A 113,179-nucleotide genomic window follows, 5' to 3' on the forward strand; every position below is an offset into this window, starting at 1 on the left:
GGCGTCACATGCGGCCCGGCGCATGTCGGTGCGGTGCGGCACCATGGGAATCGACCGGTCGAGGCACGACGACAGAAGGTGGGCGGCATGTGCGGTCGGTATGCGAGCACGGTCACCGATCAGGAACTGCGCTCCCTGTTCGACGTGGTGGAGACGGTGGGCGAGCCGCTGCCCCCGTCGTACAACGTCGCGCCGACGCAGACGGTGCGGGTGGTGCTCGAGCGCGCCCCGAAGGACGATCCGGGCGGGGAGGCGGTGCGTCAGCTCCGGTCCGCCCGGTGGGGGCTGGTGCCGTCGTGGGCCAAGGACCCGAAGATCGGCAACCGGCTGATCAATGCCCGCTGCGAGACGATCACCGAGAAACCGTCGTTCAAGGCCGCGGCCGCCCGGCGACGGTGCATCCTGCCGGCCGATGGGTACTTCGAGTGGCAGAAGCGCGAGGACGGCACCAAGGTGCCGTACTTCCTGCACGGCGACGGCGTGCTCGGAATGGCCGGCCTGTACGAGCTGTGGCCGGATCCGAGCCTGCCGGACGACCATCCCGACAAGTGGCTGTGGACCGTCACGGTGCTGACGACGGAGGCCACCGACGCCGCCGGGCAGATCCACGAGCGGTGCCCGCTGGTGCTGCCGCCGTCCTTCCACGACGTGTGGCTCGATCCGGCCCTCACCGACCGCGACGACGTCGACGCGCTGATCGCCTCCGTCCCCGAACCCCACCTGGAGCCCTACGAGGTCGGCACCGCGGTCAACAACCCTCGCAACAACCGCCCGGAACTGCTCGAGCCGGTGTGAGTGGCGCAGGGCCACCGGGGCTCGGGCGGCCCTGCCGTGGCGCGCCTCGCGATCCGAATCACATTCCGTGAAGGGAGGATTCGCGGAATCGGGGGGCGATGCTGTGGAACGCCGTGCCGACGGACGTGCCGACGGGTCTCGACCGGATCGCGTGCCCCGTCACCCTCGCGCAGGGCGTACTCGACGTCGTCGCCTCCGCGCAGACGGTGCGGTACGTCCCGCTGGTTCCCGGGGCCCGGTTCGTGCCGCTGCCGTGGGCCGGGCATGCGCCGCAGTGGGATGTCCCCGAGGCGATCGTCGACCTGGTCCGGCGGGCCGCGGCGGAGGCATGATTCCGGCGAGCGGGTGCCGGCTGCACTTCCGCTGGTGGCTCAGCCGATCCGGACGCCGTCCGTGACGACCCAGATTCCGTCGGCGCTCTCCCGGACGGGCCGGCGCAGCTGGAGCACCACGATGCTGCCGTCCGCCCGGTTGGTCACCTCGACGGTGTGCGGGTCGGCCGCGCGTGCGTCGGTGTCGCTCCATCCGAATCGGTCCGCCACGAACGCCTGCGCGACGAGGGACGGATCCAGCCGCCACGGCTGGCTACCCTCGTCGACCGCGCGCTGAAGCGCTTCGGCCTGCTCCGGGGTGAGGTCTTCTCCGGGAAAGGACGACCCGGCCGGTGGCGTCGCGTCCTCGCTCGTCGCGGCCGGCGACGTCTCCGGCGAGGAGGATGCGGGGGCGCTCTCGGCCGTCGTCGCCGGTGCCGGTGCCGACGCGGGAACGGACGCGCTCGTGGTCGATTGCGCGCCCGGCGTGGTGTCGCCGTCGCCGCACGACGCGACCAATCCTACCGAGACAGCCACTGCAGCAACAGTTTTCGACAATCGTACCCGCACGGAATCCTCCTCGCAATCCGGTCACCGAGGCCGGGTGAACCGGAACTCCCACGGTTGCTGCCCCTTACCGGTCTGCACCCAGTGATCGTCCTCGATGTGCCGGAGCACCTCGGCGAGGCTTCGGTTCATCTCCGGCGCCCACGCCTCATGCGGCGGGATGTCCCCCCACGTCCGGGGGACCGGGAAGGTGGGACCGACATAGCGGCGTTCCCCGTCCACCCGGCCGACGAACCGCTTGTACGCGTTGCCGTACTGCGAACTCAGCGTCGCGAGCAGGGAGGCCCACCACGACGTGCCGCCCGCGTCCTCCAGCTCCACGGTCAGCGTCTCCGCGTCCCCGGTTCCCGAGCTCTCGCCCATGTCTACTCCCCACCTCGTCCTTCGCGGTGTCCGTCACCGGCGACGGGAGTCGACCTTTTCTCGCTCACCAGCCCCTCGATGTGCTGGAAGAGGTCGTTCTCGCCCATGGGAAGGCTCCCTCGCCGGGGTCGTGCCCCGGGCATAGACGGTATCCGGGGCAGGCAAACCCGTCCGCGTTTCGCGGTCCCACGGCTCGGGTACCTCGCAGCCATGAGTATCGAAGACGGTCCCGGCGACACGCTCAGCCCGAGCGAGGGCCTCGATTCCGACGAAGTCCGCAACGACGACGGCGACGAGGTCGTGGACCCGCCGGAGGGCTGGAGCGGGGCCGACCGGTTCGGCACCACGCAGCGGGAGGAGCAGGAAGGCGAGTCGCTGGACCAGCGCCTCGCCGAGGAGGAACCCGACGTGGCGCCCCCGGAGCCGCTCGAGCGGCCGGTTGCGGCCATGCCGGACGACGAGCTGACCGAGGACATCGTCGACGAGGTCTACGACGGCGGAGGCGACACAGCCGTCTACGACGGCGGAGGCGACACAGCCGTCTACGACGGCGGAGGCGACACAGCCGTCTACGACGGCGGAGGCGACACAGCCGTCTACGACGGCGGAGGCGACACAGCCGTCTACGACGGCGGACGTAAGCACGCAGAGCTGGTCGAGGGTGTCATCGTCGAGGACTCGCGGGTCGATCGAGGTCAGATCGGCGGCAGCCCCGAGGACGGCGAGTCCCTCTTCCCGGTGGTCGAGTGAGATGGGCGCCGCCGGTGACGCGCAGGTGCCGACACGGAGGCGGTCCTGCCGTGGTAGGGGTGTCCGGAAGAGCGATCGATGCAATGATCATTTGTCATGAGTGACAACTCGGGAGTTGCAGGCAGGGGCGGGCTCACCGTCGGCTCGCGGGTGGTGGTGCGTCGTGGCGACGACAAGAGCCGACTGCCCGGAGTGGTGGTCGAGGACTATGCGAGCGAAGCCGCCCGGGCCGGCGAGCAGCTCGGGCGGGACTGGGCGCCGGTGCGCCGGTGGGCCGTCGCGCTGGACGACGGCCGGCTCGTCTTCGCCGACGACGACGAGGTCGAGGCGGAGCCGAAGAAGTCCTGACCGCTGTCCGTACGCCCCGGACCCTCGCGATCAACCCCGCCGGCGTGCCGGCCTTGGACGAACCGGGCGCATCGAGAAGTGCGGTTGGCTCATGCCTGAATCTGCTAGGTTGATACCTAGCTGATCTAGGCATAGGAGTTCTATGTACCTCGACAAGGACCTGGTGGCGGCCTCGGCGACCCCGCTTGTGCTCGGAATCCTCGCCGACGGCGACTCCTACGGGTACGCCATCCTCAAACGAGTCAAGGATCTGTCCGGTGGACGGATCCAATGGACCGACGGAATGCTGTACCCGCTGCTGCATCGCCTGGAACGGTCCGGATACGTGTCGGCGTCGTGGGGAAGTTCCGACAGTGGGCGACGGCGCAAGCACTACGCGATCACCGACGCAGGCCGGAGCGTGCTTGCGGAACGGCGCAGTCAGTGGGACGTCGTGGCGGACGCGCTGGACCAGGTCTGGCGCTGCGCCGAGGTGCCCGCGACCCCCGCCGGAGGATGGTCGTGATGGACACCGATGCCGCGCTGGAGTCGCAGATCGGTCAGTGGCGCGGCTACGTCGAGCGTCGTCGCGCGATATCCGCCGCCGACGCCGACGAGATGGAAGACCACCTGCGTGACCAGATCTCGGATCTGTCCGCCGCCGGACTGGGGACCGACGAGGCCTTCCTGGTCGCGGTCAAACGCATGGGCAGCGTGGACGACATCTCCCGCGAGTTCGCGCGGGAGCATTCCGAGCGCCTGTGGAAGCAACTCGTGCTGATGCCCGCACCGGACGACGGTGCCACGCGGCCCACACGTGAGCTGTTCGTCGTGCTCGCGCTCGCCGTCGGCGCGGCGGTCGCCCTGAAGGCCGGACTGGCGACACTGGGCGAGGGCGTCGTCGTGCGCAACGTCAGCCTGCTCGTGCTTCCGTTCCTCGCCGGGTACTTCGCCTGGAAGCGCCGCGTGACGCCCCGCGGCGCCGCGGCGCTGCTGGTGCCGTTCGCCCTGGTGGCGGTCGTGACGAACGCGTTTCCCTTCGTCCCGAACGGATCGACCGAGGTGATCGCCGCGATCCATGCCCCGATCGCGTTGTGGTTCGTCGTCGGCCTCGCCTACGTCGGAGGCGAGTGGCGGTCCGACCGGCGGTGGATGGACTTCGTCCGATTCACCGGCGAATGGGTCGTCTATCTCACCCTGCTCGCCCTCGGCGGCGGCGTCCTCGTGGGCCTGACGATCGGCGCGTTCGACGCGCTCGGCACGGATGCCGAGTGGGTCGTCGAGGATTGGGTGCTGCCGTTCGGTGCGGCGGGCGCGGTCGTCGTCGCCGCCTGGCTCGTGGAGGCGAAGCAGAACGTGGTGGAGAACATCGCGCCCGTCCTCACCCGCGTGTTCACCCCCCTCACAATCCTCATGCTGCTGGTGCTGCTCGCGGCGTTCGCGACCACGGGTAGCGTCGTCGACGTCGACCGAAACCTGTTGATCCTGATGGACCTCATCCTCGTCGTCGTCCTGGGGCTGCTGCTGTATGCGATCTCCGCCCGCGAACCTCACCTGCCGCCCGACCTGTTCGACCGTCTCCAGCTCGTCCTCGTCGTCCTCGCTCTCGCGGTCGACCTGCTCATGCTCACAGCCATGCTCACCCGGATCGCGGAGTTCGGCTTCACCCCCAACAAGGTGGCCGCTCTCGGGATGAACCTGGTCCTACTGGTCAATCTTGCCTGGTCGGCCCGGCTCGTCCTCGGGTTCGTCCGTGGCCGCCGCGGGTTCGGCTCCCTCGAACGCTGGCAGACCCGCTACCTGCCCGTCTTCGGCATCTGGGCGGCGCTGGTCGTCTGCCTCCTCCCGCCGATGTTCGACTTCGCGTGACCGTCGGTCACCGAACAACGGCAGTCGATCCGTCCATGCCTTTACAACCGGTCCGCAAGGCAGTAATTTGAACGATCGTTCGACCTAATCTGCTGCCTGCCGCCGATCGCCGGCCGAAAGGACCTCCGCATGAGCGCACCCGAGGACGTCGTACTCTCCCGCCGGGAAGGCCACGTCACGACGTGGACGATCAACCTGCCCGAGGCGCGCAATCCGATCTCCGGCGACGACGTCGTCGAGCGGCTGGTGCAGCTGGTGGAGGAGGCGAACGCGGACTACGAGACCCGCGTGGTGATCCTCACCGGCGCCGGCAGCGCGTTCTCGGCCGGCGGCAACGTCAAGGACATGGCCGACCGCGCCGGGATGTTCGGTGGTGCCCCGCATCAGCTGCGTGAGGGCTACCGTCGCGGAATCCAGCGGCTGCCCAAGGCGATCTACCACTGCGAGGTGCCGATCATCGCCGCCGTCAACGGACCCGCGGTCGGCGCCGGCTGCGACCTGGCCATGATGTGCGACATGCGGATCGCTTCGAGCACCGCATTCTTCGCCGAGAGCTTCGTCAAGCTCGGCATCATCCCCGGCGACGGCGGCGCGTGGCTGCTGCCCCGCGCCATCGGTGCGGCGCGGGCCGCGGAGATGGCCTTCACCGGCGACCGGGTCGACGCGGCGACCGCGCTGGACTGGGGCATGGTCTCCCGCGTCGTCGAACCCGAGCAGCTGCTGGTCACCGCGAACGAACTCGCCGCCCGCGTCGCGGTGAATCCGCCGCACGCGCTGCGCATGACCAAGAAGCTGATGCGCGAGGGGCAGCGCCAGGATCTCGACAGCATCCTCGAGCTCTCCGCCGCGTTCCAGGCCCTCTCGCACCACACCGCCGACCACGGTGAGGCACTCTCGGCGTTCCTCGAACGCCGCACCGGGAACTTCACCGGCAACTGACCGCCCCGGCCCCCGAGCCGCCGCACACAACGAAGGAGAGACGGCCGTGGAGCGGACGATCTTCACTCAGGAACACGACGAATTCCGTTCCATGCTGCGGGATTTCATCGACCGCGAGGTTCTGCCGCATCAGGCGGAGTGGGATGCGCTGGGCCGGCCGCCGCGCGAGTTCTTCCACCGTCTCGGTGAGCTCGGCGTCCTCGGTATCCAGGTGCCCGAGGAGTTCGGCGGCGGCGGCGAATCGAGCTTCAAGTACAACGCCATCGTGTTCGAGGAGGTGGCCCGGGCCGGCGTGTCGTTCGGTTCCTACACCGTGCACTCCTGCCTGATCCTGCCGTACCTGCTCGAGTACGGCAGCGACGAGCAGCGGAAGCGCTGGCTGCCGGACTTCGCGTCCGGCCGGATGATGACCGCCATCGCGATGACCGAGCCCGGCACCGGCTCGGACCTGGCCAACATCGCCACCACCGCCAAGCTGTCCGCCGACGGCTCGCACTACGTCGTCAACGGCGCGAAGACGTTCATCACCGGCGGCGTCACCGCCGACCTGGTCCTCACCGTCTGCCGGACGGCGCCGTTCGACCCGGAGGACCGCCGTGCCGGCCTGTCGATCCTCTGCGTGCCCACCGATGCCGAGGGGTTCTCCGTCGGTCGCAAGCTGGACAAGATCGGGCTGCACCAGCAGGACACCGCCGAGCTGTCGTACCAGGATGTGCGGGTTCCGGTGGAGAATCTCCTCGGCGAGGAGGGCAAGGCCTTCGGCTACCTCGCCCACAACCTGCCCCAGGAACGCCTGAGCATCGCGCTCAACCAGGTCGGCCAGGCCGCGGCCGCGATCGAGCATGCCGTCGCATACACCAAGGACCGCAAGGTGTTCGGCAAGCCGGTGGCCTCCTTCCAGAACACCAAGTTCGTTCTCGCGGAATGCTCCGCCGAGGTGCAGGCGGCGCGAGTCTTCGCCGACCACTGCCTCGAGCTGCTCGACCGGGGCGAGCTGTCGGTGGCGGACGCCGCCCGTGCCAAGCTGTACTGCACCGAGGTCGCCGGCCGCGTGATCGACAAGTGCCTGCAGTTGCACGGTGGCTACGGCTACATCACCGAATACCCGATCGCCCGCCTCTACGCCGACACCCGCGTCAGCCGGATCTACGGCGGCACCAGCGAAGTCATGAAGACGATCATCGCCAAGGACCTCGGCCTCTAGACGTCCCGGTGGGACCGGCAGAAGGAGCACGAATGTATCCAGGACGCTATGCCTCGATCACCCCGGACAAGCCGGCGGCGATCGAGGCGGCCACGGGGCGCGAGATCAGTTACCGCGAGCTCGAGGACCGTTCGGTGCAGTTCGCGCACTGGCTCCGCGCCCACGGCCTCGGCGCGGGCGACCACCTCGCCGTGCTGTCGGTCAACGACGTGACCGTCTTCGAACTGTACTGGGCTGCAGTGCGTTCCGGCATGTACGTGACGTTCGTGAACACGCATCTCGCCCCGCCCGAGGTCGCCTACATCGTGGACGATTGTGACGCCGCGGCTCTCGTGGTGTCCGCGCCGCTCGTGGACCTCGCGGTCGCCGTGGCCGGCGACACGCCGAAGGTGCGGCACCGCCTGGCGTTCGGCGGCGACGTTCCCGGCCACCTCGGATACGAGGCCGAGATCGCCGCGATGAGCACCACCGCGCCGGTCGACCAGCCCGGCGGGACGGACATGCTCTACTCGTCGGGCACGACCGGCCGGCCGAAGGGGATCAAGCCCGCGCTCAGCGGAGCGCAGGTCGGTGAGCAGGCGGCCTCCAACGCGGTCGGGCTGCTGCAGAGCTTCGGCTTCGACGACGACTGCGTGTACTACGCGCCCGCCCCGATCTACCATGCCGCGCCCCTGCGGTTCGGCGCCGCGGCGCAGGCACTCGGCGGCACGGCGATCGTCGCGGGCAGGTTCGACGCCGAGACCTGCCTCGCCGACCTCGAGCGCTACCGCGTGACCCACAGTCAGTGGGTGCCCACGCATTTCGTCCGGCTCCTGAAGCTGCCCGAGCAGGTCCGCGGCCGCTACGACCTGTCCGCGATGCGCGCCGCCATCCACTCCGCCGCGCCGTGCCCCGTCGAGGTCAAGCAGGCGATGATCGACTGGTGGGGCGAGGTGATCTACGAGTACTACTCGTCCACCGAATCCGTGGGCAGCACCATCGTCTCGCCGCAGGAATGGCTCCGGAAGCCCGGCACCGTCGGCCGCACCGGACACGGCCATGCCAGCCTCGCGCACATCTGTGCCGAGGACGGAACGGAGTTGCCGCACGGACAGATCGGGTTGATCTACTTCGAACGTCCCGGCTACAGCTTCGAGTATCACAACGACCCGGAGAAGACGGCCGAGTCCCGCAACCCGCTCCACCCCACCTGGGCGACGACCGGGGACATCGGATACCTGGACGAGGACGACTACCTCTTCCTCACCGACCGGGCGAAGTTCACCATCATCTCCGGCGGGGTGAACATCTATCCGCAGGAGATCGAGAACGCCCTCGCCTTGCACCCCAAGGTGTTCGACGTGGCAGTGATCGGTGTGCCGGATGCCGAGATGGGCGAATCGGTCAAGGCGGTCGTCCAGCCGGCGGCGGGCGTCGCCGGCGACGACGCGCTCGCCGCGGAGCTGATCGCCTACTGCCGCGACCGCATCGCCGGGTACAAGTGCCCGCGCAGCGTCGACTTCGTCGACGCGCTGCCCCGGACACCCACCGGCAAGCTCGTCAAGGGGGCGCTGCGCCCCGCGACCGCCGGAGGAAACGGATGAGTGTTCGACGGGGAACATACGCACGACAGGGCGACACCGTGGCGCCGTCGGAGCGGCAACGGGTGTTCATCGAGGCGGCGCGTCGCGAGTTCGTCCGCAACGGATACGGTGCGTCGTCGATCCGGACGATCGCCCAGGAGGCGGGCGTGAGCCTGTCGGCGCTGTACTACCACTACAAGAACAAGCAGGACCTGCTGCTGGCCATCCTCATCGACGGCGTGAACGCCTTCGACGCGATGTGCGACGAGGAGCTGTCACGCGTCGGTGACGACCCGGTGGAGCGGCTCCGGGCCCTGGTGGTCGCCCTGGTCCGGTTCCGGACCATCTGCCAGGAACAGAGCCTGATGATCGGCACCGAGGTTCGCAACCTGGAACCGGAGAACGCGGCCGTCTACGAGCAGCGGCGGCGTTCCGGAAACGAGTTGCTGGGCAGCATCATCGAGGATGGGATGCGATCCGGAGCGTTCACCACCCCCTACCCGGAGGACTGTCGCCGCTCGATCCTGGCGATGACGACCTCGATCGCGAACTGGTACGACCCGGACGGTCCGGACACCCCCGCCGACATCGCGGCCCGGTACGGCGATCTGGCCCTGCTGTTGCTGCAGCCGCGACCCTGACCCCCTCACGGAAGAAGACGACCATGCGTACATCACTGGTACCGTCCGCCGGTGCCCCCGACCCGAGTCTCGCAGCGTTGCGGGCCGAGGTGCGCGCCTTCCTGCGCGAGCAGATCGAGGCCGGCGTGTTCACCCCGGGCGTGGACACCTGGCTCGCCCGCTGGAACACCGACTTCACCAAGGCCCTGGCCGCCCGCGGCTGGGTCGGCATGACCATCCCCACCGAGTACGGCGGGCACGGCCGCACCTTCATGGAGCGTTTCGTCGTCACCGAGGAACTCCTCGCGGTCGGCGCGCCGGTCGCCGCCCAGTGGGTGGCGGACCGGCAGGCCGCGCCCTCGCTGCTCAAGTACGGCACCGAGGAGCAGAAGCGACGGTTCCTTCCCGGCATCGCTCGCGGCGAGATCTGCTGGGCCATCGGCATGAGCGAGCCCGAGTCCGGATCCGACCTGGCGAGCGTGAAGACCAAGGCCGTGCAGGTCGACGGCGGCTGGCGCATCACCGGCACCAAGCTGTGGACCTCCGGCGCCCACCACGCCGACGCCTTCTTCGGGCTGGCCCGCTCCGCCCCGCTCGACCCGGCGCACCGGCACGCCGGGCTGAGCCAGTTCATCGTCCTGCTCGACTCGCCCGGCGTGGAGATCCGGCCCGTGCTGTCGATGTCCGGTGAGCACCACTTCAACGAGGTCGTCCTCGACGACGTGTTCGTGCCCGACGACCTCGTGCTCGGCACGATCGGCGACGGCTGGGCGCAGGTCACCTCCGAACTCGGCTACGAGCGCAGCGGCCCGGAACGCTTCATGTCCACCTTCGGTGTGCTCGCCGGCGCGGTGGACGAGGCAGCCGCCGGCCGCCTGCCGGCCGACCCCCGCATCGGCGCGTTCGTCGGCCGGATCTTCGGCCTGCACCACATGTCGCGCGGGGTGTCCGAGGCGCTGCAGCGGCACGAGAACGCGGAGGTCGCCGCCTCGGTGGTCAAGGTGCTCGGCACGCAGGCCGAGGGCGACATCGCGGACCTCGCCGACGAGCTGGCCGGCGAGAGCGACACCGCTGGTGACGAGTTCGCCGAGCTGGTGCGGTCGGGTGTCATGCAGCGTCCCGGATTCACCCTCCGAGGCGGCACGAGTGAGATTCTGCGCGGGGTCATCGCGCGGGGATTGGGGATGCGCTGATGAGCAACGCGACGAACGGCACGTCGACCGATAACGATGTGGAGATGCGCGAATTCGCGCAGATGCTCGAACAGGTCTTCGGCGAGCGCCGCGGCGACGATCACCGCCTCACCGGGCCGCTGCGCCTCGATCGCGAATTGTGGTCCACTCTGGTCGAACTCGGTCTCGCCCGGCTCACCGGTCCGGAGGCGGACGGGGGCAGCGAGGCGGGCTGGGCCGAGGCCGCATATCTGCTCGGCGCCGCGGGCGCCGGTGCCGCGGCGGTGCCGGTGGCCGAGAACGACCTCCTCGCGGGCTGGCTGCTGCAGCTGTCCGGCTGCAAGCGCGCGGTGACCGATCCGGCGGCGGCACGCACCGCCGCCGTGCTGGCCGCCGACGGCTCGGCCCGGCACGTGCCGTGGGCCCGCGACGTCGACGCCGTGGTCGTGCTGTGGGAGGCGGACGGCACGTGGCGGGTCGCCGACGTCGCCCGCGCCGACGTCGAGGTCACCGAGGCGGTCGACGTCGCGTCCGAGCCGCGCGACCACATCCGTGTCGACGTCGCCGCGCTGTCCGGCGCCGAAGTTCCGGCGGGCACCGCGGAGGAGTTCCTGCGCCGGGGGGCGCTCGCCCGGGCTCTCGCGATGAGCGGCGCGATGGAGCGGGTGCTCGACCTGGTCGTCGAGCACACCACCACGCGTGTGCAGTTCGGCCGTGCCCTGGGCAAGTTCCAGGCCGTGCAGCACCTGGTGTCGGACATCGCCGCCGAGGGCGCGCTCGCGCGTGCCGCCGCGCAGGCAGCCGTGACGATCGCCGAGGATTCCGGATTCGGCAGCGACGAAGCGGGATTCGCGATCGCTGCCGCGAAGTCCTGCGCGGGGCACGCCGCGTCGGTGGTCGTGCGCAACGCCCACCAGAGCCTCGGCGCGATCGGCTTCACCATGGAGCACGAGCTGCACCGGCACGCGAACCGGCTGCTGTCGTGGCGCAGGGAGTTCGGCTCCGTGCGGTTCTGGGACGAGGTGCTCACCGCGGCGGCCGTCGACGCCGGGTCCCGGGGGCTGTGGCCGTTGATCGCGGACGGCCGACCGGAATAGGGCATCCGCCGCGGCCCGCTGGACAGGTACCACCGGCCCGGTATGAACTGTGGGGTGACGGCGCGTGTTCCGGCGGTGCCGGACCGACGAGGAGAGGTGCGAGTGCAGGACGAGCAACAGCGCGTGCCCGGACCGGTGAATCTGCGAGATCTCGGCGGACTGCCGCTGACCGACGGCGGTCGCACCGCGCCCGGCGTGCTGTATCGGGGCGACGCCTGCTACACCGGCGACGTGGTGCGCGGCATCCTCTCCGACCGGCCGCCCACGACGGTGGTGGACCTGCGATCCGACGCCGAACGCGGGCACCGCGCCTTCACCTGGCCGGGCGGCACGCACGTGCATCGCCTGTCGCTGCACGCGGACGCCGCGCCGGCCGGGCGCACCGGCCTCGGCCTCGCCGAACTCTACGGCCGGGTGTTCGACGTGGCCGCGCCGCTGTTCGCCGGGCTCGTGCCGGTCGTCGCGCGGGCCGCGGGCCCGGTCCTCGTGCACTGCACCGCCGGCAAGGACCGCACCGGTCTCGCGGTCGCCGTCCTGCTGCTCGCCGCGGGCGTGGAACCGCAGGCCGTCGTCGACGACTACGCGGCCACCGACACGAACATGCCCCTGCTCCTCCGTCGCTGGGAGGCCGTCGGGCTGCGCGTGGGCGGCTCGTTCCCGGGCGGCGACCGGGCGGTGCCGTCCGACCTGTTCCGCGCCCCGGCCGAGGCGATCTCTCCGATCGTCGAACGCCTCGTCGCGCATCCCGGAGGGCCGGGGGCGTGGCTGATCGACCACGGGGCGGGGGAGGACGACGTGCGGCGGTGGCGCGCACGTGCCCGAGGAGAAGACGTGGCTGCAACGGTATACGGAGACAGGAAGGCACCGACGCGATGAGCGAGAACAGCGAGCCGAAAGCCGGGGGATCGGCGGGACTGCCGCTGGAAGGCATCACCGTCGTCAGCCTCGAGCAGGCGGTCGCCGCCCCCATCGCGACCCGCCATCTCGCCGATCTCGGCGCCCGTGTCATCAAGGTCGAACGCATCGGGGAGGGCGACTTCGCCCGCAACTACGACGCCGCCGTGCACGGGCTGGCATCGCATTTCGTGTGGCTCAACCGCGGCAAGGAGTCGATCTGCGTCGACCTCAAGGCCACCGAGGGCGTCGCCGCGGTGCGCCGGCTCGTCGGCGAGGCCGACGTGGTGATCCAGAACTTCGCGCCCGGCGCGGCGGCGCGGCTCGGGCTCGGCGCCGACGAGCTGCGGCGCGAGCGGCCCGAGCTGATCGTGGTGAACATGACCGGTTACGGCACCGAAGGCCCGCTGCGCGAGCGCAAGGCCTACGACATGCTGGTCCAGGCCGAGACCGGGCTGTGCTCGATCACCGGCACCCCGGAGACCGCCACCAAGACCGGCATCCCGACCTCCGACATCGCGGCCGGCATGTACGCGCTCACCTCGATCCAGGCGGCGCTGTTCCGGCGCGAACGCACCGGCGCGGGGGCGACGATCGACGTGTCGATGTTCGACGCGACCGTCGAGTGGCTCGGCCACCCGATGTACCTGCAGATGTACCAGGACACGCAGGTGCAGCGGATGGGGCTGAGCCACGCGTCGATCGCGCCCTACGACGCGTACCCGACCGTCGACGGAAAGATTCTCATCGGCGTGCAGAACGACCGGGGCTGGCGGGCGCTGGTCACCGAGGTGTTCGGCCGCCCGGATCTCGCCGGGCACCCGAAGTTCGCGACGAACATCCTGCGGGTGCAACACCGCGCCGAGACCGACGCGGTCGTCGCCGAGAACACACGCCGCTTCGAGACCGCCGAACTTGACAAACGTCTCGCCGCGGCCGGTGTTCCGGCCGCCCGCCTGAACGACATGAAGCACCTGATCGAGCATCCCCAGCTCGCCGAGCGCGACCGCTGGCGGGAGGTCGGCACCGAGGCCGGCGCGGTGCGGGCGGTGCTGCCGCCCATGACCTTCTCCGATGTCGAGATGCGCATGGGTGCGGTACCGGCGCTGGGACAGCACACCGACGCGGTGCTCGCCGAACTCGGCTTCACCGACGAGCAGGTCGCCGGGCTGCGTGCCGCCGGCATCGTGCAGTAGCCGGTAGTCGTCCAGCGCAGTACCCGAACCCGAAGGAGCCCGACGTGCCCCAGCTGCTGCAGCTCGATTCGTCCGCGAACCGGCAGACGTCCGTCACGCGCGAACTGACCCGCCTGTTCGCCGACACGTGGCGCCGCCGCGGACCCGACTACACCGTGGTCGAGCGGGACCTGCACCGAGACCCGGTCCCGCATCTCGCGGACGCGGAACTGCACTATGCGCCCCGGCTGCGGGTTTCCGGCGTCGCCGTCGATCCTGCGGCCGAGGCGGTGCAGACCGAGCTGATCGCCGAGGTCGCCGCCGCCGACGTCGTCGTGATCGGCGCCCCGATGTACAACTGGTCGCTGCCGTCGACGCTGAAGGCGTGGATCGACCACGTCCACGTGCTCGGCACCACCGTGCCGTTCGACACGCCGGACCAGCCGTTCGCGGGCACGCCCGTCGTGGTGATCTCGAGCCGTGGGCTGGCCTACGGGCCCGGCGATCCGGACGAGGGCCTCGACCACACCGTGCCGCCGCTGCAGCAGGTGCTCGGCACGTCACTGGGCATGGACGTCACGGTCGTGACCGCCGAATACACTCTCGCGTCCCGTATTCCGGCGCTGGCGCCGATGACCGAGCGCTCCACGGCGAGCCTGGACGCGGCGCGCGAGCGGGTGCAACGGCTCGCGCACGACCTCGGCGCCTGACCGGCGCGCCCGTCCGCCCGTTTGGTTCTCAGGCGAATTCGGCGTCGGCTCCGCGCTCGTCAAGGTAGTCCGCGCCAGGGACACCGAGTTCCCCTGGTAGCCGGTCAAGCTCCACATGGAGGCGGCCGGGGCGAGCAGCTCGGCCTGCTGCACCGAGCCCGCGGGTGCGCGGGCAGTCAGGTCGTCGAAGACCTGTGCGACCTGCGGGAGACGGCCCGGGCCCTTCCGCCGTTCGCATCTGCCCCGGGAGATGCGCCGGTTCTGGTGGGCCGATCGGGCTCCCACCACGATCCCTTCGTTCGGCCCTGCCGCGCCGCGCTCGAGCAGACGCTGTCGATGTGATGCGTCCACATCGCGGGTCGCTCGTCAGAAGAGTCAAGTTCCCCACCCAGGGGAGCGCGTCTCGGAAGGACCCTCAGATGATGACCAGCCGTGTCCACATCGCGCTCGACGTCGACGACACCAACGCACCGCCCCTCCCTGCGGGGGTGCCCCACCGTCCGGGCCGGCGACATCGCGGCGCGCCGGCGGTGCACGTGCCCGGCACCGGTTCGGAGGCGTGAGATGAACACCCCTGCAGTAGTTGTGGAAGATCTCCATGTCGCCTACGACAAGACGTGGGCGCTCGACGGCCTCGACCTCGAGGTGGGGGCGGGCACGACGCTCGGCGTGCTCGGCCACAACGGCGCCGGTAAGACGACCTTGATTCGCGTGCTCACCACGCTGGTGCGGCCGACCGTCGGCCGGGCGCTGGTCGAGGGCCTCGACGTCGTCACCGATGCGATGGACGTCCGCCGCCGGATCGGGGTCACCGGCCAGTACGCCGGCCTCGACGAGTTCCTCACTACCCGAGAGAATGTGGAACTGATCGGCCGCCTCGCCGGCCTGCGTGGTCGGGCACGGGCTCGGGCCGATACCCTGATCGACCGGCTCGGATTGCACGACCTAGCGTCGCGGCGGGTCGGTGAGCTCTCCGGCGGTTCACGACGTCGGGTCGACCTGGCCGCCAGCCTGGTCGGATCTCCGTCGGTACTGTTCCTCGACGAGCCGACCACCGGCCTGGATCCCATCGCCCGCAGCGCGCTGTGGGACGTCGTCGACGAACTCACCACCAACGGCACCACCGTCGTGCTCACGACCCAGTACCTCGAAGAGGCCGACCGGCTTGCCGACCACATTGTCGTGCTCAGCCAGGGGCGGGTCGCCGCCCGCGGCACTCCCGCCGAGCTGAAGCGGATTGTCGGCGGCAAGGTGGTGACCGCCACGATCCCCACGCACCAGCTCGGCGACCTGCCGTTCCGCCCCGACGCCGAAAATCCCGTCGAGGACGGCCGGGTCCGTGTCGCACTCACCGTGGGCGACGCGATGACCGCTGCCGAACTCGTCGCCCAGCTCACCCGGGACCGCGTCGGCATCAGCGACCTCGATGTCACCTCGCCCAGCCTCGACGACGTCTTCACCCACCTCACCCACAACGGAGCCACCCGATGAACGCCATGCTCACCACCGGACCCGGGCGCTCACCCGCCGCGGACCAGCTCGCCGCCCTCGTGGTCCGCAATCTGCGCACGAGTGCCCGCGTCCCGCAGTTGCTGATGTTCTCGCTGACCATGCCGATGGCGATGTTGGTCCTGTTCAGTCAGGTGTTCCGCAGTGTGGCGGCCGGACCCGGCTTCCCTCCCGGGGTCAGCTACATCGACTTCCTCACCCCCGCCATGCTGGCAGTCTCCACCGTGATGGCCGGCACCAACGCGGGGGTGTCCGCGGCGATCGATCACACCAACGGCCTGCACGATCGCTTCGCCGCGCTGCCCCTGCGGGCGGCGCTGCCCGGGGTGGCGCGCACGCTCAACGAAGCCGCGTTCACGCTCGCCCGGGCCGCGCTCCTCGGTGTCGCCGCCGTCGTACTCGGATTCGAGTTCCATGGCACCGTCGTCGACGCCCTGGCCGGGATCGTCGTTCTCGCCGTGCTGGCCGCGGCGATGAGTGCCCTGTTCGGGCTCATCGGTGACCGACTCCGCCGTCCCGACGTGGTGCAGTTCGCCGGGATGATGGTGATGATGCCGCTGATGTTCGTCTCGAGCGCCTTCGCCCCGATCGAGACCATGCCCGGTTGGATGCAGGCCGCCGCGACGCTCAACCCGGTCGCGCACGCCACCGATGCCCTGCGCGGCCACGAACTCGGCACCGCCACGTTCGGCGACACGGCCACTGCCGTCGTCGCCGCAGTCGCGCTGGGGGCGGTGGTGACGTTCCTGCCCGGCATCGCGCGCCGGGTGCGCGCATTGGTCGCGCGTTGAGGCAGCCCACCTGGGCGGTGCGCCGCGCTGGAGACGAAGATCGCGACCCACCGGGACGACCTCGTCGTGCAGCGCGGACGCACTCCTCGACTAGCGAACAGGTATTCATGACGGTGGTGCGGGCGTGACCCGCGAACGGGTGCAGCAGCCCGGGCAGGGCCTCGTCCGACCGGGCCCGGGCTCAGCGGCGATACCGGATCTCGCCGCGGATCACGGTGCAGCGCACTGCTTCCGCGGTCGGCTCCGCAAGCGCATCGGTGAGCGGGTGGTCGAGCAGCACCAGATCCGCCGGCGCGCCCACCCGCACCCTGCGCGGCTCGGTGCCGGGGTCGTCGAGGGGGGACAGGTAGCGGTCGAGGGCGGCGGCGGCGGTGATCCGCTCCTGTGGACCGACGACGTCGCCGGTGGGGGCGCGACGGTTCGTCGCGGCCGCGATCACAGCCCACGGGTCGAGCGGCCCGTACGGGGCGTCGCTCGACAGGGCGACGGGCACGCCGCCGTCGAGCAGGGACCGGCAGCGGTACAGGTCCGGCAGATCCCGGGTATCGACCCGCTCGAGGTAGTCGTCGCCGCGGTGCGCGAGGAAGCCGGGCTGGGTCACCACGCACACCCGGCGACGACGCAGCTCGCCGATCGACTCGGCCGGGACCAGCGCCCCGTGCTCGATCCGGTCTCCGGGACGGGTGCCGGCCTCCTCGAACACCGCGAGCAGCAACAGCAGCGCCTCGCGGCTGACGCAGTGCACCGCCACCGGCCGGCCGCGGGCGTGGGCGCGACGGACGGTGCCGGCCAGGGCCTCGAAGTCGGGCAGTCCCGAGTCGGTGAGAACGATCTTGTACGGGCCGGTCGTCACGGTCGCCGGTCGATCCTCGGGTTCGTCGCCGAGGGGCACCCCCAGCAGGTGCACTCGCTGCGGCAGCGCGCCGGAGACGTGTGCGTCGATCAGCGCGGCCAGCGAGCCCGGCGCCAGATCGGGGGTGGCGTCGGTGATCCCGGTGATCCCGAGGCGGGTCAGGTCCGCGCCCACGGCATCGAGCGGGGGCGGCCCGGTGGCGGGCAGCCGCTCGCGCAGCCAGGCATCCGCCCGCCACACCCGCCCGGTGGGGCGACCGGCGTCGTCGCGCTCCACCCCGGGATGGTCGGCCGAGTCCAGTCCGGCCAGGGTCGTCGCCGCCGAGTTGAGCACCCACATCGCGCCGCTGCGGTGCTGCACCCGCACCGGCCGCCGCGCGTGCAGCCGGTCCAGCGCCGCGGCGTCGAGCAGGCCCGCGACCGTCTCGACGTAGCCGACGCCGCGGACCCAGCCGTCGCCGGGCGCGGCGTCCAGCGCCCGGGCCAGGTCGCCGGGTGTGCGCACGTGCGGGGGCCCGCACCGGACCGAGGTGGCGTCCGCGGCGATCGCGTGCAGGTGCAGGTGATGATCGTGCAGTCCCGGCAGCAGCGCCCCACCGCGGCCGTCGATCACCTCGCCCTCGGTTTCGAGGCCGACCCCGATCGCCGTGATCCGGCCGTCGCGGACCGCGACGTCGCACCGGCCGGCCGGCAGCGCGACGTCGCGCAGCAGCAGGCCGGTCACCGCGCCGACCCCAGTTCGGCGAGCACCGCGGCGGTGTCGCGACCCGGTTCTGCGACGTCGCCGCGCGGGGCGCGTGGTTGCGGCGTCTCGATCTGCGCGGTGCCCGCCGCGGTGTCGACGTACCACTTCTCGCCCCGCCGGTATGCGTGCACCGCAGCGGTTTCGGCTCCGTCCAGGGTGGCGGCCACCGTCGCCGACATCGAGATGTCCCACAACATCCCGTCACCGTCGCCGGGTGTGGACATCGCCAGCGCCGCCGCGGTCAGACCCGTGAGTGGATCGGCGATCGCGTCGCCGACGAACATCGGCCCGTCGCCGTCGCGGGCGACCAGTCCCGCGGCCGCGGCGATGTCGTCGCCGAAACCGATCCGGTTCGAGGCGCGTCCGTGCGCGGTGATCGAGATCCAGGTCCCGCCGGTGGCGACGAATTCGTCTGCGTGCAGGCCGAATCCGGCCAGCGCGCGCGGGCGGGACGCCTCGATCACGATGTCGGCGGCCGCGACGAGCGCGGCGAGGGCTGCGCGTTCGTGGGGGAGGGCGGGATCGAGGGTCACGGCCTCGTGGCCGCCGTGCAGCAGGCGATAGAAGTCGGGATTGCCGCGGCGGGCGCCGTCCGGCCGGGACGGTGTCTCCACCTTGATCACCCGCGCCCCCGCCAGGCCCAGCACGTGCGCGCACAGCGGTCCCGCCCACAGCGCACTGAAGTCGACGACGAGCAACCCGTCGACGGGGCGCGGCGCCGGCGGTCGCAGGGGGGCAGGAGCGTGCGCAGGGGTGACGGGTCCGGCCGCGACGCCGAGCAGGTCGGCGCGCTCGGCCAGGTCGGCGCCGGTGTGCTCGCGCAGCCAGGCCTCGACCGCGGGCCAGGGGTCGTCCCCGACGTCGGCGCGGACGAGGGCGCCGAGCAGCAGGGGATCGTCGGGTCGGGCGCAGGAGACGGCGGCCCAGCCGTCGGCCGTCGGCAGCAGCCGGCACGAACCGCCGGCCGACGTCGCGCCGCCGCGGCGATGCCCGGTGAAGGCGGCGCGCTCGGCGAGCATGCGCGCCCCGTCGAGCTGCACCGCCCCGCCGGTGACGTCGGCGATCCAGGCGGTGCGTTCCCGCGCGACGGTCGCCGCGCGACCGGGGGGAATCAGGGGTGGCCCGTCGGGACGGCCGGTGAGAGAAGCGATTCCGCTCTCGGCCCAGTCCCGCACCACATCCGGGCGCGCGGAGGTCGACACGCTGCCGATGCTACAGTCCGCGAAACGACCTCAGGACGGCGGACATGGGCACAGGCGTACGAACCCTCACGGTGGCGGACCTCGCGGGCGGCGCCGCGGACACACCGGTTCTCGGCGAGGGCGCCGCCCTGTGCGAACCCGTGCTGATCGTCGACCTCGACGACGCCGACGCATCGATGGTCGAGGCCGTGGCCGCCCGGGTGCCGGCACTGGATCGGCTGCTCGTCGGGCGCTGCACTGGCGCCGTCCCGGCCGCCCTGGCGCCGCTGACCGCCGCGCTGGACCTCACGTACGTCGCGGGGCCCGATCCGGCGGACCGGGCGGTGGTCGGCACCGAGGACGTCGACGCGGCGCTCGCCGAGTTCGTCCGGGCGATGGGGCGGTATCCGCAGTCGGCCCTCGTCGCCGGGCAGGTGCTGCGGATCACCGAGACGCTGCCGGTGCCCGAGGCGATCGACGTCGAATCGCTCGCCTACTCCACCCTGCAGGGCGGCGCCGAGTTCGGTGGCTGGCTCGACGAGCGTCGCAGGCTCGGGCGGCCGCTGCCGCCGCCGCCCGTCGCGGATCCGGTGCTGATCCACCGCGACGGCGACACCCTGCACCTCACCCTCAACCGGCCCGAACGCCGCAACGCCTACGGCACCGCGCTGCGCGACGCCCTGGTCGAGGCGCTGCGCCTGCCGCTGCTCGACGACACCGTCGCGCGGGTGGTGCTCGACGGCGCCGGGCCGTCGTTCTGCGCCGGCGGTGACCTCGACGAGTTCGGCCACACCCCGGACACCGCGACCGCGCACCTGATCCGCACCCGCGGCGGCGCCGGACGGCTGATCGCCGCGCTCGCGGACCGCACCGAGGTGCGCGTGCACGGGCACTGCGTCGGCGCCGGCATCGAGGTCCCGGCGTTCGCACACCGGATCGTCGCCGCCCCCGACACGCTCTTCCGGCTGCCCGAGGTGACGATGGGCCTGATCCCCGGCGCGGGCGGCACCGTGAGCGTGCCCCGCCGCATCGGCCGCTGGCGCGCGCTGCACCTGTTCGTCACCGGCGTCGCGCTCGAGGCACCGCGGGCGCTCGAGTGGGGGCTGATCGACGAGATCGCCGTCCGCGGGGAGTGAGCGAAGGGGAGTGAGCGAATGTATCGCCCACTCGATCAGATCGAGTGGGCGATACATTCGCTCGGGCCCGAGCGCATGCGAGGGAGGTCAGCCGGCCGCCGACGTACCCGCCCCACGAGTCGCAGAACCGTCCGGCAGCCAGCGGACATACCGCAGTCCGCGGCGTTCCCTTTCGGTCAGTCCGCCCCAGATCCCGTGCTGTTCCTTGTTCTTCACGGCATCGTCGCGGCACGGGATGCGGACCGGGCAGGCCGCGCAGATGTCCCGGGCCGCTCGTTCCCGGCGTTGCCGCTCGCCCCAGGTCTCGTCCTCGGGGGCGTAGAAGGTGTCCGGTCCGATGAACCGGCAGCGGGCGTGCAGACGCCAGTGGTGCCCGTCGTGTGGGTCCGGGACTTCGGTGGGGCTCGGGGCGAAGGCGGGGAGTGTCATGTCGGTTCCGGGGTCAGGCCATGAGGGCGGTGAAGCGCCAGTCCAGCACGGGTGCCGGCGCGTCGGTGCCGCGGTGGGCGTGGACGATCGAGCGCAGTTCGAGGACGCCCCCGCCGCCGTCGAGCGGCTGGGCGGAGTCGATGTGCAGGTCGCTGGTGAGGGTGTCGCCCTCGTGGACCGGGCCGGTGTGGTCGCACGAGTGCCAGCCGAGGACGGTGACGAGGTTGGGCAGCGCGCGGGTGGCCTGGGCCAGGGCGAGGCCGATGGTGTGGCCCCCGTACACCAGTCGTCCTGCGGCGCCGACGCGTTCGTCGTGGTGGGTGGCGGCGATGTTGAGGGTCAGGCGCGCGAGTTCGGGTGCGCTGGAGACGACGTCGCCGCTGGACCGCAGCACTGCACCGGCGAGCGACGGATCGAAATGCGGTCCCGGAACGCGGGTCCGGTAGGCGGCGAGGTCCCAGTCGGCGGGGGCGGACCACCGCGGCGGTTCCTGCGGGCCGATCGCGGACAGATCGTCGGCGGGCACGACGCGCGCGGGATCGGGATTCTCGCTCAGCGGCAGCATCGCGCACCGGTAGAAGTCGAGGACGGTGTGCCCGTTCTGGTCGACGGTGTTCATGCGCAGCGCCGCCAGCCCGGTGGGCTTGCGGCCGGGCTTGGCCGAATTCTCCTTCAGGCCCACCACTTCGGTGGTGGTGTAGAGGGTGTCGCCGATATGGGGGAAGCGGTGGAAGCGCAGGCCGCGGTAGAACAGATTGGCCTTGACGTGGTGGGTGACCAGGGTGGACTGGCCGATCGCCAGGTCGGTGACGAGGCCGGCGTGCGCGACGGGCCCACCGGCGACGGCCGCCGACAGGTGCGCATCGAGGGGCAGGCGCAGCCGGTCGCCGAGGATCGCCTGGTGGGCGGCGGCGAGGCCGTCGGTGATCGTGACGGCCGGGGCGGTGTCGAAGACCTGGCCGACGGTGAGCTCGTCGAAGTAGGGTCCGCCGACCTCGGTGGCGGTGCGTGCGGTGGTCATCTCACTTGTCTCCGATCAGGGCGAGGGTGCGGCGGGCGGCGACGGCGACCGCCTCGTCGAGCATCTGTCCGTCGAGCTGGGCGGCTCCGGCGCCGCGGGCCTCGGCCTCGGCCAGGGCGGCCAGCACCCGTCGGGCCTGCTCGGCCTGCGCGTCGTCGGGGGTGAAGGCCGCTGCGGCCGAGTCGATCTGGGCCGGGTGGATGACCCACTTGCCGTCGAAGCCGAGGTCGGCGGTCCAGCGGGCGGCGCGACGGAAGTCTTCGTCGTCGGTGATGGACAGGAACGGTCCGTCGATCGCCTGCACGCCCGCGGCGCGGGCGGCGTGCAGGAGGCGGTCCTGCACGTACAGCCAGTGCTCGGGGGCGGCGGTGCGGGCGCGGCCGAGCGCGGCGCCGAGGTCGGCGTAGCCGAGGATCACCGCGGCCAGCCGGGGGCCGGTGACGATCTCGTCGAGGCGGGTCACCCCGGCCGGGGTCTCGATCAGTGCCTGCACCACGAGGTCGGCATCGCCCGCCTCGGTGAGGATCCGGTCGGTCTCGGCGAGGTCGGCCGGGCCCTCCACCTTGGGCACCACGATCGACGACAGGGCCGGTCCGAGGGCGGCGCAGGCGCGCAGGTCGTCGGCGAACCACGGCGTGCCGGGACCGTTGACGCGGACCGCGATCGCGCGGCCGGTGCCGCGGGTGGACACCAGATCGGCGACGAGGTCGCGGGCGGTGTCCTTGAGGGCGGTGGCGACGGCGTCCTCGAGGTCGAGGACCACCTCGTCGGCCGAGGAGGCCAGCGCCTTGCCGGCCTTGCGTTCGTCGGAGCCGGGGGCGACGAGCACGGCTCGCCGGCGGCGGGGCTGCGCAGGATTCACGGATCAACCTCTGCTGTGGGGCGGTCGGGAACGGGATAAATGTACGGCCATTGTCCGGTCCGGCGCTACCCGGCGCCGACTCATAAGCGAGGACTGGGGCGACGCATAGGCCGTTCAGGGGGTGTCTCGCGCCCAGAGGTATTGACATCGCGAGGGCGTGAGGCCAAAAATGGCCGTACAAATGACGGGTGGGATCGCAGGTCCCGTGTCGATTCGAGGATTTTCCGTGAGCTACCTGAGCGACGAAGAGACCTTCCTGGTCAAGACGGTGCGCGAGTTCATCGACCGGGAGGTCAAGCCGTCGGTGCAGGAGGTCGAGCACGCAAACGAGTACCCCGAGAAGTGGATCGAGCAGATGAAGCAGATCGGGATCTACGGGCTGGCGGTGCCGGAGGAGTACGGCGGGATGCCGGTGTCGATGCCGTGCTACGCGCAGGTCACCGAGGAACTCGCCCGCGGCTGGATGTCGCTGGCCGGCGCGATGGGCGGGCACACCGTCGTCGCCAAGCTGCTGTCGCTGTTCGGCACCGAGGAGCAGAAGCGCACGTACCTGCCCCGCCTGGCCACCGGCGAGGTGCGGGCGACGATGGCGCTGACCGAGCCCGGCGGCGGCTCGGACCTGCAGGCGATGACCACCACCGCCCGCCGGGACGGCGACGACCTGGTCATCAACGGCGCCAAGACGTGGATCACCAACGCCCGCCGCGCCGGGCTGATCGCGCTGCTGTGCAAGACCGACCCGGCCGCCACCCCGCGGCACAAGGGCATCTCCATCGTCCTGGTCGAGCACGGGCCCGGCCTGACCGTCTCGCGGGATCTGCCCAAGCTCGGCTACAAGGGCGTCGAGAGCTGTGAGCTGAGCTTCGACGGCTACCGTGCCCCGGCGACGGCGATCCTCGGCGGCGAGCCCGGCCGGGGCTTCGCGCAGATGATGAAGGGTCTCGAGACCGGCCGCATCCAGGTCGCGTGCCGCGCCCTCGGTGTCGCAGCGGCCGCGCTCGAGGACTCCCTCGCCTACGCGCAGCAGCGCGAGACCTTCGGGCAGCCGATCTGGAAGCACCAGTCGATCGGCAACTACCTGGCGGAGATGGCCACCAAGCTCACCGCGGCGCGGCAGCTGACCCGCTACGCGGCGGAGAAGTTCGACAGCGGCGAGCGGTGCGACATGGAGGCCGGCATGGCCAAGCTGTACTGCTCGGAGATCGCGATGGAGATCGCGCTGAACGCGGTGCGCATCCACGGCGGCTACGGCTACTCCACCGAGTACGACGTCGAACGCTACTTCCGCGACGCCCCGCTGATGATCGTCGGCGAGGGCACCAACGAGATCCAGAAGGGCGTCATCGCGTCCCAACTGGTGGCCCGCGGCGGCCTGTGACCAGCCGTCACTAGGATTCATGGTCGTCATGGGCGAACGCGACACGGAACCGGCGTACGCGCAGCTGTCGCGACGGCTGCGCGAGGCCGTCGACGCCGGTGAGTACCGCGGCGGCGTCCGCCTGCCCACCGAGGCCGAACTCGCGCAGCGTTACGGGCTGAGCCGGCAGACGGTGCGGCGCGCGTTCCAGGACCTCGTCGCCGACGGCGTCGTCTACCGGGTGCCCGGCCGCGGCACGTTCGCCAACGAGGACGGGCGGCGCTACCGGCGCCAGCTCGGCTCCATCGAGGACCTGCTCGACCTCGCCGCCGACACCACGATGGAGATCGTCGCGCCGCTGCGCCGCGGCGTGCACATCGAGGCCGCGAGCCGGCTGCGCCTGGACACCGATCTGGTGCACGCGGTGGTGCTGCGCCGCGTGCACGACGGGATCCCGTTCGCGCTGACCACCGTGTACCTGCCCGATCACGTGGCCGCGCACGTGCAGGGCGCCCCGGAGCTCGCGGCCGGGGCGTCGAGCCGGAACACGGTGATGGGCCTGCTCGAGCCGTACCTCGAGCACCCCATCGTCGAGGCGGCCCAGACGATCACCGTCGCGCGGGCCACGGAAGAGGTTGCGCGCGAGCTGAACTGCGGGCCCGGACATCCGCTGCTGCGGGTGGACCGGCTGTACTCGAACGATGCGGGCGAACCGACCGAGCTGTCCGTCAGCTACTTCCTGCCCGAGCACTACACGTATCGCGTCACCCTCCGCCGCGCCGGGCACCGGCCACTGCGGCCCTGACACAGGAGAAATGGAACATGCGGACCTTCAACGGAATCGACGAGATCGAGGCGGCCGTCGGCGAGGACCTCGGCCACAGCGACTGGCTCGAGATCACCCAGGAACGGGTGAATCAGTTCGCCGATGCCACGGGCGACCATCAGTGGATCCACGTCGACCCCGAGCGGGCGAAGTCCGGCCCCTTCGGCCGGACCATCGCCCACGGCTACCTCACCCTCTCGCTGCTGCCCGTCCTCGGATCGCAGATCTTCGCCATCGAGGGCCTGAAGATGAAGATCAACTACGGCGCCAACAAGGTTCGCTTCCCGTCGCCCGTCCCGGTGGGTTCGAAGTTGCGGGCGACCGCGAAGTTCGCGTCCCTCGAGCGCACCGCCAAGGGCGCGAACCTCACCGTCACCTACACCGTCGAGGCCGAGGGCGCCGAGAAGCCGGCGCTGGTCGCGGAGACCATCGTCGTGCTCGTCGCGTAGCGGTCCACCAGCCTGCGGACGGACGCGGGTACAGGCACGTCGTCCGCGACCCACGGCGCGGCGACCGGCCGGCCCGCGACCGTCCGCAACGGGACCACGCCCGCCCAGGAGCCGTCGCTCATGTCGGGCGCGGACGGCGGTGCGTCGCGGATCTTGACCGTCCACTGCCCCGGCCGGATGGGCAGCGCCAGGGTGGCCGTGGCCGCCAGTTCCTTCCTGGTGTGTGCCCGGGTTTCGGCGCTGCGCCCCGGTATCAGGCCGTCCGACAGGACGTCCAGTGCGCCGGCGGACTCCTCTGCGGACAGGACGGTGACTTCGCCTCGGACCACGGCGGATCGGAAGTTCGCGGACGAGTGGAACAGGTCCTGCGCCACGACGACGCCGTCGAGGATCGACACGCACACGGCCACCGGCGCCCCGGACGTCGCCAGGCGCAGCGCGCCCGCGCCGGTGGAGCCGTGCAGGAGGAGCCGGTCGCCGTCGCGCGCGTAGAGCATCGGTACGACCCACGGCAGGCCGTCGGCGACGGTGGTGAACGTGCACGTGACCGCCGCGTCCAGTACCGCGTCGAGGTCGGCCCGCCGGGTCCGGGCCCGTTCGGGATAGCGCCTGATGTTGTCCATGCAGGCGAGCCTCGTCGATATGCGGACCGATGAACAGATCCACAAGACCCGCCGAATCCAGGACCAGTATTGTCGTGCCGTGCCCCGCGTCGCGCCCGTCGTCCATCTGACCTTCGAGCTGCCCGACACCGGCGCCCCCCTGCGGCAGCGTCTCGCCGAGGCCGTCGTCGACCGGATCCGGTGCGGTCACATCCGGGTCGGCGATCTCCTGCCGTCGACCCGCACGCTGGCCGCGGAGCTCGGGGTGTCCCGCGGCTGCGTGGTCGAGGCGTACGACGAGCTGTGCGCCTCGGGCTTCGCTGTGGCCCGGGCGGGCTCGGGTACGCGCGTCGCGGCCGGAGCGGACGTGGCGGCCCGGGCGCACGCCGCATCACACCCGGTCGTGGCCGCCGCGCCGCCGTCGGAGCCGGACCGGGCTCGTCGCGCGCCCGTACTGGACCTGCGGCCGGGCATACCGGACCCGGCGCTGGTCTCGGACGCGGAGTGGCGCCGGGCCTGGCGTGCGGCCGCCGCGGCACCACGCCCCCTCGGCGTCGCCGATCCGGATGCGCATCCGGAGCTGCGCCGGGCGCTGGCCGATCACCTCCGGCGGACGCGGGGCCTCGCCTGCGGCCCGGACGAGATCGTCGTGTTGCCGGGCGTCGCCGCCGCGATCCGGGTGCTCGCGATCGCCGCGACGCTGCGGGACCGCGACGTCGCGTTCGAGGACCCGGGGTACGGCCGTGCGCGACGGGCGCTCGTCGGCGAGGGCGCCCGGCCGCGGCCGATCCCGGTGGGGGAGGACGGTCTGGATCCCGACCTGGTGCGGGAGACCGACGCCGCGGTGTACTGCACACCCGCTCATCAGTATCCGATGGGGGCGCGCATGCCGGTGTCCCGTCGGGCACGGCTCGTCGCCCGTGCCGCCGAGACCGGGACTGTCGTCGTCGAGGACGACTACGACGGCGAGTTCCGATACGACGTGTCCGCACTCCCGGCGCTGCGCAGCATCGACGGCGGGCGCGAGTGCGTCGCCTACGTGGGGACCGCCTCGAAGATCCTGTCGCCGGATCTGCGGCTCGCGTGGCTGATACCGCCGGTCCCGCTGCGTTCGCGGATCGCGGCAGCCGTGACCGAGAGCGGGGAGGTGGCGTGTTCGGTCACCGCGTCCGCGCTGGCCCGGCTGATCGAGTCGGGGGCACTGTCGCGGCATCTGGCGCGTGCGTCCCGCACGTACCGCGCCCGGCGGTCCGCGTTCGTCGGTGCGCTACGCGATCTCGAGCGGTTCGGCGTGTCGGTGACCGGTATCGAAGCGGGTTTGCATGTGGTGCTGCGTTTTCCGGAGGACGTCGACGACGTGGCGGTCGCCGCCGCAGCACGACGGCTCGGGGTGGAGAGCGCGCCGCTCAGCACGTACAGCGCGGCCCCCGGCGGTCCGCGCGGACTCGTGTGCGGGTACGCGCGGTTGCCGGAATCCCGGGCGGTGGACGCGGCCGACGCGATCGGGGCGGCCCTGCGCGGTGTGTCCTTCGGGCTGTCCTAGCCGCCCAAAGGACGCACCGGCGGCGGAGCCGCCTACGTGTTGCAGCCGCGGGCGGCGACGGGCCACCGGTCGACGACCGTGTCCCCGGCGACGACGATCAGGTCGTCGGCGAGATTGACCGTGGTGCACACGTGATTGGGGATCACCCGGACCCGGGTGCCGAGCGCGGGGCGATCGGCGGCGTCCGGCCACTGCACGGTGGCGTGGTGCTCGGACAGCGCGACGATCCGTGCGTCCGGTGCGCCCAGGATGCGGCCGTAGCCCGTCGCCCAGGCGGCGCGATCGGCGCCGAGCACCTTGCTGCCGGCGTCGAGCACCACCGTGTCGTCACGCGCCGACACCACCGTCGACAGCGCCGTCAGCGCGATCGCGTCCGCACCGGCCGTGCCCAGCTCGAGCTGCTGCGCGTCGCCGAAGACGTACACGCCCGGCCGCAGCTCGGTGGCAGCCGGCACGTCGAGGTGCGCGGTGGGGGTCGAGCCGCCGCTGACCACGCTCGCGTCGTGTCCGGTGGCCGCCACCGCCGCCACCGCCCGGCTCAGTGCCGTCGCCTCGTCCGCCGCCGCGGCGGCCGGCCGATCGGGCCCGTAGGAGTGCCCCGGGAACGTGAACACGCCGCGCACCTCGAGCCCGACCGAGGCGGCCGCGACGGCGACCGACCCGGCCCGCTCCGGGGCGACCCCGGTGCGGTGGTGACCGCTGTCGACCTCGACGAGCACGTGCAGGCCCGGTCGGGCGTGCTCGGCGAGTGCCCGCGCGCCCTCGGCCGAGTCCACCCCGACGGTCAGGCGGACCTCCGCGGCGAGCGCACGCAGCCGGGCCCCGCGCGCGGCGTCCGTCCACAGGGGATACGCGATGAACAGGTCGCGGAAACCGGCATCGGCGAAGACCTCGGCCTCGGAGACCGTCGCGACGGTCAGCCCGACGGCGCCGGCGGCGATCTGGCGACGGGCGATCTCGACGCACTTGTGCGTCTTGGCATGCGGGCGCAGGGTCACGCCACGAATGCGTGCCGCGTCGGCCATCCGCGCGATGTTTCGGTCGAGGACGTCACGGTCGACGAGCAGAGCGGGGGTGGCGGGGACGGCCGGGAACGCGGGCATGGCCGCACTCTATTCGTGGCCCCGACCGGTCCGGCGCCTGCCCGGCGAGTTACCGAAAATAGAGAGCGGTCGTCCTCTTTCTCGCTATGCTCGGTGCATCGACGTGAGGGAGGTCACATGGACACGACACCGGCGCCCGCCGAGTTCGACCTGGTTGTCCGCGGAGGTCTGTGGTTCGACGGCACCGGCGCACCCGGCGTCGTCCGCGACCTCGGTGTCCGGGACGGCGTGGTGGCGGCGGCGAGCGCCGAACCGCTGCCCATCGGGCCGGACACCGAGGTGATCGAGGCGGAAGGCCGGTGGGTGATGCCCGGCTTCGTGGACCCCCACACCCACTACGACGCCGAGGTGCTCGTCTCGCCCGGCCTGCCCGAGTCGGTGCGGCACGGCGTCACCACCGTCCTCATGGGCAACTGCTCGCTCTCGACGGTGTTCGTGCCGCCGCTCGACGCCGCGGACCTGTTCAGCCGGGTCGAGGCGCTGCCCCGCGAACACGTGCTCGCCGCGCTCGAGCAGGGCAGGACCTGGTCGTCGCCCCGGGAATACGTCGCCGCGCTCGACGCCCTGCCGCTCGGCCCGAACGTCGCCGCGTTCATCGGGCATTCCGACGTCCGGGCCGCCGTCCTGGGGCTCGGCCGCTCCACCGATCCCGCCAGCGCTCCGAGCCGTGCCGAACTCGCCGCGATCGAGGCCGGTATCGAGGACGCCCTCGACGCCGGATTCCTCGGCGTGTCCACCATGACGAATCCCTGGGACAAACTCGACGGCGATCGCTACCGCTCCCGCACGCTGCCCTCGACCCACGCCTCGTGGTCCGAGTTCCGCCGGATACACCGCATCCTGCGCCGCCGCGGCCGCGTCCTGCAGGCCGTGCCGAACCTCAACACCAAGTACGACGTGGCGTTCTTCGCCCTCGCCACCACCGGCCTGGGCCGCAAGCCGATGAGGGCCGCCGTGCTCGCCGCCGCCGACACCAAGGCCGAACGCTGGGTGCACCGCATCTTCGCTCCGATCGCCTTCGCCGCCAACCGGATCGGCCGCGGCGCCTTCCGCTGGCAGCACCTGCCCACCACGTTCGAGGTGTACTCCGACGGGATCGACCTCGTGGTGTTCGAGGAGTTCGGCTCGGGGCGGGCCGCCCTGCACCTGAAGGAGGAGGTCGCCCGCAACGAGCTGCTGCGCGACGAGGCGTACCGCCGCTGGTTCCGGCAGGACTTCGACAAGAAGTTCTCGCCGCGCGTGTGGCACCGCGACTTCGACGACACCACCATCGTGGAGTGCCCCGACGCGTCGCTCGTCGGTCGTTCCATCGGCGCCGTGGCGCGCGAACGCGGTGTGCACCCGGTGGACACCTTCCTGGACCTCGTCGTCGAACACGGACGGAAGTTCCGCTGGCACACGGTGATCGCGAACGATCGGCCCGAGGTGGCCAACCGGCTCCTGCGGCAGCCCGGTGTGACCGTCGGCTTCTCCGACGCCGGCGCGCACCTGCGCAACATGGCGTTCTACAACTACGGCATCTGCATGCTGCGCCGCATCCACGAGTACGCCGGGCGCGGAAAGCCCGTCATGCCGCTGGAATCGGCGATCCACAAGCTCACCGGTGAACTCGGCGACTTCTACGGCATCGACGCCGGGCACCTGCGCATCGGCGACCGCGCCGACCTCGTGGTGGTCGACCCGGCCGGTCTGAACGAGGACACCGACACCTACCACGAGGCGCCCATGCCCGAGTTCGGCGGACTGAGCCGCATGGTCAACCGCAACGACGCCGCCGTCACCGCGACCGCGGTGGCCGGGCGCGTGGTGTTCCGTGCGGGCGAGTTCGTGCCCGGCTACGGCGCCACCGTCGGCACCGGGCGCTTCCTGCGCGCGGGCGTCGACGCGCGTGGACCCGTGCCGGCGCGGAGCGGCACCCGATGACGGAAGCGCCGGAGCGAGAACGACACCCGGTCGCGGGGCGGCGCACCCAGCAGCAGCGCCGCACGGCCACGATCGAGCGGATCCTCGACGCGACCGTCGAGGCCCTCGGTGAACTCGGCTACACCGCCACCACCATCGGGGAGGTGTGCCGCCGATCCGGGGTGTCCTCCGGTGGGGTGTTCCGGCACTTCCCGGCCCGGCTCGATCTGATGGTCGCCGCCGCCGACGCCGTCCGCGAGCGGCAGTTCGCGAACTTCCGGCTCGGGCTCGAACAACTCGGTGGGCCCGGCGACAGCCCCGAGTCGGTCCGCGAGTGCCTGCGGCTGCTGCGGGCCGCGTGCCGCGCCCCGATCAACGCCGCCTGGTACGAACTGCTCGGCGCGGCGCGCACCGATCCCGCGCTGCGCGCCCGTCTCGCTCCGATGGCGCAGCGGTACCACGCCCAGATCGCCGAGTTCGGCCGCACCCTGCCGATCGCCTCCCGGTTCGAACCGGCGGAATTCGACACGCTGCTGTTCACGATCGTGCACCTGCTGGACGGGGAGGCCGTCGCCGCGGTGGTCCACCCGCAGCCCGAGCAGGAGGAGCCGCGTCTCGCTCTGGTGGCCCAGCTGGTGACCGGAAGGTGAGAGCGAAGTAGGTTCGGGTAATGAGCATCGACAACGAATCGGCGCCGAAGTGGTTCGTCGAGGCACTTGCCGCGCCGGTGGAGACCGGCAACGTCGAGGTCGACGGCGTCTCGATCGCCTACCGCGCGTGGGGTGAGGAGGGCTGTCCCGGCATCGTGCTGGTGCACGGCGGGATGGCGCACTCGCGCTGGTGGGATCACGTCGCACCCCAGCTCGCCGAGGGCCGGCGCGTCGTCGCGCTGGACATGAGCGGGCACGGGGACAGCGGCCACCGCGACGGCTACTCCCTCGAACTGTGGGCCGCGGAGGTGCTCGCGGTGGCGCAGGCCGGCGGGATCGCCGGGCCCCCGGTGCTGGTCGGCCACAGCATGGGCGGGATCGTCTCCTTCGCGGCCTCCCATCTGTACGGCGACCGGCTGGACGGGGTGGTGATCCTCGACTCCCCGATCCGGGACCTGACGCCCGAGGAGATCGAGATGCGGGCGCAGGCCGCGCGGGAGCGCAGTGGCACGAAGGTGTATCCGACGGCGGAGGAGGCGATGGCGCGGTTCCGGCTGGTCCCGCCCCAGGAGACCGCCGAGCCGTACGTGCTCGAGCACATCGCGCGGCAGTCCATGCGGCAGGTGCCCGGGGGGTGGAGCTGGAAGTTCGACGCCCTGCGGATGACCAAGGACCGGCGCACCAGCCTCGAGAGCTTCGAGGCGAAGTGCCGCATCGCCTACTTCCGCTCGGAGAACGGCATCGTCGGTCCCGACCTGCTGGCCCGGATGCGGCCCCAGTTCGGTCCGGACGCGCTGGTGACGGATCTGCCGGTCGCGGGACATCACCCGGTCATCGACCAGCCGCTGGCGGTGGTCACCGCCGTGCGCACGGTGCTGGCGGCCTGGTCGCCGGCGTGAATCCGATCCGGCCGGTGGCGGTGAAACTGGGGAGCCAGCCGTGGCTGCCGCGGTTCGGCAAGCAGATCGTCACCGTCGACCACACCATCCAGCGGGTCACGTTCGGCCGCGTCACCCTGCTCACCCTGGCCGGCCTGCCGGAGCTCGTCCTCACGGTCCGCGGCCGCAAGAGCGGGGTCGAGCGGAGCACGCCGCTGCTGGGCGTTCCGCACGACGACGCCTGGCTCGTCGCCGGCTCGAACTGGGGGATGCCGGAGCTGCCCGGCTGGGCCCGCAATCTCGACGCCGCCGACGAGGCCCGGGTCACCTACCGCGGCCGCGAGACCGTGGTGGTACCGCGACGCTCGGAGGGCAGCGAGCGGGCGATCCACTGGGAGGTGCTGGTGGAGGTGTGGCCCAACTACGAGGTGTACGCCCGGCGCACCGAGCGGGAGATCCCGATCTACGTGCTCGCGCCGTACGAGGATTGACAGGGCTCGCCGAATCGGTCAGGGTCGGTATCGGCCCTCCGACGAGCTCTGCGCGCGGTATCTGCCCGCGTTGCTAGTCTCGAACCGTGCGGGAGGCTTCGGAGTTCCACGTGCGGGCGCCCGGACCGGCCGACGCCGATGCGATCGCTCGGGTGCTGATCGTCACCTGGCGCGCCACGTACGGGCACCTTCTCCCGAGCTCCTTCTTCGACGACGACGCGCTCGAACAGCGGACGGCCATGTGGCGCTCCATGCTGAACGGACCGCGGCGGCCGCCGCGACTACGCGTTGCAGAGGCTCACGGGGAGATTGTCGGGTTCGCTTCTGCAGGCATACCGATAGACGACGAGGACCCCGTCCGAGATCTTCAGCTCTACACCCTCTATCTCCTGCCCGAACACCACGGGAGTGGTGCGGGGCAGGCACTTCTGGACGCGGTTCCGGCCGGGGACCGTGCGCAACTCTGGGTCGCCGAGGACAATCCCCGCGCGCACAGCTTCTATCGCCGCAACGGCTTCCTGCCCGACGGAGCGGAGAAGAACTACCCGGGCACGGCTCTCGTCGAAGTCAGACTCGTCCGATAACCGGCCCCCTGTGACAACCACCGCGAGCGACGGGTATCCCTGTCTGCAGCGCCGGGGCCGGGCGGAACCGCAGTCGGGGCCCGGCGGGGGCTGCTTCCCCGGACCGGTCGCCGCGCCCCCTCGGAACACCCGGGAGCAAGGTCAGCGCGTCTCCGGTTCGTCGGCGTAGTAGTCGCTCTCCAAGACCACTGGCGCGACCGTTGCCGGCGTCGTGTCGCCCGCGCGCCGTCGTGCGGAGAACATCGCTCCGCGGGCCGGCACGTGTGGGGCAACCCGCGCGAGACCGGTCGGCTCGGCCATGTCGTCGTAGATCGCCTCGACGCCGCCGCGCATGAAGTAGGTCTCGTGCCAGAACCCGGTGCCGCCGGAGTCGCGCAGGAACGTGCGCCACCAGAGCCGATGCGGGTCGGAGCGGGTCCAGCGTTCCAGACTGTCCAGGTCGCGCCAGTATTGCCGCATCCCGGCGTGGGGCGGAAGCAGGGACCAGATGAAGTCCTCGTGCAGCAGCAGCCCGTCGGGCTTGTCCTTCCACGATCGGTTGATCTGCGGTCCGAGCCCCAGCATCCGCAGCAAGCCGCGAGGACGATTCACGCGCATTCCGAGGTAGACGACGACCAGGTCCGGGTAGCCGGACAGGTCGATGGTCGAACGGTCGACACGCATGACACGGTCCTTCGTCGGCAGGTGGCCGTCGGCCTTCGTTTCGAGCAGACCCTTGAGGTTCTCCAGGTTCACGGCAAATTCCCGTCGGAGGCCGGCGGCAACCAGCGGGTCACCGAGCTTGAAGAGGCCCCTCTGCTCCATCCGCATGCGGCACGTCACCCGGGTCCCGTCGGCCGTCGTGTCGGTCAGATACGCCGCCTCGAAACTGCTCGGTCCCGAAGCCCCGGTGAAGGTGATCTTCGTGTTCGGCTCGTAGTGGACGTACTCGTTGGTCAGCTCGAGCTTGCGTCCCATGAATCTACGGACAGCGACATGCCTGGTACCTACTCCCGGCGGTCCGTCGGTGATCCGGCGTACTTCCAGCAATCCGTCTTGCCATCGGGGAGCGTTGGTCTGGTCCGCGACAAAGGTGAACACTTCGCCGATCGGGCGCGCGATGACAATGCTGTCCTCGACTTCGATCATGGCGGCCTCCTATCCGGCCTCGCACCGCCGCGCCCCCACCGGGTGTGAGTGATGGTGACCGGTCTCCGGTCCCTGAATCTACGTTTTCGGACACGGCATTCATGTCTTCGGACACGGTTTCGGTGCGTAGACCGCTCCCCTTGCTCGAGCACATATTCGATCTTCGAATGACGGCCGGTCGCTGCGGCAGCCGGCGCAACCGGCCGGGGTCGTCCTTCTCGAAAGTTGATCAGCTCACGCCATCTCGGGGACGTGCAGGTGCGCGATGGCGAGCTCGAACTCGCAGGTATCGAGCACCTCGGCGCCCGCCGCGCGAGCCACTTCGGCCCGGATGCTGTCGACGCGTTCTCTGCTGCGCTCCATCGCCTCGGCGCTGTCGAACGTCAGCGACGACACCCCGCGACCCGCGGCGCGGTCGAGCATCAGGCTGGCGCTGCAGAAGCCCTCGAGTTCCTCCATCTGGGGCAGTGCGGCCATCTTCCACATGTCCACGCCGCGGTCCATGTGGGCGGGTTCGGTCTTGACCCATGTGACGCGGCACCAGGCCCCGCGCTCGGAATGGTGGTCGCGATGCATGACAGCGATCTCCCACCGCGAGACCTCCGTGGTGCCGTGGAAGATCTCGGCGGCGGCGTCACGCAGCGTCCGCACCGGGCCCTCGCTGGCGCGTAGCGATTCCTCGTCCCGCCACGAACTGGTCGCGATGCACCGGCCCGAGCCGCGATCGATCAGCAGGGACATTCCGAGGCAGCCCTCGATGTCCGCCAGCGCGGGCATCACTGTGTCGCGTACGTGCTTGATCCCGGCGTCGATGTACGACGGATGCGCGTGAATTGTGGTGGAGCGTGCGAACATGATCGGCACCCTTCTCCTCAGGGCGGCGCCGACGCGGCGTCGCCGGTCATTCCCCCGTGCTTCACCCTGCTCCCTCAATCCGCCGGAGGCAATGGGCGGTGGCCGATTCTCTCGGCGGCCAGGAGCGGTCGCAGTCGTCGCGGGCTCGCGGGGTCTCGTGTTTTCCGAGGTGCATGCCCTCGGTGTCCACAGCAGAATGCTGCGCCGGTGTTGTGTCACCACGCCGTCGGGTGCGTCTGCGCGTTGTCCGACGGGTACGGGAGGCGCCCGTTCCATGGGTCGATGCAACGATCGGAAGGCGTTGCAAACCCGAGACGTCTCCAAGGTGCCGGAGAGCGGGTCTCCAGCAGGAGCAGAGCGGTCGTCACTACCGCTGTGGTGGGACACCCGTCCGGGTCCGGGTCCGGACGGGTCGCCGGGGGACGGGCGGTCAGCCGGCGGGCAGGTCGCGCACGTACCGGCCGGGAGCGGCGTCGAGCGCGGGATGCTGCGCACTGCCGGGTGCGTCCGGCGCGGCGGTTTCCTCCCCGCCGCGGGCGAGCACCCAGTCGGACCAGGCCTGCCACCAGCTGCCCTGCTGCCGCTCGGCGTTCTCGAGCCAGGCATCCGGGTCCGGGCCGGGTGTGCCCCCGGTCCAGTAGTGTGCCTTCGGATTGCCCGGCGGGTTGACCAGGCTGGCGATGTGCCCGGAGAAGCTGAGCGCGAATTCTGTTTCTCCACCGAGCAATTGGGTGGTTCGGTAGCAGTTGCGCCATGCGGTCAGATGGTCGGCGATGGCGCCCGAGACGAACGTGGGCACGGTGATCGACTTCAGGTCGACGGGCGTGCCCAGCACGGCGAGCCGGCCGGGCTCGACGAGCACGTTGTCACGGAAGATGTCGAGGAACTGACCGTGCAGGGCGCCGGGCAGGTTGGTGCCGTCGTCGTTCCAGGCGAGGATGTCGAAGGCCGGTGGGGTGCGACCCATGAGGTAGTTGTTGACGACGTAGTTGAACACCAGGTCGTTCGGGCGCATCCAGGTGAACGCGGACCCCATGTCGCGGGCGCTGATGATGCCCTTGCGGCGGGACCGGCCCTTGGCGAACCGGATCAGGCCGGGCCGGGCGAACGCGCCGAGCAGTGCCGGATCGCCGAAGTCCAGCATCGTCACCGCATAGGCCATGCTGTGCACTCGGGTGTCGCCCTGCGCGGCAAGGTGATTGAGCACCGTGGTGGCGATGATCCCGCCGGCGCAGAAACCGATCAGGTTCACGTCGTCGCTGCCGGTGATCTCCCGCACCTCGTCGATCGCCCGGATCACCCGGCCCGCGTACGTGTCGAAGTCCCAGTCGCCCTGCTCGGCGGTGGGATTGCGCCACGACAGCAGGAAGGTCTGCAGGCCCCGGCCCACGCTGTACTCGACGAAGCTGCGTCCCGGCCGCAGGTCCAGGAAGTAGTACCGGCCGATCGGCGGGGGCACCACGAGCACCGGCCGGCGGCGGACCGTCTCCGTGGTCGGGGTGTACTGCAGCACCTCGGCGACCTCGTCGCGGGAGATCACCGCACCCGGGGTCACCGCAAGGTCCTTCCCGACGGTGAAGGCGCCGCGCTGGACCATCGACGGCATGCCCCGGTTCTCGATCAGATCGGAGACGAAGTGCTTGGTGCCGCGTGCGAGGCTGAGTCCGGCGGTGTCGAACGCCTCCTTCAGCGCCGCGGGGTTGGTCCACAGGTAGTTCGTCGGGGCCAGGGCCGCGGTGAGGATGTCGGCGGCGAACCTGGCCTCGGCCGTGCGTCGCGGGCCGATCGCGCGACCGACCTCGTCGACGACTCCGTCGACGGCCTCGGTTGCCGCCAGGTAGGTCTGCCCGAGCCGGCGGTAGGCGGGGTTCGCACTCCACGCCGAGTCGGCGAACCGGCGGTCTCCCTTCGCCGGAGCCACCGTCGACCGGCCGACGGCGATCTTCGCCAGTTCCCTGCCGAACGACACGCCGTGCCGGGCCACCGCCCGGCCGTGACCGAACACGTCGGCCAGGGCGCCGACGGCCGGCCCGAGCCTCGGGGGCGCGACGTCCTCGCCACCCCCGATCGACTCCTCGACGCTCTCACCGATCACGGTTCGTGCCTGGGCCATCATGCGCCTCCCTTCGACTCCTGGATTGTCTCACCGAATTGATGCTGTGACGTCCAACAGTATCGAATTACATTAGGCGGTAAGACATTCAGGCGGTATGTATCCTTGTCGGCATGACGCGGCCGCTCGGGGGCCGGCGCCGGCGAACCGGGACGAGCGTCCAGTTCCACGCCCGCGAGCCGGAGGTGACGGTCGAGACCGCCGCGGACGAGTTCGCTCGGGTGGCGGACACCGCGCCCCCTGCGGCCCTGAGGCCGCAGCCCAGGCTCGTCGGCTCGACCAGGTCCCGGAGATGGTCGTCGATGCCGTGCATCTGCTCGAGGATGTTCCGTCGAGGAGATCGAGGTGGTGCTCGATTACGACCTGAGGCTACCGCCGTCCCGTCGCTGTCCTGACAGCCGAGTCCGGCAGCCGCGTTTCGGCCCAGCCGTGGTTTCCGGCGAGGGTCCGCTCCGTGAGACGCCCGGCTCGGGTCTCGAGCAGATTCATCGGAAACGCGGGCGAAGCCATACCGCCAGGGGCACACTCGAGACAGGACTTCGTCTTCCCCGGTCCGGACCGGGGAAGAGGGTTGAGGGCAGGCCGTCGTCCGTGAGGAGCAGCACCCTGTTCGGGTAAGACCACACCGTCAACGACGCCACGTGCTTCTGGGCCCGCGGGAGGAGCCGCGACGCGCGTCGCCCTCCTCGTGTCGGCGCGATCGCTCGGGCTCCGCCATCTCACGGCCCGGACCCCCCAGTTGCGGCGCAGAAGACTCCGTGCCCAGGGATCGGCGCAATGCTGTCCGGCCTTGCGTCGGAGATTCGGCGGCCGTATCGAGAGATGCGACGTCGAGAAATGACCACGGCATGCCCGGCCTGACCTGACCGCAGAAGGGGAACCGGTTCGTGTACCGACCGACGTTGCGTCGCCGCCGCCCGCGGTGCCGTGCCCGACCGGCGCCTTCTCCACGGCCCGGTCCGTTGACCGCGAACGATCTCGTCCTGCGAGGCACCACTGCCGCCGATCTCGACGCCACAGCGCAACTGCACATCGAGCAGCTGCCTGTCGGGTTCTTCCCCGCTCTGGGGCCGCGTTTCATGCGTCGCTGGCACAGGACATTCCTCGACTCACCGCATGCAGTGGCGTTCGTCGCGGTGCGTCGGTGCGACTCCGGCGAGGACGTGTGCGCCTTCCTGTTCGGATCGACCGACGAATCGGCACACATGCGGGCGGTGCTGGCCGAGCGCCGCTGCATGCTGGCCCTGGCGTCGACCGCAGCCTTGTCGCTGCTGCATCACCCACCACTGGCGGTGCGGTTCCTGCGCACACGGGCGGGGCCGTGGACCCGACGCCTTCTTCGCACGATCACCTCACGGCCTGCCGCGCACTCGGCCCAGATCGATCCCGTGCCGGTAGCTCTGCTGGCCGCGGTCGCCGTCCGGCCGCCGCTGCAGGGTAGCGGGGTCGGTGCGTGCCTGGTCGAGCTGTTTCTCACCCATGCGCACGAGCGGGGCGCTGCAACAGCCGAGCTGCTCACCAGCGCCGGCCCGGACGGCGCCGGTGCGTTCTACGAACACCTGGGATGGAGCCCGGTGCGCGAACACCTCACCCGCGACGGCGTCGCCGTACGCAGCTATCGCCACCCCGTCGTGCCTCCGGCCCGCCCCGGCAGTTTCTGCGACCGGTGCGGGACAGATCCCTGATGAATCTGACCCGGCGTCAGCTGTTGACGTTGCTGACCGCGGGCTCGGCCGCCGCAGTGGCATCGTGCGCCGTCGAGTCGACCCCGTCCGAACCTGCGCACCCGGCAACCACGCCGACACCGCAGCAACCTCACCCTGGTCCCGGAGCCGGCCCACTTCGTTCTCCGTTGTCCGCCGACGCGAGTCGCTGGCGGCCGGCCCCAGGCGAAGTGTCCCCGGAGATCAAGCGCACCGCGGCGGCGTTTCTGGAAACCGCCGGCAACTGGAGCGACGACGGGACGGCCGTCGACAACCTCGTCCGGGCCGGCGCGTCACCGGCGGCGGCAGCGACCGCGTCCGTCCTCCAACCGGCCACCGCCCGCGCCGGGGAACTGACCGTGGTCTATCCGCAGTACGGCGGGCTGGCCCGCGACACCGCGGCGGTGATCGCCTTGGTCGGTCAGAACCTGCGCACCGTCTCGGGGCCCTGGATCCGAGAACTCGTCGTGGACGTGCGGCTGGCTCGAGAACCCGGCGGCAACTGGACCGTCGAGCGACTCGTCCCACCGACCTCGCTGGGTTCGCCGCTGCCGTTGACCGACACGGCCGCAGCGGTGCTCGCCGACCCGAAGATCGTCCTGCCGGACCCCGCCCGGAGCGACGTCCGCACCGGCAGGATCGACACCCAGCTGCTGGCGATACTTCACGCACTGTCCCGGGAGTTCACCCTGACGATCCAGGTGATGCATACCGGCCACATCCAGACGGTGTTTCCGACCGCGCGGGTGTCCAACCACGCCGTCGGACGAGCCGTGGACATCCGCGAGATCGACGGTCGGCCGGTGGTCGCCCCGGCCGGTGACGATCGACCGCTTCGCCTGATGCGGCGAGCCGCCGAGTTGGGGGCCACCGAGGTCGGTGGACCTGTCGACCTCAACGGAGTACGCAAGGGCTTCTTCTCCGACCGCGTCCACCACGATCACATCCACCTCGGTATCACCCCCGGCGACCCGCCGGCGCACCTGCGGTAGGTGCTCGTCCCTGCAGGAGCTGCACCAGGTCACCGCATCGGGCACCCACAACAGCGGCTTCTGCTTTGCCCACAGATGGTGGTAGGTCGGACCGTCGTTCCATCGCCGAAGCACGCCAGGCGCGGACCCGGGTCGAAGCAGCCGCTCGCGCGCAGGAGCAGGCTGCGCGGGCGGCGGTGGTGCATCTGCGCCGCCCTGGGCTGTCGGTGCGGGATATCGCAGTGATCCTCGGTGTCAGTCCGCAACGGGATTTGCAGCTCGACCGTGAGGCAGTCCGAAAAGCGAGTTCCTCGTTTCATGTCGGTGCGGGGGTGTCATGGGCCGTATGGTCCTGGGCGCTCGTCGTATCGGACGGTGCGGCTGTCGCCAGCGGCAGGGAGCTGGTCGACCGGGAGGCCGAAACGATGCCGCGTCGGGGCCGGTGCGATTATCGTCGGCACTCGATGGACACCGGCTGGGACGAACACGCGGTGCGGGCGCTGCGTGCCGCTCTGCACACGAGTACCGACACGGTCCTCGAGCTGATGCGGGGACGACCCGCCGATGCGGTCTTGCAGTTGATCGGAGACGCGCTCGTCGCGGCCGTCGACGATCGGCTGCCCGGAGCGCGGGAGGTGGCCACCCGGTGCGCCGCGGCGCTGCACGTGCGTGGCTGGACCGGAGACGCGGAGCTCGCCGACCAGCTCGAGGCCGCACTGGCCCGGGCCACTCCGATGCTCCGGCCACTGGCGGTCGATCTCGACGAGCTGTCCTCGCTGCTCGAAGGCGATGTCGTCTACGGCGGCGGCCGTCTCGACCTCGAGACCGGGCAGACGTGGCCGGCCATGGTCATCGACGAGATGTCCGACGACGACGCGGACGGCGACCCCGACCGCTGGTTGTTCGTCGAGTGCGTCGGATCGCGCCCCGGTTACCGCGACATGGAGGTGTTCCTCGACTCGGTGGCCGATCCCGCCCTGGCCGAGCAGCTGCGCATCGCGCTCGGTGGGCGAGGCGCTTTCCGCCGCTTCAAGGACGCGCTCTCGCAGTCGCCCAACGAGTTTCACCGGTATCGGCTGTTCTCGGACGAACGCAGAGCTGGTCGCGCCCGCGCATGGCTCACAGACCAGGGGTATCGGGTACGTCCCCGCCGTATCGGATAGGTCCCGGGCTCGCGGAGCACGAGACGGGCCCGGAGTCGAGTCCTTGACAGCGTGCTCGTCGGCGATCGGCGTTGTTTTGTCGCGAGCTGCCGGACGAGGCTCCCGGCCCGGCGCGCCGTCTCGCCGAGCAGTCGGGTGCACCGGCGCGGGCCGCCACCACCGCCGGGGAGGTCGGGGGCCGCTGGGGCAGTGCGCTGCCGTGCCGACGAGCCCGGTGCACCACCTCCGGATCCCGGACGAGGTGGCCACGACACTGTGGAGCTCATGCTGCTCGATACCGACTGCGAACGGGCCGTCTTCCGCGCGTACGTCCGCGGCATCACGACGCGCCACCCGACGATCGTCGAACGACGCGCCCCCTGGCGCGCCGACGTCGGACCGGGATGGACCCGGCCTGCCCGTCGCGCGGCTTCGGTATACGGCGACACCGGATAAAGTGTTTGACTGCAGAGCATTACAGCACTTTTCCTATCGTCCTTCTGGGGCCGGTTGAGCGTAACCCGGAAAACGCCCACCACCGTTCGTCCGGGCCGGCGGCCGAGCTCAACCACACCGGCACGCCCCCGCGCCGTCGGCGGCGTGCACGGGTAAGCGCTGTTCATCCGGAAGAGAACCGATTTGCGTTCCATCTCAACGGGTTTGGTGTATCGCCCGGATGCGGTCGGTCAGTACACCTCACGGACGTTCACCGAGGCACGGACCGAATCGGGCATCGCCGGCTCGATCGGTGGCGTCGGGGACGCCCTCGACAACGCGATGAGGGAACCGACCGTAGGGCTCTACAAGATCGAATTGATCCGCCGGGACCGATTGTGGTCCGTGCGGACGCAAGCGGAGAAGTGGAGACGGAAACCGCGGAGCGGGTGCGCTGGTCAACGCGGACCGGCTGCATTCGTCGATCGGATACCGCTCGCCGATCGACTACGAGACACGCTCTCGCGAACCCCGTCCCACCGCCGCCTCAGGCCTCGAGGTGGCCTGAACGAGGTCTCCACTCGATCCAGGACGGTTCATCGTGCCGTCGGCAGCTACTTCTCACGGGCCTGAGTGCGACGGGCTACCTCAGGCGCCGGCGCTCGGCCCGCGGAGGTATCTGCCGAGGTAACTCTCGTCGAGGGCGAGTGCTTTGGTGATCGTCGCGGCACCCACGATCACCATCGACAGCGCGAACAGCCAGCTGATCGAGGTGAACACCACCCCCAGGGGACCGAACTTCGTCTCTGCTGTGGCTGTAAGCTTCGGCAGCACGATCCGACCTGCGGCACGGACCACCGTGAGGCCTGACGCGGTGAGCATCCCGGTGGCCCACAGCACGCGACCGGACAACGCGCCCCTGGTGAGCAGATACGGGCACACGGTCCACACGACCGCCCACACCGCCAGTTCGCCGAGGATCGCCAGCGACCTGCCGACGAAGTGCGGACCGGACACCTGCCGTATCACGCCGATCAGCGCAGCCGACGCAGCGACCAAGAGGAGGACCACCAGCCACCGCCAGGCATCGCGGGCGCTGATCGGCGGCACGTTCCAGATCTTTGCGTAGATCCGTGCCAGGGTCCGGGTGAATGATGTGCCGCTGATGGCGACCAGCAGCAATCCGAGGACACCGAATGCCGCGAAGGTCGGGTCGGTGGCGTCGTATTCGCTGGTCCAGGCCGACAGGTCGGTCGAGTCGATACCGAGTTGTTCCTCGATTGCGTGGGTGGCCAGATCCCAGTCACTGAAGATCGAGGCGGCTATGATCAGCGGCAGTACCGAGGTGAAGATCTTGGCTGCGAGGCTCATCGATCGGTCGGCGAGCTCGATGTCGATGAGTCCGTCGATGACACGCCGGACCGTCCGTCCCGGTGGTGTTCCCTGCAACCAGCCGTTCGCGGATTCGGTACGCGCGGCGAGGGCTTCTCGGCCCAAGGCGACTGACAGTTTGGTTGGACGCACAGAGTCGACTCAACTCCACGATCAGGCGTTTGTCACCGCATCACCCGGCTCGGACTCCGGGATCCGAAACCGGGATGGTGTGAGGCGGCGTGCCACCTCCCGCGGTCGAATCGACGCCCACCCAGGGGCGATCTCGGGCGCCTGCATCCCCGGACCGGCAACCCGGTCCCGCCGGCCGGCGACCCCGTCTCGTCGCGGCGGCAGTCTGCGACACCGGGCACGTCACCGACGGTGATCTCCTTGTTCCAGGCGTGACGCCGTGGGCCTGCGGGGCGGATAATGGCGGCGGGTGATCGGTGCTGGGCCGAGTCGAGGGCGGTCGGCATGCAGTGGCAGCAGCGTTGGGCGGTCGAGGGTGTACAGACCGGGGTTCTCATCGTGCGGTCTCTGGTCGCGGAGGCGCTCGAGGAGGTCCCCGCGGGAGTCGCACTGCGCGATGTTGCGCTGACCGACGATCTTCGGTGCCGCTACGAGCGTGCCCGCCGGCTGTTGGCCCGTGCGGTGGCCGAGGCGCGGGCGCTCGGTGTGGTGGTGGCCCCGGTAGCCGAACTCGACCCGGACCGGCTTTTTCGGGCGCTGCGACCGGATGAGTCGGGAACGAATTAGAGCACCCGCCGGTCGGCCGGAGCCGACGGCGGCGCCCGTGCCGAGCCGGGCGGCGAGCAGCGCACCCGTGGGGACCACCGGCGCCGGAAGGACGCCGAGGGCTGGTCTTCCCTAGCGCATCCCGATCACCGTGGAGCGGTGGTCCGTCGGTGGCATCCGGGCGGCCGGACGTCTGGAGTCCGACGGCGATGAGTTCGGCCGTGGTTTCAGTCTGTATCCACACCCGATCACCCGCTCTCGAGGAGAGCATCAGGACCGCTACCTCCACCTTCGGCGTCTTTTCCAGCCCGGACGGCTACGGCTCCCACCGCGGCTGCTGGAGTAAGCAGGGCCCCGCGCTGCTCGACCACCGCCTCGCCCTGTACGACGCGGAGCGGCGGATGGTCCTCGGAGCCACTACCTATCGGCAATTCGTGCGACTGCCGGCCTCGAGGACCGAGGAGTCCGGCGCGAACGACTCATGGGTCACCCGGATGAGGAGCATGCCGCACGGTGTGTCGACCACACTGGAAGGGGCCCTCGACGGGCCGAACGCGACCGTCGTGAGCGGTGACGCCGTCGACGTCGTCGCGCGGCTCGAGGAGGAGACGATCGGTGCCGTCTTCTGCCGTTGGTGGAGGCGATCGGCACCCCGCTGCCGTATCGGCTGTGAGAACCCGGATCTCGGGCTGAAAGGCCACACCGACGGCTGGTCGTCCTGTGGTGAAGCTTCCTCGGACCCACCTCTGCAACGTCAACTCGGCAGAGGTGACTGCGCCTTACCCCCGCGTCCGCAGGTCGGCGCGCATCATGGAGTGGAGCCGCTCGTAGGCGGCCTTCTCGGCGTCGCGCTCCCGGACGCGCCGGGGATTCTCGAGGTCTCCCGGCAGGCCGTTGCGCTCGAGCCGGCGCCGGCGGTTCTGCGCCATGTAGGCGGCGGAGAAGAACAGCGCGAGGGCGACGCCGAGCCCCATCGTCGACAGGCGCAGCCACACCGGGCCGGGCAGGAGCAGGAACGCGGCGTACAGCGGGAGGAACGGGACCTGGCTGCGGACCATGTGGCGGGCGACGGCGTGGTCGCCGATCAGGTCGTTGCGCACCCACTCGCGCATCGAGGCGGGCAGGGGGCGGCCGACGGCGTAGGCGAGCCACTGGAACGGGCCGGGACGGGTGCGCATCTCTCGGGCCTTTCGTGCGGGGGCGACACCAGGAGTCTACGCAAATAGATCGTGCATTAACTAATCGTAGGCTAAATATGCCCGATGTCACTGCCGGTTCCGTGGATCCGTATACGTACACGAGAACGTGTTCTATATTTCGAGGCATGTACGAGTGGTCCGACACCGATCTCATGTTCCGTGACGCGCTGCGCGGATTCATCGACAAGGAGATCCGCCCCCACGTGGATCGGCTCGAGAGCGGTGAGCTGCCGCCCTACGACATCATCCGCAGACTGTTCTCCGCCTTCGGCATCGACGAGCTGGCCCGCGACGGCCTCAACAAGGCCCTCGCCCGGGAGGAGGCCGGCGAGGCGTCGTCTGCCAAGCCGGGCGGCGGCATGGGCTCCGGCGGTATGGCGGCCCTGCTCAACAGCGAGATCGCCGGGGTCAGCCTCGGGCTCGTCGCTTCGATGGGCGTCAGCCTCGGCCTCACCGCGGGCACCATCCGCAGCCGCGGCACGCTCGCCCAGAAGAAGCGGTGGCTGCCCGAGCTGGTGACCTTCGAGAAGGTCGGCGCCTGGGCCATCACCGAACCCGACTCCGGGTCGGACGCCTTCGGTGGAATGAAGTCCACCGTCCGGCGCGACGGCGACGACTACATCCTCAACGGGCAGAAGACCTTCATCACCAACGGTCCCTACGCCGACGTCCTCATCGTGTACGCCAAGCTCGACGAGGGCGACCCGAGCATCGACCGCCGGGACCGCAAGGTGCTCGCATTCGTGCTCGAGAAGGGCATGGAGGGACTGACCCAGAGCCCGCCGTTCAAGAAGATGGGGATGAACTCCTCGCCCACCGGCGAGCTGTTCTTCGACAACGTCCGCATCACCCGCGACCGGCTGCTCGGCGAGACCGAGGAGGGTGGCCGCAGCGACGGCAAGGAGAGCGCGCGCGAATCCTTCGCCGCCGAGCGGATCGGCATCGCCTACCTGGCCCTCGGCATCATCGAGGAATGTCTGCGCCTGTGCAAGGACTACGCCCGCACCCGCAAGCTGTGGGGAGCGGAGATCTCCCGGTTCCAGCTGATCCAGCTCAAGCTCGCCGAGATGGAGATCGCCCGCATCAACGTCCGCAACATGGTGTTCAGCGCCATCGAACGCACGGAGGCCGGCAAGCCCGTCGGCCTGGCCGAGGCCTCGGCCATGAAGCTGTACTCCTCGCGCGCGGCCACCGACGTGGCGATGGAGGCGGTGCAGCTCTTCGGCGGCAACGGCTACATGGCCGAGTACCGCGTCGAGCAGCTCGCGCGGGACGCGAAATCGCTGATGATCTACGCGGGCAGCAACGAGATCCAGGTGACGCACATCGCCAAGGGCCTGCTCGCCGAGTGACCGGGACCCCGGGCCGGGCCGCGCGGTCCGGGGTCCCGGTACCCGGGACCGGTATCTGCACCTACGCTGCACATTCCACTATCGTGTCGCCATGACCGAGATCATGCCAGTCTCGACCGACGTCGATCCCGAACTGGCCGACGCGGTGACGACCCTCCCCGACCTCGATCTCGCCGACGTGGACGGAGGCCGTCGCACCCTCGACTCGATCGTTGCGGCCGCCGGCCCCGCCGACACCACCGGTGTCACCGTCGAGGAGTGGCTCGTCCCCGGCGCGCCGGGCGGCCCCGAGGTGCCCGTGCGGATCCACACGCCCGACATGTGTCCCGACGGCAACCCCGCGGGCCGGCCCGTCGTTCTCGAAATCCACGGCGGAGGATTCGTCCTCGGCAGCGCCGCCCACAGCGAAGCCTTCGCCGCCGCCGTCGCCCGCGCGACCGGTGCCGTCGTCATCTCCGTCGACTACCGGCTCGCCCCCGAGCACCCCTATCCCGCTGCCGCCGACGACTGTTACGCGGTCCTCGAGTGGATCGCTTCCGGCGCAGCATGTCTCGACATCGATCCGGACCGCGTCGTCGTCCTCGGCGATTCCGCGGGCGGCGCCCTCGCCGCGACCGTCGCGCTGCGGGCCCGGGACGAGGGCGGCCCGCGCATTGCGCTGCAGGCCCTGCTCGAACCCGCACTCGACGACCGGCTCGAGACCGCCTCCATGCGCGGCGGTGGCGCCACCGCCGTGTGGGACAACCGCAAGGCCGCCCAGAGCTGGCGGCACTACCTCGGCGGGCAGGAGCCCACCGAGCAGTCCGTGCCCGCGCGCCGGGCCGACCTGACCGGCCTGCCGCCCACCTACCTCACCGTCAACGAACTCGACCCGCTCCGCGACGAGGGGCTCGTCTACGCCCAGCGTCTCCTGCAGGCCGGGGTACGCGTCGAACTGCACTGCTGGCCGGGCGTATTCCACGGATTCACCCTCGTCCGAGGGGCCGGCGCCACGCGTCGCGCCGCTCGCTCGCTGTACGACGCGATCGTCCGGGCCACCGCCCGCACCCCCGTCCTCGACCACGACTGACCCGCCCCCGCGCGGCGCCACCCCCTCGGTGACACAGGCCCTGGCACAATCGAGTGCGCCGCACCGGTTGGGAGGAACCGGTCGGCGACACGGGAGGAGGGACACGTGACCGTCACCGACGGACGCGTCGCGCGGGCCGAACGGACCCGCCACGCAGTGATAGAGGCGCACATCGCCCTGATCGAGGCCGGTGAGCTGAAACCGACCGGTGCGCAGATCGCCGCACGGGCCGGGGTCTCGCTCCGGGCGTTGTGGGCGAACTTCAACGATCTGGAAACGCTGTTCGAGGAGACGGGGACGGAGCTGCTGCGGCGGCAGGACACCGCGTTCGCCCCGGTCCCCGTCGACCTGCCGCTCGACGAGCGGATCGACGCGTTCTGCCGGCAGCGCGCCGAACTGCTCGAGCTGATGGCGCCGTTCGCGCGCGCGTCGGCGATCCGGGCCCCGCAGTCCAAGAGGATCCAGCGAAACAGGTTGCGGCACATCGCACGTGTGGTCAACGAGGTCGACGAGCTGTTCGCGGCGGAACTCGCCGCGCTCGACGCGTCGCGCCGGGCCACGCTGGTGCGCTCCGTGGCGGTGGCGAGCACCTGGGCGTCGTGGGTGGCGCTGCGCGATGTGCTGGACCTGCCGGTGGCCGAGGCCGCCGAACTGATGAAGCACACCGTCACGGCACTGCTGTCGGAGGCGCGCCAGCCGACGTCGTGCTGAGGCCGGTCAGGGCGTCAGACGGTAGAACCGCCAGAACCCGAAGTCCTCGATCGGCAGCACCGACACGTCCGAGAAGCCCGCGTCGAGCGCGTACCGGCGCAGGGTGTCCGCACGCATCACCGTGCCGGTTCCCGCGCTCGGCGGGTGGCTCATGCCGTCCGGCAGGCAGCACGAGATGCTGAACCCGTACATCAACCGCTCGACCTCGTCGCCGGGTGCGGTGAACCGGTCGGCGACGGCCTCGTCCATGACAACCATGACCCCGTCGGCCGCGAGCGAGCCGCGCACCGCGGACAGCACCTCGACGGGACGTGGCATGTCGTGGACGCACTCGAAGGCGAACGCCGCCGTGAAGCGTTCGTCGGGCAGGCTCGCCGCGTCGGTCTCGACGACGGTGATCCGGTCGGCGACGTCGGGGCAGGCCGCGACGTTCGTCCGGGCCAGGGCGACGGTCGCCGGATCGATGTCGATGGCGAACAACCGGGCCTGCGGGTACGCACGGGCCAGCGCGATCGTGGACCACGCACCGCCACAGCCGATGTCGGCGATCTCGGCATCCGGTCGGCGCAGCAGCGCGTCGAGGTCCGGCACGGACGCCAGGGCGCCCGGCAGCGCCTTCTCGTACCACGGCCGGTTCATGTCCGCCTGCCCCTCGCGGGCATCGGTGCCGAGCTGCGCCCAGCTCACGCCGCCCCCGGTGCGGTAGGCGTCGAGCAGGGCCGGAAGCTGCGCGGACACCCCGGCGAACATGCGGGCCAGGGGTCCGAGGTAGTTGAGACTGTGCTCGTCGGTGAGGACCTCGGCCACCGCGGGCGGCAGCGTGAAGCGCGGCGGATCGCCGTCGTCGACCTCGAGCAGGCCGGTCACCGCCTGCTGCTCGAGCCATTCGCGGGCGTAGCGCGGGTCGGTCCCGGTCCGCGCCGCGAGCTCGTCGGAGGTGGCGGGACCGTCGGCGGCGAGGCTGCGGTACCAGCCGAGCCGGTCGCCGAGATAGATCGCGATCAGATCGACGGCGCCGAGCGCCGAGTCGAGGACGCGCTGGGCGACGGTGTCGACGGGGGAAACGGTGTGCGTCACGGTGGGGCCTCCGGATGAGAGGGACAGGGGTGATTCCGAGAGTCCTCCGGTTCCGGGCGGCGGACAACGCCCCCATGGGGGCCGAATGTGACACCTCGTCGATCCGGTGTCACATTCGGCCCCGCAGCGGGGCGTGGGAACCGGACGGGGGCCCTGGACGTTCGGAGTCGTGCAACCGGAAGGAGTTCACCTTGCAGATCACCGCCAGTGCCCTGTCCCTCAACGTTCCCGACGTGGCCGCGTCGGCCGACTTCGTGACCCGTCACCTCGGGTTCACCGAGACGATGGCCGAGGACGGGTTCGTCTCGCTCACCCGTGAGGACGCGGGCTTCAGCCTCGTCTTCCTGCGCACCGGGCTCGGCACCTTCAAGCCCGCGAGCATCGCCGGCGACGCCGGGCAGGGGACGCTCGTCGCGTTCGTCGTAGACGCCATCGACGACGAGTACGAACGACTGCGGGCGGAGGGGGTTCCGATCGTCACGCCGATCGAGACCGAGCCGTGGGGCGAGCGGTACTTCCAGATGCGCGACCCGAACGGCATCGTCTACCAGCTCGTGCAGTGGATGGACGAGGCGCCCTCGGTGAGTTAGCCGGACGATCGGCCGGCGTGCGCCGCGAGGAACGGTCCGACCACCGACAGCACCTCCGGCGCCGCCGCGATCGTCGTGGCGTGGTCGTATCCCCGGATCACCGCGAGCAGGGCACCGGGGATCGTCCGCGACAGTTCGCGGGTGTCGTCGATCCGTTCGCGGTCCTCCGAACCGACGAACGCCAACGTCGGCACGTCCAGGGCGGCGAGGTCGGCGTCGTCGATCCCGGGTTCGCGATCCGACCGTCGCATGTACGCGGCCAGGGCGGCGGCGTCGTTCGCCCGGAACGCGGCCTGCGTCGCGGCATCGACGGGCGAACCGAGGTGTTCCGCCCACGCCTCGAGGAACCCGTCGATCCCGTAGTGCCCGAGCACGTCGGCGCATCCCGGGAAGAACAGGCGATCGAACGCCCCGGCCTGCGCGCGGGCACTGCCGCCGCCCACGGTGAGCGTCTGCAGCCGGCCGGCGTCGCGCACCGCCAGGGACAAGCCGACCCGCGCTCCGAACGAGTACCCGAGGTAGTGCACGCGCTCGGTGCCGGCGGCGTCGAGGACCGCCAGCACGTCCCCGACGATCAGGTCCATCGCGTATGCGTCGGGGACGTGCGGCTTGTCGCTGCGGCCGTGACCGCGCAGGTCGGGCAGGATCAGCCGGTACCGCTCGCGCAGGGGGCGCACGTATCCGAATCCCCGCCAGATGGCCGACGACAGAGCACTGCCGTGCGCGAGCAGCAGCGACGGGCTGCCGGCGCCTGCGTCCGATTCGATCACCGTGAAGGCGATGCGGGTTCCGTCGACGGGGTTGATCGCGTGGCTCACCGCTCCAGTCTGACCGACCGGGTCACCCCGATGTCGGCCAGGAACCGCTCGTCGTGGCTGACCACCACGAAGGCGCCCCGGTACGCGCGCAGTGCCTGCACCAGATGCGTCAGGCTGGGCAGGTCCAGGTTGTTGGTCGGTTCGTCGAGGAGCAGCAGCCGCGGAGCCGGGTCCGCCGCGAGCAGAGTCGCCAGCGCCGCCCGCAGTCGCTCGCCGCCCGAGAGGGCAGCCGCCGGCATGTCCGCGTCGGCGCCGCGGAACAGGAACCGGGCGAGCAGTGCCCGGACCTGCTGCGGCGACGCATGAGGGGCCCGCAGCGCGACGTTGTCCGCCACCGACAGCGACTCGTCGAAGACGTCCAGCCGCTGCGGCAGCACCGCGAACGGCACCCGGGGACCGGCCGCGACGATGTCGCGCAGCAGCGTCGTCTTGCCCGAGCCGTTGGGTCCGCGCAGCGCGATCCGCTCCGGGCCGACGATCTCGAGCGGCCCCTCGGCGACGCGCGCACCGGGATGCACCTCCGTCTCGGGCAGGTCCACCCGGATCTCCCGGTCGTCGCGCACGGTGCCCTGGGCGCGCTCGAGGTTCTCGCGCGCGCCGGCGAGCTTGCCCTCGTGTTCGCGGCGGAGCCGGCCCGCCGACTCCTGGGCCTGCCGCTTGCGGGCCCCCATCACGATCTTCGGTTCCCGCTTGTTCTCGAACATCTTGCGGCCGTATCGCTCTCGTCGGGCGAGCTTGATGTGCGAGTCGCTCAGCTCGCGTGCCTGCCGGCGCACGTCCGCCCGGGCGTCGCGCACCGCGGCCAGTGCCGCCTCCTGCTCGGCCGCGACGATGCGTTCGTACTCGCTGTAGTTGCCGCCGAACAGCCGCAGCCGCCCGTCGCGCATCTCCGCGACGGTGTCGACCCGCTCGAGCAGGTCGCGGTCGTGGGTGGCGACGACGAGCGTGCCGGCGAACTCGCGCAGCACGTCGTACAGCCGCGCGCGGGCCGCCGAGTCCAGGTTGTTCGTCGGCTCGTCGAGCAGCAGGACGTCCGGCTCGTCGAGCAGGCGTGCCGTGAGCGCCAGCAGGACGGTCTCGCCGCCGGAGAGGGTGCCGACGGTGCGATCGAAGTCGCTGGGGGAGGCGACGATTCGGTCGAGACCGAGACGGTGCAGGGTGGCCAGGGCGCGCTCCTCGATGTCCCATCGCTCGCCGACGGCGTCGAAGTCCTCGACGGCGGTCGAGCCGGCCTCGATGCGCCGCAGCGCCGCGCGCACGGTGTCGATGCCGAGGACGGCGTCGACGGCGCGGTGTGGATCGAGGATGACGTCCTGCGGCAGCCGCGAGACCCGGCCGTGCACCGTGACGGAGCCCCGGGTCGGTTGAAACTCACCCGACATGATCTGCAGCAGAGTTGATTTGCCGGACCCGTTGCGTCCGACGAGTCCGGTGCGCCCGGCGGGGAGGGTGGTGTCGAGACCGTCGAACACGGCGGTGCCGTCCGGCCAGGCGAAGGTCAGGTCCGACAGGGAAAGGCCCGAGGACGGGGAAGGGTGTGACATGGCTGCTCCCGGAGTAGGTGACGGTACCGCGCGCAGGTGCGGCGCGGCGGGCGAAACCTCTACAGGAGCAACGGCCTTCTCCGATCGACGGGAATGTGACAGGAACCGACGGTAGAACAGCGTCCGTGGGGCCGGCAATCGATTTTCCCGAATTGGGGGCCGCGTCACTACAGGCAGCATGTACGCAACGTGCGGGCGGTGGTGAACGACGGCACCGTCCGGCTTCGGGCATGATCGTTGCTGTGCCACTCCTCCGACGCCGACCGGTTCCGCTCCTGTTGACCGTCGCCGCCGCGCTGGCGGCCGCCGGGTGTTCCTTCGGGCCCGACCAGCCCGAGACGGTCGTGGGGGAGTTCGCCGCGGCGCTCGAGGCCGGTGACGTGCGGGCCGCGGCGGAGCTCACCACCGATCCCGCGGCGGCGGCCGCCACGATCGACGGCGTGTTCGAGGGGCTCGGCGGGGTCCGGCCCGACCTCGAGCTCGCCGGCACGGGCGACGGCGGCACCTTCGAACTCGACGTCGCGTGGCACTTCGCCGAGGGCCGGGACTGGTCGTACCGCACGTCCGGCAGTGCCCTGGACGTCGACGCGGAGGGCTGGCGCATCGAGTGGGACCCGGCGGTGCTGGCGCCGGGCCTGACCGCCGGCACCACGCTGAGCTACACGACGACCGTCGGCCCGCCGCCGTCCGTGCTCGACCGTGGCGGGCGGCCGATCCTCGAACAGCAGGTCGTGACGCTGGTGAACGTCGATGCCACCGCCGACCCGGCGGCCGTCGCGCCGCTGCTCGCGACCGCCGCGCCCACCGTCACCGCCGAGTCGCTCGCCGCCGACGTCGCCGCGGCGGCGGGCAAGCCCGTGACCGCGGTGGCCCTCCGCGACGCGGACATCGCGCCGATCGAGGCGCAGCTCGCCGCGCTGCCGGGCGTGACCCTCGTCCGGCAGACCCGGCTGCTGACGGTCGACCGCGCGCTCGCGTCCCCGGTCCTCTCCGGGCTCGGGGAGCTGTGGCAGCAGGGCCAGGACGCGTCCGCCGGCTGGGCCGTGCAGACGGTGTCCGAAGACGGCAGCGCCCGCCGCGTCGCCGGTGCCGACGGTCCGCCGGCGCCGGACCTGCAGTCGACGCTCGACCTGGGTCTGCAGACCCGCGCCGAGGCGGTGCTGGCGCCGCTGCCGCAGCCGGCGGTGATCGTCGCGATCGAACCGTCCACCGGGGCGGTACGCGCGGTGGCCCAGAACGCCGCCGCCGACGCCGAGGGACCGATCGCGCTGACGGGGCTGTATCCGCCCGGTTCGACCTTCAAGACCGTCACCACCTCGGCCGCCCTGCAGGCCGGGGCCGTGACCCCCGACACGGTGGTGCCGTGCCCCGGGACGGCGAACATCGAGGGTCGGGTCATCCCCAACGACGACAGCTTCGACCTCGGACCGGTCCCGTTGCACACGGCCTTCGCCTTCTCGTGCAACACCACGATGGGCCGGCTCGCGGTGGGATTGCCGGCGACCGCGCTCACCGACGCGGCCCTGCAGTTCGGGCTCGGGGTCGACTACGTCACGCCCGGACTGGTCACGGTCACCGGCAGCGTGCCCGAGGCGCAGACCCCGGCGGAGCGCGTCGAGTCCGCGATCGGCCAGGGCCGGGTGACGGCGTCACCGTTCGGTATGGCACTCGTGGCGGCGTCCATCGCGCACGGCTCGACGCCGCTGCCGGTGCTCGTCGAGGGCCGGCCCACGGTGGCCGATCGCACCCCTGGTGCCGCGCCGGCGGAGGTCACTGCCGCGTTGCGGACGATGATGCGGGAGACTGTGACGGGTGGAACCGCGAGCACGCTGCGGGACCTACCCGAACTCGTCGGTAAGACGGGGACGGCAGAGTACGGTGATGGCACCGGTGCCCACGGTTGGTTCGTCGGCTCGCAGGGAGACCTCGCGTTCGCGGTTTTCGTTGCGGGAGCGGGCAGTTCGGCGCCGGCAGTGGACGTGGCGGGACGCCTGCTGAGGGGGTGATGCGCGGCTTGTGGCGCAATCGTGATCGCATCGTAGGCAGGGCGTGCTTGTTACTGAAGTGACAGAAGTGAAGGTTGGTCGTTATGGGTTTTCGGGACTGGCGCAGGGGGCGCGGCCGCGTGACAGCCCTGGTCTCCGTCGTGGTTCTCGCGGCCGGCATGGCGTCGTGCGTGTTCGGTGAACCCCGGAGCGATGCGCAGCGACTCGTCGACGACTTCGTCGCGGAACTGAACGAGGGCGACGCCGCCGGCGCTGCCGCGCTCACGTCGTACCCGAACGCCGCCGAGGCGTCGATCCGGCAGATGTTCGAGGGCATGAAGGACGGCAGCGTCGACTACGACGTCGCCCAGTTCGTCGAACTCAACGAGCAGACGGGGTTCTTCACCCTCGGCGCCGACTGGAACTTCGGACCCGGCAAGGACTGGGGATACCAGGTGGACGGCGTGGCGAAGAACCTCGCCGTCGGCTGGCGGATCTCCTGGGACCCGCAGGTGCTGGTGCCCGAGCTGAACCGGACCCGCACCGTGCACCACGTGCGCACCGACGCCGCGCCGCCGAAGATCTTCGACCGCACCGGTCAGTTGCTCATGGCCGAGCAGACCATCAACGCCGTCGTCGTCGATCCCGCCCTCATGCCCGACCCGGTCGACACCACGACGCGGCTGGCGAAGGTGCTCGAACCCGTCGCGCCGGTCATCACCGCCGACCTGCTGCAGCGCAACCTCGCGGCGGACCCCGGTGCGCGCATCACCGCGGTGAAGCTGCGCGACCAGGACTACCAGTTCCTCGAGGACGAGATCGTTCCGATCCCCGGCGTGGTGGTCGTCAAGACCCCGACGCTGATCAGCGCGGACCGGCGGATCTCCACGCCGCTGCTGGACCCGCTGCGCGCGGCCTGGCAGCTCGAGCGTGACGCCACCGCCGGGTGGGCCGTCACCCTCGAGGAGCCCGGCGCCGACCCGGTGCAGGTCGCCGGCTTCCAGGGCCCGCCGCCGCCGGACCTGCAGGCGACCCTCGACGCGCACGTCCAGCTCGCCGCCAAGGAAGCGGTGGTCAGCGTGGGCACCCCGGCGGCGATCGTGGCGATCCAGCCGTCCACCGGCGGCGTCCTGGCCCTGGACGTGAACAACTGGGCGATGGAACTCGGACCCGTCGCCTCCCGCGGGCTGTATCCGGCCGGGCAGACGCTGGATCCGGTGCGGCTGGCCGCGGGCCTGGACCGGGGCGTCGACCCGGCCTCGGTGAGCACCGACGATCTGGCCGACACCGCCCGCCGGCTCGGGCTCGGCCTGGACTACGACGTCCCCGGCTTCGACTTCGAGACCGCGCAGATCGGGGAGAACCGGTCCGGTGTGGTGCAGTTCTCCGGCTCGGACGGCGGCGGGGAGGCGCTCCTCAGTCCGTTCGGTGCCGCGCTGCTCGCCGCGTCCGTCGCGCGGGGGGAGGCGCCGTTGCCCGCGATCGTGCAGGGCAAGCCCGCGAAGGTGGGGGAGGCCGCCGAACCGCTGCCGCCGCACGTGACCGACGCGCTGCGCGCCGCGATGGCCGAGAACGTGCGCAGCGGCCCGGCATCGTTCCTGAAGGGGCACCCCGGTCTGTCCGGCATCGCGGCCGCGAGCGGTGACGACCGCTGGTTCTACGGGTACACCGGCGACCTGGCGTTCGCGGTGTTCGTCGCCAACGCCGACGGCGGCGACCGCGCGGTGAAGATGGCCGACATGTTCCTGCGGGAGCTGGGCAAGCCGCCCGCCGACCGCTGACCGCTGCCGCCCTCGGCGGACCGGCCGAAGCGGACCCCGGTACGTTTGTCGGTCGTGACCCCTGTCGACCTGCTGCTGCTCGCGGTCGCGGGGTTCTTCGCCGGGCTCATCGGGTTCGTCACCGGCCTCGCGTCCATCGTCTCGTACCCCGCGCTGCTCGCCGCGGGGCTGCCGCCCGTCGCCGCCAACGTCACCAACACCGTCGCGATGGTGGGGGTCGGCGTCGGGGCGCTCGCCAACTCGACCCGCGAGGTCGTCGACACCGGCCCGCGGCTGTGGCGGTGGACCCTGTACTCGGCGCTCGGCGGCCTCGTCGGTGCCGTCGTCCTGATGTGGGCGCCCGCGGGGTCCTTCGAGACGGTCGTGCCCTACATGGTCGCGTTCGCCTCCCTCGCGCTGCTGGCGCAACCCCGGATCCGCGCCATGTCCGGGAGCCGGGACCTGCCCCGGACGTACTCGGCGCTGCTGTTCGTCGTGGCGGTGTACGGCGGCTACTTCGGGGCGGGTGCGGGTGTCGTCTTCCTCGCACTCACCCTGATCTGCACCTCCGAGCACATCTGGCGCGCCACCATCCTCAAGAGCTACCTGCTGGGGGTCGCCAACCTCGTCGCTGCGATCGGCTTCGCCGTGTTCGGCCCCGTGCACTGGGGTGCGGCCGCCGCGATGGCGCTCGGCGCCGTCGCGGGCGGCTGGTGCGGGCCGCCCGTCGTCCGGCGCATCCCACCCGAGGTGCTGCGGGTGACGGTCGCGCTCGCCGGCCTCGGGCTCGCGGTGTGGCTGGCGGTGCGGTGAGAACCGGTCAGTGCACTCCGCGCATCATCCGCCGGATCCACGGTGACAGCAGCGCCAGCACGACGCCGATCGCGATCGAGCCGAGGCCGACCCAGGCGAAGTACGGCTTCTCGTTCGCCTCGTCGTAGTACTTGGCGAGGGTGCCGGCCATGGCCGTGCCGAGCGCCACCGACAGGAAGAACAGCGCCACCATCTGGGTGTGGAAGTTGCGCGGGGCCAGTTTCGTCGCCAGCGACAGGCCCACGGGGGAGAGCAGCAGCTCCGCGAACGTGAACAGCAGGAGGATGCCCGCGAGGCCGAGCAGGGGGGCGCTGTTGGGGCCGCCGCCGGACATCGGGATGAAGCACAGGAAGGCGATGCCCATGATCACGGTGCCCATCGCGAACTTCACCGGCGACGACGGCTGCCGCGGGCCGAGCCGGGTCCACACGGCGGCGAACACGCCCGCGAACACGATGATGAACACCGGGTTGATCGACTGCACCCACGCCGGCGGGAAGTCCCAGCCGAACAGGTTGCGGTCGAGCCTCTTGTCGGCGTACACCGCGACGGTGGTGAACTGCTGCTGGAACAGCGACCAGAATGCCGCGCTGGCCAGGAACATGGGGACGAAGCTGATCACCCGGCTGCGTTCGACGGCGGTGATCTGCCGGCTGGACAGGATCACGACGAAGTAGACGACGGACGCGGCGACGGTCGCTGCGACCACGACGTCCGACAGGTTGTCGACGGTGACCAGCCCGGTGCCGAACAGCGCCGCGATCAGCGCGACGGCCAGGACGGCGACGCCGGCGGCCCTGGTGCGCCGGTCGGCGGGCAGCGGGTGCGGCGGCGTGGCGCCGATCCCGCGCAGGTGCTTGCGGCCGAGGGTGTACTGGATCAGGCCGAGTGCCATGCCGATGGCGGCCAGGCCGAAGCCGTAGTGGAAGCCCAGCTCGGTCTGCGCCCAGCCGGTGAGGAGCGGGCCGATCAGTGCGCCCAGGTTGATCCCCATGTAGAAGATCGAGAACCCGGCGTCGCGCCGGGTGTCCTGCTCGTCGTAGAGATCCCCGACCAGGGAGGTGGCGTTGGCCTTGAGGCCACCGCTGCCGACGGCGACGAACACCAGGCCCACCGCCACGCCGCCGAGGCCGGGGAGCAGCGCCAGGGAGATGTGGCCGAGCATGATGAGGATCGCGCTGTAGAACAGCGTGCGCTCGGAGCCGAGCAGCCGGTCGGCGATCCACGCGCCGAGGATGGTCGACAGGTAGACCGTGCCGCCGTACGCCCCGACGATCGACGTGGCGGCGAGCTCGCTGATCCCCAGTCCGCCGTCGGCCGCCGAGTAGTACAGGTAATAGATCAGGATGCCCTGCATGCCGTAGAAGGAGAACCTCTCCCACATCTCGACACCGAACAGGTTGGCCAGCGCGAAGGGCTGGCCGAAGAAGGTGCGTTCCTTCGTCCGATCGGGGGGCGCGGCGGTCTCGCTCATGGCTGTCACTCTGGCACCGCGGCCACCTCCGGCGCGCGGCTTTCGGCGGTGCGGAGGGTCACCTCCGCGCGGCCGGGGTCAGGCGGCGTCGACGCGGCGCCGCAGCCACAGCCCGGCGAGCAGGCGCCAGCCGAGCAGGAACACGCCCAGCACGATGGACGCGACGACGATGAACGAACCGGCTGTGCCCTGGCCCGTGATCACGCGCAGCAGCATCCCGACGACCACGGTGGACACCCATGCGATCACGCCGGTCGGCACGACCAGCCACGGATCGAACTTCTCCTTGTAGAGGGCCGCCGTCGCGAGCCATCCGACGGTGAGGCCGCCGAGGAACGGCCACGCGGTGTTCGCCAGTCCCGCCAGCGTCAGCCCCTCGTCGTGACTTGCGCGCCCGAGGGCGGCGAACACGATGACCAGGACGACGTCGAGCAGGGCCGGTGCGTACTTCTTCACGTCGTCCAGCGTAGGTCGCCGACGAAAGCGAGCGCCCTCCGGGACGGAGAGCGCTCGCGTGTCGTGCGGGTGCGGCGGATCAGGCCTGCAGACCGGCCTCGATCTCGAGGTTGATGGTGATCTTGTCGCCGACGACGGCGCCGCCGCCCTCGAGCGGCATGTCGATCGAGATGCCGAAGTCCTTGCGGTTGAGGACGGTGGTGGCCTCGAAGCCCGCGACCGGGCCCTGGCCCATGCCCGGGTTCACGCCGTTGAACTCCAGCTTCAGCTCGACCGGCTTGGTGACGCCGTGCAGGGTGAACTCACCGTCGACGACGTAGTCGCTGCCGGCGGCGCGCACGCCGGTGGACTTGAACGTCGCGGTGGGGAACTGCTCGGCGTCGAAGAAGTCTGCGGAGCGGATGTGGGCGTCGCGGTCGGCGTTCTTGGTGTCGATGGACGTGACCTGGATCTCGGCGGCGACGGCGGGGGTGCCGTCCTCGGCGACGGTGATCGCGCCGGAGAAGTCGTTGAACGTGCCGCGCACCTTGCTCACGACGAGGTGGCGGACGGTGAAGCCCACGGTGGAGTGGACCGAGTCGATGGCCCAGGTGCCGGCGGTGAGTCCGGGGAAGGTGGTGGTAGCGGTCGTCATGGGATTCCTCCGAGTCGAGTTTTGGTTGAAGTTTCAACCTTCGATGTACTCAACGATCGCATCGAATGATTGATTCCGCAACTACTTCGGATGTGAGGTGGAACACACTTCGTCACTCCGGCAGGGCGGTGCCCTCGCTCGCGGCCCGTCCGCGCCGTCGCTCGAGCACCGAACGGGCGTGTTCCTCGCGTTCGAGATCGGCGTCGATGTGCTCGTCGTGCTGGCTCGACCGGAACTTGGCGGCCACCACCGTCCAGCCGACCAGCGCGACCAGGAGGAAGCTGACGCCCCGGTACACGAACACGGCTGCCAGGGCCTGCGAGGCGCTCATCCCCGCCGCGGTGAGGGTCGCGATCAGCGTGCCGTCGACGAACCCCAGCCCGCCCGGCGCCAGGGGGATGCTCCCCACCGCCTTGGCCGCCGCGAACGCGATCAGCAGGCCCGGCAGCGACGGCTCACCGCCCACCGCCCAGCACGCGAACCCCAGGCACGCGACGTCGAAGACCCGGTGCACGGCCGACCAGCAGATCGTCGCGAGCCCGTCGCGGCGACCCAGGTGCACCGCCTCGATCTGCCCGAGGATCTGCTCGAACTTCTCCATCCCGGTGTCCGCCGGCTTGCGCAGCAGGCGGTTGACGCGGGCGAGGACCCATTCCCCGGCCGACTCGACGGACGACGGATGCCGGGAGGCGTACCGGACGGCGACGACCAGCGCGATCACGCCGGCGACCGACAGGACCAGCGTCACCGGGCTCACCCGTGTGCCCACCGCGAACGCCCCGCCCACGCCGACCGCCGCGAGCGTCACCGCCGCGATCACCCCCGAGACCGCCAGCTGCCACGACGCCACCACCGGCGTCGCACCCCAGCGTCGGGTCTGCTGGTAGGTGAACGCGGTGGAGAACACCGGACCGGCCGGCAGCGTCACCGCCATCGCCGTGCTCGCATAGATCACCGACGCCGAACGCAGGTGCCCGACGACGACCTCACCGGCCCGCAGCAGCCGCCGCTGCACCTCCGCGAAGCCGCTCAGCGACAGGGCCTGCGCGACGATGCACGCGGCGAGCCAGCCCCAGTGCAACTCGGTCAGGGCGCGCCAGGAGTCGCTGAGCGTCGGCCACAGGTAGATGCCCTCGACCACCAGCAGGGCCACGAGGGCGACGGCGAGCAGCCACTTCACCCACCCGAAGCGGCCCCGGCGCCGCGCGGCGTCGGGTGCGGGCGGGTCACGTCGGGGCTGCGCCACAGGATTCAGCGTAGCCAAGCCGGCCGGAGGGCGGATCGTCCTTTTCGTCGCCGGGGCCCCGGCCGTCCGTCACTCGTCGTGGCCCGAGTCCGGATACCGCACCGGCCAGGCGAGATGCGTCACCCGGCGCCGGCCGCGCAGCTGCACCTCGTCGCCGAGTTCCCAGTGGGCGCGTTCCTCGTCGTCGGCGAAGTACAGCGCGCTCGACGACGCGAGCACCCGGCTCGGACGCAGCTTCGCCAGCTCGGTCAGCCGCGACGCCTCGTTCACCGGATCGCCGATGACGGTGTACTCGAACCGCTCGGCCGCGCCGATGTTGCCGGCCACCGCCAGCCCCGCCGAGACCCCGATGCCGATGTCGAGATCGGTGATCTCGTCCAGCGCGAACCGCAGTTCCCGGGCCGCCGCGAGCGCGGCGGTGGGCGCGTCGGGACGGTCCAGCGGAGCACCGAAGATGGCCAGCGCCGCGTCGCCCATGAACTTGTTGACGAAACCGTGGTGCCGGTCCACGACGTCCACCACCACCCGGAAGAACTCGTTGAGCAGCTCGACGACCTCGCCGGGCGGGCGTTCGGCCGCCGTCGCCGTCGAGCCCACCATGTCCACGAACAGCACCGCGACGTAGCGGGTCTCCCCGCCGAGCTCGGTGCCGTACTGGAGGGCGCGGCGCGCCACGTCCTCGCCGACGTGCTGACCGAACAGCTGCCGCAGCCGCCGCCGCTCGTCGGACTCGGCCATCATCCGGTTGAAGCCGACCTGCAGGCGCCCGATCTCGCTGCCGTCGAACACCTCGACCTGCACGTCCGTCGCGCCGCGCTGGACCCGTTCGATGGCCCAGCGCAGCTGCTTGACCGGATCGGAGAGCTGGGCGGCGGTGAGCGACGACAGCACCCCGGCCAGGCCGATCGCCATGATCGACAGCGCGAGGACCGCCCACGCCATCGCGTCCGGCGGGAACTCGACGTCGGTGGTCAGCTGGGTGACGCACAGCAGCGCGATGCCGCCGGCCGGCATCAGCGTGCCGAGACCCCACGTCATGGCGAGGCGGGTGCCGACGCCCGGCGCCAGGGTCCGGTCGAACTCCCCCTCGCTCAAGGCCCGCGCCGCGACCGGCCGCAGGATCCGTTCGCCCAGCATGTAGGTGAAGCCGAAGGTGCTCGTCGCGGCCATTGCGACGGTGATCGCCACCGCCACGGCGAGCTGCGGCATCTCCTCCGCGGTGAGGAACACGAACAGCACGCCGCCGAGGATCCACAGGATCAGGTGCACGATCGCCTGACGCAACGGCGCGTGCAGCGCCGACATCTGCTCGGATCGGGTGGGCGGGCCGCCGCGCAGCTGCCACCGCACCACCGACCGCAGCATCAGGGCCGCGGCCGTCAGGCTCACGATCCCCGCGAACACCAGATACACCGCGAACACCGCGAAGTTGCGGACCCGGTCCGCGATGATGTTCTCGTTCTCGGACAGCGGGATGCCGTAGCGGACGAACGCGAACACCAGCAGCGCGCCGAACAGGTTCGAGGCGCCCATCGAGGCCATATAGAGCGGCCAACGACTGCGCAACGTCGCCGCGACGGCTCGATAGGACCCCAACACGACATCAAATCAAACCACTGTGCCCACCGTCACAACGCGCCATGGTCGTGATCCGGGCGTTTCGGGCGGCTACTCTCAGCGCGATCACCGACCGGGAAAGGGAGCATCCACATGGTCCGGCGCCGAGCCGACGGCAGGCTGTCGCGCCGCGCCGCCGTGCCCGCCGAACCGTCCCCGCCCGCCCGGCGCCAGGTCGGCGCCGACCCCGATGCGCCGCTGTGGCGGGCCGCGCAGGTGTTCCGGCTCGTCACCGTCGTCTACGCCGTCAGCTCCCAGTTCTCCACCGTCGCCCACTACACGTCGCCGCGGCTCAGCTGGTTCTTCGTCGCCCTGCTGGCGGTGTGGTCCGGCGTGTCGGCGGTGCTGCTGGCGCAGGGGGTCGGGCAGCGCGCCGTGGTGGTCGGCATCGACCAGGTCGTCGCGGTCGCGCTCATGGGCGCGACGCGGCTCGTCGCCGGCCACGACTGGTACAGCGCCCACCAGACGCTGCCCACCACCCTGTGGGTCGCCAACGCCGTGCTGTCGGCCGCGATCCTGGGCGGTCCCGCCGCGGGAGTCGCGTCGGCGCTGGCGATGGCGACGGTCAGCGCCGTCGTCCGCGACCAGGTCAACCTCGACCTGTGGCGCGACGCGACCGCCCCCGTGCTCGTCGCGGTCGGCGTCGCGATGGGATTCGCCACCACCACCGCCCGGCGCGCCCACCGGCAGCTCGAACAGGCCGTGCGTGTGGCGGCCGCCACCGAGGAACGTGACCGGCTCGCCCGGGAGGTGCACGACGGGGTGCTGCAGGTGCTGGCCCTGGTGCGGCGCCGCGGCACCGCGCTCGGGGGCGAGGCCGCCGAACTCGCCCGCCTCGCCGGGGAACAGGAGGCGGCGCTGCGGATGCTCGTCTCCGAGCAGGGCACCCAGCTCGACCGGGGCGAGGAGCTCGTGGACCTGCGGGCGCTGCTGCGGGCGCAGGCCGGTGCCGGCGTCACCGTCTCCGCGCCCGCCGACCCGGTCCTGCTCGACCGCGTCCGCGCCGCGGAACTGGCGGCGATCGCCGCGACGGCCCTGACCAACACGACGCTGCACGCGGGCGCAGGGGCGAAGGCGTACGTGCTGGTCGAGGACCTCGGCGACGAGGTGATCCTCAGCATCCGCGACGACGGGGTGGGCATTGCGGACGGCCGTCTCGCCGAGGCCCGCGCCGAGGGCCGGATGGGCGTGTCGAAGTCGATCGTCGGCCGCGCGCAGTGGCTCGGTGGCGCCGCCGTGCTCGACAGCTCGCCCGGCCAGGGCACCGAATGGGAGATCCGGGTGCCGAGGAGAGGAGCACGAGGTGCGTGAGGGCAGCAACGCGGCGAACGGTGACGGGCCGATCACGGTGATGATCGTCGACGACCATCCGATGTGGCGCGACGGCGTCTCGCGGGACCTCGACGCGGCCGGCTTCCGCGTCGTCGCCACCGCCGACGGGGTCGGTGCGGCCGCGCGCCGGGCCGCGGCGGTGCAGCCGACCGTCGTGCTGATGGACATGTCGCTGCCCGACGGCACCGGCACCGAGGCCACCGTCGCCGTGCTCCGGGTCTCCCCGGCCAGCCGCGTGCTGGTGCTGTCCGCTTCCTCCGAACGCGACGACGTCCTCGGTGCGGTGAAGGCCGGCGCGTCCGGATACCTGGTCAAGAGCGCGTCGGCCGCGGAGCTGGTCGAGGCCGTGCGGGCGACCGCCGCCGGGCAGGCGGTGTTCACGCCCGGACTCGCCGGGCTGGTCCTCGGGGAGTACCGCCGCATGTCGTCGGCCGCCGACCGGCGCGCGCCCGCCCCGCCCACCCTCACCGAGCGCGAGACCGAGGTGCTGCGACTCGTCGCCAAGGGACTGTCGGCCAAGCAGATCGCCGCGCGGCTCACGCTCAGTCACCGCACGGTGGAGAACCACGTGCAGGCGACCCTGCGCAAGCTGCAGCTCGCCAACCGCGTGGAGCTCACCCGTTACGCGATCGAGCAGGGGCTGGACTAGCGCACCGGAGCCGCACCGGTCCTCTAGAATTCGACCGCTCCCGCAGTTCCGGTGCGGCGGTGGCGTGCTCGATCGAAAGGCGGAGCGATCGAAAGGCGGGGCGATCGAAAGGCGGGCGGGATGAGTTCCCCTGGCGTGGCGCTCGGCGTGCTGGGAGGCTTCGCCGCCACCGTCGACGGACGACCGATCGACCTCGGCGGCATCCGGCAGCGTGCCCTGCTCGCCGCCCTCGTCGTCGCGTTCCCGGGCGACGTCTCGGGGGAGCGGCTGCTCGAACAGGTCTGGCACGACGTCGACGACCCGAAGACGAGCTCGCTGCACTTCGCCGTCTCCAAGCTGCGCGACCGGCTCAGCCCGCAGCGACCGCGCGGGGACGAGGGGGTGATCGTCCGGGAGGGCTCGCGGTACCGGCTCGCCGTCGCCGCGGAGCAGATCGACGCCGTGCGGTTCGCCGACCTCGTCGCGCGCGGCGACCGGCTGCGCGAGCAGGGTGCCGCTCAGGCCGCGGCCGAGGCCTACGCGACCGCGTTGTCGTGCTGGCGGGGGTCGCCCTACGCCGACGTCGCCGACGCCGAGTTCGTGCGCCCCGAGGTCGCGCGGCTGACGGCGATCGAGTTGCGCACCCGCAAGGCCCTGCTGCAGATCCGGCTGGACCAGGGCGGCTCCGACGACGTCGTCGAGGCCGCCGAGCGGCTCGTCGCCGCGCATCCGCTCGACGAACGGGCCTGGGAACTGCTGGTCGTCGCCCTGTACCGGGCGGGCCGGCAGGCCGACGCCCTGGCGGCGCTGCGCCGCGTGCGCACCGTGCTCGACGGCGAACTCGGCATCGAGCCGGGCACCGGGCTGCGCGAACTCGAGACGGCGGTGCTGCGGCAGGACGACGTCCGGCTGCTCGGGACCGCCGGGGTCTCGCCGGGGCCCGCCGCCGCGCTGGGCACCCCGAGCGCGACCTCCAACGTGCCGTCGCCCCGCACCGCCCTCGTCGATCGGGCCCGTGAGCTCGCGGACGTCGGCGCGGCGCTGGCCGGGGAACGGTTGGTCACGCTCGTGGGGCCGGGCGGGGTCGGCAAGACGCGACTCGCGGTGGAGGTGTGCCGCAACGGCGGTGAACGTCCCGCCGACGGGCCGTGGTTCGTGGACCTGGCGGCCGTGCGGGCCGATGCGCTGGTGGCCGCGACGGTGGCGTCGGCCCTGCAGATCCTCGGCCCCGGGACCGTCGACCACCTGGCCACGGTGCTCGCCCCACGTGAGTGCGTCCTCGTGCTGGACAACTGTGAGCATCTGCTCGACGGTTCGGCGGAGCTGGTGACGGCGCTGCTCGAGCGCTGCCCCGGCGTGCGGATCCTGGCGACGAGCCGGGAGCCGCTCGGCCTCGACGGGGAGTGGGTCTACGAGGTGCCGCCGTTGGACGAGTGCGCCGCCGTCGAGTTGTTCGGCGTCCGGGCCGCCGGGGTGGTGCCGGGCTGGACGATCCACGACGAGGTGACCGAACCGGTGCGTCGCATCTGCACCGAGCTCGACGGGATCCCGCTCGGGATCGAGCTCGCGGCGGCGCAGCTGCGGGTGCTGTCCGAGCAGCAGATCGCCGAGGGGCTGAGCGACCGGTTCGCGCTGCTGCAGGGCGGCTCCCGCACCGCTCCGCCGCGGCAGCGGGGGCTGGCCGACGCGATCGAGTGGAGCTACCGGCTCCTCGACGACGAGCAGGCGCGGCTGCTGCGCGAGGTCGCGGTGTTCGCGGGCAGCTTCGACATCGAGGGTGCCGCCGCCGTGCACGGCAGCACGCCGCCGCTGAGCGTCCTGCCGCCGCTGACCGCCCTCGTGCGGCGCTCGCTGCTGCGGGTGGAGCCGTCGTCGTCGCCGCGGCGGTACTCGATGCTGCAGACCATCCGCGAGTTCGCCCTGGCCCGCGCGGACGCGGCCGAACGGGACCGGATGGCCGACGTGCACCGCCGGTTCGTGCTGCGGCGGGCCCTCGCGGCGGTGCCGCACCTGCGCGGCTCCCGGGCACGGCAGACCTTCGACGCCCTGACGGCGGACATCGCCGAGCACCGTGCCGCTGCGGCCTCCGCGCTGGCCGCCGGTGATCCCGTCTACGCGCTCGAACTCGCCGGGGCCCTCTATTGGTTCTGGTATCGGCGGGGGCACATCCGGGAAGGTCTGGAGCTGATATCGGCAGCCCTGGACGCGGTCGAGCGGACCGGTACCGCCGTCGCAGCGGCAACCCTGTCGTCGGCGCTGACCGGCCTGGGCGGGCTCACCTACCTGGCCGGGGACGCGGCCGGCGCGGCGGCCGTGCTGGGACGGTCCGCCGACGCCGCGGGGAGGGGCGGCGACGTCGTCACCGAGGCGTGGATGCGGTCCTGGTGGGCGTACTGCTCCGCGATCACGGGCCCGTCCGACGAGTTCCTGCACGCAGCGCACGAGAGTGCGGACGTCCTGCGCCGGGAAGGCGCCGTGTGGCAGCGCGCCGACGCCCTGCTCATCGAGGGCATGATCCTGCGCTTCCTCGGCGATCCGCAACGGGCGCATCAGGTGCTGCGCGAGGCGGTCGCGACAGCCGAACGTTGCGGCCACGGCTGGGCGGTCGGCTCGGCGTCGTGGACACTCATGCGCACGGCGATGGACGTCGGGGACACGGACGCGGCGCTCGACGCGGTCCGGGTGATGCAGCCGGTCCTCGAGGCCGAGCGGGACGTGACGTCGTGGCTGGTGCTCGTCCACAGCGCCGCGGCCCTGGTGGCCCGGCTCGGTACTCCGGACGTCGGCGCGATGCTCCTCGGGGCGGTCCGGGCGCTCGGCGGCCGCATCGGCTTCCTGCCCGAGGTGATGGATCCGGTCGACGGGCCGCGCGAGGCGGCGGTCGTCCGCGACGCGCTCGGTGACGCCGAGTTCGAGCGGTGCGCGAGCCTCGGCGCCGGCCTGGACCGGGACGAGGTGAGCGCGCTGCTGGCCCGGCTGTGCCGGACGGGGCACGTCGGTGCGCAGCCGGAGCTAAGCGGCAGCTAAGCGGTGGCGGTTGTCCTGGAAGGGACCGAGATCCGATCCTTCCGAGGAGCACCATGTCCCACCCGACGCCCCAGACCCTGGCCCCCACGTCCGTCGTCGACCTGCTTCGGACCGCCGTCGCCGGTGTCGTACACGCCCCCGAGGACGAGGGCTATCGGCTGTCCGCCACCGGCTTCAACCTCGCCACCGTCCACCGCAGCGCCGCCGTCGTGGTCGCCTCGAGTGCCGCCGACGTCGCCGCGGCGGTCCGGATCGCGGCCGAGAACGGGCTGACCGTCGCGGTGCAGGCCACCGGCCACGGCGCCGCCCCCGCGCCGGAGAACAGCATCCTGGTCGACACCGCCCTCCTCGACGGGGTGAGCATCAACCGCGCCGAGCGCACCGCCACCGTCGAGGCCGGGGTCCGCTGGCAGCAGGTGCTCGACGCCGCGGCCCCGCACGGGCTGGCGCCGCTGGCCGGCTCGGCACCGGGCGTCGGGGTGGTCGGGTACACGCTCGGCGGCGGGCTCGGCCCGATCGCCCGCACCCACGGGTTTGCCGCCGACCGGGTCCTGCGGATGGAGGTCGTCACCGCCGACGGGCAGCTGCGGCGGGTCACCCCCGACGACGAACCCGACCTGTTCTGGGCCCTGCTCGGCGGCGGCGCGGCATTCGGGATCGTCACCCAGATGACGTTCGAACTCCTGCCCATCCAGACCCTGGACGGCGGCGGCCTCTTCTACGACATCGCCGACGCCCCGGCCGTGCTGCGCCGCTGGCGGGACTGGATCTCCGCGGCGCCGACCTCGGTGTCCAGCTCGCTGGCCATCGTCAACTTCCCGCCGCTCCCGGAACTGCCCGAGCCGCTGCGCGGCCGCACCGCCGTGCACGTGCGGTTCGCGCACGTCGACGACGCCGAGGACGCCGGCGCCCTGCTCGCCCCGCTGCGCGCGGTGGCCACCCCGGTCCTCGACACCGTGACCGAGATCGTCTACCCCGCCCTTGGTTCGATCCACGCCGACCCCACCGACCCGATGCCAGGCATGGAGCGCTCGGCGCTGCTGCGGGAGCTGCCGGACGCCGCCCTCGACGCCCTGCTCGCCGTCGCGGGTCCCGCCGGCGCGCTGCCGATCGCGCTCGCCGAGGTCCGGGCCATGGGCGGCGCGCTCGGTGTGCCGCCCGAGACCCCCAACGCCGTCGCGGGCCGCGACGCCGCGTTCACCCTGTTCACCGTCGGGGTGCTGGTGCCGCCCATCGCCGACGCGGTGCCCGGAGCGCTCGAGACCGTCGTCGGGGCGATGGCGCCGTGGGCCACCGGCGGTGCGCTGATGAACTTCGCGGGCGGCGTGGACGGGCCCCCGGCCGCCCGGGTGGCGAACGCGTGGACCCCCGCCCAGCGGACCCGGCTCGCCGAGATCCGCGCGGCATACGATCCCAGCGGCGTCTTCGCGCCCGCCGCGCGATGGGCGGCAACGGCGATCTGAGCCGACCGCATCCGTCCATCCCTCGGCTCCACGACCGTCGGGCCGGCGCGCCAGCGCCTACCCTGATGATCCCGGCGCGCCAGCGCCTACCCTGATGATCATGGAGTCGAGGGATCTGCGTGTCTCGGACGCCGAGCGCGAACACGTCGGGACGCTGCTGCAGCGCGCGGTCGGGCAGGGGATGCTGTCGCTGGGCGAGTTCACCGAGCGGATGGACACGGCGCTGGCCGCCAGAACCCGCGGAGAACTGAACGCCGTGCTCGTCGACCTGCCCGGAATGCAGGTGCGGCCCGAGTACCTGCCACATCCGATGCAGCCCACCCCCGCCCCGGCGCCGCCGATGGCCGGGCCGGTGCCCCCCGCCCCGCCCTCGCATCTGCAGACACCCACCATCCGCGGCCGGTTGTCCAACCTCAGCCGCAAGGGGCGGTGGGAAGTGCCACCGGTGCTGCGGCTCGACACCCTGATGTCCTCGGTGACCCTCGACTTCACCGAGGCCGTCATGCGCACCCAGGTGGTGCGGATCCAGGTCGAGGACTACCTCAGCTCCATCACCCTGATCGTTCCCGCCGAAGCCACGGCCGACATCAACGGCCTCGACACCGTCGCCGCGAGCGCCGAGTCGAAGGTGCGCAACGGGCCCCCGTTCGGCCCGCTGCATCTGATCGTCGGCGGCACCGTCCGCCTCGGTTCCGTCAACGTCAAGCACCCGCTGGGCACGACGCTGCGCAAGCTGCTGGGCTAGCCGGCCGGCGGTCCTCGAGGAGCGTCGGGCCTGTCGGTCGGTGGAGGCGCACCCGTGTCGGTCCCAATGCGTGTTGGTGCGACGAAAGGAAGCGGCCCGCCCGGGCCGGAACGCTTATGGCAGAGCTTGCGCGTGGCGAGAACACCACCATCCCCTCGGGGCCGGTGACGGTCGCGGTGGCAGGTGCCCGGCAGGGCACGGTCGATCTGATGGTGTTCCAACTCGGCGCCGACCAGCGTGTCCGTAGCGACGCCGATTTCGTGTTCTTCAACCAGCCGGCCTCCCCGGAGGGCGCGGTCCGGTTGGTCGCGGCCGACCGGATCGGTGTCGATCTGGCCGCGATACCCGCGGGGATCGAGCGGCTGTCGGTCGCGGTCGCCCTCAACGACAGTGTGCCGGGCAGCTTGTCCGCCGTCCCCGGTCTGGGCGTGCAGATTGCCCACCCGGCGGGCGAGACGACGGCGCCCGCGTTGGGGTTGAGCACCGAGCGGGCGGCGGTCCTGCTCGAGATCTATCGCCGCAACGGCGCGTGGAAGCTTCGCAACGTCTCCGCCGGGTGGGACACGGGCCTGTCGGCGCTGGTGGTCCACCATGGGGTGCAGGTCGACGATCAACCCGCCAGTGCCGAACCTGCCGCGGTGGCCCCGCCGCCTGCGGTCGTGGACAGCGCTGGTGTCCGCACCGTCGCCGGCGAAGCGAAACTCTCGTTGGAGAAGCGGCAGAGGCTGGACCTGCGCAAGCGGGAAGTCGCCAAGGTGCTGCTGGACAAGGGCGCGGCCGGGGTGCGGGCCCGGGTCGTCCTGGTGATCGACAAGACCGGCAGCATGCACCGCGAGTACACCAGCGCACGCATCCATCAGGTCGTCGAGAGGATGGTGCCGATCGCGGTGCAGGTCGACGACGACGGCACCCTCGAGCCGTACCTGTATGCGGTCTCGTTCGCCCGGCTGCCGGACATCGCCGTCCACGATGTCGAGTCCTGGTGCGCGACGTATCTGCATCTCGGTGGGGTGCACGGGGGCATCGACTACGAACAGATCGGTGGCTACAACGACGAGCTGCCGGTGATGGGGGAGATCATCTCCACCCTCACCGCGGGGGCGTCGATGCCGACGCTGGTGCTGTTCTTCACCGACGGCGGCTTCCACAAGAAGGGCCCGATCACCGCGTTGATGAAGAAGGCATCCGGTCTGCCCGCCTTCTGGCAGTTCGTCGGCCTCGGCAAGGCGAACTACGGCGTGCTCGAAAAACTCGACACCATGAGAGGGCGGGTGGTCGACAACGCCGGGTTCTTCAGCGTCGACGACATCTCCCAGGTCAGCGATGCCGAACTCTATCGGCGCCTGCTGGGTGAGTTTCCCGACTGGCTGCGCGCGGCGCGCGCCGCGCGCATCGTGGGCTGAACTGCGACGGGGTCCGCACCAACACTACGATGAGGGCGGTGCACAAGCCCGCATGTCCGGTAGTGATACTCATGCCCGCGGGCGCCGCTCCGCGGACCATGTAGGGATGAGTACGCCGACCCCGCCCGGCCTCGATCCGCGGCTCGTCGCCCAGCTGTCCGGCGAGTGCTACGCGCTCGAACAGCACCTGTACGCCGTCGGCGCGCACGTCGCACATCTGCGGGCCCAGCTCGACCGCCTCGTCGTCGCGCCGGCCCCGGCGCCCGTGCCACCCATGTCGCGGGCCCCGGCGCCACCACCGCCGCCGGTCCCGTCCGTCGCCCCGCCGCGGCCGCCGGCGCCTGCGCGGGAACCGTGGTGGCAGCGCGACGGCGTGATCAGCCGTCTGCTCGCCGTCGCCGGGGTGGCGGTCACCCTCATCGGCGTGGTGATGCTGCTCGTGCTCGCCGCGCAGGCCGGTGTCTTCGGTCCCGTGCCCCGCGTCGTCTCCGGTGCGGTGCTGTCGGCCGCGCTGGTGGCCGCCGGGATCCGGGTACACCGCCGCGACGGCGGACGCGTCGGCGGTGCCGCCCTGGCCGCGACCGGTTTCGCGGGCGGCTACCTGGTGGTCTTCGCCGCGACCGCCTACTACCGGTGGGTGCCGGCGGTCGTCGGTCTGGCCGCCGCGCTCGTCGTCGCCGGCGCCGGGGTCGCGCTCGCGGTGCGCTGGTCGGACCGGATTCTGGCCGTGCTGCTCGTGCTCGGGGCCGCGCTGCTCGCGCCCACCCTGTCGGACGGTGATCCGTTGCTGCTGCTCGGCTTCCTGCTGGTGCTGCTCGTCGCGAGTTTTCCGGCCCAGTGGCACCGCAACTGGGCGCTGCTGCATCTCGCGCGGGTCGTGCCGATCGCCGCGGTCCTGCTGGTGTCGATCGCCGGGGCCGAGCTTGCCGAGCGGGGCGAGCTCGCCTGGCTGGTCGGCTTCTCGGTGGCGGTCGCCGCATTCGTCGCCGGCACCGCGGTGCTGTTGCTGCGCCGGGAGCCGGGCGACGTCGTCGCCGCGGTGTGCCTGGCGGTGGCGGCGCTGCCGCTGCTCGCCGTCGGGTTGCGGCTGGACCGGTGGCCCGCCGTCGCGCTCGAGGGCACGGCCGCCGCCGGGTACCTCGTGCTGTTCGCCCTCGTCGGGCCCCGGTCGCGTCCGCTGCGGGTGGCGTCCGTCGCGGTGGCGGCGTTGGCGCTGCTGCACGCGTGCCTCGCGGGCGCGAGCCCCGACGCGGCTGCCACGGTGCTGCTCGCGGTCGCCGCCGGGTATGCCGGTGCGGCCGCGTCGATGCGGTCGCGCCTGCTGTACGTCGCCGGCCTCGGCTTCTGGGTGCTCGGAGGAGCGATGTTCTACGACGGCGCCGAACTCGAGAACCTCACCGACCGGGAGCTGGCCGTGGACCGCCTCGACGCGGCCACGCTCGTCACGGCCGTCCTGCTCGCCGCGGTGACGCTGCTGCTCGCGTGGACGGCGACGCGACTGCGGCTCGTCCGCGAACGCGGTGTCCCGTGGATGTGGAGCGGTGCGGCACTCGTGGTGCTGTATGCGGTGACCACGGCATTGGTGACCGCGGGCGTCCTCCTGGGCGGTGCGGACGCCGGATTCGTCGCCGGGCACACCGCGGCGACCATCTGCTGGATGGTCGCGGCGACCGCGATGCTGGCGCTCGGCCTCGCCCGCACCGAGTACGCGCACGCCGCGCTGGCCGCGGGGCTGTCGCTGACCGGCGCCGCGCTGGCGAAGCTCTTTCTGTTCGACCTCGCTGCCCTCGAGGGGGTGTGGCGGGTCGTCGCCTTCATCGTGGTGGGCCTGCTGCTGCTCGCCGCCGGTACCCGGTACGCCAAGGCGTTCGCCGGACGCTCCGCCGCCCCGGAGACCGGCTCCGGCCGGGAGACCGGATCTGGCTCGGCGGAGCCGGGGCCCGGCGAGGACTGACCCGCTCGGTCAGCGGCGGCGCTGCCGCGCGATGAGTTCACTCACGCTGATCGACTGGCTGTTCTCGGCACCGCCGTGCCGGCCGCGCTGCGAATCCTGCGCGTCGGTCTCCGGCCGGTTCGCCGGGGCGTCGTCGGCCCTGCCGGCGGGGGCGCTGTCCTGCGCCGGAGGCGTCGTCGACGGCCGGTCGCCCGTGACCGGCTGATCCGCCGTCCGCGGGTTGGCCCGTCGCAGCTGCGAGAGCCAGTTCTCGATTGCCTGCGGGTCCCGGGTGGGCGCGCCGGACGAGCGCGGCTGCGGCTGAACCTGCGGCCGCACGTACGTCTGGGTCACCGGGGGCGGCACGTCGCCGCGCTGCCGGCGGGGCAGCGGTGGTGTGGCGGGCGGGGAGGACCGCTGGTCCTGCACGGGCGGGACCTGGCCCGGCACTTCTCGCGGGGGCTGGGACGGTGTCTGCTGCGACGGCGCCTGCTGCGGGCGGGGGCGCTGGGGCAGGGGACCCTGCGCCTGCGGTTGCGGGGCCGGTGGCCGCTCGGTGCGCGGTTGCTGCGGCTCGGGTGCCGGCGGGCGGGGACGGTCCTGCGGGGGAGCGGGCCGATTCGGCGCCGGGATCCGGCCCGACGGATTCTGCGCTGCCGGCGCCGGCTGCTGTGGCCGTGCCCCGGGAGCCGCCGGGGTCGCCCCGGCCGGACGACGCCGGGGCGGCCGGTCCCGGTCCTCCGGTGCCCGTGCCGGTGGCTCGGCCGGGCGCGGGGCGCGTGGCGGGGCCGACCGGCGCGGTGGCGGCTGCAGGTCGCGGACGCGCCGCTGCTCGGCGGCCGAGCGGGGTGCGGCGATCTTCGGCAGCGGCTGCGTCATCGGATCGTCCGTGGCGACGCCGGCGACGGTGGGCAGGCGGTGCGACCCGGTGGCCGCGACGGTCGCCGGACCGAACATGCCGACCGTGATCAGCTCCGGCACATCCTGCGGCATGAGCTCGTTGTCGAGGATCGGCTCCGCGAGCCCGATCCTGGCCTGGATCCGCTTCATCCACGCCGGTGCCCACCAGCAGTCGTCGCCGAGCAGTTTCATCGTCGCCGGCACGAGCAGCATGCGGATCACCGTGGCGTCGATGATCAGGGCCGCGATCATGCCGTAGGCGATGTACTTCATCATCACCAGTTCGGAGAAGCCGAAGGCGCCGGTGACGACGATCAGGATCAGCGCCGCGGCCGTGATGATGCGGCCGGTGTGCGCCGTGCCGATCCGGATGGATTCGGTGGTGCTCGCCCCCTGCGAGCGGGCCTCGACCATGCGGGAGAGCAAGAAGACCTCGTAGTCGGTGGACAGGCCGTAGATGATCGCGATGATCAGCACGAGCACCGGCGACATGATGGGACCGGGCGTGAAGTTCAGCGGCCCGGCCCCGTGACCGTCGATGAAGATCCACGTCAGGATGCCGAGGGTGGAGCCGAGGCCCAGCGCACTCATCAGCGCCGCCTTGATCGGCAGCACCAGCGACCCGAACGCCAGGAACATCAGCAGGGTCGTGAGCACGACGACCACCGTCACCATCAGCGGCAGCGTGTTCATCAGCGCGGCGATCGAATCCTGTTCGATCGCCGGTGTGCCGCCGACGAGCACCTCCACGCCGTCGGGCCACTGCGCCGCATGCAGGTAGTCGATGGTCTCGGCGGAGTTGTTGCGGTCCTCGAGCCCGGCCTTGACGACGCGGACGCCGTCCCGGGCGGGACCCTCGATGGTGAACTTCTCCACCAGGCCGGGGGCCGCGCTGGCCGTCTGGATGATCTCGTTGAGGTCGCCGCCCTCGGCGCCGCGGACGACGATGCGCACCGGCTCCGCGCGCTGGCCGGGGAACAGTTCGTCGAACTGTTCCTGGGCGAGCCGCGTCGGATGGTCGGGCGGCAGGTAGGTCTCGTTGATGCCGCCGAACTTGATGCCGGTCAGCGGCACGATGAGCAGCAGCAGGCCGATCACCGTGGGGATGGTGACCTTGAGCGGGTTGCGCATCACCCACCGGGTGATCCGTCCCCAGATGCTGTTCTCGACCTGCTCGTTGGACTGGATCTGCCCGAACCGGGACCAGCCCCACTTGTCGATGTTCCGGCCGAGGATGGCGAGCATGGCGGGCAGCAGCGTGATCGAGGTGATCGCCGCCAACGTCACCGTCGCGATCGCGCCGTACGCGACGGACTTGAGGAAGCCCTGCGGGAACAGCAGCAGGCCGCCGAGGCTGGTGACGACCATCGTGGCGGAGAACACCACGGTGCGCCCGGCCGTCATCACCGTGCGGCGCACGGCGGCGGACGCGGCGTAGCCCTCGGCGAGTTCCTCGCGGAACCGGGACACCATGAACAGGCCGTAGTCGATCGCCAGGCCCAGGCCGATCAGCGAGACCACGGGCGCGACGAACGAGTTGACCTCGGTGAAGTTCGTGATGAGCCGCACGATGCCGTTCGCGGCGACGACCGTCAGGCCGCCGGTGATCAGCGGCATCGCGGCCGCGATCACGCCGCCGAAGACGAAGAACAGCAGGATTCCGACCGCCGGGATGGCGAGGAGCTCCATGCGCTTGATGTCCTGCGCCATCGTGTCGTTGAGGGCGCCGGAGATCGGTTGCAGGCCGGCGAGCTGCACGTCGACCCCGTCGATGAGGAACTCGTCCTTCACGTCACGGAAGTTGTTGGTCAGCTCGGTGTCGTTGTCGCCCGCGATGGCGACCGACGCCACGGCGTGCTGCCGCGACTGGTCCGCCAGCGCCGGCACCGCCGGGGCGCCGTTCGTCGGCCAGTACGCACCGTTGATCTTCAGGATCTGATCCGGATGGTCCGCGACCAGCGAGTTGAGACTGTCCTTGACCTTCGCCGCGAACTCCGGATCGTCGACCGTCCTGCCCTCCGGCGCCGTGTACAACGCCAGGACGTCGCCGTTCGTGTCGCGGCCGAAGGTGCCGTCGGCCAGCTTCGCCGCAGCGACGGACTCCGAGCCGGGATCGTCCCAGCCGCTCTGACTGAGATGATCGTTCAGGCTCGCGCCGTACCCGGCGAGCCCGAGCAGACCGGCCACCATCACCGCGATGACGGTGAAGCGCGCACGGTGGACGAGCTCTCCCCAGCGGTCGAACACGAAACTCTCCTATTCGGCCACGCTCTTGCGGCCCACGAGCAGGGCGGACAGCGGTCGGAACGGCTGCAACCAGGCGCCCTCGTCGGGCAGCGAGTCCAGGCTCACGCGTGGCAGCGGCTCACGGAACACCCCCGGGATGTCCTCGAGGTCGACGAAGTCGAGCACCTCGGACGTGACCGCCCAGCTGGCGTGCTCGCGGAAACCGAGGACCTGCACCGCCACGCCGGTCGCGGCGATCTCCTCGAGCGGTTCCCGGAACGCCTGCCCGTCGGCGGAGGCGACCATCACCCCCGCCAGACCCTCACTGCGTCGCAGCGCGATGTGCCGCAACATGTCGGAGTCTACGTCGCTGTCCTCGTCGATCTTCGGCTTGGCGAACACCGCGAAGCCGACGTTGCGCAACGCCTCGACCCACGGGCGCACGACGTCGGCGCTGCCCGGCGCGATGTTCGTGAACACCGTCGCCTCGGGGTCGAGGGTGGCCGTCGTGGTGCGCGAGAGCTCGGACGTGCGGCCGAGCAGCCACCGTCCGAGCGCGTCGAACCGCGGCCGGTAGGCGGCGGTGGGCCGGCCGCCCAGGATGGCACCGAGACCCATGTCCAGGTTCGGCGCGTCCCACACGAGCAGCACCCGCTCGTGCCGCTCGGTGCCGTCCGTCGTGGGGGCCGCGGACACGTCGGACAGTTCTTCGTGGACGCTCATGCCCTGATCTTCCCCCAGACCAGCTCCGTGATGCTGCTGCCCACCCGCTGCGCCTTGTCCTCGAACTTCGTGACGGGGCGCTCGTGGCTGATGGGGGACTCCCAGTCGAGCGTCGTCAGCAACGGCTCGGCGTTGCCCGCCTCGGCGATGGCCTCGGCGTACTCGGCGTGGTCCGTCGCGACGTGCAGCACGCCGCCCGGCTGCAGCCGGCTCGCGATCAGGGCGAACGTCGGCGGCTGCAGCAGGCGGCGCTTGTGGTGGCGGGCCTTGGGCCACGGGTCCGGGAAGAACACCCGCACCCCGGTCAGCGACTCGGGGGCCACCATGTGCTCGAGTACCTCGACCGCGTCGCCGCGCAGGATCCGCAGGTTCCGGATCGGCGTGTCGGTGTCGTAGGTCCGTTCGATCTGCTGCAGCGTCTGCGCGATGCCGGGCTTGTAGACCTCGACGGCGATGAGGTTCACGTGCGGTTCGGTCCGGGCCATCGTCACCGCGGCCGTTCCGGTGCCGGAGCCGATCTCCAGGACGACCGGCGCCGAGCGGCCGAACCAGGCGTCGACGTCGAGCCGGTCGTCGCCGACGTCGCGGCCCAGCTCGGGCCAGCAGCGGTCCCACGACTCCTGCTGCGGGAGCGTCAGCGCGCCCCGCCGCGAGCGGAAACTCGTCACCCGCGGGTACAGACGGTTTCCTCGGGTCGGGCGCTGCTCCAGCGTCTCGGTCGTGTCCAGATCGGCGTCGTTCACCCGACCATTGTCGCGTATCGAGAGGGTGTGTGGCAGGAGGGACTGAAGTGACCACAGTGTTTTCTCAGGGTGCCGGGTTTTCTCAGGGTGCCCCCGGGCCGCTGCCGTCGACGGCAGCCTCTGCCAGAATCGGCGGCGACACACGGGGGTGGTCATGGTGGGGGATGCGGGGACCGCGTACGCGCGGTGGCGGCAGATCGTCGAGGACATCGGCCGGTTCGACGCCCGGGCCGGCCGACAGGTGCAGCGCGCCCTCGAGCGGCACGACGCCCCGCTGCGGGTGCAGATCGCCGGTCGCGGCGGCGCCGTCCGTCCCGCGCTCCGCGCAGCCGTCGAGGCGGCGGTCGCGGCGTCGGCACTGGTCGACACCGTGGAGCTCGACTCGCCGGACCGGCCCGAACCGGTCCTCGATGCGGATGTCGTCCTCCTCGTGCTCGCGGCGCGGGTCCACCCCGCCGATCTGGCGGCACTCGTCCGCCCCGCCGATCCGGCGGCGCTCGTCCGCTCCGCCGATCCGGCGGCGCTCGTCACACGCGACGACGAACGCCTCGTCGTCGTGCTCGATCGGACCGAAAGACTCGAGGATGCCGGGGCCGCGTTCGCCCGCGCGGCCGCGCACGTGCGACGGCCGGTCCTCACGCCCGGCTCCGGGCCGGCGGCGGTCGTCGAACGACTCGGTTCCGCGCGCCGCCGTCGCGACGCCGTGCTCGCCCGCGACCTGGCGGGCATCGGTGCCGGCCCGCGGGCCCGCGACGTCATCGAGGCCGCCCTCGACGACCTCACCGGATCGTCGCGGTGATCCCGCCCGACGTCGGCGACGTCGTGCGCCGCTGGAACCCGGAGGGATGGGCGCGGCTGCACGCCACGTCGGACCCGCCGCGGATCCGGGTGGCCGGGGTCGACGGCTGCGGCCGCGGGGCGCTCGTCGACGAGCTCACCGCGCTCGGCCCGGCCGTCGACTACGTCCATGACGGTCCCGCGACCGTCGTGCTGATGGTGTTCGAGGCGTCGGCCCACCTCGGCCGGACCGAACTCGCCGTCCTCGAGTCCGCCGGGCGCGGCAGCGGCCGCGTGGTGTGCGCGCTCACCGGAACCGACGTGCACCCGGACTGGCGGGTGGTGCACGAGCGGGACGTCGCGCTGCTGCAACGGCACGCACCCTGGCTCGGTCCGGTGACATTGCTGCCCGTCGGGACGTCGCTCGCCGCCCGCGCCCGTGCTGTCGGCGGCGACGCGGGAGCGGTGCTGCGGCTCGAATCCGGGATCGTCGACCTGCACGAGGCGCTCACGGCGGCGCTGGTCCCGGGTCCGCATGCGGGCCGGGCCCTGCGCAGCGCCGTCGTCGCCGAGACCCGCCACCTCGTGGTGCAGGCGATCGCTGCCCTGCGCGCCGGCGACGACACGGGGGCCCTGCGCGCCGAACGGGCGCGGTGGAGCCTGCGGGCCACCACTCCCGCCGACGACGGAGGGCTCCGCGCCGAGCTGCAACGGGCCCGCATCGACACCGCGCAGGCCGTCGCGGCGGCCGTGCGCGCGGCGTCCGCCGAATTTCGCGACGCGATCGAGACGGTGGACCCGGCGCACGTGCCGCACCTGCTCGACGACGTGGTCCGCGACCTGCACGCCCGGGTCGGCACGGTCGTCACCGAGCGGCTGGCCCGGATCGGACCGGGTGACCCGGAGCCGGCCGGCCCGGCCACCGTGCCCCCGCGGTCCGCGCCGCCGTCCCCGCGACGTCCCGTGGAGGACCGCCTCACCGTGCTGATCGGCGCGTCGGCCGGGGCGGGGCTGGGACGCGTCGCGGTGTCCCCGCTGTCCCTGGTGCCCACGCTCGAGCTGGCGACGGTACCGCTGAGCCTGCTGCTCGGCGCGGCGGCGGCGTGGTGGCTGGTGCGGGTGCGGCGACGGCTCGCCGAACGGGACCGGATGCGCAGGTGGGCGCTCGAGGAACTCGTCGAGGTGCGCGCCGAGCTCGAGGCCGTCGCGCTCGAGCGCATCGTCGACGCGGAGGCCCGGCTCGGGTCCGCGCTCGCCGTCGCGCGCACCGCCCGGCTCGCCACGGCGCGCGACCGCATCGCCGCCCTCGACGACGAGCTGAGACGTCGCGCCGAGGACCGTGCCGGGCAGCTGGCGGCGTGCGAGCGCGATCTCGCCGTGCTCGCCCGGGCGGGAACCCCCGGCCGGTCGGGCGCGTCCAACAGGACGACAGCGTCCGGTGGGACGACAGCGTCCGATGGTGTGACACGGCAGTGAGGAGCGCGCGATGGTGGACGGATTCGCCGGCACCGACGACGAGGTGTGGGAGCCCGACGTGCCCGTCCCGGGACGTCCCGCGTTCGGCCCGGGGCTGGCCCCCGCGCTGCTCGACCCGGCCGGACCGGGCGCGCTGCCGCCGGCCGTGGACGTCGACGGCGACGGGCTGCTCGACACCGTCACGTTCGCCACCGCGGACGCACTCGTCGTCGCATCGGACACCGACGCCGACGGGTGGTTCGACCGGGTCACCGAACTCGGCGACGACGGGCGGTTCGGGGTGTGGCAGTTCCGGCGCGACGTCGACGGTGCGGAGCACTGGACCCGGATTGACGAAGGTCACCTCGATCGAGGAAAGTGAGGCAAATCGCCCGTGCCCCGGGCGTGCGAGGCGGGTACTGTGTTCGCCCTCTGAATCGTTTCTGTGACATTTCCGACCGGCCCCGATTGCCATCACCCCGAAGTCCGGCGTTAACCTCTATGAATAGGACATCCGGCGCCCGCCTCGTCCGTTCGGCCACGGAGGAAGCGGGTGGTACCCCTGCCGAGAGGGGGAGTCCGGGTCCGCCGCTGGTCCCTGGGACGGTTCGTCGCAGGTCGGGGGAGGGATCCGGTTCCGGCGCACCCCAGGAGAGTTTGATGACCTCAGTGACCATTCCCGGTCTGAACGGCACCGATGGCAAGCCCCCGACCCAGCACGCCGAGCTGCTCGCATGGGTACAGGAGGTCGCCGAACTCACTCAGCCCGACCGGGTCGTCTGGGCCGACGGGTCCGACGCGGAATGGGACCGGCTGACCACCCAGCTGGTCGAGGCCGGGACCTTCACCCGCCTCAACGACGAGAAGAAGCCCAATTCCTTCCTGGGCAACTCCGACCCGTCGGACGTCGCGCGCGTCGAGTCGCGCACTTTCATCTGCTCGCGCAACGAGGTCGATGCCGGACCGACCAACAACTGGATGGATCCGGCCGAGATGCGGGCGACCATGACCGAGCTGTACCGCGGCAGCATGCGCGGGCGCACCCTCTACGTGGTGCCGTTCTGCATGGGCCCGCTCGGCGCGGACGACCCGAAGCTCGGCGTCGAGATCACCGACTCGGAGTACGTCGTCGTCTCCATGCGCATCATGACCCGCATGGGTACCGCGGCCCTGGAGAAGCTGGGCACCGACAAGCCGTTCGTCAAGGCCCTGCACTCGGTGGGTGCGCCGCTCGAGCCCGGCCAGAAGGACGTGCCGTGGCCGTGCAACGACACCAAGTACATCACCCACTTCCCGGAGGACCGGGAGATCTGGAGCTACGGCTCCGGCTACGGCGGCAACGCCCTGCTCGGCAAGAAGTGCTACTCGTTGCGTATCGCTTCGGCCATGGCGCACGACGAGGGCTGGCTCGCCGAGCACATGCTGATCCTCAAGCTGATCTCGCCGGAGGACAAGGCCTACTACGTGGCGGCCGCGTTCCCGAGTGCCTGCGGCAAGACCAACCTCGCGATGATCCAGCCGACCATCCCGGGCTGGCGCGCCGAGACCCTCGGCGACGACATCGCCTGGATGCGTTTCGGTGAGGACGGCCGGCTGTATGCGGTGAACCCGGAGTACGGCTTCTTCGGCGTCGCCCCCGGCACCAACCACGGCTCCAACCCCAACGCCATGAAGACGATGGAGGCCGGCAACACGCTGTACACCAACGTCGCGCAGACCGACGACGGCGACGTGTGGTGGGAGGGCCTGGAAGGCAATCCCGAGCACCTCATCGATTGGAAGGGCAACGACTGGACTCCCGAGTCCGGCACCCCGGCCGCGCACCCGAACTCGCGCTACTGCACGCCGATGTCGCAGTGCCCGATCCTCGCCCCCGAGTGGGACGATCCGCAGGGTGTGCCGATCTCCGCGATCCTGTTCGGCGGTCGTCGCAAGACGACTGTGCCGCTGGTGAGCGAGTCCCTCGACTGGCAGCACGGCACCTTCCTCGGCGCGACGCTGTCGTCCGAGCAGACCGCCGCCGCCGAGGGCAAGGTCGGCACCGTCCGTCGCGACCCCATGGCGATGCTGCCGTTCATCGGTTACAACGCCGGCGACTACCTGAACCACTGGATCAACATCGGCAAGTCCGCGGATGCGGACAAGCTGCCGAAGATCTTCTACGTCAACTGGTTCCGTCGCGGCGACGACGGCCGCTTCCTGTGGCCGGGCTTCGGTGAGAACTCCCGTGTGCTCAAGTGGATCGTCGACCGCATCGAGCACCGGGCCGGCGCCCAGACCACGCCGATCGGCTTCGTGCCGACCGCCGCGGAACTCGACCTCGAGGGCCTCGACGTCGACCGCGACGACGTCGACGAGGCGCTGAAGGTCGACGTGGCGGAGTGGAAGGAAGAGCTGCCCCTCATCGAGGAGTGGTTCGAGTTCCTCGGCGAGAAGGTGCCCTCCGGCATCCGCGACGAGTTCGAGGCCCTGAAGCAGCGCCTCGCCTGACGCCTTGATCGACCGAATGTCACATCGGATCGCTTGTATCGATCCGATGTGACATTCGGCGTTTCAGGGATGCTCAGGACGACTGACTCGCGAGCCACTCGTCGATGCGACGTCGTGCCTCTTCGGGCGCGACGTCCTCGACGCGCGTCATGATCGCCCACCGGTGCCCGAACGGGTCGAGGATCGTCCCGAACCGGTCTCCGGTGACGAACGTCGAGGGTTCCTCGAAGACCTGCGCACCCTGCTCGACCGCGCGGGCGAACGTCGCGTCGGCGTCGGTGCAGTACAGCACGTAGGAATGGTCGACGGTGTTCGTCCCGTCGGGCGCGCGCAGCCCCATGGCCGGCGCGGGGTCGCTCAGCTGGAGCCGGCCGTGCCCGAAGTCCAGTTCGGCGTGCGCGATCGTGCCGTCGGGCCCGTCGGTTCGTTCGACGACCTCGGCGCCGAAGACCGTGCGGTAGAACTCGACGGCCCGGGCCGCGCCGTCGACGACGAGGAACGGCGTGAGGGAGGTGTAGCCGGCGGGGATCGGATTCACGGAATGCGTCATGCGACGAGTCTCGCGTCGTCTCCGCCGGCCGTATTGAACATTTCCGACATTCCCCGGGACAGCGGTGGTGGGCCGAATGTCACACAGGTTCGATTCGATCGAATGTGTGTGACATTCGGCCCGTTGCAGGGCGCCGGCCCGTTGCAGGGCGCCGGCCCGGCACCGGGGTCACGGCCGGAACACCGCGCGCACGCAGCCGTCCTTCTTGTCCTTGAACATCTCGTACCCGCGCACCGAGTCCTCGAGCGACATGTCGTGGGTGATCAACAGGCTGGGGTCGAGCTTGCCGGCCTGCACGTGCTCGAACAGCCGCGGGACGTACCGCTGTCCGTGTTGCTGGGCGGTGCGCAGGGTCAGGCTCTTGTTGGTGAGCAGGCCCATCGGGAACTTGTCGGTGAGTCCGTAGACCCCGAGGACGGACACCACCCCACCCTTGCGGCACGCCATGATCGCCTGCCGCAGCGGCGTGGCGCGGTCGGTCTCCATCCGCAGCGCCTGCTTGACGCGGTCGTAGATCTGCATCAGGCCGGTGCCGTGGGCCTCCATGCCGACCGCCTCGATGCACGCGTCGGGTCCGCGGCCGCCGGTGCTCTCGCGCAGCGCCTCCTGCATGCTGTCCTCGGCGGAGTAGTCGATCGTCTCCAGCCCCAGCCGGGCGGCGAGGTCGAGGCGTTCGCCCAGGCGGTCGACGACGATCACTCGTTCGGCGCCGAAGATCCGGGCGCTCACGGCCGCCATCAGGCCCACGCCCCCGGCACCCCACACTGCGACGGTGTCGCCGGGGGAGATGTCGCAGAAGTCGGCCCCCATGTATCCGGTGGGCACCGCGTCGGAGAGGAACAGGGCCTGCTCGTCGGTGATCCCCTCGGGGATCGGAAAGCAGTTGACGTCGCCGAACGGCACCCGCACGTACTGCGCGTGCGAACCCTGGTACCCGCCGAACGGGTGGGTGTAGCCGTAGATGCCGCCGGACGGGTAGCCGAGCAGCGGCTGCTGCATCGCAGCGTTCGGGTTGGTGGTGTCACACGCCGAGTACAGGTCGTGGTCGCAGTACCAGCAGGCGCCGCACCCGATGAACGACGGCACGACGACGCGGTCGCCGACGTTCACGGAGGTGACCTCCGCGCCCTTCTCGACGACGTCGCCCATGAACTCGTGCCCGAACACGTCGCCCTCCCGCATGCCGGGGAGATAGCCGTCGATGAAATGCAGATCGGATCCGCAGGTGGTCGTGAGGCGGACCTCCACGATCACGTCGTGCGGGTTGAGCAGCTTCGGGTCCTCGACCGTCTCGACGGACAGGTCGTTCACGCCCATCCAGCACAGCGCTCGCATCAGTGGGATCCTTCCGCTCGGGAGTCGCGTCCGGAGGCACCGGAGCTGCCGCGGGCGCTGTGATTGCCGCGGGCGCTGTGATTGCCGCGGGCGCTGGGATTGCCGCGGGCGCTGGGATTGCCGCGGGCGCTGGGATTGCAGCGCAGGGTCGGCATCTCGCCGGTCTGCAGCAGCGCGCGGGCCCGGTACAGGGCGGTGAACGTGGCCGCGCCGGTGATCAGGCCGGGCACCGGGGTGTCGGCCCGCATGCTCACCTCGGTGCCGAGGCCGTGCGGGGCGGTGGCGAACGACAGCAGGATCCGGGGCGGCTGCGACGAGTCGCCGGCGTCGGTGGCGACGAACTGCAGTTCCCCGTCGCTCTCGAGCACGCGCGTCTCCCACGTGATCGGGTCGGCGCCGAGTTCGAAGGTCCACCGGAGGCGGTCGGGGCCGCTCGCGGCGACGGAGGTGCGCTCCCCGAACACCTGCGACAGATTGGCGGGCTCGCGCCAGAACCGTTGCACCGTTTCGCGGGGTGCGCCGATGGTGACGGTCTGCTGGGGACCGGGGTGGGAGCCGGTGCGTTCGACGACGCGACGGACGACCCCCTCGATCTGCCGCCCGGATCTCTCCACGGTCTTGACGATGTCGAACACGGGTTTCTCCTTCCGGGCGCGGGCGGGCCTGCCCCGTGCCGGGTCTGGTGGGCGACGCCCTACCGCAGCGGGGTGCTGTCCTGCAGGGCTGCGACCGGCCGGCCGGCGACGTTCCGGGCGTGCCGGTGACGAGTCATGACGTCGGCTACCCGCGGGAGCAGGGTGGGCAAACCGGTGGGTCCCCGGGCGGCCGGACCGCTGTGCGGCTCCCCACGTGAATCGGACATCCGCCGGAATGATGCAATAGGTGACGACGGAACCAATCCGGTCGGCACTGCGACCGGGAGGAGGATCGGGCCCATGAGCGGTATCTACAACAATGTCACCGAGCTGGTCGGGCGAACCCCGATCGTGCGGCTGAACCGGCTGACCGAGGGTCTCGGCGCCCAGGTCGCGGTCAAGCTCGAGTTCTACAACCCGGCCAACAGCGTCAAGGACCGGATCGGCGTGGCGATCATCGACGCCGCCGAGAAGTCCGGTGAGCTGCGCCCCGGTGGCACCATCGTCGAGGGGACCAGCGGCAACACCGGTATCGCGCTGGCGATGGTCGGTGCCGCGCGCGGCTACAAGGTCATCCTGACGATGCCCGAGACGATGTCCACCGAGCGTCGCGTGATGCTGCGGGCGTTCGGCGCGGAGATCGTCCTGACCCCCGGCTCCGAGGGCATGGCCGGCGCGGTCGCGAAGGCGGAGGAGATCGTCGCGAAGACCGAGAACGCGATCCTCGCCCGCCAGTTCGCCAACCCGGCGAACCCGGAGATCCACTACCAGACCACCGGTGAGGAGATCTGGAAGGACACCGAGGGCGCGGTCGACATCTTCGTCGCCGGCATCGGCACCGGCGGCACGATCACCGGCGCGGGCCGCAGGCTCAAGGAATACAAGCCGGAGGTGAAGATCGTCGGCGTCGAGCCCATCGATTCCCCCATCCTCACCGGCGGACAGCCGGGCCCGCACAAGATCCAGGGCATCGGCGCGAACTTCGTGCCCGACGTGCTCGACCGCGAGGTCTACGACGAGATCGTCGACGTCTCGTTCGACGACGCCGTCCGCGTGGGCCGGGATCTCGGCACGCAGGAGGGCATTCTCGGCGGCATCTCGTCCGGCGCGATCGTGTGGGCCGCTCTGGAGCTGGCGAAGCGTCCGGAGAACGCCGGCAAGCTCATCGTCGCCGTGGTCTGCGACTTCGGTGAGCGGTACATCTCCACTCCGCTGTTCGAGCACATCCGGGACTGAACGCATCGTGAGTGTTCTGCGCACCCTCCGGGAAGACCTGCAGGCGGCCCGCGGCCACGATCCGGCGTCGCGCGGTGACATGGAGAACGCCCTCGTGTATTCGGGGCTGCACGCGATCTGGTCGCATCGGCTCGCACACCGGATGTGGGCGCGGCCGGCGCTGCGGGGACCGGCCCGCATCCTGGCGCAGTTCACCCGCTTCCTCACGGGCATCGAGATCCACCCCGGCGCGACGATCGGACGGCGCTTCTTCGTCGATCACGGCATGGGCGTGGTGATCGGGGAGACCGCCGAGATCGGCGAAGACGTGATGATCTATCACGGCGTCACGCTCGGCGGGCGGTCGCTGGCGCGGACCAAGCGGCACCCCACCATCGGCAACCGGGTCACCATCGGTGCGGGGGCGAAGGTCCTCGGGCCGGTGGTGATCGGCGACGACGTCGCGATCGGCGCGAACGCGGTGGTCACGCGCGACGTGCCCGCCGATTCGATCGCCGTCGGCATCCCGGCGACGATCCGCCCCCGCAAGCAGCACGAGGAACTCGTGGACCCGGCCTGCTACATCGATCCTGCGATGTACATCTGAGGTCTCGCCGGCACCCGCAGCCGGCCGGGCCGAATGTCACATCGCGTCTATCCAGGCGGTTTCAGGCGGCCGATGCGACAAGCTCGGTGAACGCTTCGGTTGGCGTGCGCCAGCGTAGCGTCTGCCGGGGGCGGCCGTTGAACTCGTCCTGGACCTGCTGCAGGTCCTCGGGCGTGTACACCGACAGGTCGGTGCCCTTGGGGAAGTACTGCCGGAGCAGACCGTTGGTGTTCTCGTTGGTGCCGCGCTGCCACGGCGAGTGCGGATCGCAGAAGTAGACAGCGACGTCGGTGGCCATGGTGATCTGGGCATGAGCACGCATCTCGTGGCCCTGATCCCAGGTCACCGACCGCTGCATCACCTCCGGCAACGACCGCATCGCGGCGATCATCGCATCGCGGACGCCGGACACGTCGCGGACCTTCGGCAGGTGCAGCAACACCACGTACCGGGTGGTGCGCTCGACCAGGGTGCCGATCGCCGAGCGGTTGCGCGCCCCCATGATCAGATCTCCCTCCCAGTGCCCGGGCACCGCCCGGTCCTCGACCTCGGCGGGCCGCTGGGAGATGAGGATCTTGTCGGGAATATGGCGGGCACTGCTCGGCACTCGCCCCTGCGGCACCCGACGGGTGTGCCGGCGCCGCAGATACTCCGAAAGCTCTTTTCGCAGTTCGCCTTTCAGTTGCACATACACGGCCTGGTAGATGGTTTCGTGGGACACCCGCATCTCCGCTCGGTCGGGGAAGTCGACCACCAGCCTGGCCGAGATCTGCTGCGGGGACCAGCGCAGCTTCAGCTTGGCGACGACATACGCGCGCAACTCGGGTGCGGCCATCAGCTTGGCGACTTTCGGTCGCAGTGCTCGGGTCCAGGCCCGCGCGTGGGCCGACACGGCGCGGTAGCTACCGTCGCGGTTGCTGTTGCGTTCGATCTCCCGGTAGATCACCGACCGGTGCCGGCCCAGGTGCGCGGCGATCGTCTGGACCGACTCGTTGCGGGCGAGTCCGAGGGCGACAAGCTCCCGCTCGCCCAGGGACAACGACCGTCCGCCGTGCTCCCAGTGCGGGGCACGGCGGACGGTGCCGTTGGCCTCGTCCTCCCACCGGTAGCCGGTTTGTCGGCTGACACCGACCGCGGCTGCGGCCTTGGCGATCGACACCTTCGTCATGCGCATGGCGAAGAACCTAGCCTTCTTCGCCTCTCGTGCTGCTCGACCCACTGACATCTCCCCTGGTCAGGGAGCGTGTCGCATGGACCACCTGAGTCAGCCCCAACCGACGCGATGTGACATTCGGCCACCTACGAACTCAGGCGCCGTAGCCGGGCGGGTACAGCACCGACTTGGTCTCGCAGAACGCCTCGAGGCCCTCGGGGCCGTTCTCCCGGCCGATGCCGGAATTCTTGTAGCCGCCGAACGGCGAGCCCGGGTCGAAGGCGTACCAGTTGATGCCGTAGGTGCCGGTGCGCACCCGCGACGCCACCTCGAGGCCCTTCTCGACGTCGGTGGTGTACACCGAGCCGGCGAGGCCGTAGTCGGAGTCGTTGGCGATCTCGACGGCCTCGTCGACGCTGTCGTAGGGGATCACGCACAGCACGGGACCGAAGATCTCCTCGCGCGCGACGGTCATGGAGTTGTCGACGTCGGCGAAGATCGTCGGCTCGACGAACCAGCCCTTGTCGAGCCCGGCGGGCCGGCCGCCGCCGAGCACCAGCCGCGCGCCCTCCTCCGTGCCCTTGGCGATGTAGCCCTCGACGCGGTCGCGCTGCTTCGCGGAGATCAGCGGCCCGAGTTGCGCCGCCGCGTCGTCGGGCATGCCGACGGGGAAGAAGGCCGCGGTCGCCACCATCTTCTCGACGACCTCGTCGTAGCGCGAGCGCGGCGCCAGGATGCGGGTCTGGCCGACGCAGGCCTGCCCGGTGTTCATCAGGCCCGACATCACGAGCATCGCGACGGTCGAGTCGAGGTCGGCGTCCTCGAGGACGATGGCGGCGGACTTGCCGCCGAGCTCGAGGGAGCAGCGCTTGAGGTTCCGGGCCGCGATCTCGCCGATGTGCTTGCCGACGGCGGTCGAGCCGGTGAAGGTGATCTTGTCGATGTCGGGGTGCGAGACGAGGTACTCGCCGGTCTCGGCGCCGCCCGGGACGAGCGACAGCACGCCCTCGGGCAGCCCGGCCTCGGCGAAGATCTCCGCGACCGCGTTGGTGGTCAGCGGCGACTCGGGCGCGGGCTTGAGGACCACGGTGCAGCCGGCGAGCAGGGCCGGGCCGAGCTTGTTGATCATCAGGAACAGCGGCACGTTCCAGGCGATGACGGCGGCGACCACGCCGACGGGTTCGCGCGTCACCCGGGAGCGTCCGAAGGCCCCGGTGCGCTCCTCCGTCCATGGGAACGAATCGGCAAGTCCCGCATAGTAGTTGATGGTCGCCAGGGACGGCGTCACCTGCATCATCTGCACGGAGGCGGGCGGCTGACCCATCTCGGCGGACAGCGACGCGGCGAGGTCGGCGCTGCGCTCCTCGAGCAGCTTGGCGGCCTTGGCGAGTACCTGGGCCCGCTCGGACGGTGAGGTGCGGGGCCACGGTCCGTCGTCGAAGGCGGCACGGGCCGCGGTGACGGCGGCGTCGATGTCCGCCGGCCCGGCGACCGGCACCGAACCGACGCGTTCCTCGGTGGCCGGCGAGAACACCTCGAGTCGCTCGTCGGTCGACGGGGCGACCCAGCGGCCGCCGATGAACAGCTTGTCGTAGTCGGTCATGTTCTCTTTCCTCAACGGTCCTGGTTTCCTACTGGTCGGATGTCGCTCGGTCGTTGTCGTGCGCGGGGTGGGTGTCGGCGAACCCGGTGAAGCCGTACTGCCGGTGCGGTCCGATCACGGCGACCTCGAACAGTCCGGTGCCGACGGTGTCCGACCCGGCGATCCGGAACCGCGCGAGATGGTCGGTGGGACAGAACATCAGCAGCGCCGGATCGATCTCCCGGACGTCGCGGCGCAGCGCCTGCACGACCAGTTCGCCCTGCCACATGCCGTGCCGCCAGTCCTGTTCGAGTCCGTACCCGGTGCCGATGCCGAGCAGGTTCGGCACCAGCAGTTCGCATTCGACGGTCACCGCCTCGCAGCCGGGCCGGTGGAACGTCAGCGTCGCCCCCGTGACGTTGCGGGTGCCCGGCGCGAACACCAGCCGATGTTCCGGCCGGCCCAGCCATTCGGGCTCGGCGCCGGGCCGGATCCGGACCGCCTCCTCGACCAGCCGGCGGCCGTGGTCGTCCTCCTGCACGATAGTGACGATCGTGTCGTCGTCGAACTGCATCACCGAGTAGATCCAGAAGAATCCGGGCATGCCCTCGTGGGCCGTGCGCCCGGGCGGCTCGGGCTCCCCGACGGGCCGCACCCCCCAGGAGCGGTCGCGGTTGCCGAGCCACGTGCCCGGGTCCACCTGCCGGGTCCGGCCGTCGACGGTGAGGGTGCCCGCCCACCGGCCGGTCTGCACGAACCGGGACGTGTCCATGACGACGCGCTCGAGCCGGCGCAGCCGCTGCGGGGTCTCCTCGGTGGCGGGGACGACCCCGTCGAACGTGAGATCGAAGGACAGGTCGGCGGTTTCGGCATGGCCGGGCTCCAGCACCACCCGCAGCCGCCGCAGCCCCTCGAGCACCTCGATGCGCAGCGGGCCGACGGTGGTGTCGGTGCGATCGGTCCCCAGGGCCCGCGAGGCCCGCACGACGAGGTGGTCGTCGCCGCGGCGCAGCACCGCGAAACCGTCGGCCACACCGAGATTCGGGTACTGGCCCATGCCGACGATCAGGAACAGGTCGGTGGTGTCGGCGGGGTAGCAGTTGAAGTAGTACCGGTCGTAGAAGTTGCGGTCGGACGTGGCGACGCGCCGGATCGGTTCGGCCGTCTGGTGGACGGGGTAGTCGTCCAGGGGGGAGAGGGAACTCACGGCGCCGCCCCCTGCCGGTCGGTGTCGTCGAGCATGGCTTCGAGGGCGGCGCGGTGCATGATCGCGTCGTCGGGATCGCCGGGTGGCTGCGCCTGGCCGAAATGCACCGCGCGAGTGTGGATGCGCAGCATGATGATCGCGTGCTGCAGCGCCGCGTGGACGGTGTAGAAGTGCAGGTCGCGCGGGACGTGGCCGGTGCGTTGCGCGTATGCGCGGGCGACGTCGTCCAGGCGCAGGAAGCCCGGCAGGCCGGGCAGCCCGGCCGCGGCGGCGATGTCCTCGAAGAACCTGTGCAGGAACGTCATCCAGGCCAGGTCCATCTCGCGGGCGCCGAGGGTGGCCAGCTCCCAGTCGAGCACCGCGACGGGCCGGAAACCGTCGAACAGGATGTTGCCGATCCGCGCGTCGCCCCAGCACAGCACCGCGGGCGAGCGGTCGTCGGGGCAACGGGCGTCGAGCCAGGCGAGCGCACGTTCGACGAGCGGGGAGCGGGGACCACCGGTGCGGGTCGTCCACTCGTAGTAGGAGCGCTGCCGGTCCAGGTGCGCCCGGACGGCGTCGGTGACGGTGCCGGCCGGTCCCAGCCCGGCGGCCACCGGGGCGACGTCGTGGATCCGGGCCGGCACGTCGACGCACGCGTCCTGCATGGCGGCACGCTCGGCGTCGCCGGCCTCGGTGACCCAGGAGCCGAAGTTGTACGGCATGACATCCGGTGGCACCCGGCCCGCCACCCGGGTCATGACGAAGAACGGGGCCCCGAGCGGCGCGGGATCGGGCTCGTACCAGTGCACCCGGGGGACGGGGACGGTGGAGTGCTCGCCGACGGCGCCCATGACCCGGGCCTGACCCTCGAGGTCGTAGGCGGGGAAGACGGGCACGGTGGTGTCGGCGGGGGCGACGCGGGCGACGCGGGCGACGAGCGGATGGTCGGTGCCGTCCCAGCGGGCGTCGAACAGCAGCGTCTCGCTGGACATGCCGGTGGTCTCGGGGAGGTGCACGTTCTCGACGACGGGGGCGGTGACCTTGGTGGCGAGCCAGCGCTGCAGGTTCTCGCGGACCTGTCCGGGATCCCGGCGGGAGTCGCGGGGGCGCGCGACCTCGGCATCGTGGGCGGAGCCGTCCTGGGCGCCGTGCGCCGACGCGTCGGGGTCGATGCTCACGCGCTCTCCTTCCGGCCACCGGGGCTGTGACCTCGAACACTAGAACACGTTACAAGTTTTCGGAAGGGGTCAGCCGAGGTGTGTCCCGAACCAGGCGAGCATGCGGTCGTATGCCTGCGCGGCCGCGTCTGCGTTGTACCGCGGTCCGGTGTCGTTGAAGAACGCGTGGTCGGCGCCGGGGTAGGTCACCACCTCGTGCACCAGGCCCGCGCGCTCGAGGGCGGCGGTCGCCGCGTCCCGCGACGCGTTCACCCGCTGGTCGAGTTCGGCGTAGACCGCGAGGACGGCGGCCCGCGACCCGGCGAAGTCGGCGCCGTCGGGCAGCGGTCCGTAGAACGGGACGGCCGCCGCGAGGCGCGGGTCGCCGGTCGTCAGCAGCAGCCACGTCATGCCGCCGCCGAAGCAGAACCCCACGGCCCCGATGCGCCGGTCGGGCACCCGTTGCGTCAACTCGTCGATGCCCGAGCGCATGTCCTGGGAGAATCGTTGCGGCGGAACGGTACTCAGTGCGGCCGTGGCCTGTGCCGGGTCGGCGAACGACGCCGTGCCCCCCTCCTCGGAGAGCAGGTCGATCGCGAGTGCCGAGTAGCCCGCCCCCGCCAGGCGCCCGGCCACCGATCGGATGTGGTCGTTGAGACCCTTGTTCTCGTGGACCACGAGCACGGCGCCCCGGGGGTCCGCCGCCGGCGCCCACGCACCCTGCAGCGTCCGCCCGTCCGGGCCGGGGAACGTGATCGCCTCCGTCGCAACGGCATCTGCGCTGCCCGGCGGCGCCACCGGCGACGTCGGGGCCGGAGTGCCCGAGGTCGCTCCCGGAGTCGCGGAAGGCGTTGCGGGCGAGCCGTTCTCGTTTGCGCAGGCGGCGAGCAGCGAGGATGCCGCGGTGAGGGTGAGCCCCAGCAGCCCCAGCCGTCGCAGCGCCTCGCGGCGGGTGAGCAGACCGTCGGCGTGATCCACCGCGATCTCCTCGGCGATGTAGCGCTGGAAAGGCGTCATGGCCGCTCCCGTCCCGAGGACACTGTCTTCGTATTGTGACGCGACGGGGGCCGCGGTGCGGGCGATTCGCGCCGAAGCTCAGTCCCCGACGGCCAGGATCCCGGCGCCGGTCAGGGTCCCCACGGCGGCGAGCCGCGCCGGCACGATCTCCAGCCCGGTCAGGAACGGCAGCCGCGCGTGCCGGGCCGCGGCCTCGCGCATCGGCCGCCACATCGGCTCCCCGGCCTGCGCGAACCCGCCGCCGACCACCACGAGGTCCACGTCCACCAGCGCCGCGGCCGACGCGAACACCTCCCCGAGCGCCGCCCCCGCACGCCCCAGGGCCGCGACCGCGACCGGATCTCCCGCGCCCGCGGCGCGGGCCAGCGCCGCCCCGTCGGCACCGGACCAGCCGTGCTCCCGCGCCCACCGCACCGCGGCCGGCCCGCTCGCCACGGTCTCGACGCACCCGACACCCCCGCACGCGCACGGGTCGGCGCCCACGCTCGACACCATGTGCCCGATGTGGCCCGCATTGCCCGTCCGGCCCCCGGCGATCCGGCCGCCCAGCACCAGACCGCCGCCGATGCCGGTCGAGACCACGACGCCGACGAGGTCCGTCGCACCCCGGCCCGCCCCGAGCCGGTGCTCGGCCAGCGCGGCCGCGGCCCCGTCGACCGCGAGCCGCACCCGCGACCGCGGGAACAGGCCGCGCACGGCGTCGACCAGGCCGAAACCGCCCGCCCACTCGCCGATGTTGATCGGCGCCACCGCACCGGCGCCGACGTCGACCGGCCCGGCGCTCGCGATCCCCACGGCCGTCACCTCGGCTCCCGCGGAGACCCGACGCAACAGCTCCGCGCATGCCGCCCACACGCCGGCCGCGGGCGTCGGCACCGTCCGCGGTGCGTCGAGCGTGCCGTCGGCGCGGACGCGGGCGGCCGCCATCTTGGTGCCGCCGACGTCGAGGGCGAGCGCGACCATCAGCGCCTGCGCAGCACGAGCACCAGATTGCTGACCAGGAACTCCCGCACCGCGGGGACCCGCACCAGCCACCACGCCCAGCGCGGGTGGTACCGGGGGAACGCGGCCAGCAGCTCGCCGTGCGGCGTCGAACGCGCCCACCGCAGCCCGTCGCCGCAACCCACCTCGAACAACGAGACCCCGTACCGGTTCTTCGGCTCCCGCCCGTGCCGGCGGGCGTAGCGCCGCGCCGCGTACTCGCCGCCGAACGCGTGCCACGGGCCGGTCTCGTGCCCGCCGAACGGGCCCCACCACAGGGTGTACGACAGCACCGTCAGCCCGCCCGGCCGCGTCACCCGCAGCATCTCGTCGGCCATCACCCACGGCTGCGCCACGTGCTCGGCGACGTTCGAGGAGAAGCACACGTCCACCGATCCCGTGCGCAGCGGCAGCGCGAGGCCCGAGCCACGGATCGACCCGCCCACCGCGAGACCGGCCGCGTGCATCTCCGACGGATCCGGCTCGACCGGCACGTAGCGGGCGCCCGACGCGCCGAACACCTCCGCGAAGTACCCCGGCCCGCCGCCCACGTCGACGACGGTCGTGCCGGTCAGGTCCCGGCCGGTCAGTCCCGCGTACAGATCACCGATCAGTTCCACGGTGTCGCGCGCGAGCGCCCCGTAGAACAACTCGGGCGCGGACTGCTCGTGCCGGAAGTCGCCGAGCAGCCCGACGGACCGGCGCAGGGTCGCGCGCCGGGCGAAGGTTCGAGCCACCGGGGGGACGGGCAGGGTCGGAACAACCACGAGGAGCAACCATAGCGGCCACCGCACCGCACTACCCGCCGGTAACCCTCCACCGCGGGCGGCCCCGCACCCGTTAGTGTGTTCCGGGATACAACCGTCGACGACGAACCACAGGGGGTCGCCACGTGCGCGAGGTTCTGTTGCTGTGCTGGCGCGACACCGGGCACCCCCAGGGTGGGGGCAGCGAACGCTACCTCGAACAGGTCGGCGCCCAGCTCGCCGCGCGCGGCATCCGCGTCACCCTCCGCACCGCCGCCTACCCCGGCGCCCCCGGCCGCGACGAGATCGACGGCATCACCGTCAGCCGCGGCGGCGGCCGGCTCACCGTCTACCCCCGCGCCCTCGCCGCGATCGCCGCCGGCCGTCTCGGATTCGGTCCGCTGCGCCACCTCCGGCCCGACGCGGTGATCGACACCCAGAACGGCATCCCGTTCTTCGCCCGCCTCGTCGCCGGCGCGCCCGTGACCGTGCTCGTGCACCACTGCCACCGTGAGCAGTGGCCCGTCGCCGGCCGCGTCATGGCCAGGCTCGGCTGGTGGATCGAGTCCGCCCTGTCGCCGCGCCTGCACCGCGACGACCAGTACCTGACCGTGTCGTTGCCGTCCGCCGACGAACTGATGGCCCTCGGCGTCGACCGTGACCGCATCGCCGTCGTCCGCAACGGCGCCGACGCCGTCCCCGCCGGGGTCGAGCCCGGCGACGAACACACCCGCACCGCGCACCCCACCGTGTGCGTGCTGTCGCGGCTCGTGCCGCACAAGCAGATCGAGGACGCCCTCGCCGCCGTCGCCGCGCTGCGCGACCGCGTCCCCGGCCTGCACCTCGACGTCATCGGCGGCGGCTGGTGGGAGAGGAACCTGCGCGCGGCCGCCGCGGACCTCGGCATCACCGATGCCGTCACCTTCCACGGCCACGTCGCCGAGGACCGCAAGCACGAACTGCTCTCCCGGTCCTGGGTGCACGTGATGCCGTCGCGCAAGGAGGGCTGGGGGCTGGCCGTCGTCGAGGCCGCGCAGCACGGCGTGCCCACCGTCGGCTACCGCAGCTCGCGGGGACTGACCGACTCGATCATCGACGGCGTCACCGGCGTGCTCGTCGACTCCGCGGACGAGCTCACCGACGCCGTCGCCGACCTGCTCGCCGACGCGGATCGTCGCCGCACCCTCGGCGGCAAGGCCCGGGTGCGGGCCGCAGAGTTCTCCTGGTCCGCGACCGGCGACGGGGTGCACGAGGTGCTCGCCGCGACGGCCGCGGGCCGCCGCGTCTCAGGACTGTTCCCGCGCCCGGCGGAGGCCGCCGTGGTGCTCGCGGCGCCGGGCGGGCCGTCGCAGGACCAGCAGGCCCACGAGCCCGCCTGCTGACACCGCCACCCACAGTGCGTGCGCGGCGATCGCCGCCGTCCGGTCGTCCGACCGCGTCCCGTCGACCCCCGGCACCCGGTACAGCGACAGCGCGGCATCGGAGAACACCGGCTCGAGCTGCTCGAGCGCGCGGGCCGAGTCGCCGAGGTCCCCGGGCGTGCCGTGCTCGACGAGCACCCAGCCCACGCCGTGGGCAGCGAGGTCGGCCGGCGCCGCCCCGGCCAGCAGCAGGCGCTCCACCTCCGCGGCGCCCCGACCCTCGCCGGCGACGGTGCCTCCGGCGACGATCAGCTCCCCGGACTGCAGCACGTCCGCGCGCAGCATCCGAGGTGCCGGATCGAGAACCGGTGCGGCGCCGCTGAACTCGAATCGCCGGAACATTCCGGCCGGCAGCACCGCCACGTCGCCGGCGCCCGCCGGCACCGCCGCCGCGACCCGCTGCCACGCGTCCGGATACTGCACCGGCCGCACCCGCCCGCCCACGCCCCACGCCAGATCCGGAAGGGCCAGCAGCACGGTCAGCGCGGCCGCCGTGGCCCAGGCGCCGGCCCGGCCGCCGAACCGCCCGCGCACCGTGCCGACACCTGCCGCGGCAGCCAGCGCGTACAGCGGCACCGCCCACGCCACCCACTTCTGGGTGTCGCGCAGCAGACCCGCGCCCGGCACGTGCACCATCGCCCACGCTCCGGCCCGCAACCCCGTCCCCGTCGCCGCGAGGGCCGGACCGAGCACCGCGACCGCCGCCAGCGCCGTCAGCACCCCCAGCACCGGGTTGCGCCGGCGCCGCCACAGCGCCGGCACCCCGCACGCCACCACCAGCAGCAGCGCCGCCGTGCCGACCAGCGCCCACACCGTCGCCCGCGAACCGGGCACCGCGTCGGCGTTCCAGATGCCCCCGAGCCCCGCCACGCTGCCGAGCGTGCCCAGCGCGGGCTCGGCCCGCGCCGCGAACGCCCGCACCCCCGCCGGATCCGACCCGTCGCCCGCACCGCCGGACACGGCCGTCGCCACCAGCCACGGCGCCGCCACCGCAGTCGCCAGCGCCACCGCGCCCGCGAGACGGGGAAGCAGTGGGGACCGCCCGCCCGGAGCGGCCAGCACGGCCAGCGTCGTCACCGACGCCAGCAGCGCGCCCGTCGGCGTCAGCCCCGCCGCGCCCAGGCACACCGCCAGCGACGCCCACCCGGAGCGGGCGCCCCGTCGCACCGCCACCGACGCCACCACCGTCCACGGCAGCGCCGCGTAGCCCACCACCAGGCTCCAGTGCCCCTGCAGCAGCCGCTCCGCCACGTACGGGTTCCACACGAACACCGTCGCCGCCACCAGCCGCGCCGGCAGACCGGCCGCCGGCAACAGCACCGCCACCAGGCGGGCGCCGCCCCAACCGGCCGCCCACAGGGCGCCGGTGAGCAGCGCCGTCACCACCACACCGCCGTCCACCACCGCACTCGCCGTCGCCAGCAACGCGTCCTGCGGCACCGCCCGCGCCGCGGCGTCGGTCAGACCCAGCGCCGAATCCGTCAGGAAGGACCGCGGGGTGCTCACCGCGTCGCGCAACAGCAGGTAACCGGGGGAGACGAGCAGCGGCCCGAGCACCACGACCGCCAGGGCCAGGCTGTAGAGGGCCGGGACAGCGGGACGCAGCGACACCGGCCTGGGCATGGCCGCACAATACCCAGCCCGCCCCGGCACCCCGGTCCGGATCCGGTGCCTCGCCGCCCGCACCCGGCGGCGTGCAACCATGGTCCGATGCCGCGACCTGAGACGCCGCGCTCGGCCACCGGAACCACCGTCGCCGGGATGACGATGGTGACCGCCGGGGCCATGACCGCCAGCCTGGCCTCCTACCTGCTGCACCTGCCGGCCGCCCAGTGGCTCGGCCCCGCGGGGTACGGCGAGTTCGCCGGCCTGCTGGCCGCCCAGTTGGTGCTGGCCGTGCCGGCGCTCGCGCTGCAGACGGTCGTCGCCCGGGAGACCGTGCTCGGTGCCGGCACCGCGTCCCTGCGCCGTCTCGGGTACCGCTGCGCCGGCCTCGCCGGGGTCGTCGCGCTGGCCGTCGTGCCGCTCGTCGCGTGGGTCCTCGACACCAGCGTCGCCGGTGCCCTCGGCTCGCTCGTCACCGCGCCGCTGCTGGTGCTGCTCGCCGCCGAGCAGGGCCTGCTGCAGGGGCGGGGACGGTTCGGCGCGCTCAGTGTCGTCCTCGCCGCGGCCGGCGTGGCGAAGGTCGTGCCCGCCGTCGCGGTGCTCGCCGCCGGCGGCGGGCCCGGGGCGGCGCTGTTCGCCGGGGCGGTCGGCACCGGGTTCGTCGCGGCCGGGGCCGCCGCGCTCGTGTCGAGCTCCCCGGCGGGACCGGAGTCGGGTGCCGCCCCGGCGGTCGGCGTGCCCGCGGTACTGCGCGCCTCCCAGGTGCAGCTGGCGCTGATCGCCCTGACCTCGCTGGACCTGCTGCTCGCCCGCGCCGTGCTCGACCCGGAGGATGCCGGGCTGTACGCGCTCGGCGCCGTCGCGACGAAGGTCGCGTTCTGGCTGCCGCAGGCCGTCGGGGTGGTGCTGTACCCGCGGATGGCCAACCCCGCCCAGTCCGCGGCCGCCGTCCGGTCCGCCCTGGCCGTCCTCGTCGGGATCGGCGCGGTCCTCGTCGCCGGGGCGGCGGTGTGTGCGCCGCTGGTGCCGCTGCTCGTCGGCGACGCGTACGCCCCGGTGCAGTCGCTGCTGTGGCTGTTCGCGCTGCAGGGCGCGTGCCTGGCGGTGCTGCAGGGGGCACTGCTGTCCGCGATCGCGGGCGAGCGCACCCATCTCGCCGCCGTCGCGTGGGCCGGCCTCGCGGTGGAGGCCACCCTCATGCTCACCGTCGCGTCCACCACCCGGCAGTTCGTGCTCGTCGCCGTGGCCGTCGCGGCCGTCACCGCCACGGTGGTCTCCGTGCTGGCGGTCCGCGCGGCCCACCCCGCGGGGCCGAATGTGACAGCTGTTCGATCCGACTGACCCCGTGTGACATTCGGTTGCCGCGGGCCGAACGAGCGCGCCCACGAAAACGCCGATGCCCCTCCCCGAGCGGATCGGGGAGGGGCATCGGCGCTCGTGACTACTGCTGCGGCGGTTCCTTGCGCAGGTCGGTGCGCGGGATCTCCTGCGTCTGGTCGGTGGTCCAGTCCCGCTGCTGCGGGGGAGCGTCCGTGCGGGGGATCTCCTCGGTGCGGTCGCTGGTCCAGTCGCGCTGTCCCGGCGCGGCATGGGCCGGGCCGGCCGGGGCGGTCGGGCCGCCCGTCGCGGCGACGGGACGGCCGGTGCGGCCGCTGCCGCCGCGCAGGCCGAGCACGATGCCGGCGATCAGGGAGATCAGACCGAGGATGCCGAGGATGATCGGCACGGTGCGACCGAAGAGGCTGAGGGTGTCGATGCCGTTCTTGGCCTGGTCCACCTGGAACTCGATGGTGTCCTCGTTGAACGGCAGGCTCACCTGCAGCACCGTCACCTCGGGACGGTTCGCCTCGCGGGCGTAGTACTGGTACTGCTGCTCCTGGCCCTTGATGACGACGCCGGTCTCCGGCTCGACCCACAGGTCACGAACGTTGGTGTACCACCGGGTCATGGTTACCGGCGTCTCGCCGCCCTCGACGCCCCACGTGGAGGCGGGCAGGCTCAGCTTGTAGGTCGGCACCGACGGATCGACCGTGGACAGGTCGATCGGCCCGACCTCGTGCCGGAAGTGGTAGACCTTGACGCCGTTGATCTCGGTCTCGTCGATGTAGTCGATCGGGAACGTCTCGCGCGCGTTCAGATCGAAGTACGGGTACGACTTCTGCTCGGTGCCGAACGGGAAGCGGTACTGCAGGCCGTCGCGGTTCGGGATCTCCGCCGGCGGCGCCGTCGCCGAGGTCTGGATGGTGCTGACGGCGTCCGGGTTCTCCTCCTGGGTGACGGGCATGCCGCTGACCCGGTCCACGGTGACCCGGTCGACGGTGGCGGAGACCAGGCCCGTGTCACCCTGCATGTCCAGGCGACGGACCGTCTGGCCGGCCTGCAGGGTCATGATGTCGGCGTCCGACGGCTCCTCCACGGTGACGAACCGCTGCGCCACGATCGGCACGTCGGTGTCGACCTGCGCCCGCCCCGACAGCAGTGCCCGCGCGTTGAGGATGTCGCCGGTGCCCTCGGCGACCGTGGTCACCTCGAGATCCAGCGGCGTCTTGGCGAGCTTGCCGACGGTATAGGTCGGGATCAGTATCGCCGCGACAATAAGGAAGGCGCCCAGGCCCACCAACGCCAATGCCAGTTTCCGGCCCGAGCCCGAACGCTCAGCCATGCTGTGTCTCCTCACTCAACGGTTCCATCGAGTACCCCCACCGGCAGCCGGTCTGCACGGATCGCCTGGCATCCGGCTCGCGAATACCACGTGAGCCCAGACACTAACAGGGCAGCCGCCCGGCGCGCGCCACCGCGCGGACTCGAGATCCCGGCTTCCCCGCCACGACCCCACCGGGCAGACTGTCCTCGATGACCAGCACCACCCCGCCCGTCGCCCCGGCTTCCGCGATCTCCGGATTCCTGCCGGCGCTCGAGGGCATGCGCGGATTCGCCGCCGTCGGTGTCCTGATCACGCACGTGGCGTTCCAGACCGGGGCGGTGGACGATCCGGTGCTCGGCCGCATCTGGGGCCGGTTCGACCTGGCCGTCGCCCTGTTCTTCGCGCTGTCGGGCTTCCTGTTGTGGCGGCCGCACGCGGCGGCCGCGCGTGGTCTCGGGGCCGCGCCGCCCGCCGGGCGTTACCTGCTGTCGCGGGCCACCCGCATCCTGCCCGCGTACTGGGTGGTGGTGTGCGTCGTGCTGCTCCTGCTGCCCGGGGCGGGCAGCGGCTGGCGGCTGTGGCTGGCGAACCTGACCCTGGTGCAGGTGTTCGTGCCGCTGAGCCTCACCGAGGGACTGACCCAGATGTGGAGCCTGTCCGTGGAGGTGGCCTTCTATCTGTTGCTGCCGCTGTTCGCCGCGGCGCTCGCCGGGCTGCGCGGCGACCGGGCCCGGTTCCGCGTCCCGCTGCTGCTCGCCGTGAGCGCGCTGTCGCTGGTGTGGGCGTGGCTGCCGGTCCCCACCCCGGGCCACATCAACCACGACAACTGGCTGCCGGGTTATCTGCCGTGGTTCGGCGCCGGCATGCTGCTCGCCGAACTCGTGTCGGGCGAACGGACCTGGGTGCACCGGCTCGCCTCCCACCGGGTGCTCATGGCGGGGATCGCCGTGGCCGCATTCGCGTTGTCCACCACGTCCCTCGGTGGGCCGGAGGGGCTCGTGACGCTCGAGCCGTGGCAGTACAACGGCAAGATCCTCCTCGGTGCGCTCATGAGTTTCGCGTTGCTGGCGCCGCTCGTCCTCGCGCCGCGCGCCGAGCACCGCATCCTGGCGAGCGGGCCGGCGCTGACCGTGGGCCGATGGTCGTACGGCATCTTCATCTGGCACCTGGCGGTGCTGTCCATCGTCTTCCCGGTCTTCGGGCTCATCCCGTTCCAGGGCGACTTCTGGTTCGTGCTCGCGGTCACGCTGGTGCTGAGCATCGCCGTCGCGTCGGTCAGCTACGCGCTCGTCGAGGAGCCGGTGCGCCGGGAGGTCAGGCGCCGCCAGCGCCGCGTCGCGACCACCGCAGAACGCGTCGCAGACTCCGCCGCGCCCTGAGCGAGACCGGCAGCGCCGCGAGCCCCAGCGCGACGAGCCCGCACAGCGCGGCGAACTGGATCGCGAACGAGTGCCCGACGTAGCCGCCCGGCGCTCGCCACGGCCCGGTGGACAGCAACGCCATCGCCGTCATGGTGGCGGCCCCGGTCACGACGACGAGCGTGCGGGCGGCCACGTCGCGGCCCCAGCGCGCGCCCACCGCCACGATCGCCACCGCCGCGACGATCGTCGTCGCCGCGCCCACCGCACCGGCCGCGAGGGTCGCGACGGCCAGGACGCCGGCGAAGCCGACGGTCGTGCTGCCCCACACCCGTGGCGGCGGTCCCGGGTCGGCGACGGGGCGCCGGCGCGGCCAGGCCGCGAGCGCGAACAGCGGCAGCAGCAGGAGCAGACCGCCGAAGATGCCGAGGCGGTACCAGCGGTCGGTGGCGAACTCGAGCGTCACGGTGCCACCGGCCCCGGCGGGCACGACCCAGCCCTGCTGCCAGCCGTCGACCACCACGGGCGTCAGTTCGGTGCCGTCCGCGGCCGTGGCGACCCAACCGACGTTGGTGCTCTCCGGCACGACGACGATCCGCTCCCGCTCGGCCGCAGGCACCTCGAGTTCGCGCAGGTTCTCCGTCCAGGTGCCGACGGCGAGCTCGGTGGGTTCGGGCGACGGCGGGCTCACGGCGCCGGGCACCGGCAGCCGCAGCGTCCCGACGGTGAACGCCTGGCCGGGGTCCAGCTCGACGTCGACGTGCCCGGCGGGCAGCGGCGCGACGGTCTCGTCGCACAGGGTGGCGGGCACCTCGACCCCCGCGGCGAGGTCCGCGACGGTCGCGGTGACCGACGTCCGGTAGGTGCGGCCGTCGACGGTCAGCACGGGCCCGGCGTCGCACCCGACGGTGACCTGCCGCTCGTACACCGGGTCCTGCGGGCCGATCGGCCCGTCCGGGCCGAGCACGGTCACCTCCGCCAGTCCCGGCGGGCCGACCTTGGCGAAGCCGAGCACGGTCTGGTCCAGCACGTCGTCCCAGCCGACCAGGCTGAGCACTACCCGGTCCGTGACGTATGGTTCGAGATCGATTGTCGCTGTTGATGATTCGATATCGCGCACCTGCGGGCCGTTGCCGAGGTCGACGGCGACGCGGGTCGGCCGCGCCGGCAGCGGTCCCGGGCTCGGCGCCACCTCGAGGCCGGTGACCAGCTGCGGGGACGGCAGGTCGAGGGTGAGGGTCGGTCGCGGTGCCCCGGGCCGCACCGCCTCCTCCGACGCCGTCCACGTCGTCCGCGGATCACCGTCGGTGGCGGCGAACGCGGAGCCCTGCAGGTCCACGACGTCGGCGGCGCCGCGGGCGACCACCCGGTCCGGCAACGCGGCGACCTCGGCGAGCGCCGGGCCGGGCCGTCCCCGCACCCACGGCTGCGGCGCCACCGACGTCGCGTCGGGCACCGACAGGGTGCGGGTGAAGACGTTCGGCTCCTCGGGTGCGACGGCCAGGCCCCGCGCGCACCGCACCCGGTCGGGGGTGTCGACGCAGCTGCCGCGGCCGGGCAGTTCCTGACCGAGGTTCCAGCCCCGCACGGCGGCCCCGGCGGCGACGTCCGGCAGCACGATCCGCTGCCGGATGTCGACGGGCCGCGGGTTGTCCCGGTCGGTGAAGTCGTCCACCGCCACCTCGGTCAGCCCGAACTGGTTGCCCACGGATCCGTCCTCGGTGCGGGTGGAGGTGATCCGGATCCAGGTCGTCCGTCCGAGCGGCAGCGCCACCGTCTGTTCCCGGCCGGGCTTCTCGATGCGCACGGCGGTGCTGCCGCGGTCGGTGGTCACCTCGAGCCATTTCACCGGCGTGCCGATCGCGCCGGGGCTGGTGCTCAGCCGGAGCAGCCCGGCCTCGATGGGCCGGTCGAGGTCGAGTTGCAGCCATTGCCCGACCGCGGACTCGAGGCCGTTGCTGTGCCAGCCGGTGGTCGGGTCGCCGTCGACGGTGGCCGCCGGCCCGCTGCCGACGGAGGTGCCGCCGAGCTGGGTGGCGTCCGACGCGGAGCTGGACACGCTGATCCGCGCGCCCTCCCACTCGGCGCGCACGAGGTCGGTGTCCGGCACCGGGTAGTCCGGCACGAGGTTGTAGGTGCGCCGCGGGTCGCCGGCGGCGCGGATCGCCGAGCTGTGGTGGTCGACCTGGCCGTAGTCGGTCTCCCGGTCGGTGGGGGTGTCGGTGACGACGACGTCGCCGACGGGCAGGCCGGCCCGGCTCGCGTCGGCCGCGAGCAGCGCGGGGCCGGTGTTCCCCGGCTCGGCGTCGTCGAGCCGCAGCAGAGCCTCGGGACCGCCCTGGACGCGGGGAACGGTCGCCGCGTCCACGGCGTACGGGCCGACCGGCGCGCCGGGCACGTCCACGCGGTAGATCTCGATCGCCCGGTAGGCCGGTCGCAGGTCGGAGTCGGCGGTGAAGCCCTCCTCGAAGTTCCGGGCGATCTCGTTGCCGAACTCGGCGACCCGCACGAGCCCGGGGGAGCCCTCGATCGCCCGGTGCACGAGCACCGGCCGCGCCGACGGCGACGTCTCCGGGTCGAGGTCGTTGCGGATCACCACGTAGCCGATGCCCTGGCCGCGCAGCGTCGCCGCCAGGCCGGGGGTGGGCCGGCCGTCGGCGAGGTGCCGCTGCACCGCGTCCAGGGCCCGGATCGCGCCGGGCGGCACGAGCGGCACGGCGTCGCGGGAGGCCCACGGCGTCGACGCGAGCGGCTGGATCGGCTCGTCGCGGGTCAGGCCCCAGATCTGGCTGCCGAACGGGGCGCCCGGCACGATCAGCGCGCGTTCCCCGCGGGCCGAGGTGTGCTCGTCGAGCCACGCGGCGGTCTCGTGCCAGTATCCGGGTACCTCGTCGTAGGCACCGCGCGGGGCGAGCCGGCCGGTCCACGCGAGCGATGTCGCGAGGGTCAGCGCCACGAGGATCAGGGTGGTGAACGCGACCATGGGCTGGCGTTCGGGGTGGGCGAACGCGGTCCGGGCCTGCCGCCACGGCACCGCGCCGGGCAGCGGTACCCGGCGCAGCAGGTGCGCGAGCCCGAGCACGAGCGGCAACCGCACCAGCGGCTCGAGCTTGTGCACGTTGCGCAGCGGGGCGCCGGCCGAATCCAGGAAGAACCGCACCTGCTCGGCGATCGGCGAGCCGAGTTCACCGACGTACCCGGCGGCCAGCCCGGCGATGCCGGCGAACAGGATCAGCGCCCACCGCCCCCGGGCGGGCATCGACCGCATCGCCAGCCCCGCGAGGCCCGCGGCGGCGAGCAGGCCGGTGACGAGGACCGCCGCGGGCTGGGTGACGAGCACCGCGCCGGCGATGCGCTCGGGGGAGACGAACGGGGTCCAGCTGCCGGTGCCGCGCAGCACCTCCGCCAGCGACGTCCACTGCGTCGTCACCCCGGACGATTCGATGTAGTCCAGGAACGGGGGACTGACCCGGCCGAGCAGCAGCAGCGGCACGATCCACCACAGCACCGCGACGACGCAACTCGGGATCCACCACAGCGTGAACCGCCACCACCGCCGGTTCGGGCGGTGCGCGATCCACCACAGCCCGGCGACGAGGCACGCGGCGACGGTGGCGACGGCGTTGATCGCGCCCATGAGGGCCACCGCGACGGCGGACTGCGCGGCGAGCTGCGGTGCTTCCCGCCGGTGCGGGAGCGCCCGGTCGCCGTCGAGGTAGCGCACGAGCGGCAGCAGCACCCACGGCGCCAGCATCATCGGCAGCGTCTCCGACGAGATGGATCCGAGGGTGGTCAGCACGCGGGGCGAGAGTGCGAACGCCGCCGCGGCGATCAGCCGGGAACCACGGTTGCCGACGCCGAGCGCCTCGGCGAGCCGCACCACGCCCCAGAACCCGGCGAGCAGCAGCAGCGCCCACCACACCCGTTGGGTGATCCACGGGGGGACGTGCAGGAGCTGGCCGACGGCGAAGAAGGAGCCGTGCGGGAAGAAGTAGCCGTACGCCTGGTTCTGGACCTGGCCGAGCGGGGCGAGGCTGCTCCACTGGTGGGCGGCGCGGGTGAGGAACCCGAGGGGGTTCTGGGTCAGGTCGTACTTGGTGTCGGCGACGATCAGGCCGGGGGCCTGCGCGAACGCCAACAGCAGCGACACCACGGCGGCCCCGTACAACCACCGCCTGGAGAGGGGGTCGGCGGACGGTGCCCCACCGGGGTGGGGCACCGCGCCGTGGGAAGTGCGTGAACTCGTCGCGTGGATGGCGCCGTCAGCGGCTGCCGTACTCAACCTGGTTCAGCAGGGAGGAATCGGCGTTGCCGCTGCGGTCGACCTCCGGGCGGGTGTTCTCCTGAACCGCCGCCGTGACCCCGAACACCGCCACGGCGCCGAGGACGGCGCCGATCGCCGCGCTGACCAGGCCCGGGCCCAGGAACTTCGCCATACCCATCTCCCCATCGTCCGTCGTCGGCTTCCGTGTGCAGCCGACATTCGTCGTGCGCGACGGTGCCGGAACCGGTCCGGCGTCGTTGCGCTCCGCGTCAAGGTATCACCCGCACGGGTGCGACTGTGGCCTGCTCCACTCGCGGCGGCCTAGAGGCCGAGCACGCCGAGCAGCGTGCGCAGCTTCGCGGTGGTCTCGTCGAGTTCGGCCTGCGGATCGGACGCCGCGACGATGCCCCCGCCGCCCCACGCGAGGGCCCGCCTGCCGTCGGCGCTGAGCTCGGCGCAGCGGATCGCCACCAGCCAGTCCCCGTCGCCGTCCCCGTCGCACCACCCCACGGCGCCGCCGTAGAAGCGACGGTCGCCCTCCGTGCTGCGGATCGCCGCGAGTGCGGCCTCGGTGGGCGTGCCGGCCACGGCCGGGGTCGGGTGCAGTGCCGCTGCCAGCGTCAGGGCGTCCGTGCGGGGGTCGCGCAGGGTGGCGGTGATCGGGGTGGCCAGGTGCCACACGTCGCTCGTGGCGGTCAGCACGGGCGTGCCCGGGATCTCCAGTTCGCTGCACAGCGGGGTCAGGCGGGAGCGGATCCAGTCGATGACGAACGCGTGCTCGGCGAGGTTCTTCGCCGAGGCGAGCAGCTGCCGGCCCGCCTCACGGTCGGCGCCGGGGTCGGCGCAGCGGGCGGCGGTGCCCGCGAGCGGACGGCACGTGACGGCGTCGCCGCGGCGGCTGACCAGCAGTTCGGGCGTCGCGCCGACCAGGGTGTGGCCGCGGTACCGCTCGCCGGCGGCGCTCAGGTCCGCCGCGTAGACGTGGGCGGTGGGGTGGCGCTCGGCCATCCGGGCCGCGAGAGCGAGCGGGTCGACGGGCGTCTCGGAGACGAGCGTGACCGAGCGCGCGGCGACGACCTTGTCGAATTCGCCGCGGCCGAGCCGGTCGCGCAGCGCCGCGACCCGCGCGACGTGCTGCTGCGGCGCCGGGGTCTGCGCGGCGATCCGCACCGCCGGCAGGGCGGGCAGGGCGTCCGGTGGCTGCCACGCCGCGTCGGTCACGTCGGCGGTCTCCGGCTGGGTCAGCGCGGCGGGGCGCTCGGGATCGAAGGGCAGCGCGCCCACGATCAGGTCGGCCTCGCCGCGGCGCAACGCGAAAGAGGCCTCGGCGACGTCGGTGAACCGGCGGCGCGTCCCGGTGGTGTGCACGGTGCGATCGGCGCGGGAGAGCAGGAAACCGTCCATGGTGGGTCGACGATATCCCCCGCCCGCGCCCGGTACGCGCCGCGGCTAGCGCCCCGGGGGGACGATCAGCACGGGCCGATGGCTGTGGCGCAGCACGTGGTCGGCCACCGACGACTGCAGCAGCGAGCGCAGGCCCGTGGTGCCGCGGGTGCCGGTGACGATGATGTCGACGTTCAGCTCGTCGGCAGCCTCGACGATCGCGGTCCACACGGCACTGACCACCTCGAGGGTTCGGCCCTCCGCGGCGAGGCCGGCGGAGCGGGCGAGTTCGAGTCCCTCCGCGTTGATCACCTTCGCGTCGGTGAGGGCCACGTCCTCGGTTTCCTCGTCGGGTACCCACTCCGGCTGCATCACCCCCGACAGCCCGGACATGCGGGCGGCCTGACGGACCATCGGTTCCCAGGCCGTGACGACGACGGCGCGGCACGAGGCGAGGAATCGCCCCGCATACCGCACGGCCCGCTTGGCGTTCTCGGAGCCGTCGTAGGCGATGAGGATGAGATCTGCGGGCATCACGCGTCCCCTGCTGTCGTGGCGGTCCTTGGGGGGCACTTTACCCGTCGCCGCGGGTCGTCGGGGCAGGCGCGGCGGTGGTCGGCTACCGTCGGTGGCCATGCGGATCCGTCACACCCTCACCGTCGCGGTCGCGGCTGTCCTCGCCGTCGCCGGGTGCGGGGGACAGGACGCGCCCCGGACCCCGGAGCCCACGGCCGCCGCGACGTCGCAGGCCACGTCGACCGTCGCACAGTCGCCGTCGCCCGCCCCGATGGCGACCGCGTCACCCGCACCGTCCTGCGGCGACGAGCTGCTCGCGTCGCTGACGGTGCGGCAGCGGCTCGCCCAGCTGCTCAACGTCGGTGTCACCGGCACCGCCGACGCCCTCGAGGCGGTGCGGTCCGAACAGATCGGCGGGATCTTCGTCGGCAGCTGGACCGACGTGTCGATGCTGGCCAACCGGGAGATCCCGCAGGTGGTGGCGGCGAGCCGGTTGCCGCTGATGGTCACCATCGACGAGGAGGGCGGCCGGGTCTCGCGCGTGGGGGCGCTGTTCGGTCCCGATCCGTCGGCGCGGGTGACGGCGCAGACGATGACCGTCGAGGAGACGTACCGGATGGCGCTCGAGCGGGGCCGCGAGCTCCGCGAGCTGGGCGTCACCGTCGACTTCGCGCCGGACGTGGACGTGAGCAGCCAGCCGGACGACTCGGTGATCGGCGACCGCTCCTTCTCCGACGATCCGCAGGTGGTGGTGCAGTACGCCGGCGCCTATGCGCGGGGCCTGCGCGACGCGGGAATCCTGCCGGTGCTCAAGCACTTCCCGGGCCACGGTTCGGCGTCGGGCGACTCGCACACCGGTGCGGTCACCGCGCCGCCGCTCGACCAGCTGCAGCAGGTGGACCTGGTGCCGTACCGGGAGCTCGTGGATTCCGGGGTCGCGGTGATGCTCGGGCACCTCGACGTGCCGGGGCTGACCGAGGGACTGCCGGCGAGCATCAGCCCGCAGGCGGTGCAGTTGCTGCGGTCCGGAACCGGTTACGGTGCCCCGCCGTTCGACGGGGTGGTCTTCACCGACGACCTGTCGGGCATGCGGGCCATCACCGACACGTACGACATCACCGAAGCGGTGCAGGCGGCGCTCGCCGCCGGGGTGGACCAGGCGTTGTGGCTGACCACCGACGACGTCCCGCGGGTGCTCGACCATCTCGAACAGGCCGTGGCGACGGGAGCGCTGCCGGCCGCGCGGGTGGACGACGCGGTGCGCACCGTCGCGCGCGCCAAGGGCGCGCTGGACTGCTGAATCGGCGTCGGAAACCAGCTCCTTACTCTAGAGTAAGGAGCTGGGAGCATCGGGACTTGGAGGAGACATGGCCGGCGGTACCAAGCGACTGCCTCGCGCGGTGCGGGAACAGCAGATGCTGGACGCCGCCGTGGAGGTTTTCTCCGAGAACGGGTTTCACAATACCTCGATGGACGCCATCGCGGCCCGGGCCCAGATCTCCAAGCCGATGCTCTACCTGTACTACGGCTCGAAGGACGAACTGTTCGCCGCGTGCATCAGCCGGGAGGGGCAGCGGTTCGTCGAGGCCCTGACGCCCGCCGGTGATCCCGGGCTCACGCCGCGCGATCAGCTGCGGGTGGCGCTCGAGTCGTTCCTCGGATTCGTCGACGCCCACCGCAACTCGTGGATGGTGCTCTACCGCCAGGCGATGTCCCAGCAGGCGTTCGCCGGGCAGGTGCGCAGCAGCCGGGACCGGCTCATCGAGCTCACCGCGCACCTGCTCGAATCGAGCACGCGCGACCCGGAGCCGGGAACCGACTTCGCCATCATGGCCGTTGCGCTCGTCGGCGCCGGTGAGGCCGTCGCCGACCGCATCGCCGGCGGCGAGATCGACGTGGAGAAGGCCGCCGATCTGCTCGAGAACCTGGCCTGGCGCGGTCTGGCTGGTAAGAAGCGCACCGACCACCAAGGCTGAGCGGCCCGCTACAGCGATGCCGGCGTGGCCGCCGCGCGCCGACCCGCGACGTCGCCCAGTGCGACGGACTCGTCCGCGAGCGCGCCGCGATCGACCGCCGCGCCGGCGGCAACGAGCTGCCGCACGATGCGGATGTCCTTCGGGCGGCCGAGGGCGATCGCCCCCACCAGCCGGTCGCCGCGCAGCGCGAGGGCCGTGAAGTCCCGGCCCTCGATCGACCCGCGCACCACGTAGTCGTCGTCGTGGCGGGACCAGCCGGCGAACTGCAGGTTGTGCCCGTACTGGTTGGACCAGCCCCACGGCACCTCCGCGGCGCCGAGCGGCTGCCCGAGGACGGACTTCGCGGCGGCGATGCCCTGGGCCCGTGCGCTGTTCCAGTTCTCCGTGCGGTGCCGGCCGCCGAGCACCGGGTTGGGCTGCTCGATCGCGTCGCCCGCGGCGTAGACCCCGGCGGCGGAGGTGCGGTAGGCCTCGTCGACGACGATGCCGTCGCCGACGGTCAGCCCGGCCGCGCGGGCGAGCGCGGTGTCCGGCACCGAGCCCACCGCGACGAGGGCGGCGCCGGCCGTCCAGGCGCGCCCGTCCTCGGCGGTGGCATGCACCCCGTCGTCGTCGCCGGTGAGGGAGCGCAGCGCGACGCCGGTGTGGACGGGCACGTCGCGTTCGGCGTGCAGGCCGACGTACATCTCGGCGACGGCGGGCGGCACGATGCGGGCGAGCGGCGACGGCGCGCTCTCGAGCACGGTGACCTCGGCTCCCAGTTCCCTTGCGGTGGAAGCGACTTCGCAGCCGATCAGGCCGGCGCCGACGACGAGGAGCGAACGGTGCGCCTCGATCGCGGCCCGCAGCGGGGCGACGTTCTCGGCCGTGCGCAGGCTCAGCACCCTGTCCCCGCCGTCGTGGTCCAGGTGGCGGGCACGGGCGCCCGTCGCCAGGATCACCGCGTCGTAGTCGAGAATCTCGTTGTCCCACAGCCGGAGCCGGTGACGCCGTGGGTCGAGTTCGACGACGCGGGTCTCGGTGCGCAGGTCGATGTCGTGGTCGGCCCAGTAGCCGGCCGGTTCGAGCTGTGCCCGCTCCGCGGTGATGCTGCCGGCGAGCAGATCCTTCGACAGCACCGGCCGCCGGTAGGGCAGCGCGGCCTCCTCGCCGATCAGCACGACACGTCCGGCGAAGCCCTCCTTGCGCAGGGTCTGTGCGGCTGTCGCGCCGGCCACCCCGGTGCCGACGACGACGATCGTCTCGGTCATGTCCGGCTGACCTCGACCATCTCGAAATCGGACTTGGCGGCGCCGCAGTCCGGGCAGGACCAGTCGTCGGGGATCTCGTCCCATCGGGTGCCGGGGGCGATGCCGTCCTCCGGCCAGCCCTCGGCCTCGTCGTATTCGAATCCGCACTGCAGGCAACGGAAGAGCTTGTAGTTCGTGGTCATGTCAGCGTCCTTCGAAGTCGATCTTCTCGCGGACCCCGCAGTCGGGGCAGCACCAGTCGTCGGGAATCGCGTCCCAGGGTGTGCCGGCGGGGAAACCCTCGCGGGGCGCGCCTGCGGTCTCGTCGTAGACGTAGTTGCACACCGGGCACTCGTAGGCGGCCATCACTGCGCCCCGTACTCGGCGAGGACCTTGCCGCGCTTGCTCGGCTGGATGTTGGCGCGGGTGATGTCGCCGTCGTAGTGCTCGACGACGCGGTGGTCCATCACCTTGCGCCACAGCGGCGGGATGTAGGCGAGCCCGATCATGCTCGCGTAGCCGCTGGGCAGGTTGGGGGCGCCGTCCATGCTCCGCAGGGTCTGGTAGCGGCGGGTCGGGTTCGCGTGGTGATCGCTGTGCCGCTGCAGGTGGTACAGGAAGATGTTGGTGACGATGTGGTCGGAGTTCCAGCTGTGCGCGGGGGTGCAGCGCTCGTACCGGCCGGTGGCGGTCTTCTGCCGCAGCAGCCCGTAGTGCTCGAGGTAGTTCACCGTCTCGAGCAGGGAGAAGCCGTAGACGGCCTGCAGGATCAGGAACGGGATGATCACCGGGCCGAACACCGCGACGAGCACACCGAACAGGACCACCGACATCGCCCACGCGTTGAGGACGTCGTTACGCAGGGTCCACGGGCTCTTGCCGAGGCGCTGCAGGCGGGTCTTCTCGAGTTCCCACGAGGACTTCAGGCTGCCCCACACGCTGCGCGGCAGGAACGTCCAGAACGATTCGCCGAAGCGGGCCGAAGCCGGGTCCTCCGGGGTCGACACCCGCACGTGGTGGCCGCGGTTGTGCTCGATGTAGAAGTGGCCGTAAAAGGTCTGGGCCAGGGTGATCTTCGACAGCCACCGTTCGAGGTCGTCCTTCTTGTGGCCGAGCTCGTGGGCGGTGTTGATCCCGACACCACCCATCACGCCGACGCTGAACGCCAGACCGATCTTCGAGATCAGCCCCAGGCCGCCGTCGATCCCCAGCCAGGACAGGTTCCCGGTCGACCACAGGTAGCAGGCGAAGACGAGACTGGCCAGCTGGAACGGGATGTAGGCGTAGGTGCAGTACCGGTAGTACTTGTCGTTCTCGAGCATCTCCATCACCTCGTCCGGCGGGTTCTGCCCGTCGGGGCCGAAGAACCGGTCGAGGATCGGCAGCAGCACGTACACCAGAAGGGGACCGATCCACCACCACATCGGCGAGACCGCGGTCCAGCCGAGTTGGTTGAATCCCCAGATCAGTGCGGTCGCGAGGAAGATCGCCGTGGGCGGGATCAGCCCCATGAGCCACAGATACCGCTTGCGATCGCGCCACTGTTCCACCGGCGCCTGCGCGTACCGCCCGATGTCCGACGTCGTCACCGTTCGACCTCCCTGTCCCGTGAAGCGTCCAGTTCGAGGAGCCGGTATGAGCCAGCTCACTGTGATGTGGACAGTACAGGACATTTGGTCTCAGCGGTAGACAAAATATCGTAATTTGTAAAACGCTCGTCGCGCCGGCGGGGTTGTCCGTTTCCGCCGTCGACGCCGACTCCTTTACAGGCGGGGGTTGTGCGGCTAATCTACAACCAAATGGTTGTAGATCGGATTCGTGAAGACGCGGTGGACGAGCTGTTCCACGCCCTGGCGGACGCCACCCGACGGGACATCCTGCATCGCTGCGCGCGGACCGCGGCGTCGGTCTCGCGGCTGGCCGAGGCCTATCCCATGAGCTTTGCCGCGGTGCAGAAGCACGTGGCGGTACTCGAACGGGCCGGCCTCGTCAGGAAGGAACGACGCGGACGGGAGCAACTCGTGCACACCGACCCGGACGCGATCGACACGGCCCGGCGGGTGCTCGACCAGCTCGAGGGCGCCTGGCGGGAACGAGTGGATCGGATGTCGGCCCTGCTCACCGAGGAACCGGATCCGGCCCGGAACGACCCGAGGAAAGGACGACAACGATGAGCGTGACCAGCGTCGAGAAGGACTTCGACAGCCTGACCCTGACCTTGATCGCCGACTTCCGCGCACCGCTCGAACGGGTGTGGCAGTTGTGGGCCGACCCCCGGCAGCTGGAGCGGTGGTGGGGACCGCCGACCCACCCGGCGACCGTGGAGCAGCACGATCTGGTCCCGGGTGGCACCGTCACCTACTTCATGACCGGTCCCGAGGGGGACAAGTACCGCGGCTGGTGGAACGTCACCGCGGTCGCGCCGCCCGAGTCCCTGGAATTCAGCGACGGGTTCGCCGACGAGGACGGGACGCCGAACCTCGAGATGCCGACCACCACGGTGCGGATGCAGCTCGTCGAGCACGAGGGCGGCACCCGGATGCGGATTCTTTCCGCGTTCGCGTCCCGGGAACAGATGGAGCAACTGGCCGGCATGGGTATGGAAGAAGGGCTGCGGCTCGCCGTCGGTCAGATGGACGCTCTGCTCGCCGGCTGATCCGCCGAGCGCGCCCCGCCCCCGCCCCCGCCCCCGCCCGAGCGAATG

Annotated in this window: 106 protein-coding genes and 2 pseudogenes; 62 read left to right on the forward strand and 46 right to left on the reverse strand. The window is 71.8% G+C overall.

Annotated features, from left to right (window positions below):
* Positions 1-87: 87 nt before the first annotated feature.
* Positions 88-795 carry an SOS response-associated peptidase gene (locus OCS65_RS05355; protein WP_044476587.1) on the forward strand — a complete coding sequence of 236 codons (708 nt, stop codon included), beginning with the start codon at positions 88-90 and terminating at the stop codon, positions 793-795.
* Between the two features lie 98 nt (positions 796-893).
* Positions 894-1,127, forward strand: coding sequence for an alpha/beta fold hydrolase (locus tag OCS65_RS05360; protein ID WP_006947351.1), 234 nt, complete (start codon positions 894-896; stop codon positions 1,125-1,127).
* A gap of 39 nt (positions 1,128-1,166) precedes the next feature.
* Here OCS65_RS05360 and OCS65_RS05365 read toward each other — a convergent pair whose 3' ends face one another.
* Entirely contained in the window at positions 1,167-1,643 is a 477-nt protein-coding gene (locus tag OCS65_RS05365) for an acyl transferase (RefSeq protein ID WP_263509080.1), read from the reverse strand.
* A 54-nt stretch (positions 1,644-1,697) separates the two neighbouring features.
* On the reverse strand, positions 1,698-2,036 hold the full coding sequence (locus OCS65_RS05370) for a hypothetical protein (RefSeq protein ID WP_263509082.1): 339 nt from the start codon (positions 2,034-2,036) through the stop codon (positions 1,698-1,700).
* A gap of 210 nt (positions 2,037-2,246) precedes the next feature.
* Between OCS65_RS05370 and OCS65_RS05375 the strand changes: the two genes are divergently transcribed.
* The 16 genes from OCS65_RS05375 (at position 2,247) to OCS65_RS05450 (ending at position 16,655) form a co-directional block, all read left to right on the forward strand.
* Entirely contained in the window at positions 2,247-2,786 is a 540-nt protein-coding gene (locus tag OCS65_RS05375) for a hypothetical protein (RefSeq protein ID WP_263509084.1), read from the forward strand.
* 96 nt (positions 2,787-2,882) lie between these two features.
* Complete coding sequence (locus tag OCS65_RS05380) at positions 2,883-3,134, forward strand: hypothetical protein (RefSeq protein ID WP_006947358.1); 252 nt, start codon at positions 2,883-2,885, stop codon at positions 3,132-3,134.
* A 142-nt stretch (positions 3,135-3,276) separates the two neighbouring features.
* Complete coding sequence (locus OCS65_RS05385) at positions 3,277-3,639, forward strand: PadR family transcriptional regulator (protein WP_006947362.1); 363 nt, start codon at positions 3,277-3,279, stop codon at positions 3,637-3,639.
* Positions 3,639-4,982 (forward strand): permease prefix domain 1-containing protein, encoded by a 1,344-nt coding sequence (locus OCS65_RS05390; RefSeq protein ID WP_029546235.1) that lies wholly within the window; start codon positions 3,639-3,641, stop codon positions 4,980-4,982. Before OCS65_RS05385 ends, OCS65_RS05390 begins: the two co-directional genes overlap by 1 nt.
* A gap of 129 nt (positions 4,983-5,111) precedes the next feature.
* The gene (locus OCS65_RS05395; protein ID WP_006947364.1) at positions 5,112-5,921 is read left to right on the forward strand and encodes a crotonase/enoyl-CoA hydratase family protein; all 810 of its coding nucleotides are present in this window, start codon (positions 5,112-5,114) and stop codon (positions 5,919-5,921) included.
* Positions 5,922-5,967: 46 nt separating this feature from the next.
* Positions 5,968-7,125, forward strand: coding sequence for an acyl-CoA dehydrogenase family protein (locus OCS65_RS05400; protein WP_029546232.1), 1,158 nt, complete (start codon positions 5,968-5,970; stop codon positions 7,123-7,125).
* 32 nt (positions 7,126-7,157) lie between these two features.
* Positions 7,158-8,708 carry an acyl-CoA synthetase gene (locus tag OCS65_RS05405; protein ID WP_029546230.1) on the forward strand — a complete coding sequence of 517 codons (1,551 nt, stop codon included), beginning with the start codon at positions 7,158-7,160 and terminating at the stop codon, positions 8,706-8,708.
* Positions 8,705-9,328, forward strand: a complete 624-nt coding sequence (locus OCS65_RS05410; protein WP_006947368.1) for a TetR/AcrR family transcriptional regulator — start codon at positions 8,705-8,707, stop codon at positions 9,326-9,328. The genes OCS65_RS05405 and OCS65_RS05410 overlap by 4 nt, the downstream gene beginning before the upstream one ends.
* Before the next feature lie 23 nt (positions 9,329-9,351).
* Positions 9,352-10,500, forward strand: a complete 1,149-nt coding sequence (locus tag OCS65_RS05415) for an acyl-CoA dehydrogenase family protein (protein ID WP_006947369.1) — start codon at positions 9,352-9,354, stop codon at positions 10,498-10,500.
* Positions 10,500-11,576 (forward strand): acyl-CoA dehydrogenase family protein, encoded by a 1,077-nt coding sequence (locus tag OCS65_RS05420; RefSeq protein ID WP_263509089.1) that lies wholly within the window; start codon positions 10,500-10,502, stop codon positions 11,574-11,576. The genes OCS65_RS05415 and OCS65_RS05420 overlap by 1 nt, the downstream gene beginning before the upstream one ends.
* Before the next feature lie 96 nt (positions 11,577-11,672).
* The gene (locus tag OCS65_RS05425; RefSeq protein WP_338049256.1) at positions 11,673-12,452 is read left to right on the forward strand and encodes a tyrosine-protein phosphatase; all 780 of its coding nucleotides are present in this window, start codon (positions 11,673-11,675) and stop codon (positions 12,450-12,452) included.
* Positions 12,449-13,666, forward strand: coding sequence for a CaiB/BaiF CoA transferase family protein (locus OCS65_RS05430; RefSeq protein ID WP_263509092.1), 1,218 nt, complete (start codon positions 12,449-12,451; stop codon positions 13,664-13,666). Before OCS65_RS05425 ends, OCS65_RS05430 begins: the two co-directional genes overlap by 4 nt.
* Before the next feature lie 44 nt (positions 13,667-13,710).
* Entirely contained in the window at positions 13,711-14,355 is a 645-nt protein-coding gene (locus OCS65_RS05435; RefSeq protein ID WP_263509094.1) for an FMN-dependent NADH-azoreductase, read from the forward strand.
* 419 nt (positions 14,356-14,774) lie between these two features.
* The gene (locus tag OCS65_RS05440) at positions 14,775-14,918 is read left to right on the forward strand and encodes a hypothetical protein (protein ID WP_231772422.1); all 144 of its coding nucleotides are present in this window, start codon (positions 14,775-14,777) and stop codon (positions 14,916-14,918) included.
* Between the two features lies 1 nt (position 14,919).
* A complete protein-coding gene (locus tag OCS65_RS05445; protein WP_050035939.1) occupies positions 14,920-15,846 on the forward strand; it encodes an ATP-binding cassette domain-containing protein in 927 nt (308 codons plus the stop codon).
* On the forward strand, positions 15,843-16,655 hold the full coding sequence (locus tag OCS65_RS05450; RefSeq protein WP_263509096.1) for an ABC transporter permease: 813 nt from the start codon (positions 15,843-15,845) through the stop codon (positions 16,653-16,655). The genes OCS65_RS05445 and OCS65_RS05450 overlap by 4 nt, the downstream gene beginning before the upstream one ends.
* A 181-nt stretch (positions 16,656-16,836) precedes the next feature.
* Here OCS65_RS05450 and OCS65_RS05455 read toward each other — a convergent pair whose 3' ends face one another.
* Both OCS65_RS05455 and OCS65_RS05460 read right to left on the reverse strand, forming a co-directional pair.
* A complete protein-coding gene (locus tag OCS65_RS05455; RefSeq protein WP_263509098.1) occupies positions 16,837-18,231 on the reverse strand; it encodes an amidohydrolase family protein in 1,395 nt (464 codons plus the stop codon).
* Entirely contained in the window at positions 18,228-19,454 is a 1,227-nt protein-coding gene (locus OCS65_RS05460) for a CoA transferase (protein WP_263509100.1), read from the reverse strand. Before OCS65_RS05460 ends, OCS65_RS05455 begins: the two co-directional genes overlap by 4 nt.
* A 44-nt stretch (positions 19,455-19,498) precedes the next feature.
* Here OCS65_RS05460 and OCS65_RS05465 point away from each other — a divergent pair, with 44 nt between their 5' ends.
* The gene (locus OCS65_RS05465; protein ID WP_231772426.1) at positions 19,499-20,569 is read left to right on the forward strand and encodes an enoyl-CoA hydratase/isomerase family protein; all 1,071 of its coding nucleotides are present in this window, start codon (positions 19,499-19,501) and stop codon (positions 20,567-20,569) included.
* 87 nt (positions 20,570-20,656) lie between these two features.
* Here OCS65_RS05465 and OCS65_RS05470 read toward each other — a convergent pair whose 3' ends face one another.
* The 3 genes from OCS65_RS05470 to OCS65_RS05480 are packed head-to-tail and all read right to left on the reverse strand — an operon-like array spanning position 20,657 to position 22,848.
* On the reverse strand, positions 20,657-20,998 hold the full coding sequence (locus OCS65_RS05470) for a WhiB family transcriptional regulator (protein ID WP_043802729.1): 342 nt from the start codon (positions 20,996-20,998) through the stop codon (positions 20,657-20,659).
* Positions 20,999-21,011: 13 nt separating this feature from the next.
* Positions 21,012-22,019 carry a MaoC family dehydratase gene (locus tag OCS65_RS05475; protein ID WP_161995793.1) on the reverse strand — a complete coding sequence of 336 codons (1,008 nt, stop codon included), beginning with the start codon at positions 22,017-22,019 and terminating at the stop codon, positions 21,012-21,014.
* 1 nt (position 22,020) lies between these two features.
* Positions 22,021-22,848: an HpcH/HpaI aldolase/citrate lyase family protein gene (locus OCS65_RS05480; RefSeq protein WP_037201171.1), complete on the reverse strand. Its 828-nt coding sequence runs from the start codon at positions 22,846-22,848 to the stop codon at positions 22,021-22,023.
* 259 nt (positions 22,849-23,107) lie between these two features.
* On the opposite strand from OCS65_RS05480, the gene OCS65_RS05485 reads away from it, so the two are divergent.
* From OCS65_RS05485 to OCS65_RS05495, 3 genes are read left to right on the forward strand one after another with little or no spacing between them, the layout of a single operon-like run.
* Positions 23,108-24,259, forward strand: a complete 1,152-nt coding sequence (locus tag OCS65_RS05485) for an acyl-CoA dehydrogenase family protein (protein WP_102799480.1) — start codon at positions 23,108-23,110, stop codon at positions 24,257-24,259.
* A gap of 19 nt (positions 24,260-24,278) precedes the next feature.
* Positions 24,279-25,043, forward strand: a complete 765-nt coding sequence (locus tag OCS65_RS05490) for a GntR family transcriptional regulator (protein WP_029546198.1) — start codon at positions 24,279-24,281, stop codon at positions 25,041-25,043.
* Positions 25,044-25,060: 17 nt separating this feature from the next.
* A complete protein-coding gene (locus OCS65_RS05495; protein ID WP_263509103.1) occupies positions 25,061-25,513 on the forward strand; it encodes a MaoC family dehydratase in 453 nt (150 codons plus the stop codon).
* On the opposite strand, the gene OCS65_RS05500 is transcribed toward OCS65_RS05495, so the two are convergent.
* Positions 25,441-26,136, reverse strand: a complete 696-nt coding sequence (locus tag OCS65_RS05500) for a pyridoxamine 5'-phosphate oxidase family protein (RefSeq protein WP_029546196.1) — start codon at positions 26,134-26,136, stop codon at positions 25,441-25,443. The two genes, OCS65_RS05495 and OCS65_RS05500, sit on opposite strands and share 73 nt — an antisense overlap.
* A gap of 19 nt (positions 26,137-26,155) precedes the next feature.
* Here OCS65_RS05500 and pdxR point away from each other — a divergent pair, with 19 nt between their 5' ends.
* A complete protein-coding gene (gene pdxR / locus OCS65_RS05505; protein WP_232334148.1) occupies positions 26,156-27,658 on the forward strand; it encodes a MocR-like pyridoxine biosynthesis transcription factor PdxR in 1,503 nt (500 codons plus the stop codon).
* 32 nt (positions 27,659-27,690) lie between these two features.
* On the opposite strand, the gene OCS65_RS05510 is transcribed toward pdxR, so the two are convergent.
* Positions 27,691-28,761 (reverse strand): alanine racemase, encoded by a 1,071-nt coding sequence (locus OCS65_RS05510; RefSeq protein WP_263509106.1) that lies wholly within the window; start codon positions 28,759-28,761, stop codon positions 27,691-27,693.
* Positions 28,762-28,878: 117 nt separating this feature from the next.
* On the opposite strand from OCS65_RS05510, the gene OCS65_RS05515 reads away from it, so the two are divergent.
* The 5 genes from OCS65_RS05515 (at position 28,879) to OCS65_RS05535 (ending at position 33,266) form a co-directional block, all read left to right on the forward strand.
* The gene (locus OCS65_RS05515) at positions 28,879-30,684 is read left to right on the forward strand and encodes an N-acyl-D-amino-acid deacylase family protein (RefSeq protein WP_006941448.1); all 1,806 of its coding nucleotides are present in this window, start codon (positions 28,879-28,881) and stop codon (positions 30,682-30,684) included.
* Positions 30,681-31,313, forward strand: coding sequence for a TetR/AcrR family transcriptional regulator (locus tag OCS65_RS05520; protein WP_006941449.1), 633 nt, complete (start codon positions 30,681-30,683; stop codon positions 31,311-31,313). Before OCS65_RS05515 ends, OCS65_RS05520 begins: the two co-directional genes overlap by 4 nt.
* Before the next feature lie 20 nt (positions 31,314-31,333).
* Positions 31,334-32,212: an alpha/beta fold hydrolase gene (locus tag OCS65_RS05525; protein WP_006941450.1), complete on the forward strand. Its 879-nt coding sequence runs from the start codon at positions 31,334-31,336 to the stop codon at positions 32,210-32,212.
* Positions 32,213-32,226: 14 nt separating this feature from the next.
* Entirely contained in the window at positions 32,227-32,682 is a 456-nt protein-coding gene (locus OCS65_RS05530) for a nitroreductase/quinone reductase family protein (RefSeq protein WP_231772428.1), read from the forward strand.
* An 86-nt stretch (positions 32,683-32,768) separates the two neighbouring features.
* Positions 32,769-33,266 carry a GNAT family N-acetyltransferase gene (locus tag OCS65_RS05535; protein WP_263509109.1) on the forward strand — a complete coding sequence of 166 codons (498 nt, stop codon included), beginning with the start codon at positions 32,769-32,771 and terminating at the stop codon, positions 33,264-33,266.
* Between the two features lie 141 nt (positions 33,267-33,407).
* Here OCS65_RS05535 and OCS65_RS29845 read toward each other — a convergent pair whose 3' ends face one another.
* From OCS65_RS29845 to OCS65_RS05555, 3 genes are all read right to left on the reverse strand, one after another.
* Complete coding sequence (locus OCS65_RS29845; protein ID WP_006941462.1) at positions 33,408-34,394, reverse strand: monooxygenase family protein; 987 nt, start codon at positions 34,392-34,394, stop codon at positions 33,408-33,410.
* A gap of 234 nt (positions 34,395-34,628) precedes the next feature.
* Positions 34,629-35,258 (reverse strand): antibiotic biosynthesis monooxygenase, encoded by a 630-nt coding sequence (locus OCS65_RS05550; RefSeq protein ID WP_006941464.1) that lies wholly within the window; start codon positions 35,256-35,258, stop codon positions 34,629-34,631.
* Positions 35,259-35,679: 421 nt separating this feature from the next.
* Positions 35,680-37,362: a PHA/PHB synthase family protein gene (locus OCS65_RS05555; RefSeq protein WP_006941466.1), complete on the reverse strand. Its 1,683-nt coding sequence runs from the start codon at positions 37,360-37,362 to the stop codon at positions 35,680-35,682.
* 962 nt (positions 37,363-38,324) lie between these two features.
* On the opposite strand from OCS65_RS05555, the gene OCS65_RS05560 reads away from it, so the two are divergent.
* The 5 genes and pseudogenes from OCS65_RS05560 to OCS65_RS05580 all read left to right on the forward strand — a co-directional run.
* Entirely contained in the window at positions 38,325-39,047 is a 723-nt protein-coding gene (locus tag OCS65_RS05560) for a GNAT family N-acetyltransferase (RefSeq protein WP_263509111.1), read from the forward strand.
* 209 nt (positions 39,048-39,256) lie between these two features.
* A complete protein-coding gene (locus OCS65_RS05565; RefSeq protein WP_232334149.1) occupies positions 39,257-40,057 on the forward strand; it encodes an extensin family protein in 801 nt (266 codons plus the stop codon).
* Between the two features lie 443 nt (positions 40,058-40,500).
* The gene (locus OCS65_RS05570; protein ID WP_263509114.1) at positions 40,501-41,199 is read left to right on the forward strand and encodes a UPF0158 family protein; all 699 of its coding nucleotides are present in this window, start codon (positions 40,501-40,503) and stop codon (positions 41,197-41,199) included.
* 264 nt (positions 41,200-41,463) lie between these two features.
* On the forward strand, positions 41,464-41,634 hold the full coding sequence (locus OCS65_RS05575) for a hypothetical protein (RefSeq protein ID WP_174824758.1): 171 nt from the start codon (positions 41,464-41,466) through the stop codon (positions 41,632-41,634).
* 156 nt (positions 41,635-41,790) lie between these two features.
* A pseudogene (locus OCS65_RS05580) lies at positions 41,791-42,181 on the forward strand (IS3 family transposase); the annotation flags it as partial.
* A gap of 80 nt (positions 42,182-42,261) precedes the next feature.
* Here OCS65_RS05580 and OCS65_RS05585 read toward each other — a convergent pair.
* Complete coding sequence (locus tag OCS65_RS05585; protein ID WP_006941478.1) at positions 42,262-43,137, reverse strand: hypothetical protein; 876 nt, start codon at positions 43,135-43,137, stop codon at positions 42,262-42,264.
* A gap of 324 nt (positions 43,138-43,461) precedes the next feature.
* Between OCS65_RS05585 and OCS65_RS05590 the strand changes: the two genes are divergently transcribed.
* The gene (locus OCS65_RS05590; protein WP_006941479.1) at positions 43,462-43,743 is read left to right on the forward strand and encodes a hypothetical protein; all 282 of its coding nucleotides are present in this window, start codon (positions 43,462-43,464) and stop codon (positions 43,741-43,743) included.
* 188 nt (positions 43,744-43,931) lie between these two features.
* A pseudogene (locus OCS65_RS05595) lies at positions 43,932-44,333 on the forward strand (dihydrofolate reductase family protein); the annotation flags it as partial.
* Positions 44,334-44,501: 168 nt separating this feature from the next.
* On the opposite strand, the gene OCS65_RS05600 reads toward OCS65_RS05595, so the two are convergent.
* A complete protein-coding gene (locus OCS65_RS05600) occupies positions 44,502-44,900 on the reverse strand; it encodes a DUF5313 domain-containing protein (protein ID WP_263509118.1) in 399 nt (132 codons plus the stop codon).
* 146 nt (positions 44,901-45,046) lie between these two features.
* Between OCS65_RS05600 and OCS65_RS05605 the strand changes: the two genes are divergently transcribed.
* The 3 genes from OCS65_RS05605 (at position 45,047) to OCS65_RS05615 (ending at position 48,053) form a co-directional block, all read left to right on the forward strand.
* Entirely contained in the window at positions 45,047-46,273 is a 1,227-nt protein-coding gene (locus tag OCS65_RS05605) for an acyl-CoA dehydrogenase family protein (RefSeq protein ID WP_072636293.1), read from the forward strand.
* A gap of 91 nt (positions 46,274-46,364) precedes the next feature.
* Positions 46,365-47,342, forward strand: coding sequence for an alpha/beta hydrolase (locus OCS65_RS05610; protein ID WP_043802701.1), 978 nt, complete (start codon positions 46,365-46,367; stop codon positions 47,340-47,342).
* Positions 47,343-47,447: 105 nt separating this feature from the next.
* A complete protein-coding gene (locus tag OCS65_RS05615) occupies positions 47,448-48,053 on the forward strand; it encodes a TetR/AcrR family transcriptional regulator (protein ID WP_043802700.1) in 606 nt (201 codons plus the stop codon).
* A 6-nt stretch (positions 48,054-48,059) separates the two neighbouring features.
* Here the strand turns inward: OCS65_RS05615 and OCS65_RS05620 are convergent, their stop codons facing one another.
* Entirely contained in the window at positions 48,060-49,130 is a 1,071-nt protein-coding gene (locus OCS65_RS05620; protein ID WP_006941489.1) for a class I SAM-dependent methyltransferase, read from the reverse strand.
* A 191-nt stretch (positions 49,131-49,321) separates the two neighbouring features.
* On the opposite strand from OCS65_RS05620, the gene OCS65_RS05625 reads away from it, so the two are divergent.
* A complete protein-coding gene (locus OCS65_RS05625; protein ID WP_006941490.1) occupies positions 49,322-49,720 on the forward strand; it encodes a VOC family protein in 399 nt (132 codons plus the stop codon).
* On the opposite strand, the gene OCS65_RS05630 is transcribed toward OCS65_RS05625, so the two are convergent.
* Positions 49,717-50,538: an alpha/beta fold hydrolase gene (locus OCS65_RS05630; RefSeq protein WP_006941491.1), complete on the reverse strand. Its 822-nt coding sequence runs from the start codon at positions 50,536-50,538 to the stop codon at positions 49,717-49,719. The genes OCS65_RS05625 and OCS65_RS05630 overlap by 4 nt on opposite strands.
* Complete coding sequence (locus tag OCS65_RS05635; RefSeq protein WP_102800423.1) at positions 50,535-52,082, reverse strand: ABC-F family ATP-binding cassette domain-containing protein; 1,548 nt, start codon at positions 52,080-52,082, stop codon at positions 50,535-50,537. The genes OCS65_RS05630 and OCS65_RS05635 overlap by 4 nt, the downstream gene beginning before the upstream one ends.
* Before the next feature lie 230 nt (positions 52,083-52,312).
* Between OCS65_RS05635 and OCS65_RS05640 the strand changes: the two genes are divergently transcribed.
* The 3 genes from OCS65_RS05640 to OCS65_RS05650 all read left to right on the forward strand — a co-directional run bounded on the left by OCS65_RS05640 (position 52,313) and on the right by OCS65_RS05650 (position 56,640).
* Positions 52,313-54,088, forward strand: a complete 1,776-nt coding sequence (locus tag OCS65_RS05640; protein WP_102800424.1) for a penicillin-binding transpeptidase domain-containing protein — start codon at positions 52,313-52,315, stop codon at positions 54,086-54,088.
* An 83-nt stretch (positions 54,089-54,171) separates the two neighbouring features.
* Positions 54,172-55,848, forward strand: coding sequence for an NTF2-like N-terminal transpeptidase domain-containing protein (locus OCS65_RS05645; protein ID WP_263509121.1), 1,677 nt, complete (start codon positions 54,172-54,174; stop codon positions 55,846-55,848).
* 54 nt (positions 55,849-55,902) lie between these two features.
* Positions 55,903-56,640, forward strand: coding sequence for a sulfite exporter TauE/SafE family protein (locus OCS65_RS05650; protein WP_065922070.1), 738 nt, complete (start codon positions 55,903-55,905; stop codon positions 56,638-56,640).
* A 7-nt stretch (positions 56,641-56,647) separates the two neighbouring features.
* On the opposite strand, the gene OCS65_RS05655 is transcribed toward OCS65_RS05650, so the two are convergent.
* The 5 genes from OCS65_RS05655 to OCS65_RS05675 all read right to left on the reverse strand — a co-directional run bounded on the left by OCS65_RS05655 (position 56,648) and on the right by OCS65_RS05675 (position 61,992).
* Complete coding sequence (locus OCS65_RS05655; protein WP_006941500.1) at positions 56,648-58,114, reverse strand: peptide MFS transporter; 1,467 nt, start codon at positions 58,112-58,114, stop codon at positions 56,648-56,650.
* Between the two features lie 78 nt (positions 58,115-58,192).
* Positions 58,193-58,570 (reverse strand): DUF3054 domain-containing protein, encoded by a 378-nt coding sequence (locus OCS65_RS05660; protein ID WP_006941502.1) that lies wholly within the window; start codon positions 58,568-58,570, stop codon positions 58,193-58,195.
* 79 nt (positions 58,571-58,649) lie between these two features.
* Entirely contained in the window at positions 58,650-59,204 is a 555-nt protein-coding gene (locus OCS65_RS05665; protein ID WP_006941512.1) for a YceI family protein, read from the reverse strand.
* A 112-nt stretch (positions 59,205-59,316) separates the two neighbouring features.
* The gene (locus tag OCS65_RS05670) at positions 59,317-60,450 is read right to left on the reverse strand and encodes a lysylphosphatidylglycerol synthase transmembrane domain-containing protein (protein WP_185713098.1); all 1,134 of its coding nucleotides are present in this window, start codon (positions 60,448-60,450) and stop codon (positions 59,317-59,319) included.
* A gap of 69 nt (positions 60,451-60,519) precedes the next feature.
* Complete coding sequence (locus OCS65_RS05675) at positions 60,520-61,992, reverse strand: adenylate/guanylate cyclase domain-containing protein (RefSeq protein WP_006941517.1); 1,473 nt, start codon at positions 61,990-61,992, stop codon at positions 60,520-60,522.
* A 168-nt stretch (positions 61,993-62,160) separates the two neighbouring features.
* Between OCS65_RS05675 and macS the strand changes: the two genes are divergently transcribed.
* The 7 genes from macS (at position 62,161) to OCS65_RS05710 (ending at position 72,619) form a co-directional block, all read left to right on the forward strand.
* Positions 62,161-63,378 (forward strand): MacS family sensor histidine kinase, encoded by a 1,218-nt coding sequence (gene macS / locus OCS65_RS05680; RefSeq protein ID WP_006941518.1) that lies wholly within the window; start codon positions 62,161-62,163, stop codon positions 63,376-63,378.
* A 40-nt stretch (positions 63,379-63,418) separates the two neighbouring features.
* On the forward strand, positions 63,419-64,048 hold the full coding sequence (locus tag OCS65_RS05685) for a response regulator (protein WP_050036440.1): 630 nt from the start codon (positions 63,419-63,421) through the stop codon (positions 64,046-64,048).
* A 120-nt stretch (positions 64,049-64,168) separates the two neighbouring features.
* Positions 64,169-67,054 carry an AfsR/SARP family transcriptional regulator gene (locus OCS65_RS05690; RefSeq protein WP_232334150.1) on the forward strand — a complete coding sequence of 962 codons (2,886 nt, stop codon included), beginning with the start codon at positions 64,169-64,171 and terminating at the stop codon, positions 67,052-67,054.
* A 53-nt stretch (positions 67,055-67,107) separates the two neighbouring features.
* Positions 67,108-68,517 carry an FAD-binding oxidoreductase gene (locus OCS65_RS05695; RefSeq protein ID WP_050035922.1) on the forward strand — a complete coding sequence of 470 codons (1,410 nt, stop codon included), beginning with the start codon at positions 67,108-67,110 and terminating at the stop codon, positions 68,515-68,517.
* A 100-nt stretch (positions 68,518-68,617) separates the two neighbouring features.
* Positions 68,618-69,262, forward strand: a complete 645-nt coding sequence (locus tag OCS65_RS05700) for a DUF1707 SHOCT-like domain-containing protein (protein ID WP_043802811.1) — start codon at positions 68,618-68,620, stop codon at positions 69,260-69,262.
* Positions 69,263-69,378: 116 nt separating this feature from the next.
* Positions 69,379-70,665: a VWA domain-containing protein gene (locus OCS65_RS05705; protein WP_263509126.1), complete on the forward strand. Its 1,287-nt coding sequence runs from the start codon at positions 69,379-69,381 to the stop codon at positions 70,663-70,665.
* Between the two features lie 106 nt (positions 70,666-70,771).
* Complete coding sequence (locus OCS65_RS05710; RefSeq protein WP_263509128.1) at positions 70,772-72,619, forward strand: DUF2339 domain-containing protein; 1,848 nt, start codon at positions 70,772-70,774, stop codon at positions 72,617-72,619.
* A 9-nt stretch (positions 72,620-72,628) separates the two neighbouring features.
* On the opposite strand, the gene OCS65_RS05715 is transcribed toward OCS65_RS05710, so the two are convergent.
* From OCS65_RS05715 to trmB, 3 genes are read right to left on the reverse strand one after another with little or no spacing between them, the layout of a single operon-like run.
* The gene (locus tag OCS65_RS05715; RefSeq protein WP_263509130.1) at positions 72,629-75,745 is read right to left on the reverse strand and encodes an MMPL family transporter; all 3,117 of its coding nucleotides are present in this window, start codon (positions 75,743-75,745) and stop codon (positions 72,629-72,631) included.
* A 9-nt stretch (positions 75,746-75,754) separates the two neighbouring features.
* Positions 75,755-76,447, reverse strand: a complete 693-nt coding sequence (locus OCS65_RS05720; protein ID WP_006940232.1) for an NYN domain-containing protein — start codon at positions 76,445-76,447, stop codon at positions 75,755-75,757.
* A complete protein-coding gene (gene trmB / locus OCS65_RS05725; protein WP_029546125.1) occupies positions 76,444-77,190 on the reverse strand; it encodes a tRNA (guanosine(46)-N7)-methyltransferase TrmB in 747 nt (248 codons plus the stop codon). Before trmB ends, OCS65_RS05720 begins: the two co-directional genes overlap by 4 nt.
* 154 nt (positions 77,191-77,344) lie before the next feature.
* Between trmB and OCS65_RS05730 the strand changes: the two genes are divergently transcribed.
* The 4 genes from OCS65_RS05730 to OCS65_RS05745 all read left to right on the forward strand — a co-directional run bounded on the left by OCS65_RS05730 (position 77,345) and on the right by OCS65_RS05745 (position 81,912).
* Entirely contained in the window at positions 77,345-77,989 is a 645-nt protein-coding gene (locus tag OCS65_RS05730) for a hypothetical protein (protein ID WP_263509132.1), read from the forward strand.
* Positions 77,986-79,443 carry a coiled-coil domain-containing protein gene (locus tag OCS65_RS05735; RefSeq protein WP_185713094.1) on the forward strand — a complete coding sequence of 486 codons (1,458 nt, stop codon included), beginning with the start codon at positions 77,986-77,988 and terminating at the stop codon, positions 79,441-79,443. The genes OCS65_RS05730 and OCS65_RS05735 overlap by 4 nt, the downstream gene beginning before the upstream one ends.
* 10 nt (positions 79,444-79,453) lie before the next feature.
* Positions 79,454-79,804 carry a DUF6802 family protein gene (locus tag OCS65_RS05740; protein ID WP_006940234.1) on the forward strand — a complete coding sequence of 117 codons (351 nt, stop codon included), beginning with the start codon at positions 79,454-79,456 and terminating at the stop codon, positions 79,802-79,804.
* A 278-nt stretch (positions 79,805-80,082) separates the two neighbouring features.
* Positions 80,083-81,912, forward strand: coding sequence for a phosphoenolpyruvate carboxykinase (GTP) (locus OCS65_RS05745; protein WP_263509135.1), 1,830 nt, complete (start codon positions 80,083-80,085; stop codon positions 81,910-81,912).
* Between the two features lie 73 nt (positions 81,913-81,985).
* On the opposite strand, the gene OCS65_RS05750 is transcribed toward OCS65_RS05745, so the two are convergent.
* The 4 genes from OCS65_RS05750 to OCS65_RS05765 all read right to left on the reverse strand — a co-directional run bounded on the left by OCS65_RS05750 (position 81,986) and on the right by OCS65_RS05765 (position 84,659).
* Positions 81,986-82,462 carry a VOC family protein gene (locus OCS65_RS05750; protein WP_029546114.1) on the reverse strand — a complete coding sequence of 159 codons (477 nt, stop codon included), beginning with the start codon at positions 82,460-82,462 and terminating at the stop codon, positions 81,986-81,988.
* A gap of 168 nt (positions 82,463-82,630) precedes the next feature.
* Positions 82,631-83,797 carry a zinc-dependent alcohol dehydrogenase gene (locus OCS65_RS05755; RefSeq protein WP_102799313.1) on the reverse strand — a complete coding sequence of 389 codons (1,167 nt, stop codon included), beginning with the start codon at positions 83,795-83,797 and terminating at the stop codon, positions 82,631-82,633.
* Positions 83,797-84,432, reverse strand: a complete 636-nt coding sequence (locus tag OCS65_RS05760; protein ID WP_251549749.1) for an SRPBCC family protein — start codon at positions 84,430-84,432, stop codon at positions 83,797-83,799. Before OCS65_RS05760 ends, OCS65_RS05755 begins: the two co-directional genes overlap by 1 nt.
* A 59-nt stretch (positions 84,433-84,491) precedes the next feature.
* Positions 84,492-84,659 carry a hypothetical protein gene (locus tag OCS65_RS05765; RefSeq protein WP_157127555.1) on the reverse strand — a complete coding sequence of 56 codons (168 nt, stop codon included), beginning with the start codon at positions 84,657-84,659 and terminating at the stop codon, positions 84,492-84,494.
* A 73-nt stretch (positions 84,660-84,732) separates the two neighbouring features.
* Here OCS65_RS05765 and cysK point away from each other — a divergent pair, with 73 nt between their 5' ends.
* Complete coding sequence (cysK, locus tag OCS65_RS05770; protein WP_006940240.1) at positions 84,733-85,668, forward strand: cysteine synthase A; 936 nt, start codon at positions 84,733-84,735, stop codon at positions 85,666-85,668.
* 7 nt (positions 85,669-85,675) lie between these two features.
* The gene (gene epsC / locus OCS65_RS05775) at positions 85,676-86,254 is read left to right on the forward strand and encodes a serine O-acetyltransferase EpsC (protein ID WP_006940242.1); all 579 of its coding nucleotides are present in this window, start codon (positions 85,676-85,678) and stop codon (positions 86,252-86,254) included.
* Between the two features lie 61 nt (positions 86,255-86,315).
* Here epsC and OCS65_RS05780 read toward each other — a convergent pair whose 3' ends face one another.
* The 7 genes from OCS65_RS05780 to OCS65_RS05810 all read right to left on the reverse strand — a co-directional run bounded on the left by OCS65_RS05780 (position 86,316) and on the right by OCS65_RS05810 (position 94,070).
* The gene (locus tag OCS65_RS05780) at positions 86,316-87,479 is read right to left on the reverse strand and encodes an IS30 family transposase (RefSeq protein ID WP_029546562.1); all 1,164 of its coding nucleotides are present in this window, start codon (positions 87,477-87,479) and stop codon (positions 86,316-86,318) included.
* An 82-nt stretch (positions 87,480-87,561) separates the two neighbouring features.
* Positions 87,562-89,010 (reverse strand): aldehyde dehydrogenase, encoded by a 1,449-nt coding sequence (locus OCS65_RS05785; RefSeq protein ID WP_065922080.1) that lies wholly within the window; start codon positions 89,008-89,010, stop codon positions 87,562-87,564.
* A 28-nt stretch (positions 89,011-89,038) separates the two neighbouring features.
* Complete coding sequence (locus OCS65_RS05790) at positions 89,039-90,196, reverse strand: Rv3169 family protein (protein ID WP_065922081.1); 1,158 nt, start codon at positions 90,194-90,196, stop codon at positions 89,039-89,041.
* Positions 90,193-91,356, reverse strand: a complete 1,164-nt coding sequence (locus tag OCS65_RS05795; RefSeq protein ID WP_065922082.1) for a phosphotransferase family protein — start codon at positions 91,354-91,356, stop codon at positions 90,193-90,195. Before OCS65_RS05795 ends, OCS65_RS05790 begins: the two co-directional genes overlap by 4 nt.
* Positions 91,357-91,425: 69 nt before the next feature.
* Positions 91,426-92,352: a dienelactone hydrolase family protein gene (locus OCS65_RS05800; RefSeq protein WP_006940256.1), complete on the reverse strand. Its 927-nt coding sequence runs from the start codon at positions 92,350-92,352 to the stop codon at positions 91,426-91,428.
* 78 nt (positions 92,353-92,430) lie between these two features.
* Complete coding sequence (locus OCS65_RS05805; protein ID WP_050035914.1) at positions 92,431-93,315, reverse strand: ROK family protein; 885 nt, start codon at positions 93,313-93,315, stop codon at positions 92,431-92,433.
* On the reverse strand, positions 93,315-94,070 hold the full coding sequence (locus OCS65_RS05810; RefSeq protein ID WP_029546061.1) for a class I SAM-dependent methyltransferase: 756 nt from the start codon (positions 94,068-94,070) through the stop codon (positions 93,315-93,317). Before OCS65_RS05810 ends, OCS65_RS05805 begins: the two co-directional genes overlap by 1 nt.
* A gap of 155 nt (positions 94,071-94,225) precedes the next feature.
* Between OCS65_RS05810 and OCS65_RS05815 the strand changes: the two genes are divergently transcribed.
* Positions 94,226-95,461: a glycosyltransferase family 4 protein gene (locus OCS65_RS05815; protein ID WP_029546059.1), complete on the forward strand. Its 1,236-nt coding sequence runs from the start codon at positions 94,226-94,228 to the stop codon at positions 95,459-95,461.
* Here the strand turns inward: OCS65_RS05815 and OCS65_RS05820 are convergent.
* The gene (locus tag OCS65_RS05820; protein ID WP_198163365.1) at positions 95,366-97,123 is read right to left on the reverse strand and encodes an MmpA family trehalose lipid delivery protein; all 1,758 of its coding nucleotides are present in this window, start codon (positions 97,121-97,123) and stop codon (positions 95,366-95,368) included. The two genes, OCS65_RS05815 and OCS65_RS05820, sit on opposite strands and share 96 nt — an antisense overlap.
* 87 nt (positions 97,124-97,210) lie before the next feature.
* Between OCS65_RS05820 and OCS65_RS05825 the strand changes: the two genes are divergently transcribed.
* Positions 97,211-98,446, forward strand: coding sequence for a polysaccharide biosynthesis protein (locus OCS65_RS05825; RefSeq protein ID WP_065922084.1), 1,236 nt, complete (start codon positions 97,211-97,213; stop codon positions 98,444-98,446).
* A 100-nt stretch (positions 98,447-98,546) separates the two neighbouring features.
* Here the strand turns inward: OCS65_RS05825 and pgfA are convergent, their stop codons facing one another.
* A complete protein-coding gene (pgfA, locus tag OCS65_RS05830; protein WP_029546053.1) occupies positions 98,547-99,767 on the reverse strand; it encodes a cell envelope lipid trafficking protein PgfA in 1,221 nt (406 codons plus the stop codon).
* Between the two features lie 191 nt (positions 99,768-99,958).
* On the opposite strand from pgfA, the gene OCS65_RS05835 reads away from it, so the two are divergent.
* Positions 99,959-101,128, forward strand: a complete 1,170-nt coding sequence (locus OCS65_RS05835; protein ID WP_029546051.1) for an acyltransferase family protein — start codon at positions 99,959-99,961, stop codon at positions 101,126-101,128.
* Here the strand turns inward: OCS65_RS05835 and OCS65_RS05840 are convergent.
* The 4 genes from OCS65_RS05840 to OCS65_RS05855 all read right to left on the reverse strand — a co-directional run bounded on the left by OCS65_RS05840 (position 101,064) and on the right by OCS65_RS05855 (position 107,288).
* A complete protein-coding gene (locus OCS65_RS05840; RefSeq protein ID WP_420833233.1) occupies positions 101,064-105,326 on the reverse strand; it encodes an alpha-(1->3)-arabinofuranosyltransferase domain-containing protein in 4,263 nt (1,420 codons plus the stop codon). The genes OCS65_RS05835 and OCS65_RS05840 overlap by 65 nt on opposite strands.
* Before the next feature lie 43 nt (positions 105,327-105,369).
* Positions 105,370-105,543 carry a DUF2613 domain-containing protein gene (locus OCS65_RS05845; RefSeq protein WP_006940271.1) on the reverse strand — a complete coding sequence of 58 codons (174 nt, stop codon included), beginning with the start codon at positions 105,541-105,543 and terminating at the stop codon, positions 105,370-105,372.
* Positions 105,544-105,692: 149 nt separating this feature from the next.
* A complete protein-coding gene (locus OCS65_RS05850) occupies positions 105,693-106,775 on the reverse strand; it encodes an isochorismate synthase (protein WP_263509145.1) in 1,083 nt (360 codons plus the stop codon).
* A 45-nt stretch (positions 106,776-106,820) separates the two neighbouring features.
* On the reverse strand, positions 106,821-107,288 hold the full coding sequence (locus tag OCS65_RS05855; protein ID WP_006940275.1) for a universal stress protein: 468 nt from the start codon (positions 107,286-107,288) through the stop codon (positions 106,821-106,823).
* A 100-nt stretch (positions 107,289-107,388) separates the two neighbouring features.
* Between OCS65_RS05855 and OCS65_RS05860 the strand changes: the two genes are divergently transcribed.
* Complete coding sequence (locus OCS65_RS05860; protein ID WP_006940277.1) at positions 107,389-108,570, forward strand: glycoside hydrolase family 3 N-terminal domain-containing protein; 1,182 nt, start codon at positions 107,389-107,391, stop codon at positions 108,568-108,570.
* 67 nt (positions 108,571-108,637) lie between these two features.
* A complete protein-coding gene (locus OCS65_RS05865; protein WP_006940279.1) occupies positions 108,638-109,246 on the forward strand; it encodes a TetR/AcrR family transcriptional regulator in 609 nt (202 codons plus the stop codon).
* Positions 109,247-109,254: 8 nt separating this feature from the next.
* Here OCS65_RS05865 and OCS65_RS05870 read toward each other — a convergent pair whose 3' ends face one another.
* The 4 genes from OCS65_RS05870 to OCS65_RS05885 are packed head-to-tail and all read right to left on the reverse strand — an operon-like array spanning position 109,255 to position 112,064.
* Complete coding sequence (locus OCS65_RS05870; protein WP_029546046.1) at positions 109,255-110,496, reverse strand: NAD(P)/FAD-dependent oxidoreductase; 1,242 nt, start codon at positions 110,494-110,496, stop codon at positions 109,255-109,257.
* Positions 110,493-110,678, reverse strand: coding sequence for a rubredoxin (locus tag OCS65_RS05875; RefSeq protein WP_006940282.1), 186 nt, complete (start codon positions 110,676-110,678; stop codon positions 110,493-110,495). The genes OCS65_RS05870 and OCS65_RS05875 overlap by 4 nt, the downstream gene beginning before the upstream one ends.
* 1 nt (position 110,679) lies before the next feature.
* Entirely contained in the window at positions 110,680-110,841 is a 162-nt protein-coding gene (locus tag OCS65_RS05880; RefSeq protein WP_003939211.1) for a rubredoxin, read from the reverse strand.
* Positions 110,841-112,064 carry an alkane 1-monooxygenase gene (locus OCS65_RS05885; RefSeq protein ID WP_006940284.1) on the reverse strand — a complete coding sequence of 408 codons (1,224 nt, stop codon included), beginning with the start codon at positions 112,062-112,064 and terminating at the stop codon, positions 110,841-110,843. The genes OCS65_RS05880 and OCS65_RS05885 overlap by 1 nt, the downstream gene beginning before the upstream one ends.
* A 210-nt stretch (positions 112,065-112,274) precedes the next feature.
* Here OCS65_RS05885 and OCS65_RS05890 point away from each other — a divergent pair, with 210 nt between their 5' ends.
* A complete protein-coding gene (locus tag OCS65_RS05890) occupies positions 112,275-112,649 on the forward strand; it encodes an ArsR/SmtB family transcription factor (protein ID WP_029546042.1) in 375 nt (124 codons plus the stop codon).
* Positions 112,646-113,131, forward strand: coding sequence for an SRPBCC family protein (locus tag OCS65_RS05895; RefSeq protein ID WP_065922086.1), 486 nt, complete (start codon positions 112,646-112,648; stop codon positions 113,129-113,131). The genes OCS65_RS05890 and OCS65_RS05895 overlap by 4 nt, the downstream gene beginning before the upstream one ends.
* Positions 113,132-113,179 lie beyond the last annotated feature (48 nt).

The organism is Rhodococcus aetherivorans (genome assembly GCF_025722975.1).
In the GTDB taxonomy this organism is placed as follows: Bacteria; Actinomycetota; Actinomycetes; order Mycobacteriales; family Mycobacteriaceae; genus Rhodococcus; species Rhodococcus aetherivorans.

Excerpts from the sequence above, each read along its gene's own strand:
- OCS65_RS05835 (WP_029546051.1), top strand. The coding sequence starts at position 99,959 with ATGACCAGCACCACCCCGCCCGTCGCCCCGGCTTCCGCGATCTCCGGA.
- OCS65_RS05675 (WP_006941517.1), bottom strand. The coding sequence starts at position 61,992 with ATGGCCTCGATGGGCGCCTCGAACCTGTTCGGCGCGCTGCTGGTGTTC.
- OCS65_RS05805 (WP_050035914.1), bottom strand. The coding sequence starts at position 93,315 with ATGGTCGCGCTCGCCCTCGACGTCGGCGGCACCAAGATGGCGGCCGCC.
- OCS65_RS05870 (WP_029546046.1), bottom strand. The coding sequence starts at position 110,496 with ATGACCGAGACGATCGTCGTCGTCGGCACCGGGGTGGCCGGCGCGACA.
- OCS65_RS05450 (WP_263509096.1), top strand. The coding sequence starts at position 15,843 with ATGAACGCCATGCTCACCACCGGACCCGGGCGCTCACCCGCCGCGGAC.
- OCS65_RS05800 (WP_006940256.1), bottom strand. The coding sequence starts at position 92,352 with ATGACGCCTTTCCAGCGCTACATCGCCGAGGAGATCGCGGTGGATCAC.
- OCS65_RS05610 (WP_043802701.1), top strand. The coding sequence starts at position 46,365 with ATGACCGAGATCATGCCAGTCTCGACCGACGTCGATCCCGAACTGGCC.
- OCS65_RS05410 (WP_006947368.1), top strand. The coding sequence starts at position 8,705 with ATGAGTGTTCGACGGGGAACATACGCACGACAGGGCGACACCGTGGCG.
- OCS65_RS05605 (WP_072636293.1), top strand. The coding sequence starts at position 45,047 with ATGTACGAGTGGTCCGACACCGATCTCATGTTCCGTGACGCGCTGCGC.
- OCS65_RS05685 (WP_050036440.1), top strand. The coding sequence starts at position 63,419 with ATGATCGTCGACGACCATCCGATGTGGCGCGACGGCGTCTCGCGGGAC.
- macS (WP_006941518.1), top strand. The coding sequence starts at position 62,161 with ATGGTCCGGCGCCGAGCCGACGGCAGGCTGTCGCGCCGCGCCGCCGTG.
- OCS65_RS29845 (WP_006941462.1), bottom strand. The coding sequence starts at position 34,394 with ATGATCGAAGTCGAGGACAGCATTGTCATCGCGCGCCCGATCGGCGAA.
- OCS65_RS05360 (WP_006947351.1), top strand. The coding sequence starts at position 894 with ATGCTGTGGAACGCCGTGCCGACGGACGTGCCGACGGGTCTCGACCGG.
- OCS65_RS05690 (WP_232334150.1), top strand. The coding sequence starts at position 64,169 with ATGAGTTCCCCTGGCGTGGCGCTCGGCGTGCTGGGAGGCTTCGCCGCC.
- OCS65_RS05765 (WP_157127555.1), bottom strand. The coding sequence starts at position 84,659 with ATGTCCGATTCACGTGGGGAGCCGCACAGCGGTCCGGCCGCCCGGGGA.
- OCS65_RS05845 (WP_006940271.1), bottom strand. The coding sequence starts at position 105,543 with ATGGCGAAGTTCCTGGGCCCGGGCCTGGTCAGCGCGGCGATCGGCGCC.
- OCS65_RS05470 (WP_043802729.1), bottom strand. The coding sequence starts at position 20,998 with ATGACACTCCCCGCCTTCGCCCCGAGCCCCACCGAAGTCCCGGACCCA.
- OCS65_RS05755 (WP_102799313.1), bottom strand. The coding sequence starts at position 83,797 with ATGCGAGCGCTGTGCTGGATGGGCGTGAACGACCTGTCCGTCGAGACG.
- OCS65_RS05575 (WP_174824758.1), top strand. The coding sequence starts at position 41,464 with ATGCTGCTCGATACCGACTGCGAACGGGCCGTCTTCCGCGCGTACGTC.
- OCS65_RS05570 (WP_263509114.1), top strand. The coding sequence starts at position 40,501 with ATGGACACCGGCTGGGACGAACACGCGGTGCGGGCGCTGCGTGCCGCT.
- OCS65_RS05430 (WP_263509092.1), top strand. The coding sequence starts at position 12,449 with ATGAGCGAGAACAGCGAGCCGAAAGCCGGGGGATCGGCGGGACTGCCG.
- OCS65_RS05415 (WP_006947369.1), top strand. The coding sequence starts at position 9,352 with ATGCGTACATCACTGGTACCGTCCGCCGGTGCCCCCGACCCGAGTCTC.
- OCS65_RS05745 (WP_263509135.1), top strand. The coding sequence starts at position 80,083 with ATGACCTCAGTGACCATTCCCGGTCTGAACGGCACCGATGGCAAGCCC.
- OCS65_RS05665 (WP_006941512.1), bottom strand. The coding sequence starts at position 59,204 with ATGACGACCGCTACCACCACCTTCCCCGGACTCACCGCCGGCACCTGG.
- pdxR (WP_232334148.1), top strand. The coding sequence starts at position 26,156 with ATGCGGACCGATGAACAGATCCACAAGACCCGCCGAATCCAGGACCAG.
- OCS65_RS05445 (WP_050035939.1), top strand. The coding sequence starts at position 14,920 with ATGAACACCCCTGCAGTAGTTGTGGAAGATCTCCATGTCGCCTACGAC.
- OCS65_RS05645 (WP_263509121.1), top strand. The coding sequence starts at position 54,172 with ATGGGTTTTCGGGACTGGCGCAGGGGGCGCGGCCGCGTGACAGCCCTG.
- OCS65_RS05495 (WP_263509103.1), top strand. The coding sequence starts at position 25,061 with ATGCGGACCTTCAACGGAATCGACGAGATCGAGGCGGCCGTCGGCGAG.
- OCS65_RS05825 (WP_065922084.1), top strand. The coding sequence starts at position 97,211 with ATGCCGCGACCTGAGACGCCGCGCTCGGCCACCGGAACCACCGTCGCC.
- OCS65_RS05520 (WP_006941449.1), top strand. The coding sequence starts at position 30,681 with ATGACGGAAGCGCCGGAGCGAGAACGACACCCGGTCGCGGGGCGGCGC.
- OCS65_RS05475 (WP_161995793.1), bottom strand. The coding sequence starts at position 22,019 with ATGACCACCGCACGCACCGCCACCGAGGTCGGCGGACCCTACTTCGAC.
- OCS65_RS05420 (WP_263509089.1), top strand. The coding sequence starts at position 10,500 with ATGAGCAACGCGACGAACGGCACGTCGACCGATAACGATGTGGAGATG.
- OCS65_RS05355 (WP_044476587.1), top strand. The coding sequence starts at position 88 with ATGTGCGGTCGGTATGCGAGCACGGTCACCGATCAGGAACTGCGCTCC.
- OCS65_RS05370 (WP_263509082.1), bottom strand. The coding sequence starts at position 2,036 with ATGGGCGAGAGCTCGGGAACCGGGGACGCGGAGACGCTGACCGTGGAG.
- OCS65_RS05720 (WP_006940232.1), bottom strand. The coding sequence starts at position 76,447 with ATGAGCGTCCACGAAGAACTGTCCGACGTGTCCGCGGCCCCCACGACG.
- pgfA (WP_029546053.1), bottom strand. The coding sequence starts at position 99,767 with ATGGCTGAGCGTTCGGGCTCGGGCCGGAAACTGGCATTGGCGTTGGTG.
- cysK (WP_006940240.1), top strand. The coding sequence starts at position 84,733 with ATGAGCGGTATCTACAACAATGTCACCGAGCTGGTCGGGCGAACCCCG.
- OCS65_RS05515 (WP_006941448.1), top strand. The coding sequence starts at position 28,879 with ATGGACACGACACCGGCGCCCGCCGAGTTCGACCTGGTTGTCCGCGGA.
- OCS65_RS05875 (WP_006940282.1), bottom strand. The coding sequence starts at position 110,678 with ATGACCACGAACTACAAGCTCTTCCGTTGCCTGCAGTGCGGATTCGAA.
- OCS65_RS05655 (WP_006941500.1), bottom strand. The coding sequence starts at position 58,114 with ATGAGCGAGACCGCCGCGCCCCCCGATCGGACGAAGGAACGCACCTTC.
- OCS65_RS05385 (WP_006947362.1), top strand. The coding sequence starts at position 3,277 with ATGTACCTCGACAAGGACCTGGTGGCGGCCTCGGCGACCCCGCTTGTG.
- OCS65_RS05850 (WP_263509145.1), bottom strand. The coding sequence starts at position 106,775 with ATGGACGGTTTCCTGCTCTCCCGCGCCGATCGCACCGTGCACACCACC.
- OCS65_RS05375 (WP_263509084.1), top strand. The coding sequence starts at position 2,247 with ATGAGTATCGAAGACGGTCCCGGCGACACGCTCAGCCCGAGCGAGGGC.
- OCS65_RS05510 (WP_263509106.1), bottom strand. The coding sequence starts at position 28,761 with ATGCCCGCGTTCCCGGCCGTCCCCGCCACCCCCGCTCTGCTCGTCGAC.
- OCS65_RS05890 (WP_029546042.1), top strand. The coding sequence starts at position 112,275 with ATGGTTGTAGATCGGATTCGTGAAGACGCGGTGGACGAGCTGTTCCAC.
- OCS65_RS05730 (WP_263509132.1), top strand. The coding sequence starts at position 77,345 with ATGGTGGGGGATGCGGGGACCGCGTACGCGCGGTGGCGGCAGATCGTC.
- OCS65_RS05700 (WP_043802811.1), top strand. The coding sequence starts at position 68,618 with ATGGAGTCGAGGGATCTGCGTGTCTCGGACGCCGAGCGCGAACACGTC.
- OCS65_RS05695 (WP_050035922.1), top strand. The coding sequence starts at position 67,108 with ATGTCCCACCCGACGCCCCAGACCCTGGCCCCCACGTCCGTCGTCGAC.
- OCS65_RS05855 (WP_006940275.1), bottom strand. The coding sequence starts at position 107,288 with ATGCCCGCAGATCTCATCCTCATCGCCTACGACGGCTCCGAGAACGCC.
- OCS65_RS05640 (WP_102800424.1), top strand. The coding sequence starts at position 52,313 with ATGATCGTTGCTGTGCCACTCCTCCGACGCCGACCGGTTCCGCTCCTG.
- OCS65_RS05750 (WP_029546114.1), bottom strand. The coding sequence starts at position 82,462 with ATGACGCATTCCGTGAATCCGATCCCCGCCGGCTACACCTCCCTCACG.
- OCS65_RS05705 (WP_263509126.1), top strand. The coding sequence starts at position 69,379 with ATGGCAGAGCTTGCGCGTGGCGAGAACACCACCATCCCCTCGGGGCCG.
- OCS65_RS05590 (WP_006941479.1), top strand. The coding sequence starts at position 43,462 with ATGCAGTGGCAGCAGCGTTGGGCGGTCGAGGGTGTACAGACCGGGGTT.
- OCS65_RS05405 (WP_029546230.1), top strand. The coding sequence starts at position 7,158 with ATGTATCCAGGACGCTATGCCTCGATCACCCCGGACAAGCCGGCGGCG.
- OCS65_RS05860 (WP_006940277.1), top strand. The coding sequence starts at position 107,389 with ATGCGGATCCGTCACACCCTCACCGTCGCGGTCGCGGCTGTCCTCGCC.
- OCS65_RS05390 (WP_029546235.1), top strand. The coding sequence starts at position 3,639 with ATGGACACCGATGCCGCGCTGGAGTCGCAGATCGGTCAGTGGCGCGGC.
- OCS65_RS05525 (WP_006941450.1), top strand. The coding sequence starts at position 31,334 with ATGAGCATCGACAACGAATCGGCGCCGAAGTGGTTCGTCGAGGCACTT.
- OCS65_RS05710 (WP_263509128.1), top strand. The coding sequence starts at position 70,772 with ATGAGTACGCCGACCCCGCCCGGCCTCGATCCGCGGCTCGTCGCCCAG.
- OCS65_RS05555 (WP_006941466.1), bottom strand. The coding sequence starts at position 37,362 with ATGGCCCAGGCACGAACCGTGATCGGTGAGAGCGTCGAGGAGTCGATC.
- OCS65_RS05785 (WP_065922080.1), bottom strand. The coding sequence starts at position 89,010 with ATGACCGACTACGACAAGCTGTTCATCGGCGGCCGCTGGGTCGCCCCG.
- OCS65_RS05635 (WP_102800423.1), bottom strand. The coding sequence starts at position 52,082 with ATGTCACACCCTTCCCCGTCCTCGGGCCTTTCCCTGTCGGACCTGACC.
- OCS65_RS05500 (WP_029546196.1), bottom strand. The coding sequence starts at position 26,136 with ATGGACAACATCAGGCGCTATCCCGAACGGGCCCGGACCCGGCGGGCC.
- OCS65_RS05465 (WP_231772426.1), top strand. The coding sequence starts at position 19,499 with ATGGGCACAGGCGTACGAACCCTCACGGTGGCGGACCTCGCGGGCGGC.
- OCS65_RS05490 (WP_029546198.1), top strand. The coding sequence starts at position 24,279 with ATGGTCGTCATGGGCGAACGCGACACGGAACCGGCGTACGCGCAGCTG.
- OCS65_RS05600 (WP_263509118.1), bottom strand. The coding sequence starts at position 44,900 with ATGCGCACCCGTCCCGGCCCGTTCCAGTGGCTCGCCTACGCCGTCGGC.
- OCS65_RS05380 (WP_006947358.1), top strand. The coding sequence starts at position 2,883 with ATGAGTGACAACTCGGGAGTTGCAGGCAGGGGCGGGCTCACCGTCGGC.
- OCS65_RS05780 (WP_029546562.1), bottom strand. The coding sequence starts at position 87,479 with ATGTCAGTGGGTCGAGCAGCACGAGAGGCGAAGAAGGCTAGGTTCTTC.
- OCS65_RS05740 (WP_006940234.1), top strand. The coding sequence starts at position 79,454 with ATGGTGGACGGATTCGCCGGCACCGACGACGAGGTGTGGGAGCCCGAC.
- OCS65_RS05880 (WP_003939211.1), bottom strand. The coding sequence starts at position 110,841 with ATGGCCGCCTACGAGTGCCCGGTGTGCAACTACGTCTACGACGAGACC.
- OCS65_RS05395 (WP_006947364.1), top strand. The coding sequence starts at position 5,112 with ATGAGCGCACCCGAGGACGTCGTACTCTCCCGCCGGGAAGGCCACGTC.
- OCS65_RS05820 (WP_198163365.1), bottom strand. The coding sequence starts at position 97,123 with ATGCCCAGGCCGGTGTCGCTGCGTCCCGCTGTCCCGGCCCTCTACAGC.
- OCS65_RS05895 (WP_065922086.1), top strand. The coding sequence starts at position 112,646 with ATGAGCGTGACCAGCGTCGAGAAGGACTTCGACAGCCTGACCCTGACC.
- OCS65_RS05440 (WP_231772422.1), top strand. The coding sequence starts at position 14,775 with ATGATGACCAGCCGTGTCCACATCGCGCTCGACGTCGACGACACCAAC.
- OCS65_RS05865 (WP_006940279.1), top strand. The coding sequence starts at position 108,638 with ATGGCCGGCGGTACCAAGCGACTGCCTCGCGCGGTGCGGGAACAGCAG.